The organism is Amycolatopsis sp. VC5-11 (assembly GCF_037034185.1).
In the GTDB taxonomy this organism is placed as follows: Bacteria; Actinomycetota; Actinomycetes; order Mycobacteriales; family Pseudonocardiaceae; genus Amycolatopsis; species Amycolatopsis nivea.
Genome location: NZ_JBAGKF010000010.1, coordinates 1 through 114,150 on the forward strand (window position 1 = coordinate 1; position 114,150 = coordinate 114,150).

Sequence of the window (114,150 nt, forward strand, 5' to 3'; positions counted from 1 at the left end):
ACTAGCCGCCGGCACCGCGCTGCTGGCCCGCGACCGAGGCGTCCCAGCGCTGCTCGGCCTGCTGCTGCAATGCCCGATGATCGACGACCGCAACGAGACGGCGTCGTCCCGCCAGTACGACGGCACCGGCGTCTGGGACCGGACCAGCAACCTGACCGCGTGGACAGCCGTCTTGGGCGACCGCCGCGGAACCGCCGACGTCTCGCCCTACGCAGCACCCGCCCGAGCAACCGACCTGAGCGGTCTCCCGCCGACCTTCATCGACGTCGGCGCGGCGGAAGTCTTCCGAGACGAGGACGTCGCCTTCGCAACCGCGATCTGGGCATCAGGAGGCAACGCAGAACTCCACGTCTGGGGCGGCGCGTTCCACGGCTTCTACGACCTCGCCCCAGACTCCGCGTTGGCCCACGCGTGCGTCGCGGCTCGTGAGTCGTGGCTCGAGCGGTTGCTCAGCCGTCCGATGCCGTAGCGGGATCGCGCGCCGCCTCGCTACGGCCGGCGAGGCGGCGCGTTCCACGGCTTCGCACCAGACTTTGCCCTGGCCCACGCGTGGTCGCGGCTCGTGAGTCCTGGCTCGAGCGGTTGCTCAGCCGCCCGATGCCGTAGCGGACCGCGCGTCGCCCCGCCGTGGCTGGCGGGGCGGCACGCACCTCCCATCACACCCGTTCCCGCCCACTCCAAGATCATCCCACCCACCACCGACAATTCCGGGCGGCGTGTCGGCACCCGCCTCGCCGGAGCCCTTCCTCGGCCGTGACAGACTGCCGGGCGATGTACACGCCGTCTGATCTCGCTGACCTGCTCGAATGCGAGCACCGGAGCATCCTCAAGCAGGCATTGGCGGCGGGGATACCCGGCGCGCCGCGGCCCACTTCGACACCCGATCGGCTGGCGGTGAAGCACGGGCGGGCGCACGAGGCGGCCACGCTCGGACGGCTGCGCAGCGAGCGGACGCAGGTCGTCGAGATCGAGGAACACGATCCGGTCGTCGCGGCGAAGGCCACCGAGGAAGCGTTGCGCGCGGGCGCGCCGGTCGTCTACCAGGCGGTGTTCCACGACGGCGAGTTCTCCGGCCGCGCCGACTTCCTTCTGCGCGACGACCAGGGCCGCTACGAGGTCTACGACACGAAGCTCGCCCGGCACGCCAAGCCGTCGGCGGTTGTGCAGCTCACCGCGTACGCCGACGCACTGCGTCGCGGCGGCTGGCCCGCCGGGCCGGAGATGCACCTCCTGCTGGGCGACGGCAGCACTCGCAGCCTGCGCGTCGACGACTTCCTCCCGCTCGTGGACCGCCTCCGCGACCGGCTGGAGGACCGCCCGCCGCAGCTGCCGGACCGGATCTGGGCAGACGAACGTCCGGCGTGCACCGGATGCGCGTTCGCCGACCACTGCTCGTCCGCGCGCGAGGCCGACCGCGACCTGTCGCTGGTCGCCGGGATGCGCAGCGAGCAGCGGCGCAAGCTGGTGACCGCCGGGCTCGGCACCATCGACGCGCTCGCCGGCGCCGACCCCGCCGACCGTCCGCGCGACATGTCCGAGGGCACGTTCGCCTCGTTGCGCGCGCAGGCCGCGATCCAGGTCCGCCAGGATGAAACCGGAGAGCTGGCCTACGAAATCATCTCTACGGATGCGCTCGCCGAACTGCCCGAAGCCAGCCCCGGCGACGTCTTCTTCGACATGGAAGGCGACCCGTACGCCCTGGCTGGCACCGGCCTGGAGTACCTCTTCGGCGCGGTCACCCCGGACGAGCGCTTCACCCCGTTCTGGGCACACTCGCGCGCGCAGGAGAAACGAGCGTTCGAGGAGTTCGTCGACTTCGCCACCGCACGGCTCGCAGAACACCCCGACGCGCACGTCTACCACTACGCGCCATACGAGGTCACGGCGATCAAGCGGCTCGCCGCCGTCCACGGCACGCGGGAGGAAGCTGTGGACGAGCTGCTGCGCAGCGGCGCGATGATCGACCTGTATGCCGTGGTACGCAAGGCTTTGCGGGTAGGACAGCGGTCGTATTCGATCAAGTATTTAGAACCACTGTACATGCCGGAAGCCCGTGCTGGCGAGGTAAAAACGGCGGCGTCGAGCATCGAGGCGTACGAGGATTACCTGACGCTCTCGTCGGCGGGAAACACCGAGCAGGCCGAAGAAGTGCTGCGCGGCATCGCGGACTACAACGAGTACGACTGCGTTTCCACCTTGCGCCTGCACGAATTCCTGCACCGCGTGCGCACCGAAGCCGGAATCGCCCTCGCCGAGCCGGACCCCGAGTCCGAAGTGGACGCTCTGCTCCGCCGCACCGAAGAAGAGGAAGCCGCCCAGCGCCGAGCCGAACGCGCCGCCGCGATGGCCGCGCTGGTCGACCCGCTCCTGGACGGCGTCCCCGACGACCCCGCCGATTTCACCCCCGACGACCACGCCCGCGCGCTGCTGGCCGCCTCCGTCGGCTACCACCGCCGCGAGACGAACCCGGCGTGGTGGGAGTTCTTCCGCCAGCTGGCCGCACCGATCAGCGATCTCGAAGTGGACACCACCTGCGCGGTCCCGGTGTCGGTGACCGCGGGCGAGTGGGTGCCGCCGTCCGGCCGGTTGCGCACCGCGAAACGCACGCTGGTCGTGAGGTGCGACCCGGACCGTCCGCATCCGTACGCGCCTGGTGACGACGTGCGCTTGCGCTACGGCACCGATGCGCGCGACGCGAAAGTCGTGTCCGCGACGGCCGTCGAAGTGACGCTCGAAGAGAGCAGCGCTCCGGACCGGACGTCCAACGACCTCCCCGCAGCAGTCCTGCCCGGCAGCCCGGTCCGCCCGTCGCCGAAGGACGAGGCGGTAGCCGATCTCGCCCGGCTGGTAGGGGAAACTCTGCCTGCGCTGCCGTCACACCCCGGCGTCGACCTGCTGCGCCGCATCCCCCGGTTGCGCGGCGGACTGCCCGAACCAGGCGAAGATCTGGTCGCCACGGTGATCACCGCAGTCGACCAGCTCGACGGTTCCGTACTCGCCGTCCAGGGCCCGCCCGGAGCCGGAAAGACTTACCTGGCCGGGAAACTCATCGCGCATCTGGTGCGTTCGGGCCGGACCGTCGGCGTCACGTCGAACAGCCACAAAGCGGTCGAGAACGTGCTCTCGGCGGCCATGGAAAACGCGCCGGAGATGGCCTGCGCCAAGCGCGCGAAGCGGACGCCGGACCCGGCATTGCCTTGGGAACAGCCGAAAAGCAATACCGCGCTGGTACGCTGGCGTGAAGAACACGACACCGGCCACCTGGTCGGCGGCACGGCGTGGACCTTCGCCAACGCCGCCGTGCGCGAGGAACCCTTCGACGTCCTCGTCATCGACGAAGCCGGTCAGTTCGCCCTCGCGGACGCACTGGCGGTGTCGATGTGCGCGAAAAACCTGGTGCTGCTGGGGGATCCGCAACAGTTGCCGCAAGTCGTGCAAGGCACGCACCCGGCCGGTGCGGAGGCGTCGGCGCTCGGCCACCTGATCGGCGAGGCGGACATCATCCCGCCGGAACTGGGCTATTTCCTGGACCTGACGCGCCGCATGCATCCCGCGGTCTGCGCCCCGGTTTCCAACCTGTCGTACGCGGGTCTGCTGCACTCGCATCCCAGCGCGGAACGTTCGGTCGACGGCTTCCCGTCAGGTCTCTATCTGGCATCGGTCGAGCATCGCGGGAACACCACGCGTTCGGTCGAAGAAGCCGAGCAAGTGGTCGCGGTGATCAAGTCCCTGCACGGCCGTTCGTGGGAAGGCCGACCGCTCACGGACGCCGATTTCCTTGTCGTAGCCCCGTACAACTTGCAGGCGCGAGTCGTGACGCGCGCACTCTCCGACGCCGGCTTCGCCGACGTCCGAGTCGGCACAGTGGACCGGTTCCAGGGTCAAGAAGCACCCGTTGTGGTGACGACAATGACCTCCTCGTCGGCGGTAGACTTGCCGCGAGGCCTTGATTTCTTGTTGTCCCGTAACCGGTTGAACGTCGCTCTCTCCCGCGCGCAATCCGTCGCTGTCCTGGTGTGCTCTCCGAAGCTGCTCGAAGCCGACATCAGAACGGTAGACCAGATGCGGCTGGTCTCAGGGATGCTCGGATTGCTCCGCGACGCCCGCGAATGGATCGGCTGAGCCGAGCGCTTGGCGACAGGTGAGTTCACCTGTGCTGGGGCGCGTCACTGGGTGTGGACGTGCGCGCCTGTGTCGTGATGTGTCGCTCGGTAAAGAGTGCGTTTCCTAGGCTGGGATGCGTTGCCCGGTGTGGGGGCGTGGGCCTGCGCAGGGGGCGTCGCCCGGTGTGGGTGTGCATGCTGTGCCGTGATGCGCCATTCGGTGTGGGAGCGCGTGCCCGTGCCCGCGATGCGTCGCTCAACGAACGCCGCGACGGCTGCCCGCGCTGCAGGGCGGGTGGGCGCTACGAGGGGCACCCGCCCGGCCGATCCGGTCGGGATCCGGCGGCCGGGCGGATGCATGTCCCCGCTCGCGCGACCGTGGGGGAGGGGGTGGCGCGGCGAGCGAGGTGGTTTGGGCGCCCCGCGCGTCCGGCTTGCGGGAGCCGGAGCGGGGGCGCGGGGTCCCCGTCCGCGCGGGGCACTGGGGAGAGATGCCGCAGCGGACGGGGTGGCTTGGAAAACGGCGTGTTCGGTTCGGACGGTCTCAACCGGACTGCCCGGCACATCGGCGACCGGCGTAGCCCGGCTCGTCCGGACTGCCGATGTGCATCTGCGGCCGAGCTCGGCTCATCCGAACTCAGCTGCGGACCTGCGGTTGAACTCAGCTCCCCCGGACTCATCTGCGAACCCGCAGTCGAACCCGGACTCATCCAGTGGGCAAAGCTTGCTCCCCCACACCCAATACAACCCCTTGCGGGCCAAGAACATTCCCGCGGCCGGGGGTGTGCTCCCGCTCTCCGTCCGGACCGGCTGGGGGTTACCGGCCGGCGGGAGCAGGAGCACCGGATCCCGTTCCGCGTCTGGGGGGAGCAGTCACGCGGAGCGGGTGGTTCTGCGCCGGTACGGGGGCCGCCTCGCGGCGAGTGGCACGACCAGGCTCCGGCCGGACCGGTATTCCTGGAAGGCAGAAGGTGAGGCCCGGGGGCACCTCCGTACCGACACCCTGTACAACGCTCCAACCGCCCGAATGTTCCGGCCCCCTCAGGTGATCTGGATCGCCACCAATCGAGTGACCGCTTGGTAAACCAGGCGGATCTCGATCAGGTTGCGCTGTCTGGCGAATCGTTGTCCATTCGCCGCGAGCCCGGACGCGCGAATCGTCCACAGCCACCCATCGGGGCCGGGGGTTGACCGGCGTCACCCGGTAGCGAACTTGTTCGTAACGAACATGTTCGTTAAGCTGAGAGCCAACCACAGAGAAAAGGAGCAACCCATGACCATCACCATCGTCGGCGCCGGCCTCGGCGGTCTCAGCCTCGCCCGCGTCCTGCACGTCCACGGCATCGAAGCCACCGTCCTCGACCTCGACGCCTCCCCGTCCGCCCGCGCGCAGGGCGGCATGCTCGACATCCACGAAGACTCCGGCCAGGTCGCTCTCCGCGCCGCTGGTCTGCACGACGAATTCCGCACCCTGATCCACTCCGGCGGGCAGGAAGCCCGCGTCTACGACCGCACCGCCGCACTACTCTTCGCCGAAGAGGACGACGGCAGCGGCGAGCGGCCGGAGATCGACCGCGGGGTCCTGCGCGACCTCCTCCTCAACTCGCTGCCCGAGGGCACCGTCCGCTGGGGCATGAAGGTCACCGCCGCGGAACCGTTGTCCGGCGGGCGGCATCGCCTCACTTTCGCTGACGGCACATCTCTCACCACGGACGTCCTCGTCGGAGCCGACGGCGCCTGGTCGCGGATCCGCCCGCTGGTCTCACCGGAAAAACCGGCGTACACCGGGATCTCGTTCGTCGAGATCGACCTCCTCGACGCCGACTCCCGGCACCCGGACGCGGCAGCGCTCCTCGGCGGCGGCATGAGTTTCGCGCTCGGCGAGGACAAAGGCTTCCTCGCGCACCGCGAACCGGACGGCAGCCTGCACGTCTACGCTGCCGTGCGCGTCCCGGAGACCTGGACCGCGTCCATCGACTTCACCGATCACGTCGCCGCCAAGGCCGCCGTGCTGAGCCACTTCGACGGCTGGTCCGACCGGCTCCGTGCCCTGGTCGAGGAGGCGGACGGCGAGCTGACCCCCCGGCTGATCCACGCGCTCCCGGTCGAGCATTCGTGGTCGCGAGTGCCCGGCGTCACGCTGCTCGGCGACGCCGCCCACGTGATGTCGCCGTTCGCCGGAGAGGGCGCGAACCTCGCCATGCTGGACGGCGCTGAGCTGGGACTCGCCCTCGCCCGGCACCCGGACGACGTCGAACGCGCGCTCGCCGAGTACGAGGCCGCGTTGTTCCCGCGCAGCGCGAAATCGGCGGCGGAGTCGGCGCAAAGCCTCGACAGCTGTTTCCGCCCGGACGCACCGGCGGCTTTGCTCGAGCTGTTCGGAGCCTGACGTCCATAGTGGACCCGAGTACGACTTAAGCGGTACCCGGATCGAGCCGTCAAGCCGATCCGGGCCGAGCGGTTCCGCTCGCACAATGGGTTTCCGCCCGTCGTGAGAGAGGAATCGTCTGATGACCGCCGTCCTGGCCGACACCGTCCATACCGGCCTGCAGTTCGCCGCCATCGCCGGGATCGCGGTGCTGGTGGCGTTCCCGGTCTTGCTGTTCATCGGCGCGCTGGTGAGCGTGCTCGGCAGTCCGCTCGGCGCCGGGATGAAGTTCGTGTGGGTGGTCTTCGCGTTCTGCGCGCCTTTCCTCGGGCCGATGCTGTGGTTCCTGGTCGGCAAGCGGAGCGCGGAAGCCTCGTTCCGCTGACACAAGATGTCAGTGGGGCGCGGTTAGCGTCCGGGCATGGATCAGGAGATGGACGCCGGCGAGTTCGCCAGGCGTTATGTCGCAGTGTGGAACGAGCCCGACCCGGCCGCCCGGCGCGTGGCGATCGCTTCGTTGTGGGCCGAGGACGGGGTGCAGTTCACCGAGTCCGCGGAGTTTCGGGGCCATCAGGAGCTTGAGCGCCGGGTCAGCGAGGCTTTCGAGGAATTCGTTGGCGGGGCGGGATTTGTGTTCCGGCCCGCCGAAGACGCAGTCGGCCATCACGGCATGGTCCGGTTCAGCACCTATATGGTCCCGGCGGCAGGCGGGGAGGTCGCCTGGAACGGCTCCATCGTGCTCGAACTTGGCGAGGACGGTCGTATCCGGCGCGACTGCCAGTTCGCCGAACCGCCGCGGCCCTCGTTCTCGGACGCCCGGGCGGTCGTGGAGGAATTCCTGCGGCGGATCGAGCAGGGCGACCCGGACCGGATCGCGGAGCTTTTCGCGGAACCGGTCGACTGGCGGTTGAGCTGGCCGGAACCAGCGCATCCCGTGGTGCCGTGGATCCGTCCCCGTTCCTCGCGCGCGGACATCGCGGACCACTTCCGGACGCTCGGAAGTTCTTGTGTGCCAGAGGAAAGCGCCGTCCGGTTCGATCGGATCCTGGTCGACGGCACGGACGCGGTGTTCTTCGGGACGAGCGCCCAAACGGTCAGGTTGACCGGCAAACGTTTCACGACCGGTTTGGCGGTGCACGTGACCGTCAGCGGCGGGCTGATCACGCGGTACCACGTTTACGAAGACAGCCTCGCCGTCGCCGAGGCGTTCGCCGGATGAAGCGCCGGGCAGCCGGAGCGGGGATTCCGCCTGGCTGCCCGGCATTCCGCGCGGTCAGGAAACGTTCAGGTCGATGCAGGCGTAGAACGCGTTGCCGGTGTCCGCGATGTTCCACACCGCGAGCACCTTCTGCTGGCCGGTGTAGCCGCTCAGGTCGACCTGGTGCGACACGGTTTCCCCCGGTGCGTGGCCGCCGCCGTCGAAGCTCGCGACCATCGTGTCGCCGATGAAGTACTCGTAGTCGAGGGTGGCGTGCCGCGCGGTGAACACCCAGTTGAAGGTCACCTGGCTGCCGACCGGGGTGACCTTCCAGCCCTTGCTGTCGTCGTCGAGGTCGGCGAACCGCTCGTTGCCGCCGCTGCAGCTGTGCAGCCCCTTCGGGCCCTCGACGCTTTGCGGTTCCCATTTGATGTCGCCGCAGGACACTGTTCCGTCCGCGCACTGGGCCTGCCTGCTCGGCGGGGAGTTGACGTAGCCGTGCGCGCTGGCGATGCCGGGGCCGATCAGCATCAGCACCGGGGCGAGGACCGCGCCGCCGAGCGCGGCGAGCAGTTTGCGTTTGCGGGGCATGGTGGCTCCTTCGAAGCCGGGCCCGCTCCCGCGCCGGAGGGCGGCCGGACGAGCCACGGCACGACCGACGAGCCCGCGGTGGGGTGGTGCGCGGGCGGAGGGGTGGGGAGATTTGTGGTCTAGACCATACCCGGCCGCCCGCGCTCGGTCAAGGATCGACTACCCTGTGTCATCTATACACGGGATACTGTATGCAATAGAATGTCGGCGAGGATGCCGACCGCAGGGAGACCGCGATGTACACGGTGACCGACCCGGCCACGGGCCAGCTGATCGAGGAAATCGAGAACGCGACCGATGCGGAGGTTCGCGCGGCGATCGAGCGCGTCGACCGCGGATATCGCAGCTGGCGGGCGCGTCCGGTCGCGGAACGAGCAGCGATCGTCGCGCGCGCCGCGGACCTGTTCGAGCAGCGCGCCGACGAGCTGGCCGCGATCATGACCTTGGAGATGGGCAAGCGGATCAACGAGGGGCGCGGCGAGGTCGGGATCGTCGTGGACATCTTCCGCTACTACGCGGAACGAGGCCCGGACCTGATCGCCGACCAGCCGCTCCCGATCCGCGGCGGTTCCGCGGTGATCCGCAAGGAACCGATCGGTGCGCTGCTGGGCGTGATGCCGTGGAATTTCCCGTGCTACCAGGTCGCCCGGTTTGTCGCGCCGAATCTGGTTCTGGGCAATACGATCCTGCTCAAGCACGCGTCGATTTGCCCGCGTTCGGCGCTCGCGATCGAGAAAATCCTGCAGGAAGCAGGCGTACCGGACGATGTGTACGTGAACACCTTCGCGTCCAGCCGCCAGGTCCCGATGATTCTTGCTGACCCACGGATTCAAGGCGTTTCCCTGACCGGCAGCGAACAAGCCGGTATCTCGGTGGCGGCCGAGGCGGGCCGGAACCTGAAGCGATGCGTGCTGGAATTAGGCGGCGCGGATCCGTTGCTGGTGCTCGACACCGCGGATCTGGACGAAACGGTGCGCGCTGTCGCGACCGCGCGGATGCGTAACTGCGGGCAGTCCTGTAACGCGCCTAAGCGGATTATTGTCCAGTCTGACCTTTATGACGAATTCGTGGACCGGTTCACTAAGCGGGTCGCGGACTATTACGTCCCCGGGGATCCCGCCGACCCGTCCGCGAAGCTGCCTCCGCTGGCTTCCGTCGCCGCAGCGGACGAGGTCGCCGCTCAGGTCGCCCGCGCGGTGGAGCAGGGCGCGACCTTGCGGACTGGCGGTCGTCGTGGCGAGGGCGCGTATTTGGAGGCGACTGTCCTGACTGATGTCACGCCGGAGATGAACGCATACCGGGAGGAGATCTTCGGCCCGGTGGCGATCCTGTTCCGTGCTGAATCGGATGATCATGCCATCGAGATCGCCAATGACTCGCCCTTCGGTTTGGGAGCGGCTGTGTTCGGCACTGATCCGGCTCGATTGCGCCGTGCCGCGGATCGGCTGGAGGCGGGGATGGTGTATTTCAACAAATCCGGTGGGTCGCAAGCGGATTTGCCGTTCGGCGGGATCAAACGCTCGGGGATGGGGCGGGAACTGGGGCCGTCGGGGATTGAAGAGTTCATGAACCAGAAGTCGATCCGGCTTTGAGCTGCAGCTGTCCGCGGACGGTGAAGTCTCCTATGGATTAATTCCGGCCTTCCTCGGGCGGCGGGGAAAGCCGGGCAGCCTGACGCTCCTCGTAACCGGCCCAGTAGAGCGCTTCGTGGTGATGCCAGCGGTCGTAGTCCGCGACAGTTTGATACATCCGCGCGTTCGCGAGATGGAAGGCCGCCCAAGTCGCACGGGTCGCGTTGGATGCTGGACGCCGGGCTGTCGCAGCGGAGTGCGCGTCGTGCAGTGTCGCGGGTTCAGCTTTGTTCGCCATGGTCCATGCCCTTCCGCTGGCACGTTTGGTTGCTGGAGCCTGCGAGGCGAGGCTCTGGAGTAGAAGTAGTTCTATTAGGCGCGCGGTCGACTAGGTTGTCAATAGAACTACTTCTATCTAGGCTGACGGGCCAGGACGTTCTGATACCGCTAGCGTTATCGCCGCACGGAGGAGGATGACGTGGGCATTGGGTACCGTGACCTGGCCGCGAGCCTGCGCGACGCGATCCAGCGAGGCGAATACGCACCGGACTCGACGCTGCCGAAGCAGGAGGAACTGGCTCAGGAGCACGGCGTCAACGTCAACACAGTGCGCAAAGCCGTAAGTGTCCTCGAGGCTGAGGGGCTGGTCACGCCGGTCCGGCGCCGCGGCACTGTCGTTCGCGCGCGTCCGCCGATGAAGCGTCTCGGTGCTGATCGCTACGCCAAGAGCAAGTGGAAGTACGGCGAAACGGTCGCGTTCGTCGCTGACCGCGAGGCGTCCGGTCGCGAATGGAAGCCCGCCGATCAGACGCAGACCGTCGCCCGGATCGAAGCTGATGCGGAGATCGCCGAAGCCTTGGGCATCGAGGTCGGCTCGCCCGTTTATGAGCGTGCGCGCCTGGTCAAAGATGCGGGCCATCCGACGCACATCCTCTCCAGCTACTACCGTCCGGAAGACGTCGAAGGCACTCGCCTCGTCGACGAGACGCCGGGGCCGGCGGGGCGAGGCGGAGGCTTCCTGGTCCTCACCCTGCAGGGGCTCGAACCCGACACGATCAGCGAGACCGTCTGCTCGCGCATGCCCACGCCCGTCGAGATCGAGACGCTGGAACTCCCCGCGGGAGAACCGGTGATGGTCTTGGAACGCCGTACATTCACGGCCAAGGGCCGGGTCGTGGAGTTCGCGCGCGGCGTCCACGCGGCGAGCAGGTTCTCCTGGTCCTATACCTTCAAGATCCCCGACTGACTCCGGAGTCCTCGCATGCCTGAGCGCTCGACCACCGTGCCGGAGCACCTCCGCACCGACGTCCAAACGCTCTGGGATTACCACGACCTGCACCACGAACTCCGGCCGACGGACGTCGGGATCGGCCTGGGCAGCCACGACCTCGGTGTCGCTACTTACACAGCGGAGCTGTACCACCAGGGCAGCTTTCCTCGGATCGTCTTCACCGGAGCCAATGCGCCGACAACCGTGGAGCGATTCCCTCGCGGCGAAGCCGTGCACTACCGGGAGCGCGCGTTGGAACTGGGCGTTCCCGACGGCGCGATCCTCGTCGAGCCCACGGCCCGCAACACCGGAGACAACATCACGCGAAGCCGTGAGCTGCTGGCAGCACACGAGATAGAGATCAAGTCTGTCACGCTGATCTCGCGCCCCTACCAGCAGCGGCGGGCATACGCGACGTGCAAGAAGCTCTGGCCTGACATCGACGTTCTCTGCGCCTCCCAGTCATTACCGCTGGACGAATACGTCCGGAGCATCGGCGACGTGGACCGGGTCATCACCATGCTGGTCGGCGACACGCAGCGGATAAGCCTCTATGCCCAGCGAGGATTCGCGATACCTCAAGACCTTCCGGATCAGGTTGAGCGAGCGTTCGAGAGCTTGGCAGCACACGGATACACCGCCCGGCTCCTCACCTAGGAACCAACAACCCGCTCAACCACCCAGCGAACACCTGCTGCACATCCCCCCGCACCCGCCCCGGGTCGTCGGCGTGCGCGATCATCCTCGCCGCCTCCATCACCGCCGCCAAGACCAGCTGTGCCAAAGCATCCACCGGCGTATCCACAATCAACCCGGCATCCCGCGCAGCCGTCAGGTGCTCCGCGACCAGCCCCAAGCCGTACTCGGCCTCCAGATCGCGCCAGGCGTCCCATCCCAGCACCGCCGGGGCGTCGGTCAGCGAGATTCGCCGGACATCGGGGCGCAGGCAAGCATCCAGGAACACCCCCAGCGCGGCTGAAAGACCCGAAAGCGGATCCGGCGCACCGTCAAGGACGTCCGAGACCTCGACGGTGAGTTCGCGTTCCAGTACTTCGACGACGGCCCGGAACAGGCCCTGTTTGTCGCCGAAGTGGTGGTACAGCGCGCCCCGCGTGACGCCTGCCGTGCGCGTGATTTCTTCGGCCGGCACGTCGTGGTAGCCGCGTGCGCCGAAGAGGTCTCGGGCGGCCTTGATCAGTGCGGCTCGCGTCGCGTCGGAGCGTTCTTGCTGGGTACGTCGCACGCACCTAATCTGCCATGGCGGCGGCGAAGCGCGTGATGTGCCCGGCCAGTGCGTCCGGCTGATCCTCCGAGACGAAGGTGTAGGAGTCCGCGACTTCGACCAGTTCCGCGTCCGGCAGCACCTCCGCCAGGCGGTGCGCGAGGCTGATCGGGAACAGCTTCTCCTCCGGCGGCCAGACCAGCAGTACCGGACGCTTGAACTGGCGCAGTTTCTCCGCCGCGGCGAGGGTGTGCTTCGAGTCGACGGTGCGCAGGAACTTGCGCAAATCCCTTCGCAGACCAGGGGATTTCCGCAGTTTGCCGAGATACTCGTCGGCGACGTCCGGCGGCAGCGGGCGTTTCGTGACCCAGCCGAACAGCAGCGGCAGCCGGTACAGCGCCTTGATCCGCAGCAACTGGCCGAGCACCGCCATCGAACCCGGCACGCGGGCGAGCACCGGCAGCGGCTGGAAGATCGGCGGGAAGAAGTACTCGAAGCTGTCCGACGGCGTCAGCACGACCCGGCTGACCCGTTCCGGATACCGCGCGAGCAGCAATTGCGTGATGGCGCCGCCGGTGTCGTTGGCGACCAGGATGACGTCTTCCAGGTCCAGTGCGGTGAGGAAGTCTCCCAGGAGGGTGGCGAGGCCGGCGGCGCTGAGGTCGGCGTCCGAGCGCATCGGGACCGGGTGCGCGCCCAGCGGGAGATCCGGGGCCAGGCACCGGAATCCGGCGTCCGCGACGGCCGGGACGACCTTGCGCCACAGCAGGGCATTGGTGAGTACGCCGTGCACGAAAACGACCGGACGGCCGTGTCCGCGCTCGAAGTACCGGAGTTCGCCTTGGGGGAGGTTGACGTGCCGGGCAGTGCCCAGGTCTTCGTATGCGCTCATGCTGGCGAAGATACATACATGCAGTCTGTATGTAAATTACCTCTGAGGTAATGCGGGGCCTGACCAGGGCGGTTACCGGGCGTCCAGCCGCCGGGTGATCCGGTCGAACAGGTCGTCCAGGGGTTCGCCGAGGTCCTGGCCGAACTCGGTCAGGCCGTAGGTGACCTGAGGCGGGGTGGTCGGCTCGACGTGCCGCCAGACGAGGCCGTCCTCGACCAGTGCGCGCAGGGACTGGGCGAGCATCTTCTCGCTGATGCCCCGGATGCTTTCGCGCAGTTCGAAGAACCGGAGTTCCTTGTCCCGCAACGAGATCAGGATCCAGATGCCCCACCGGCTGGTCACGTGGTCGATCACGGCACGCGCGGGGCAGTCGGTGTGAAACACCTCATAACGCGGCGTCGGGACGGCCGGGGTGAACTGCGCGCTTCCTGCCACGTATCGAGCTTACCGAAAGGTATGTCCTTACGAAGAGTAAGCGGATCGGCCTAGCGTCGGCGGCCTACGAAGGGAGCTGTTCATGATCGTGGTGACCGGGGCGACCGGAAACATCGGCCGGCCGTTGGTGCGGGCGCTCGCCGACGCGGGCGAGCGAGTGACAGCGGTATCGCGGCGGGCCGCCGGGGTGCCGGAAGGGGTCCGGCACGTGGTGGCCGACCTGGCGGATCCGGCCAGTCTCGAACCCGCGCTGACCGGGGCGAAAGCGTTGTTCCTCTTGCTGTCCGGCGATCTGCACGCGGTCGGCGCGAACCCCGCCGATCTCGTCGTGAAGGCCGCGGACGCTGGGGTGCGCCGGGTTGTCCTGCTGTCGACCCTTGGCGTGGCGACCAGGCCGTTCGGCACAACGCGGATCGCGATGCGCGAACTCGAGGACGTCGTGCGCGAATCGGGGCTGGACTGGGTGCTCCTGCGGCCGGGCGGGTTCGCCTCCAACGCGCTGTGGTGGGCGGAATCCGTTCGCACGCAAGGAATTGTCGCCGCGCCGTTCGGCGACACCGGGGTGCCGATCATCGACCCGGCGGACATCGGCGAGGTCGCCGCGGCTTGCCTGCGCGACGACCGGCACGTCGGCGGTGTGTACGAGCTGACCGGGCCGGCGGTGATCACGCCGCGTCAGCAAACGGAGGCGCTGGCCGCCGCGCTGGGCAAGCCGGTGCGGTTCCGGGAGTTGACCCGTGCCGAGGCCAAGGCGGGCATGATGCAGAGCATGCCGGGCGAACTCGCCGACGACACCTTGGACATCCTCAGCTCGCCGACTCCGGCCGAACTGCGCGTGAGCCCGGACGTCGAACGGATTCTCGGCCGCGCGCCGCGGTCCTTCGCCGACTGGGCGGCCCGCAGCATCGCCGCGTTCCGCTGAGTCTTACTCAGCCGGATCGCAGCGCGAGCACAGGCCGGACACCGCTTCCTCAGCGGATTCCGTCGGCGCGCCGGGGATCGCCTCCAGCCGGCCGCATTGGCGGCACAGCAGGTGCCGGTGGTCGAAGCCGGAAAGCTCGTAGCGTTGCGCGACGCCGACGTGGTCGAAGCGGTGGACGAGACCGGCGGTGACGCCGGTGGTCAGCACGTCGTGGACGCCCCTCGTGGACGCCATCGACAGCCGTTCGCGGACCAGCGGCAGCAGTTCCGCGACGGTGACGTGCGGGTTTTCGGCCAGCACTTCCAGCACGACCAGCCGGGCGGTCGTCACGCGCAGGCCGGCGCGCCGGAGCCGGGTTCCGGCGTCGGCGCTGGACGGAATGGGTGCGGAGGTCGTGAGCACGCCTCCTTTGTAGTCCCTAAAGTTGATCCAGTCAAATGTAAGAACGGGTCAACTCTGGGACTGTGAGCCAGTGCACGCCAGAATTGATTCGGTCAAGTCTGGGGGTACGATCCGGGCCATGGACGAGTTCGGGACGCGGTTGCGCGACAAGGGTCTGCGCAACACGCCGCAGCGGCGTGCGGTGCTGGCCGCGGTCGCGCGGACCCCGCACGTCACGGCCGCGGAAATCGCGACGGTGCTCGACGCCGACGGGGCCGTCGGCGCGTTGTCCAGGCAGGGCCTCTACAACGTGCTCGACGACCTCGTCGGCGCCCGGCTGCTGCGCCCGCTCGAACCGGCGGGCTCGCCCGCGCGGTTCGAACTCGAAACCCACGACAACCACCACCACCTGGTCTGCCGCGGCTGCGGCCGGATCCAGGACGTGCCCTGCGCGATCGGAGCCGCGCCGTGCCTCGAACCCGGTCCGGTGCCCGGTTTCCGGGTGGACCAGGCGGAGGTCACGTGGTGGGGGATGTGCGCGGAGTGCGAGGCGAAGGCTTAACGCAGCGCGTCCTGCAGCGCCGCGAGCCCGACCGGGCCGACGGCCAGCGCGTCCTCGTGCCACTGGCGCAACGTGAACCCGGGTTTGGCGGCGGCTTCGGCCCGCGCCCGCAGCCAAGCGCGTTCGCCGATCTTGTATGAGATCGCCTGGCCCGGCCAGCCGAGGTAGCGCACGATTTCGGCGTGCACCCGGTGTTCGGCGGCCAATCCGCGCTCGTGCAGGAACCGGCACGCGGTGTCGAAGTCCCAGCGGGAACCGTCCGGCAGCGGCAGATCGAGGTGCGAGCCGAGGTCGATCACGACGCGCGCGGCCCGCAGCGCCGAACCGGCGAGCATGCCGAGCCGGGTGCCGCGTTCGGAGAACCAGCCCAGTTCGTCGGCGAGGCGTTCGGCGTACAGCGCCCAGCCTTCCGCGTGCCCGCTCACTGAATGGACGCGCGCGTAGCGGCTCACCGAGTCCCCGGCCAGGCCCGCGACGCCGATCTGCAGATGGTGTCCGGGAACGCCTTCGTGGAACACCGTCGTCAGCTCGGACCAGGTCGCGAAGCGTTTCCGCCCGCCCAGCGGCCACCACGTGCGGCCGGGCCGGGTGCCGTCCTCAGCGGGTCCGGTGTAGTACGGCGAACCCGACGCGGAGCCGTACGCGAGCACGACGTCCAAGGCGCGCAACGGTTCCGGGATGTCGAAGTGCTCGCTCGCCGCTTCCAGCGCCCGGTCGTGCGCCGCACGCAGCCAGTCCAAATAGGACTCTTCACCGTCCACCGCGCACTCTTTGTCCAGCAGCGCCAACACTTCCGCGACGCTCGCGCCGGGCTGGATTTTCGCCACCTCGGCGGCGATTTCCGTTTCGATGTGCTGAAGTTCCGCCCAGCCCCATTCGTAAGCCTCGGCGAGATCCAGGTCCGCACCAAGGGAAAGCCGTGCCGCGACGGCATAGCGTTCCGCGCCGACACCGTCGGTTTCGGTGGCGTGCGGGGCGTAATCCTCGCGCAGGAACCGGGCGAGCGCCGCATAACCGCGGTGGGCGGCGTCGGCACCGGCGCGCAGCTCGGCAGCCTGCGGTCCGTCGCCGTACTCCTCGACGAGTGCATTGTGGACACCGGCATACCGCTCGGCTTGCGCTGCCGTTTCCAGCGCCTGGCGACGGGCCGCGCGCAGACCGCGGTCGAGACCCGCCTGCAGTGTCTTCTGCCAGCCGGCGAGCATCGTTTCGACGCCAGTCATCCGGACCGCGACGACGTGCCAGTCATCCGCGTCGCGGCGCGGCAGCAGCCGGACCGAATCGGCGATCGAGTTCAGCGTGCCGAAATGCGCCTGTACCTGGCGAAACGGCTCGTCCAGCTCGTGCCAGGCCAGTTCGGCCTCGAGGCTGTTTCGCAGGTGCGCGGACGCGATCCGGTCCGCGCGGGACTCGGGGGTCAGCGTCGCGAGAGCGGCGAGCGTGCGCCGGGCCAGGTCGGCGCGGGCCGCGAAACCGTCCGGGGTGAGGTCGGTGAGCGCGGTCGCGTCGGTGGTCACGCCGTCCAGGGTCGCGGCGATCGGGTCGAGCGCTGCCTCAGCCGTGACGTGGTCGGCGGAGAGCTGAAAAATCGGGGTCACGCCGCCACGGTAGCCGGGAGCTACCGCCCGAATATAGAGACGTTCGCGGGGTGCGGACGCTGGTATAGAGAGCGGATGCCCGCGCCGGTACGCCGACGCGGGCATCCGCGGGAGAAAAGCCTCAGTCCGTGCCGGACTCCATCGCGGCGCGGTCGAGCAGCTCGACGTCGTCGGCCCGGCCGCGGGACGCGATCGTCTCGGCCCCGCCCTCGGGCATCGCGCCGATCAGGCCGGTCGAGGCCGCCTGCGCGGCGCCGATCAGCTTCGGGTGCGAGGTGCCGCCGACCATGCCGAGGCTCGCGTACTGCTCCAGCTTGGCGCGCGAGTCGGCGATGTCGAGGTTCCGCATGGTCAGCTGGCCGATCCGGTCGACCGGGCCGAACGCGGAGTCCTCGGTGCGCTCCATCGACAGCTTGTCCGGGTGGTAGCTGAACGCCGGGCCGGACGTGTCGAGGATCGAGTAGTCCTCGCCGCGCCGCAGCCGCAGCGTGACCTCGCCGGTGATCGCGGTGCCGACCCAGCGCTGCAGCGATTCGCGCAGCATCATTGCCTGCGGGTCGAGCCAGCGGCCCTCGTACATCAGCCTGCCGAGACGGCGGCCTTCGTTGTGGTAGCTGGCGATGGTGTCTTCGTTGTGCACCGCGTTGACCAGCCGCTCGTACGCCGCGTGCAGCAGCGCCATGCCCGGGGCCTCGTAGATGCCGCGGCTCTTGGCCTCGATGATCCGGTTCTCGATCTGGTCGGACATGCCGAGCCCGTGCCGCCCGCCGATCGCGTTGGCCTCAAGGACCAGCTCGACCGAGGTGCCGAACTCCTTGCCGTTGATGCTCACCGGACGGCCCTGCTCGAAGCCGATGGTGACGTCCTCGGTCGCGATCTCGACTTCCGGGTCCCAGAACCGCACGCCCATGATCGGCTCGACGATCTCGATGCCGGTGTCGAGGTGCTCCAGCGACTTCGCCTCGTGCGTGGCGCCCCAGATGTTGGCGTCGGTGGAGTAGGCCTTCTCGGTGCTGTCGCGGTAGGGCAGGTTGTGCGCCTGCAGCCACTCCGACATCTCCTTGCGGCCGCCGAGCTCGCCGACGAACGCGGCGTCGAGCCACGGCTTGTAGATCCGCAGGCCCGGGTTGGCCAGCAGGCCGTAGCGGTAGAACCGCTCGATGTCGTTGCCCTTGTAGGTGGAGCCGTCGCCCCAGATCTGGACGTTGTCCTCGAGCATCGCGCGCACCAGCAGGGTGCCGGTGACCGCGCGGCCGAGCGGGGTGGTGTTGAAGTAGGCCCGGCCGCCGGTGCGGATGTGGAAGGCGCCGCAGGTCAGCGCGGCGAGCCCCTCTTCGACGAGGGCTTCCTTGCAGTCGACCAGCCGCGCGAGCTCCGCCCCGTAGGCGTGCGCACGGCCGGGGACGGACGCGATGTCGGGTTCGTCGTACTGGCCGATGTCGGCGGTGTAGGTGCACGGAACCGCACCCTTGTCGCGCATCCACGCCACCGCCACGGACGTGTCGAGGCCGCCGGAGAACGCGATGCCGACCCGCTCGCCGACGGGAAGGGAAGTGAGCACCTTGGACATAGGAATGATTATGCACGACGATGTATGAACGTGCATCCCCGGGTGGTGTGAACTCGCTCTCCCGGGGATTCGCGCAGGTCACCGTTCGTACAGCCGCCGGCGCCACCACGCGGAGGCGTGCCAGAGGCTGAGGGACCAAGCTGCCGGGTCGGGCAGGGTTCGCCGCCGGAAGTCGTCGTCGAGGGGAGCGAGGATCCGGCGCAGTTCCGCACGGTCGCGGCGGGGGAGGACTCGCAGGGCGGCGTCCAGGTCGTCGCGGGCGTCGACTGGATCGCAGCACGAGCAATCGGACAGCGGAAGATACAGCCAGCGGCCAGGCTGGCGAAGGAAGCTCCGGTACCGGTCGAGTGCTGGGGAAACACGTTCGGACCACAGATCGCGGGCCTCGGGCTGGTCGGCGCGCAGCGCGCCGGGCGTCCTACGAGGCATTGCCCCTTCGGGTCGACATCATGCCGTGAGGATGCCATATCCCGCTGATGAGCGCGGCAGTGTTCAGTAAGTCCGGCCCTTCCACCCAGTCCGGCGACGGGCGGAGTCGATCGTCATAAGCGTGTACAGCGCGGCAGTGAACGGCAGCAACAGCCCCGCGGCCAGCGGCTGCCGGTAGTACCGGGCGACGGGGACGAACGTCGCCGCCATCAGCAGCCAGGCGACGGCGGCCTGCCACGAGCCGGTCAGGGCGAGTGCAGGCGGGGCGAGGAAAACGGCGATCATCCCGACGACCGTCCCGGCCAGCAGCAGCGGCGAATGCCGGAGCTGGGTGTAGGCGCTGCGGGCGACCATCTGCCACAGGTCCGCGAGCCGCGGGTACGGCCGGACGCTCCAGACCTTCGTCGCGTAACCCAGCCAAATCCGGCCGCCCGCGGACGCGACGGCACGGGCGAGTGCGACGTCGTCGATGACCGCACCGCGGATCGCGGCGATTCCGCCGGCGCGTTCGAGCACTGAGCAGCGGACGAGGACGCAACCGCCGGCCGCGGCGGCGGTGCGCCAGCGCGCGGAGTTCACGCGGCGGAAGGGGTAGAGCATCGCGAAGAAGTAGACGAAAGCGGGCACGATCAGCCGCTCCCAGAACGTCGCGGTGCGCAGAACGGCCATTTGCGACACCAGATCCCGGCCGCTGGTCGCGACGAGAGTTTCCAGCGAATCGGGAGCGTGTGCGATGTCGGCGTCGGTCAGGAGGAGGAAGTCGACGTCTCCTGCCTCGCGGACGCCGTGTGCGACGGCCCAGAGTTTCCCGGTCCAGCCGTCCGGTGGTTCGCCGGGGCTGGTGACGGTGAGCGGGAGTCCATTGGGGACAGTCAGTGCGCGGGCGACTTCCGCGGTGCCGCCGCTGCTGCCGTCGTCTACGAGAATCACTCGCGCGTCGCCGGGATAGCTCTGGCGGAGCAGCGTGGGCAGGGTTTCTGGAAGCAGTTCGGCCTCGTCGCGGGCTGGTACCACGATGGCGACGGACGGCCAGCGTTCCGGCCGGACCGGCTCGGGCAGTCGCTGGTCGGTGCGCCAGAACCAGCTGTGGCACAACGCGAGCCCGGCCCACACCGCCAGCGTCGCCCACGCGAGGACCGTGCTCATGCGCGGAGTGTAGTGACTGGCAGCAAACTGACAGGTCGCTCCCAGCGGGCTCATAGATTCGCGGCTGAGACTGGGTGTTCCCACCACCGGAGAGGACACCCGGCATGGACCCGGACATCACGAGAAGGCAAGCGGAACGGGCACGCGTCCGGCACCGGACTGCGCTGGTCACGGCGGTCGCGGCGGTGCTCGGAGTCGCGGCGGCAGGCGGGATCGGATACGGGCTGACGGCGGCCGGTTCGACCAGCAGCACCACCTCGACCGGCAACGGGACGGGGTCGAGCACCTCGGACCAGGACCAGTTGCAGGCGCCCGCGCAGGATCCCGGATCCGGCTCCGGGCACGCGCACACCGGCTCGGGTGCGTCGTGACCGGGCCGTACTCGGCGGCGTTTCCCGCGCTCGGCACGACGGCGCGGGTGCTCGTCACCGAGGAGGCCGCGCTCGGCCCGGCGACTGAGCTGCTGCGGACGCGGCTCGCCGAACTCGATCGGGCATGCAGCCGATTCCGGACGGATTCGGAAATTTCGGCCCTCCACCGCGCCGCGGGCCGGGAAGTGGCGGTGAGCCCGCTGCTGGCCGACGCGCTGTCAGTTGCGTTGCGGGCCGCGTGGCTGAGCGGTGGCTTGGTCGATCCGACGGTGGGCGGGTCGATGGCGGCACTCGGCTACGACCGGGATTTCGCCGAGATCACCGACGGTCCCGCCGCGGCGCCGGTCCCCGCGCCGGGTTCGCATTGGGTGCTGTTCGAACCGGCCCGCCGGATCGTCGTGCTGCCGCGCGGCGTGATGCTGGACCTGGGCGCGACCGCGAAAGCGTTCGCCGCGGACCGAACCTCCGCCGAAATCGCCCGCCGCACTGGCTGCGGCGTGCTGGTGAACCTCGGCGGCGACATCGCGGTGGCGGGTCACGCTCCGGCAGGCGGCTGGAAGATAGCGATCGGCGACGACCACACCGACTCGATCGACTATCCGGACACGACGATCACGCTCACCAGCGGCGGCCTGGCGACCTCCGGCGTCGCCCGGCGGACCTGGCGACGCGGCGGTCGCGTGGTGCACCACATCGTCGACCCGCGCACCGGCGAATCGGCGGATCCGTGCTGGCGGACGGTATCGGTAGCGGCACAGTCCTGTGTGGACGCCAACACCGCGAGCACGGCGTCGGTCGTGTTGGGCGTCGCCGCGTTGGACTGGCTGAGGTCGCGTGGGCTGCCCGCGCGACTGGTGAGTTCGCGTGGCGCCGTCCGGACTACCGCCGGTTGGCCGGGGGATCGCCGGGAGCGTGCGTCGTGAGTTCCGCGCTCTGGTACTTCAGCCGTGCCACTGGAATTGTCTCGCTGGTGTTCTCGACGGCCGTGGTGGTGCTCGGTTTCCTCAACTCCGGACGATTCGCGACCCGTCGCTGGCCCCGCTTCGCCCTCGCCGACCTGCACCGAAACCTCGCCCTGGCCAGCCTCGTCTTTTTGGGCGCGCACATCGTCTTCGCGGTCGTCGACGGTTACGTGGACCTCAGCTGGCTCTCCGTTGTCGTCCCGTTCGTCTCGGGCTACGAACCGTTCTGGATCGGCATCGGCGCGGTAGCAGTGGATCTGCTGCTCGCCATTGTCGTGACGAGTCTCCTGCGGACTCGTATCGCGCCGCGGGTGTGGCGCGCCGTGCACTGGCTCGCCTACCTGTGCTGGCCAGTCGCGCTCGCGCACAGCGTCGGCCTGATCGCTTCCGACAGCGCCCGCCCGCTGCTCATCGCGCTCGACATCGTGTGCCTGATAGCCGTTTTGGCGGCCGTGAGCGTGCGGTTCGGCAGCACCAGCCCCGACACCGAGGCCCGCCGCCTCTCTCCCCTCCAGAGGTGACTCGTGCTACTTCCGTTGCACCGTAATAATCTTGCCGCCCACCTGTCCGTCCATGGTGGACTCCCAGCCTTGGACCGCGACGCCTTGATCCACGCAATCGACACCGCCGGTATCCGCGGCCGAGGCGGCGCTGGCTTCCCCGCCGCGGCGAAACTGCGCTCTGTCGCACCAGGACGGTCCATTGTGGTCGCCAACGGCTGCGAGAGTGATCCCTTCAGCAGCAAGGATCGCGCTCTCCTGGAGCTTGCGCCACACCTGGTACTGGACGGTATCCAGGTCGCCGCTCACGCTGTCGGCGCTACCGAGGCTTATCTTTGCCTGCACGGAGAAAACCGAAGCGTAATGGCAGCTCTGGCCGAACGTCGCGACGCAGTTCCGGTGAAGGTCGTCGCAGTCCCGCCCCGATACGTCGCCAGCGAAGAAACCGCGCTAGTGCATTTCCTGGCCACCGGCGACGCCCGCCCGACCGGCAAATCCCCCCGCCCAACCGAACGCGGCCTGCGCGGACGCCCGACGCTAGTCCAGAACGTCGAAACCCTGGCCCGCTTCGCGCTCGTCGCCCGACCTGGCGCGGACCGCTCTGTCCACACAGACCTGGTGACCGTCACCGGAGCCGTCGCCAGCCCCGGCGTACTGGAAGTCCCGGCCGACACCCCGATCTCCGCAATCCTCGCCCGCGCAGGCGGATCCGTTACCGCACAAGCAGTCCTGATCGGCGGCTACGGCGGCACCTGGATGCCTCGCGCCTTGGCCGACCCGTTGCCGCTCGGCCGCGAACCGGGCTTGTCCTCGCTGCACCTGCTCCCGGAACCGAACTGCGGCCTGGAGCTGACTCGGAATATTCTCTTTGCCCTGGCCGGAGAATCAGCCCGCCAATGCGGCCCCTGCATGTTCGGATTACCGGCCATCGCCGCGGATTTCACCGACCTGCTGTCCGGAAGGGACGCAACCGGCCGCCTGGCCCGCCGCCTCCCGCTCCTCAATGGACGCGGTGCGTGCGCCCACCCGGACGGAGCCGTCCGCCTGGCCGCGAGCGCACTACGAGTCTTCGCCGCCGACGTCCACGCACACCTCACGATCGGCTCGTGCCGGATGATGGCAGGTGCGGCATGAACCGCCTGACTGTGGACCCGATCGCCTGCCGCGCACACGGTTTGTGCGCGGACGTCCTGCCGGAACTGATCACAGTGGACGAATGGGGTTACCCGGTAGTACGCGGGGAATCGGTGCCCGAATCGCTGCTAGCCGAGGCCCGAAGGGCTGCTGCGGCTTGTCCGGCGCTGGCGTTGCGGCTGCGGAAGACAGATTAATCGCAACGCCAGCTCCGTATTTAGCAGCTGTTCAACAACGCCACCAACCCTTGATGGCCCCGATTACCATCACGGCCAATGGTGCAGCGGCGATCACAGCTGAGACGAGCGACTGCAACGAATCTCCTCGGCGAACTAGGTAGACTTTTCATGTTTCTCGTAACATGGATATCGTTACGGCTAGGCTACCTGGAATCCTCTGCGAACGATCTTCAGGGGTCACCCAAAGTATGTCGGCAAATGCAGACAACCTCAGAAGACTGATCTTGCCGTACGGACGAGTGAACCGTTTCGGCGCCCCGGCTTTTCAGCCGCGGCGGGTTACGGATCGGCGCGGCGAAGGCATGGCCACGGTGCTTTCCCCGTCGCTCTCGCCGTCCCTGGCCTGCGGAATCCGGTGCGGATCCCGGGCTGTCGCCAGTCGCTCCTCGACGCGGTCGGCCTTGGCGTCCTTGCCGCGGCCGCGGTAGAAGGCGTCGGCGCGAGTCCAGGCGTCGACCGCGTCCTCGCGGTTCCCGCGTGAGTAGAGGATCTCGGCGAACGCCTCCAGCGCCCGGGCCTGGCCGGTCGCGTTGTGCGCCCGCTCCGCCAGCTCGACCGCTTCCTGCGACAACCGCAGCGCGGCTCGGTCGTCTCGTTCCGCAGCGGCGAGCCGGGCCTGCACGGTGCGCAGCCGCATCCCGGCGGTGAGGTCGCCGGTGATCTGGGCTTGCGCCAGCGCGCAATGCCGGCGGGCGACCGCGAATTCCTCCTGGCCGAGGTGGAGTTCGGCCAGCGTGGTGTACGTAGCGGCTTGGCCGGACACGTCGCCGGTGAGCGCTCGCAGGTGAAGGGCGCGGTGATAGTGCGGCAGCGCCCGCTCGTACTGGTCGAGTTCGGCGAGGGTTTCGCCGAGGTACTGCTCCGCCTTGGCCTCGCGGACCGGGTCGCCGTTGCGCTGCGCGTGCGTTATGCAGCGGCGGAACAGCGCGATCGCTTCCGTGTGGCGGCCGGTTTGCCGGTGGAGGCGGGCCAGGTTGATGGTGATCGTCAGCTTCGCGATGGGTGATTCGTCGTCAATGGCCAGTTCCAGCGCCCGGGCAAGTGCTTCCTCGGCCGCTTGGTGGTTGCTCAGCGTGAGGTGCAGCTCCCCCAGATCGTTGAGGGTCGACCCTTCCGCGTGAGAGTCGTGGTTCGCGCGCGCGGCGCGGGCCGCGATGGCCAGGCCGGTGGTCATCTCGTCGTAGAAGCCGTAGACGACGAACGTGTCGTGCATGAGATGCGGAAGCACGCAGGCGTAGTCGAAGAGCCGGTGCTTCTCGGCGAGCGCGGCGAGTGCGGTGAGGTTGGTGCGTTCGCGGAGGAACCAGCGGTGCGCGGCGGTCGGCGTGTCGAACTGCGTCGGGCGGATGTCCGGCTCCGGGTCGAGCCGCGGCGGCCGGTCGCGGTGCGGGTGTGCCATCCGGTGCGCGTTGTCTGCGGTGCTGCAGTAGTGCGAGAGCAAGCGACGCAACGGTTGCGGGTCGTCGTTCTGCGCGCTCAGCGTCTGCGCGTAACGGTGGAAGATCGAGACGATCCGGTACCGGTCCGTATCGCCGGGCTGGTCGATCAGGTGCAACGCGACCAGAGTCTCGAGCGCCCGCCGGGTTTCCGCGGCGGGACGTCCGGCCGCGGACAGCAAGGTGTCCACGTGGATCTCCGCACCGGGATGGTGGCCGAAGAGCCGGAAAACAGCTTGGCTCGGCGGTTCGAGCGTGTGGTACGACGAGGAAAACGCCGTGCGCAGACTTTGGTCATCGCCGTCGTCGCCGATGCTCAGCAGCATCTCCGGATCGCGCAGCTGGTCGAGCATAGTGCTGAGGCTCAATCCCGGACGGCGAGCGGCGCTCTCGGCAATCAAGGTGAGCGCGAGTGGCAAACCGTCGCAGAGGTGGGCGATTCGGCGGGCCGCGTCGGGTTCTCGTTCGCCTCGGCCGTTCAGGCGGCGGACGAACAGTTCCAGGGAATCGCGGTCGTCGAGGCGGTCGAGGCTCAAGGCCGCGAGTTCGTGTCGCCGGGTGAGTGCGCCGAGCCTGCGGCGCGAGGTGATGATCACCGAGCATTCGGACAGCACGTTCAGCAGCTGGTCGACGTGTTCGGAATTCTCCGCGTCGTCAAGGATGACCAGGATGGACCGGTCAGTGAGCTGCTGACGCAGGACCGCGGCGCGGGCGGTCGCGTCTACCACGTGGTCGACGGGGTAGCTGAGTTCCTGCAGGAGCCGGTCGACGATGTCTGTCGGTTCGAGGCGCGGTGCCGGGCCGAAGCCGTGCAGGTCGAGGTAGATCGTCCCGCCGGGGAACCAGTCCGCGGCGCGGTGTGCCCAGTGGACGGCGAGGCTTGTCTTTCCGATTCCGGGCGGGCCGCTGAGCACGACGGCGGGCGAGCGGGTCGGCGAGCCCGGTCGGAGCCACTGGTCCAGCGTGTCCAGTGGGCGGGTGCGGCTGATGAACCCGCGGAGGTCGCGGGGGAGCGGATGGGACGGCGGCGCGGCCCGGCGTACCGGGGTGACCGGCGGGTTTTCGTGGCGGTCGCGGAGCTCGTCGTGGAAGGCGCGCAGCATGGCCGTGGCGGTGTCGTCGGCGGCGTCGCGGAATCGCCGGTGTGCGTCGAGGTAGTGGGCCTGGGCCTGCTCGGACTGCCCGAGCGCGTAGTAGATCTGGAGCTGGAGCTTGACGAAAGCCAGGCGGCTGGCGTGTTCGGGGGCCAGATCCTGCATCCGCCCCGCGGCCTCGTCGGGACGGCCGAGCGTCAGCAATTGGCTCGTCAGGAATTCTCGCGCGGGAAGCAACATGGACTTTATTCGGTCCTCGCGCCAATTGTCCGCGCGTTCGGTGCGGAGCTCCGGCAGCGGTTCATCACGCCATAAGGAAAGAGCGGCTTCGGCTGATTCGTAAGCCGCTTCATGATCGCCGGAACTCGCCGCGGCGTGTGCTTTCCGCATTGTTTTCCGAAAGACGGCGACATCCACCAGACCCTCGTCGAGGTCGATCAGGTAACCGTCTCCGGACCGCGCGACCGTGGCGTGCACGTCCGCTTCGTCGAGGGCGGGGCGCAGCCGGTGCACCGCCTTGTACAGGGCTTCTTGCGGGTTTCCGGGCAGGTCGTCGTCCCAGAGCCACGAGATGAGGGCGTCCTGGGAAAAACGCTGGCCCGGCCGGGTGAGCAGGATTCCGAGAATATTCCGGGTTTGCCGCTGGCCCCACTGCTCGCTCATCTTCCCGTGCATCCGCACCGCAGTCTGCCCGAGAATTCCGTAGGCGAAGTCCATTCGACGCCCCTCCCTCGTCGATTGCCTAGTTTCGCATTGATCCGCGGGATCGGCGACCGCTTTCGGGATAAGGATCATCCGGGGAATTGTCTTGTCCGGTTTCGGTCCGCTTTGTGTCCAGCGGCGGGAAGTCCCCGGTCAGGACCGCGCCGCAGCCTCGGTTCGTCGGTTTCCGGACGGAGGGGATGAAGATGGCGCACGACGTGTGGGTACGCGGTCCGATCGGTCTCGACGCCGCGTCGCGGGTGACGCGGCCGGGGTGCCGGACCGTGCTGGCGGTCGTTCCGACCGTGACGGCGGGGACGCGGCTGGTCGAACTGCTCTCGCTGCTCGAACGGGACTTGCGCGTGCAGGTGATGTTCACCGTTCCGCACAGCACCGACCGATGGGCCGGGGTCGAGGAGTACGTGCGGGCGCAGCACGGGCTCCTGCTGCCGTGGGAGCAGGCGGTGGCGCACCGGTTCGATCTGGTGCTGGCGGCCAGTCACCGGAATCTCGACCAGGTGCGCGGACCGCTGATGCTGGTCGGACACGGAGTCGGGCAGGTCCCCGGCCGTCGGTTCAGCCGGAAGGCAGGCGGTGCGACGTTCGAAACGACCGAGCTGGACCGCGAGTTGCTCACGTTTCGCGGGCGAGTGCTTCCGGCGGTGCTCGGCCTCGGTACTGAAGCAGAGGTGGAAGTACTGCGCGAGCGGTGTCCAGAGGCGGTGCCCGCGGCCGTCGTGGCCGGGGATATCTGCCTGGACGGGATGCGGGCGGCGAGCGGGCACCGGGAGCGATACCGGCGCGCGCTGGGCGTCGGCTCGCGGCGGCTGGTGGTGCTGAGTTCGACCTGGTTCACTGACTCGGCGTTCGGCCGCGTCCCGAAGATGTACGAAGCGATCGCGAACGCGCTGCCGGACGACCGTTACGCGGTGGCGGCGGTTTTGCATCCAAACGTCTGGGCGGTGCATGGGCGGCGGCAGGTCGCGGCCTGGCTCGCCGGATGCCGCGGATTGCGGGTGATCCCGCCCGAGCAGGGATGGCAGGCGACGATGATTGCGGCTGACTGGGTGATCGGCGACCACGGCTCGACCACGGGTTACGCGGCGGCCATCGGCAAGCCGGTGACGCTCGCGTCGCTGCCGGACGGGCGGCCGCAGGCCGGGAGCGTCGCGGACGTTGTGCGGGCGCACGCGAAACCGCTGGACCTGGACGCACCGCTCGAAGCCCAGGAAGAAGCCGCGATCGCGGTGGCTCCGCGGCTGGCCGCAGAGGTGCTTCCGGTCGCGAGCACGAGGCTCGACTGTTCGGCGGGGATCTTGCGGTCGGCGATGTACCGCCTGCTGGAGTTGTCCGAACCGGCCACGCTGGCGTATCCGCCGTTGCCCGCGATGCCCCGGCCGCTGCCCGGGTGGGACGCGTGACCGCCGGCGTCGCGCGCGTGCGGCTCGCGTTGCCGGGGCGTCGCGCGCTGCCGGTGCTGGTCGCCGATGTCGATCGCGCCGGGCCGCGGTGCTCGGCCGGGGCGGACGTCGTGGTCCGGTGCAGTACTCGGGCCGCGACGAGAAGCGAGGCTGACGACCTGCGGGCGGATTGGCCGGGAGCGATCGCGGCGGCGGTGTGCTGGCCGGGCGGCGTGGCGTGGTCAGTGCGGCGGCTCGGCGGAATCTCCGCTGAGGCGGCGGGCCTCGTCGAGATGGCGCTGGGCGCTTGCCTCGTCGCCGTGACCGCGTTCGAGGTCGGCGAGCGCGGTGAGGACCTCGGCCTGGAAATGCGGTGACTGGAGGCGTGTGACGCCTTCGAGTGCCTTCAGGAGTTCGGTGCGCGCCCGGCGGTAGTCGCCCCGCCGGGCGTGGACCGCGGCGAGCGGGATGACCGCGCGCGCGTGCTGGATGGCGTCGCCTTCTTCGGCAAGGATGGCGGTGGCTTCGGTCAGCTCGCGCAGTGCTTCCTCGTCGCGCCCCAGCTTGATCAGGACTTCGCCACGCCGATAGCGGGCCTGGCCGACGCCGCGGGGAAGACCGACCTCGGCGTGTTTTCGGGCGCTGCGCTCGTACAGCTCAAGCGCGCCTTCCCAATCTTGCTGTCTTCGCGCGTTCCTGGCGAGCCGCGCCAGCGCGGAGGCCTGGGTCGGGCCGTGCTGCTCTCGTTCGCCGATCTCGAGAGTCACGGCATTGTGCGCGGCGGCTTCGTCGTAGTGGCCGAGCTGGTCGCAGACAAAACCGGCCTGGCTGTGCATCCGGGCTTCCACCAGCGGCAGCTGACATCGCCGAGCCGCCTCGATCCCCGCCATGCACAATTCCAGAAACGGTTCGTAATCCCGGTAGTGCAGGAAGAATCCCCACGACGCTTCGGCGAGTTGCCACAGTTCCTCGTCCCACCCGTGTGCCGTGGCGGCTTTCGCGACGGCGTTGATGACCGGCCGGTCGCGGCGCCACCAGGTCACCGCCTGGTCGCGGTCGGCGAAAGATGCCGTCGCCGCAACGGTTTCGGCCGCGAAGGTCGGGCGGAACGGGTGGATGAGCGCGCTCGCGGTGACGGTTTGGTCGCGGTACCAGCGGATGTAGCGGCGGACGAGATAGTGCCGGTCGGCCTCGGCGTCCTGGCGTTCGGCGCGCACGCGGGCGTCGTGGCGGACGACGTCGTGCTGTGCCACGGTTTCGTCCTCCAACTCGTGGAGGAGGTTGGCTTCGATCAGCTCGTCGACGGCGTCGTCCAGATGGGCGGGCGAGCTCTGCAGCGTGTCGGCGAGCGCGTCGACGGCGTGATGCGGGCCGGGCAGGATGCCGCAGGTTCGGTAGAGCCGGGCCGCCGAGTCGTCGAGCGCGGCGTACGAGGCGTCGAAAACCGTTGCCAGATCAGTAGAACCGCCTAGGCGTCGAGCACGTCCGCGGCGCGCTTCCTGATGCGGGTTGCGTCTTGGCCGGACGCGCAGCCTCGCTCCGGTGATGGTGAGGGCCAGCGGGAGACCGGCGCACGCGGTCAGCAGGTTTTCCGCGTCCTCCTGGCTGATCTGCCGTTGCCCGGCCCGGCGGACGAGCACCTCGCGGGCCGGTCTGTCCGGAAGTGGGCTCAGCGGAAGGATTTCCGCGCCGTCCAGTGCGAGACTGGTCAGCTGCGACCGGCTGGTGACGAGCACGAACGCGTGCGCGCTGGACGGCAGTACGGCGCGGGCGTCGGCGCTGTGCACGACGTCGTCGAGCAGCACGGCGAACCGGCGATCCGCGGTCACCGCGCGGAATTCGGCGGCCCGCTGAGCGAGCGAGGCCGGTATGTCGTCGGCGGGAATGCCCAGTGCGGCAAGGAAACCGTGCAGTACGCCGCTCGCGGATTCCGCGGTTTCGGTGCCCTCGGCGGAAAATCGCGCGCAGAGGATGCCGTCCGGGAACTGGGCGCGGTGGGTGTGCAGCCAGTGCAGGGCGAGCGCCGTTTTGCCGATCCCGCCGACACCGGTGAGCACGACGACGGACGGGGCGGGGTCGGAGCGGAGCCGGATTTCGTCCAGCCGGTCCAGTTCCGCGGCGCGGCCGAGCAGCACGGACGGCGCGGGCGGGAGCTGGACCGGCGCCCGCACCGGTCTGTCGGACGTCACCGCCCCTGGCCGCGCTTCAGTCATTCCACACCCCCCATTATTCCTCCTTACCCGGTCCGGATGGCGAATGAAATGAAAAGCGTCAGGAATCACCCACCCCCCGGGGGGAAGGATCAGTGACGTGGGGTATCGGGCTTGCGCCGATCGAGAGCGTTCTGGCCGCCATGTGGGCGGATCGTCACCTTTTCCCGCAGCAGCAAGCGACGGATCGTGCCATAGGACGCCTGATGCGCGTCCGCGATGCTCTGAATGGTCGAGCCGGATTCGTATTCCCGGACTATCCTCGGCACGTCGAGTTCGCGGCGCACGCCCTGGCGGATTTCCGGCAGTACCGCGCCTTCCTGCCGCAGCAGCCGTCCGGTCCAGCTCAGGGACAGGCCGTGTTCCCTGGCGATCTCGGTGATCGACGCGCCGGCCCGCCAGGATTCGAGCATCCGGCGATTCCGCTCGATCCGATTCGTGCGTGCCTCGTCCGGCGTGTCCATGCAGGCGCTCCCGCTGCTTGGCCCGAAGGTGCAGGACCGTCCATTATCAGCGTCGCGGAGCGGGAATGTGAACCTACGAACGGGGTGCATGCGCGGGAGGGTGTTTGTCCGCAATTGGTGACACCAAGCGGGCGCGCTGAATTGAATATTCAGCAAATGGAGCAGCCAGCTCCGGAAAGCGCAACGCTTCCCCGGGAGCGAGGTAGAATCCGCCGCGTCAGTGCGGCACCCACAGCGTGACCCGGGTGCCGTTGCCCGGCGTCGATTCCACCCGTCCGGTGCCTCCGACCTCCGCCAGCCGGGCTTCGATCGACTGCTGGATGCCGAACCCCGGACCCCGTTCGCGCACATCGAAGCCGCGGCCCTGGTCCCGTGCGACCACCGCGGTCCCGCCGTCGCGTTCCTCCACCCGGAGTACGACGCGGCTCGTCCCGGCGTGTTTCACGGTGTTGCGCAGGGCTTCCCGCACCGCTTCGCACATCGCCGTGCGCCGGTCAGCGGAAAGGCGGTCGTCGTCGGCGAAGTCGGCGGCTACGAGCTGGGTGCGCAGGCCTTCGCGGGCCATCTCGGCGGCGACGTCGGCCAGTTCGACCACGAAGCTGCGCCCCTTGCGCGGTTCGATCGGCTCGATGATGCTCCGGCGGAGTTCGGCTGCCTCGGCGTGCGCGACCGAGCGCAGCTGGGCCAGCCGTTCGGCGGCGTGGTCGGCGTCGTCGGACGGAGCGATGGCGAGCGCTTCCAGGGTCTGCAGCACGCTGTCGTGCAGCAGCCGCTGGGTGCGCCTGCGTTCGGCCTCCTGACCGCGGCGCAGGCCGATGTCCAGGGCGAACCTGGTGCCGACGCCCAGCAGCACCAGGATCCCGCACGCCACCACGATCGACACCGCCAGCGCGACCAGGCAGCCGATCGACCGGCTGAGCGCGAGCGGATCGTCCAGCCGCAGCCCGCCCGCCACGGTCAGCAGGACGCGTACCGGCACCGCCGCGGCGAGCAGCAGCACTGCCGCGGGCAGCCCGGACGTCCCGGCCCACATCGCGACCGAGCCGACCAGCCACGTCCAGGTGACATCGATCGCGAACGGCTGCACCGCGTCCGGGGCCAGCACCGCGATCAGCAGATTCAGCGCCAGCCCCGCGGCGAGGTCGACGGTGAGCACCCGCCGCGTGCGCCGCGCGGGCAGGCCGCCGGAGCGCAGCAGCCACCACAGGAACCCGGCGTTCGCGGCGACGCCCAGCGCGGCCGCGGGCAGCACCGGGAACAACCCGGTGCTGCCGTTGGCCGCGGCGAAGCCGATGAACACCTTCACGAACGCGGCGATCCGGTAGGCGACCGGGACGACGACCCAGTACCGCGCGGCGCGCGCCAGCGTCGCGTCGCCGACCTCGGCGAGATCCCCGCCTGCGTCCGGCCGTTCCGGCGGGCTGCCGCGGTGCAGCAGCGTCCGCACGAATTCCCGCCGCGGTACGGCAAAACCCGGTACGGGCATCGTCCCTCCCCGTGTCTTCGGCGAGGATATTCGATTGGTGTAGTCCAGCGTGGAAACGCCGGGTCACGCTCTGGACATGGTCAACCGCCACAGGATCGTGCGTTCCCGGGAACGCGCCGCGTGCAGCGGATCGGCACTGTCCGTGGTGCGTCGGTGCCGTGGCGTGGTTTCGCGGCGTCCCACGACCTTGAGACCAGCGGCGGAGATCCGGTCGAGCAGTTCGGCACGGGTCCGCAGACCGAGGTGTTCGGCGAGGTCCGACAGGATCAGCCAGCCTTCGCCACGCGGCGTCAGATGCTCGGGCAGGCCGTCGAGAAACCGGTGCAGCATGGCGGACGAGGCGTCGTAGATCCCGAGTTCCAGCGCCGAGGCCGGGTTTCCGGGCAGCCAGGGCGGATTGCAGACGACCAGGTCAGCGCGCCGGTCGGAGGGCCACAGGTCGGTTTCGAGGACCTGGACCCGATCGGACAGGCCGAGCCGGCGCAGGTTGTCCCGCGCGCAGCGCACGGCGCGCGGGTTGAGATCGGTCGCGACCACTTCGGCGGCACCCCGCCGGGCGAGGATGGCGGCGAGCACGCCGGTACCGGTGCCGAGATCGAAGACGACCGGAGACCCCTTGCCCGGCAACGGTTCCTGCGCGACGAGGTCGAGGTATTCGCTCCGTGTCGGTGCGAACACGCTGTACGACGGATACAACCGCGCGCCTAATGCGTTGATATGGATGCCTTTCTGATGCCATTGATAAGCGCTCAGGGCGCCGAGCAGCTCACGTAACGAAAGCAGCGTGCCGGGTAAACCGCCGAACGCGTGCTCGCAGGCGGCTTGGATGTCGGGGGCCCGGCGGAGCCGAAGCGAATGGTCGGCTTCCACGGAGACCAGGACATTTCCGAGCAGTGCTGCGCGTTCAGCCCGAGCGGCGCGCACCTCGGCGAAAGATCCCGCGCGCTGCGGGAGCCGCCGGTCCATGGCGCGCACGAGCTGTCGTGCGTTGGGGAAATCGCCGCGCCACAGCATTCCGGTGCCAGCGCGTGCGAAACGCAGTGCGGCGGCAGCGCTCAGCCGGTCATCGACGACGACAATGCGGCCCGGCGGCGGAGTTCCGTTTCCGGAATGCCAACGGGCGGTGCGGGTGGTTTCGTTTTCGGTCCACGTGACGGTGGACATGAATGCTCCCGGGAAGGGTCGAAGGGCCAGTCAGCCGTCGACGCTTCGCAGAGAGCAGGCGAGGATTCCCGCCGGTCAAGACAGCGGCGAACCCGCGTGCTCCCGCGAAACGCGGGAGCGGCGGTCGCCGAGAACCATGCCCATCAGCACGGCACATCACTTCCTTCGAAAACTCAGTGGTGCGTAACGGAATGGTGCGTGGTGCCGGTGCTGTGGCCCTTCGTCGCGATCAAGTAGACGATCACCGCGATCACGATCAGCGCGAGCACCGCCGCGATGGCGATCTTCACCTTGCTCCACGGACGCTGGCCGTGGATCTCGCCGGTGCGGCCGTTGACGAGGATCTGCCAGTTCTTCCCGGCGTACACGTAGGTCGCGACCCACACCGGCAGCAGCATCAGCTTGAAGGTGACGTTGTTGTGCTGCGTGTCGACCGAGTTCAGCCGCTGCGTGTCGCCGCCGATGTCGTACTTGCAGTCGTCGGCGATGATCGGGGCCATCCGGTTCTTCGCCTCTTCGAAGCCGTTCTCCGGTTCGACGTCGTACCGCAGCGCGAAGTGCCCGGAGAGGAACTGCGGCTGGTACGGCGCGGAATCGAGCAGCGGCCACGGCGCGAGCTTGTCCAGTTCCGGCAGCGGCAGCTGGGTGCTCGCCGGCACCAGGACGTCGTCGAAGTTCCGCGCGACCTGCCCGCGCGCCGGGTACCAGCGGGTATGCCGCACTTGGCGCGTCTTGCGCTCGCCGTTGTCGTAGTACGTCTCGGTGACGTAGTAGTACTCGCCGCGCGCGCCGGTGTACACGGACACGGTCTGCGAGTCATACGTCCAGTGCGGGATGTACGTGCTCTTCGTGGACTCCGCCGTGGTGACCTTCTTCAGCGCGGTCGGCGCGAACCAGCGCGAAGACGTCCACTTCTTCAGATGCGTGCTCACCGCGGGCCGGTCGAACGCGAACGGCAGCACGCCTTCGGGCACCAGCTGGCCGGACGCGCCCGGGTCGATCACCAGCGGCGCGCCGCAGAACTGGCACATGCTGGCGGTCTCGTTGGTTTCCGTCCTCGCCGCGCATCGCTGGCACACGAAGACGTACTTGCCGATCGACCCGACTGGCTTGCGCGCGAGGTTCGCCAGCTCGGCGAACGGGATCTCGCGGATCTGCCGCTCCCCGGCGGCGATCTCCTGCCGGAACCCGCAGTACGGGCACTGCATCGCGGTCGTGCCCGGCGCGAACTCCAGCCGCGCGCCGCAACCGCCGCACGGATAGGTCGTGTTGGCCACGCCTTCCTGCTGGAAGCGCGGGTCAGTCATGGGTCCCCCAGATGGTCGGCGCGGCTCAGGACGGCGGCAGCGGCGGCGGGGCCGCGCCGAACAGCGCCGACACCTCCGGCACCTGCGCGGCCGGGGTCCACTGCGCCATGCCTGCCTTCCACACCAGGGTGTCCCGGGCGAGCGTGCCCGAGGAGATCTGCTGGCCGAGGCCCGCGCGGTCGAACGGGCCGAGCTGCTGGCCGTTCGCGCCGACGAACCACTGCTCGCTCTGCGGCAGCGGCGGCGGCATCTGCGGCGGGGCCTGCTGCTGGTACTGCGGCTGCTGCGGGGCCTGCTGGTACTGCTGGGGAGCCTGTTGCTGGTACTGCTGCGGGGCGGGCTGCTGCTGCGGTCCGGCCGCGCGCTGGCCGAGCGCCATGCCGAGGCCGATGCCCAGTCCCTCGCCCGCGCCGCCCTGGTTGTTCGCCGCCGCCTCGATCGCGTTCGCGGACTGGAACTTCGTGTACTGGTCGAGGTCGCCGACGACCCCCATCTGGGTCCGCTTGTCCATCGCGGCCTCGACCTCGGGCGGGACCGAGATGTTCTCGATCATGAACTTCGAGATCTCGATGCCGACCTCGCGCAGTTCGAGGTTCAGCGCGTTCGCGATCTTGCCCGCGATCTGGTCCTGCTGGGTGACCAGGTCGAGCATCGGCACCTGGGCCGCGGCGATCGCGGGCCCGAGCTTGCTGATGACCATGCTGCGCAGGTAGTCCGACACCTCTTCGGTGCGGAACTGCGGGTCGGTGCCCGCCAGTTCCTTCAGCAGCGCGACCGGCTCGACCACGCGGACCGCGTAGCCGCCGAACGCGCGCAGCCGGACCATGCCGAACTCGGCGTCGCGCAGGATGACCGGGTTCTGCGTGCCCCATTTGAGGTCGGTGAACTGCCGGGTGTTGACGAAGTACACCTCGGCCTTGAACGGCGAGTTGAAGCCGTACTTCCAGCCCTTGAGGGTGGACATGATCGGCATGTTCTGCGTCTGCAGCGTGTACATGCCCGGCGGATAGGCGTCGGCGACCTGGCCCTCGTTGACGAACACCGCGGCCTGCGACTCGCGCACGGTGAGCTTGGCGCCCATCTTGATCTCGTTGTCGTAGCGCGGGAAGCGCCACACGATGGTGTCCCGGCTGTCGTCGGTCCACTCGATGATGTCGATGAACTCGCCGCGGATCTTGTCGAAGATGCCCACGTCTGACCCCTCGTCGCGTTGCCTCGTGCCCGCGGGCCACAGTACCGTGCCCGCCCCGCCGCGGATCACTCCGGCGCGGCGGCCTCCTGCCAAGCGTCCTGCTTTTGGCACTTCAAGGCGCTGGCCAGGGCGTTGCTGCAGAATTATCCGTCTGACCTGCGGTTTTAGTCCGGTTAGTTCTGGTTGAGTCCGGGCTGATCCGTACCTGTGACGGCCTGGGAGTTGCGGGTCGCCCGGTCGCTGCGAGGGCTCAAGATGAGGATTTCTTGCCCTGTGCGGAGCGACAGTGCGGCCTACCCGCGGCTGATCGCCGTTCGTCATCCCGCCGCCTCCGTAGGTGGGTTGTCCGGTTGATCCAATGGGCCATTCGGCGCCGTGTGGTCGGTATGGGCGGAGGAACGGTTTTCGATCTGCGGCGCACGGGGAGCGCTCAGCGGCTCGTGAGAAGCGGTGAGCGCGGGTTTCGCGGGGGTTGCGGTGGCCGGTGCTGTGGGCAGTATCGGCGCTGGCCTTGGCGGCTGCGGCGGTGTTGAGGCTGCGGGAACGGCGCGAGCAAACCCTGGTCGCGCTGGGGCTCGCGCGGCGACGGTCGCGGGCGGGGCGGTCATGTTGGGGGTCTCGGTGGCTGAGGAGAAACGGCAGGAACAAGCCGTCTTGGACCAGCAGCATCAGACCTTGGTGGCGCGGATTCTGCCCCGCGCGCCGGGCAGCATGGTGAACTTCTTGGTTGAGAAAATCGCCTATCCGACGCCGGACGCGGTTTCCTCGGCGTGCTTCGTTTGGTGGACGCGTGCCGTCTGACGTTCGACGCGCTGACCGACGACACCCCACACGCCGAGGCCGGTTCCCAGTTCGGGCGCTTGACCCTGCAACAACAGGGCGAAGCGTCGCGGATCGTGGCCTGTCAGCCGTGCCGGTAACGCGGATGCAGGCCGTCCTTGAGCGCGTCGCTCAGACCCAGCGTGGTCAGTTTGGTGGCGACCGCGGGGGCAGCACCAGTCCGGACTTGGTGGCTGCGGCGGCTTTGCTGAGCAGGGCCCAGGCGGATTCCATGCTGAAGTAGCTGACCTTGGTGAGATCGACAACGACGGTCGCGGACGCACGCGCGAGGGCTTCGTCCAGCGCCGAGGACAACGCAGCGGGGTCCGTTCTTCGTCGTGGGTTCGGACGGTGACGGTTTCCTGGTCGGGCGTGCTGAGTTTGATCGCGCCGTCGTCTGCGGGCTGCGGCGCTGGCTGTTCTGTCCGGTGATGGTCGACGTTCTGCGCGCCCCGCCGTTTCGGCAGGCGTTAGCGTGGAGAAATGGGCCGCCCGAGCGATACCGGCGACGGCGCGGAAATCGAGTGCGGCGCGCCGTATCCGGCCGATATGCGAGAGAAGGCGGTGTGGCTCCGGCAGACGATGGGCCAGGCGGCTGACGTGCTGGCCGCGCAGGGACTCGCGCATGACGAGATGCTGGCGGCTGGTGGTCCGGCCAATTCCCGTGCGTGGGTCGAGTACGAGGCCATGACGCGCCGTCACGCCGAGTTGCTGCTTAGGGACCCGTCTCCAGAGTGACGCACGCCCTTTTTCGGTGAACCGGTCACCCCTGCGTGACGGGTCCACTACGGTGATTCTAGGCAAGTTGCCCATGGATCGGAGAACTGTCCTTGGGCGGGCGCAGGTCATACGAGGGGTGGGCGCAGTGTCGCAACCTGGACAGCAACCGGGGTGGCTCGACGGGCTGTACTTCAACATCGGCGATGCGTTCAGCGCTGGGGACGCGGCCGGTGCCGCGATGGGCGGTGCGCCCAGCGGCCAGGGATTCACGATGAGCCGCGACGACGCAGCGGCGATGCTCACGCTGGCCAAGACCGTCCGAGAACACTTCCGCGACATGCGCCCTGAGGCGAATGAGCTGACCCGGCTGACGTCTCCGGCGGACGAGCCGACCAGCAACGGCTACACCAAACTCCTGGTCAACGAGGGCGAACCGAAGGGCGCGTTCGTCACGGGCAGGGACCAGGTCGACCAGGAGTTCGCCTATGCCGACGAGCTGGTGAAGCGGCTGGAGAAGGCGCTCGGGATCACCGAGTCGTCGGATGAGCAGGCAGCGACCGACGTCAAGAACGCAGGTAAGCAGGAAGGGGGGTTCGCGTGAGGACTGGCCGAACGCTCATGTCTGTACTGGGCGCGGCTGCGGTTGTGTCGGTTGCTGCCGGATGCTCTGGTGGTCCGGCGGCTGCTCCGGCGACTACCGCGTCGACGTCCTCGTCCGCGGCTGATGTGGCGTTGCCGCACAGCGGTGCGCCGAAGGTCGAGCATCCGCTGCCCGCGTCGGTGCTGTCCGGGCAGCCCTGCCAGGAGGCGCTGACCTCTGACCAGCTCAGCCAGATCTTCGGCACGGTGCCGCAAGGCAAACCGGACACCCTTGGCGGAATTGGTCCCGAGTGCAAATGGAACAACCTCGACTCGGGTGCAGGGCTGTCGGTTTTCTACGTGACGCAGCCGCACGACGGGCTCAGCGGCCTGTACCAGAACACGAAACCACAGGCCAAGGTCTGGCGGGAGCTGTCGCCCATTCAAGGGTTTCCGGCTGTCGCGAATTCGACGTTCAGCTCGGGCACTCAAACTGGCTTCTGCCAGGTGAGTGTGGGCATCTCGGACGAGTTGACGGTCGATGCTTCACTGACTCCCAGCGATGCCAAGAGGGCCAGCGGGGCTGATCCGTGTGAGTTGTCGGCGCGCGTGGCGGACATGGTGGTCTCGAACCTGAAGCGCAAGGCGGGTGCGTGATGGGGTTTTTCGAGATGCTTGGTGACGCGGCGAAAGCCGTGGGCGGGGCGATCGAAGACGCCGCGGACTGGGTCGGGGATCGGGCCAGCGACGTGGGCCATTGGTTCGGCGATCTCTACCACGGGAACCTTGGTGACCAAGCCGTTCCGGCGCCGGAGCTGGTGGCGAAGATCCTGGCCAGCCAGGGCGCCCAGAGCTGGCATCAGGGCGCGCAGCAGGCCACGGGCCTGGCGGGCAAGCATGACCAGGCCGGTGCCTGGGTGCAGCAGTTGAGCGCGGGCCTGGAGTCTGCGTGGACCGGGGGCGGTGCGGACGCCGCGCAGGCGCGGATCAACCCGTTCGCCGACGCCACCACGGCCGCCGCGCAGACCTACACCGGCAATGGGCAGAACCTGACCGATCTCGCGCACGGGTTCGACTCCATGAAGCAGAGTTTGCAGCCGATGCCGGGTGCTCCGCCGCACAAGAACCTCTGGGACGAGGCGACCTGGTGGAACACCGACACCGAAGACCAGATCAACCAGTACAACAAGACGGCTCAGGACAACCTCGACAAGTACCACGGCTACACCCAGCACGCCCAGACCAGCGGGCAAGGGCTCAAGAGCGACTACGGCCAGCTGAGCGGGTTCGACGGCGACGTGACCGTATCCGAGCCCGACAAACACAAGACGGGCGGTCCGGACGACGGGCACGGACCCGACGGCCGCTCCCGCTCAGGTTTCGGGCCGTCGCGCACAGGCGGGCCTTCGGAGACCGGCGGGCCGTCGAGCACGTTCACCCCGAGCTACCCCGGCAGCATCCCTCCTCCATCAGGTTCGGGCAGCCACCTGCCGACCTACCAGCCGCCGAGCCATCCGGTGGGGACTGGGCCGGGCGACGGCACGACGGCAGCAGGGTGGACGCCGCCGGACGCCACTCGGACCACCGGTCCGGGCTCGGGCTGGGTTCCCTCGCCCTCGATCCCGGGCGGCGGCACCGGCGGCGGCACCGGCGGCGGGAGCTCGTGGACGCCGGGGCTGGCTGGCGGATTCGGTCCGACCGGCGGATTCTCCGGGAGCGGTGGAGCCTCCGAGACCGGCGGTTCCAGTGGTCGAGGGGGAAGCGCCGCAGGTCGGCTGGGCGCCGGATCAGGTACCGGTGGTGCGGCCGAGGGCGCGGCGGGGAGAACCTCATCCGCAGCCGGCGCCGGGATTCGCGGCGCGGCCGGGGCCAAAGGATCGGCCGGAATGGGCGGCATGGGTGCCGGGGGCGGCAAGGGCAAGGGCGAAGAGGACAAGGAGCACCAGCGCAAGTACGGGCTGGAAGACGATTCCGCGTTCGACATCACCGACGACGAGGACGGCCGGTTGCGTGACTTCCGCACCGGACTCCCGCCGACTCCTCCGACCATTGGCGGCTGAAACACGCCGATGACGATCCTCGACAAGCCGGTGCGCATCCCGCGGTCGGCGTTCTTCGTTGCCTGGAGCCACCTCAGCGGGGGCACGCTCCCCGCCGTGATCGATCCGGACACCACCTACACGCCCGCGGACTTCGCCCGCGAGCTGGAGCAGCGCACGCTATCCCGGTTCGAGGCATTACGGCTGGCCACACCGGACGGACGGCTGACTCCGTCGTTCCGGGCCACGCTGGAACTGCTCGCCGCACCAGAGAAGGAGTTGTACGCCTGGACCGCGTTCGTCCACCGTCCCGACGACAACGGCGCGGTTTTCGTCGCTTCCTCAGGCGATAGCGCCGTCCGGCTGATTACTGACCATCGCTCCATCCAGCTCGACCCGATCCCGGTGCGCGAATTGGCGACGAGCCTGGTCGGCACCCTGCCCGACTACGCGCCGGCCAGGATCAGTCGACTGCGGGTGCCGATGTCCTACCTCGACGGCAGCAACGCTGACCCGCTTTCGGAAGACTCTGGTCAAGCCGACCAGATCCGCCACCTGACCCGGGCCGAACGCGCAGGCGTGCACAAGCTCTACGCCGCCATTCAGCGGGGCGCCAACCGTATCCGCAGTACCCCGCTCACCGTCTACGACCTCACCCGAAACGGCCGCATCCTCGCCTTCACCAGCACCGGCAACAACGGCAGCGAAGAAGCGACCATGTGCCCCGGCAGTCACCGGAACCTGGTGGACGCGCTCAACCTCACCCTCAACGCCCTCGGCTGACCGCACCGGCACGTCTCCTGGCGCGAACCCGGTTGCTCCAAGCCGGTCACGCCGAGTTCTGCGGCTAAGTTCGAAAGGGACCGTTGAACCGAAGAAGGGCACAGTGTCGCGTAGCTATTAAAGAGAGCCATCACTACGATGTTCCCGACATTGTAGCGAAACCGATTGAGGCGGGCAGTGCGGAATACCTTGCAGGGCTGACTTTCGAAACTCGGCCGGAGTAGTTGGCTATCAATGTAAGCCGGACCGGACCTAATCGCGGATCGAATTTCCCGAGCTGCTCACCTTCGCTGCCGTCGGCTTCGACGAGAGGGCGAGCAGACTCTGCAGCGACAAACTGCTTTCAGAGCGGATGGTGGAATCAATCGCGCCATCCACCGGCGCTTGCGCCCTGTCGTAATCATTCGCGCGAATGCGCAGCGCAGTCGGGTCCGTCGAGGCTAGATAGCTGGAGCGTCGCGATGCTAGAGTCATAGGTAAGTCGAGACCGTTGTTCAAAGCCGCTCTGTGCATGGGTGTGCGAAATCAAAAGCCGTAAATGCACGTTCGAGTGTGCGCATGGCCTCCGTTTCATTTCCCAGGCGGCTTAACTCTTCGGCCTCCCGGCCTGCGACCACGCCCGTGTGGCAGGTGCGATAGTGCCCGGTACGTAGCTCTCGGCCTGTTGAAGCAGGCGGATAGCTGGGGTTGGCTTGACCTACGGGGAACGCCAGGACGGTATGCACGCGCTCCGGCATCTGATCGCTTCGGCGATGTTGGCCCGGGGAGCGAGCATCAAGGAGTTCGCGGCCTACCTCGGCCACCACGACGAAGGGTTCACACTCAATACCTACACGCACTTGATGGCGTCGAGTCACGACCGGGCATGAGCAGCCGTGAACAACCTGTTCAACCGTCGTCCTGACGCGGAAGAACCTCCGCTGGCAGCCTGACGGCCTGCGCTGCACAGAGCCGTCAATTTAGGGGCTGTTATGCAGGTCAGAGGCTATTTGCCTGCCAAAAGTCCTGCATGTGCGGTATGCCACCGGGTCCGTCCACCCCGCGCTGGGTGAGCAGGATCGCCACCGAACTCGTCGACGGCGTCAGGTAAGCGCTGGTTCCGGTGCCGCCGACCCAGCCGTAGCGGCCCGGGACCTGCCACGGCCGCGTCGGCGCGACGTCGACCGCGCCGCCGAAGCCCCAGCCCTGGCCTTCGAGGAAGAGCGGGTTGGCCGCGATCTGTTCCGCGGTCAGCTGGTTGGCCGTCATCTGCCGGACGGATTCCTTCGACAGCAGGCCGTTTCCCCCGGAAAGGAGCATCCGGGCAAAGCGGTGCCAATCGTCCGCGGTCCCGGCGAGTCCGCCGGAGCCGGCCGGGAACGGCGGCACCTCGCGCCACTGGCCGTCCGGCGCGTCGGCCAGTTCGAGGCCGTTCTCTCCCGAGCGGTAGTAGCTGGCGAACCGGTCCCGTTTGGCGGTGGGGACCTCGAACGCGGTGTCGACCATGCCGAGCGGCTCGAACACCCGCTCGGCGAGGAAGTCCGGCAGCGACTGGCCGGACGCGCGGGCGATCAGGATGCCTTGCAGGTCGGCGCAGGTGTCGTACAGTCAGGCCGCGCCGGGCTGGTGCAGTAGCGGGATGCGCGCCAGCCGGGCGAGCCACTCGTCGGGTTCCGGGCGCAGCCGGACCTCGCGGCCGTCGGTCTGCACCGTGCGCAGCTCCTGGACCTGCGGGAGCGAGAAGTCCGACGGGAAACCGTAACCGGCGCGGAAGGTCAGCAGGTCGCGGACGGTGATCTGCCGTTCGGCGGGCACGACGTCGTCGACCGGGCTTCGCGGCGTCCGCACGACCGTCGGGGCGGCCAGTTCGGGCAGCCATTCGGCGACCGGGGTGTCCAGACCGAACCGGCCGTCCTCGACCAGCATCAGCACGGCTGCCGCGACGATCGGCTTGGTGATGGAGGCGATGCGGAAGATGGTGTCGCGGGTCATCGGCGCGGTGCGCTCGACGTCGAGATGTCCCATCGCGGTGACCTGGACGTCGTCGCCGCGCGCGACGAGGGCTACCGCGCCCGGGATGAATCCGGACTCGACGTGGCGGCGTAGGGCTTCGTGCATCATCGGTCGTTCCCTTCGCGGGCGGATATTCCGCGGGGTGGTCGGTGCCCGGGCCTTCCGGCGCGGATCACTCTAACGGCGCGGCGCGGTGGTCGGGTCCGATGCGGAGGACGTGCCCGGTCCAGCTTTCGCGCAGCCGCCGGTCGTGCGTGGCGGCGACGATCGCGCCCGGGCTGGTGCCGAGGGCGTCCTCCAGTTCGTCGCACAGCGTGGGGGATAGGTGGTTGGTCGGCTCGTCGAGCAGCAGCAGGTGCGGCGGGTCGGCGATGAGCAGCGCGAGCGCGAGGCGGCGGCGCTGCCCGACGGACAGTTCGCCGACCGGGCGGGAAGCTTCGCGATGGGTCAGCAGTCCCAACGAATTCAGCGGGACTTCCGCGACGCGTTCGGGACCTAGCTTCGCGAGGTACGTGGCGCGGGCGGTCCGTTGTGGCCGGACGAAAGTGGTGTCCTGGCTGAGGATTCCGGTGGTTGTGCCGGGTTCGCGGGTGACGCCTTCCGCATCGAGTTCTCCGGCGAGCAGCAGAAGCAGCGTTGACTTCCCCGCGCCGTTCGGGCCGGTGACCAGCAGCCGAGTGTCCGGCCGGATCTCCAGGCGGGATACGGAAAGCCTCTCCGGCAGGTGCACATTGTCCAGTGTGGCAAGGGTTTCTTGCGGATTCTCGACCGCCAGCGCACGCGGGCGGAACCGGAGCGGTGGCGGTGGTGCCGGAAGCTGGGCGCGTTCCCGCTCGTCCAGTCTTCGCGTGGTGGCCCGGAACCGGCGCGAGATCTGGTTCTGCACCCGGCCGGACCGGCGGCCGAGGCCCATTTTCTCGTTGTCCGGCGCGAGCCGGCCCGGCGCGACCCGATGCGCGGTGACCCCGAGCGCGTCGCGCAGTTCCTCCAGTTCTTCCTGCTCCTCGAGGTACTGCCGTTCCCAGCGCTCGCGTTCGGCGCGTTTCCAGCCGAGGTACTCGGTGTAGGTGCCGCCGTGGCGCACCGGGCCGTCCGGAGCCGGGTCGAGGTCGAGGATGTCGGTGCACACCGCGTCGAGGAACGCCCGGTCGTGACTGGCGAACACCACCGTGCCGGGCAGTTCCCGCAGCTGGGCCTCGAGAAACGCGGCGGCTTCGGAGTCGAGGTGGTTGGTCGGCTCGTCGAGCAGCACCGCCGACGGACGGCGCACCAGCAGGTCCGCCAGCGCGAGCCGGCCACGCTGACCGCCGGACAACGAGCCGAGCGTGCGCTGTCGGTCGATGTCGGCGAGCCCGAGCCCGGTGAGCACGACCTCGGCGCGCCGGTCCGCGTCCCATGCCTCGTGTTGCTGTGCCAGGTCAAGCAATTCGGCGTACTCGGCCAGGAGCGCGGCGTCTTCGGGTTCCTCGGCGAGCCGCGCCGCGACCCGGTCGAGTCCGGCCAGCACTTCGCGGGCCGCGGCGAGGGCCTGCCCGAGGACGTCCGCGACCGTCTCGTCCGGATCGAACGGCATTTCCTGGTGCAGGAAGCCCAGATCCGGCGGCCGCTCGACCTCGCCGCGATCCGGCGCGTCCACGCCCGCGAGCACCCTCAGCAGCGTCGATTTCCCGGTGCCGTTCTCGCCGATCACCCCGATCCGGCGGCCGGGGGCGGCGGTGACCGACACTCCGTCGAGCACGCGCCGTTCCCCGAGCACCCGCACGATCTCGTGCGCGCGCAGGGCGGTCATCCCGTGATCCCGGCCGTTTCCCGGAGCTGCCCGTCGTCCAGCCGCAGCCAGCGGCCGACGCCGATCTCGGCCAGGAACCGTTCGTCGTGGCTGACCACGACGAACGCGCCCTGGTAGGCGTTGAGCGCGCTTTCCAGCTGGCCGGCGCTGACCAGGTCGAGGTTGTTCGTCGGCTCGTCGAGCAGCAGCAACTGCGGGGCGGGCTCGGCGAAGAGGACGCACGCGAGCGTCGCGCGCAGCCGTTCCCCGCCGGACAGCACCCCGACCGGCAGATGCGCCCGCGCGCCGCGGAACAGGAAGCGCGCCAGCAGATTCATCCGGTCCGCGGGCAGCATTTCCGGTGCGGCGGCAGCGAGGTTCTCCGCGACCGTGCGTTCGGAATCCAGCAAATCGAGCCGCTGCGACAGATACGCGATGCGCCCGTCCACCCGGCTGATCTCGCCCGCGTCCGGGGCGAGCTCGCCCTGCATCAGGCGCAGCAACGTCGACTTGCCCACGCCGTTCGGTCCGGTCAGCGCGATCCTTTCCGGACCGCGGACGGACAGATCCGCACCGTCGCCCGCGAACAGCCCGCGCACGCGAAGATGCTTGCCGTCGAACAACGTCCGTCCAGCCGGAACCGCCGTTTTGGGCAGCTCCAGGCTGATCTTCTGCTCTTCTCGCAACGACCGTTCAGCCTGGTCGAGCTTGGCTTTCGCCGCGCTGACCCGCGCCGCGTGCGTACCGTCCGCCCTCGCCGCGGACTCCTGCGCGTTGCGCTTCATCGTGCCCGCGAAAATCTTCGGCAGACCGGCGCTGGACAGATTGCGCTTCGCGTTGCTGGCCCGTTTGTCCGCGCGTTCCCTGGCTTGCTGCATTTCGCGTTTCTCGCGTTTGACCTCTTGCTCGGCGTTGCGGATATTCTTTTCCGCGACCTCGCGTTCGGCCTGCACGGCTTGTTCGTATTCGGTGAAATTGCCGCCGTAGAACCGGATTTCGTCCGCGCCGAGCTCGGCGATCCGGTCCATCCGGTCGAGCAGCGCACGGTCGTGGCTGACCACGAGCAGGCAGCCGGACCAGTCGGAAAGCACGTCGTAGAGCTGCTGGCGGGCGGTGTGGTCGAGGTTGTTGGTGGGCTCGTCGAGCAGCAGGACGTCCGGGCTGCGCAGCAGTTGCGCGGCGAGGCCGAGCGAGACGACCTGCCCGCCGCTGAGCGTGCCGAGCAGCCGGTCGAGCGCGAGATCGCCCAGCCCGAGCCGGTCCAGCTGCGCGCGGGTCCGGTCCTCGATGTCCCAGTCCGCGCCTATGGTGGTGAAGTGCTCCTCGGCCGCGTCGCCGCCCTCGACGGCCGTGATGGCTTTCAGGATCGCGTCGATGCCCAGCACCTCAGCGACCGTGCGATCCGCGGTGAGCGGCAGGTCCTGCGGGAGATACCCGAGCACCCCGTCGACGGTGACGCTGCCCGCGGCCGGCTTGAGCTGCCCGGCGATGAGCTTCAGGAGAGTGGACTTCCCGGCCCCGTTGGGCGCGACGAGCCCCGTGCGGCCTGCCGGGAACGTGGCGGAGAGCTGGTCGAAGACGAGAGTGTCGTCGGGCCAGGAGAAGGAGATCCCGGACAGGACGATACGAAGATCGGACATGGTGCGGCCTCGCGGTGGATCGGCAGGGAGGTGCCCCTGCTGGTGGTGGTAGTGGACGACATGGGTGGGGCCGTTCGCGACCTGCTGCCCGGCTTGCGCCTGGGCTTCCCCGATCGGCTCGCGCCTTCGGGTTGCCTCGCAGCCCGTGGGTCCAGTGGCGTACGTCGCCCGACCGGCACGGGAACCTCCACGCGCGGCTCGCGGCCGCGCAGGGATCAGCGAGGGGCCGGTGCCGTACTGGCCCGTGCCCCGGGCTCACCCGGAGATGTCGTCTTCACCTGCCACGATAGAAATCCTCTTGATCGAGTCTGCTGTCCGTCGGCCAGGATACCAGGAAGCGGAGGACGCGCATCCGAGTTCCACAGTGGACGGACTGCGGTTCAGAACGTCTGCCCCAGCCGCTCCAGCAACGGGGCCGCCTCCTTCAGCACCGCCAGCTCCTGCGGCGAAAACTCCGAGCCGAGCGAAGCCGCGAACTGGCGCATCCGGGCGTCCCGCCGGGCCCGCAGCACCTCGCTGCCCTCGGGAGTCAGCGAGACGATCACCTGCCGTCCGTCCGCCGGGTCGGCGCTGCGGGTGACGAAGCCGCGGACGGACAGGCCGCTGATGGTCGAGCTCATCGCCTGCGGGGTGATCTGCTCGGCGCGGGCCAGTGCGGCGGTGGTGGCCGGGCCGTCGCGGTCCAGGCGGGACAGGGCGGAGCGTTCCGGCAGGGACAGTTCGGCCGTGACCTGGCTCTGGCGCAGCCTGCGGGCGATCAGGCTGACCGCGCCGTACAGCGTCGCGGCCAGTTCGTCGGGGTCGGACATGGGAAGAGGCTAGAGCAGGTGCTCCGGGACCGCGGTGAGGTCGCCCGCGTCGGAGATCAGGCCGATATAGCCGTCGGGGCGGAGCAGGACCAGGGTGCGGTCGGCCGGGAAGTACGCGCGGGCGAGGTGGCCGGCGGAATCGGCGATCTCGTCGTCGGCGGCGGGCTCGGCGACTACGTGGAAGGTGCGGACGGGGGAGTCGAATCGGGGGCCGAAGTTCAGCAGGGTGAACTGGCCGCCGCGGGTGAGGTCGAACAGGCGGCATTTGCCGGTCGTGGTGGTGAGGCCGGGGGCGTCGGGGGCGCGGTCGCCTGCCCGGAGCTGGGCGGACTCGTCGCGGTCGTCGCGCGCCAGGACCGAGCCGCGGTAGTTGACGCTGAGCTGGGTCGTGTCCCGGTCGCTGCGGATGGGGATGCGCTTCTGCTCGGCCGCTTCGGCCAGGCGTGCGGTCGACAGCCGCAGCACTCCGGCGGCGATCGGGCGGCGTTCGGCCTCGTAGGTGTCCAGCAGCTCCGGCACTCCGGAGGCGAGCTTCCAGCCCAGGTTGCGGGCGTCTTGGATGCCGGTGTTCATGCCCTGGCCGCCCGCGGGGGAGTGCACGTGCGCGGCGTCGCCGGCGAGGAAGACGCGGCCCTCGCGGTAGCGGTCGGCCAGCCGGGTGTTGGAGCGCCAGACCGACGTCCACTCCGGTTCTTGCAGCCGGATGTCGGTGCGGCCGCTTCGCCGGTCGAAGATCGTTTGGAGGGTGGCGAGGTTGAGGCCGGTGTCGCCGAGGATGGGCGCTTGGTACTGGAACAGGTGGGTGGAAGGCAGCGGGCAGAGGCTGACGAAACCTTCGTCACAGCGCCACATGTGCCAGGCGTCGCGGTCGAGGCCGTCGACGGCCAGGTCGGCGACGATCATCCGGATCCGCTCGTCCGTCTCGCCTTCGAAGGCGATTCCGGCTTGTTTGCGCACGACGCCGCGGCCGCCGTCGCAGCCGACCAGCCACTGTGCACGGACGGTTTCGGTCTGGTCGCCGGAGCGCAGCACTGCCGTCACGGCGTCGGCGGATTGCTCGAAACTCTCGAGCGCGGTGCCGAATTCGACCGTGCCGCCGAATTCGGCCAGCCGCAGGCCGAGGGTTTCCTCGACCCGCCACTGCGGGGTGAGGACCGAGGCGGGGTACGGAACGTCGGGCCGCTCCTCGAAGGCCGGGCCGCCGCTCGTCCGGCCGTCGGGGTCGGTGAGCAGGATCGGCATCGCCGACCGGCCGTTGGCGAGGATGCGGTCGATGACGCCGAGGTCGTCGAACACCTCGAGGCTGCGCGGCTGCAGGCCCTTGGCGCGCGAGCCAGGGCGGAGGCCGGGGGACGCTTCGACCAGCCGGAACGCGACGCCGCGCCGGGCGAGTTCGCAGGCCAGCGTCAGCCCCGTCGGGCCCGCGCCGACGATCAGGACCGGCACTTCCGGCGTGGACAGGTGTGCTTGCGGCATTTTCAACCCCCTGGCTCCGAAGAACTTCTGTTCGCAAGCGTAGGGAAACTTGCTAAGAAAGACAAACCTTTCTATCGTGGGCTGAGTGGCCCCTGAAACCGTGCGCCGCCGGCATGGCGAGCAGCTGGAATCCGCGTTGCTCGCGGCCGGATGGGACGAACTGGTCGAGACCGGTTACTCGCGGCTGACCATGGAGTCGGTGGCCGTCCGCGCCCGCACGAGCGAGGCCGTGCTCTATCGGCGGTGGGCCAACAAAGACGAACTGGTGCTGGCCGCGATGCGCCGGCACCGCGACGACCACCCCATCACCGTTCCCGACACCGGAAGCTTGCGCGGCGATCTGCTCGGGTACCTGACCTCGGCGAGCGAAGCGCTGGCCGGATTCTTCGCCATCGCAGCCGCCGCGGCCATCTCCGGACTGTCGGCCAGCACCGGCGCCAGCCCCGGCCAGGTCCGGGACCGGATCATCGGCGACCGGCTGCTCTCGCGAGACATGTACACGCGCGCCCACGCCCGCGGCGAGATCGACCTGACGCGCCTCCCCGGCGCGGTGCTGGAAATGCCCTTCCAGCTGATGCGGCACGACCTGCTGCTGAACCTAGCCCCGCTCCGCCCCGCCCGGATCCGGTCGATCGTCGACGACCTCTTCCTGCCGCTCGTCCAGTCGACTGGTGGAGTTAAGCACTTAACTGTCGCTTCGGAAAACCAGCCGGGATCGACGTCAGGAGACCTTTTCCGGTCGATTCGCTGGGCGCAGCGCAAGCGAATCGAGGAATGGAGCCGCACGCGCGACCTGACCTTCGAGCAAGCCCTGGTACTCGGCTACCTGGAGCGGCAGCCCGGGGTCATCCAGCGAGATGTCGCGGAGATGAGTTACACGACGCCCGCGAACGTCTCGCTGCTGCTGAAGGGCCTCGAACGCCGCGGGCTGGTCGAACGCCGCACCGAGGGAGGACGCAAGCGCGTCTACGCGACCCCGGCCGGAATCGACCTGGTCACCGGCCTCGACGCGGTGCTGGCCGAGGCTGAGGAGCTGGTCTTCGCCCCGCTCGACCGGGACGAGCGGGCCGGGCTGGAAAGGTTGGTGGACAAGATCAACGCGCACCTGGCCGGGAGTTCTTGAGAGGTGATGACGGTTCTTGCCGGGATTGCCGCGGACGAGACCTGAATTCGCGCCGTTCGGGGAGGTGAGGTCGACTGCGGCGGGGAAGGGCAGGGGTTCGCTCGCGGTGCTCGCCATGCCTTTGCGCGGCGAGACGTCTCCGGCTCGCACTTGGCCTCAGTGCTTGCATGGTCGGTGCAGGGTGAGATCTCGCTGGCTCGCGGCGCCAGTGCGTGGCAAGCACGCCCCGGCCGCCAACGCACCGCAAGATGTCTCCGGCCGGTGTTTGCCAGCGCGCCACCCGAGCGAACCCCGGCTCACCCCCGCAGCCGCCGCAAATTCCGTTTCCCCATCACCGCCAGCACCGGCTTCACCGTCAGCCACTCCCCGAACCGGTAATCCCGCGCGGGAACCAGTCGCTCCGCCAGGTCCGGCCGGTGCCGTCGCAGGTAATGCCGCGCCTTCTCCGCATGCAAAGAATTCGAGACGATCTTGATCCGGTCCGCGTCCTCGATCAACGGCACCGCACCCAGTACGTTCTCCCACGTCGACCGGCTCTCGGTTTCGAGCACTAGCTCGCCACGGTAGCCGTACTCCCGGGCGTACCGGGCCATCAGTGCGGCTTCGGTCTCCGTGCCGCCGACGGCTCCGCCGCATAGCACCAACCTCGACGGGCCTGGTGCCTGCGAACGTACTGCCGCTCGCACTCGCCAGCGATTCACGAAATTGGCCCGCGACCCGCGGTTGCGGTAGCCGAGCGCGACCACTGCCTCGCCGGTGCCCGACGTTCCGGGGCGGTCGCCCATTCCGCGGCGCGAGGAGCGCCAGTGTTCCCATTCGGCCCAGCTGAACACCACGACGAAAAGCATCAGAAAACGGCGCGCCACTCACCCGATCCTACCAGTGTCCACAAAGGACACACCGGGGAACGGAAGAACGCACGTCTGGAACTTGTCGATCCGCGAAGGTACTGTCACACGAACCGCTACGTCGCCGTCCGGTAGTCGGGAGGAGCAGTGTCGCTCGGAGGGATACCGTCGCAGGGCTCCGCTGTCCTGCGGCCGCCGATCGCCGATTCGTGGCGTCGGTCCCGGCTGTTCGGCGTCGAGCCGGAGCTGGACCGGGGCGCGATTTCGATCGGCGAGGTCGATCCGCGCAGCAGGCTGATGACCGCCGCCCGTCCGGTGCTGGACCAGCTCGTCGAGCAGCTCACCGGCACCCGGTTCTCCATTCTGCTCGCCGACCGCGACTGCCGCCTCGTCTTCCGCTGGTTCGGCGACCGCGGCCTGCAGCACCAGCTGGAAGAACTCGGCGTGCTGCACGGTTCGCAGCTCAGCGAGGGCCGCGTCGGCACGAACGCGCTCGGCACGCCGCACGAATCGCGCCAGGCGGTGGAAATCCACGGCCAGGAGCACTACGCCGACGCGTTGAAGCGGTTCAGCTGCTACGGCCATCCGATCCGGCATCCGCTCACCGGCCGGATCGAAGGCGTCCTCGACATCACCGGCGAAAGCGACAGCGGCAATCCGCTGTTCGGGCCGCTGGTGAAACGCGTCGTCGGCGACATCGAACAGCTCGTCCTGGAGAGCGCCCGCGCCTGCGAACGGCGGCTGTTCCTGGCGTTCCAGCAGGCCACGCACCATCGCAGCGTCCCGGTCGCGGTGCTCGGCGGCGATCTCGTGTTCGCCAACGAAACCTGCATCGAACACCTTCGCCCGGCCGATCCGACCCTCTTGCGCACGTTGCTGCCGCAAGTGCCGGAACGCGGAGTATTCGACACTCGCCTCGATGTGGGTGACGGAATCAGTCTTTCGGTCGTAGCCGAACGCGTGGAGGGTTCGACAGACGGCGCCGTTTTCCGGATCGCGCGGAGCACCAGCAGCAGCACCCGGAAACCCGTCCCCGCACCGGCAAAAACCGCGCGCTCGGTCCTCATCGCGGGCGAACCCGGCACCGGCCGGACGACCGAAGCCCGCGCGCGAGCCGGCGTGGACGATCCGGTCGTCCTGCACGCCGCGGCCGCGCTGCGCGAGGAACCACGAGACTGGGCAACAAGATTCACCGACCTCGTCGCGCAGCCGCGCACCGCCGTCGTCCTGGACGACGTGCATCTGCTGCCGGAAAGCTTGCTTCCGTTGGTCGGCGAGGCGCTCGACAACCCGGGATCGGCCCGGTTGCTGCTCACTTCCGTCCCCTCCGACGCAATGTCCCCAGCCGTAGCGGCGATCGCGGCGAGATGCGCGGAAACCGTCGCCCTCGCCCCGCTGCGCGAACGCCTCGACGACCTGCCCACGATCGCCGCGGCGATGCTCCGCGATGAATATCCCGACCGGAAACCGCACTTCACCGGTACCGCGCTGGCCGCGCTGCGGACGCATCCGTGGCCGGGCAACCTGCACGAGCTGCGCGCGGTGCTGCGCGAGGTGTCCCGCCTTCCGTACACGGGGGTGATCGACCTCGCCCAGTTGCCACCCGCGTGCCGCGGCAGTTCCCGCACGAGGCAGCTCGGCGGGCGCGAGCTCGCCGAACGGAACGCGATCGTCACGGCGTTGCGCGCCAGCGAGGGCAACAAGCTGCGCGCGGCCCGCGAACTCGGCATCAGCCGCACCACGCTCTACCGCCGCATGCAGGCGCTGGGCGTGACCGACGACTGTCCACTTCTGTAACACTTCGCCCCCGGTCCGCCGGGTGACGATGACCTCCGTCACAACGAAGTGAGGAGGCGCCAGGTGACCGCAACGGTGGAATTCCCCCTGCACACCCAGGTCCGGGAGTTCGTGTCCGGCCCGCTGGAGCTCTTGATCGGCGGGCGCTGGGTCCCGGCCGCGTCGGGCCGCACGTTCCCGACCTACGACCCGGCCACCGGGGAGAAGATCGCCGAGGTCGCCCACGGCGAGGCCGAGGACGTCAACCGCGCCGTCGCCGCCGCGCGCAAGGCGTTCGACGAGGGCCCGTGGGCCGCCATGAAGCCGAACGAGCGCGAAAGGCTGATCTGGCGGATCGGCGATCTGCTGTCCGAGCGGGCGGACATCTTCGGCCAGCTGGAAGCGCTCGACAACGGCAAGTCCGCGGCGATCGCGACCGCCGTGGACACCGGCTGGGCCGCCGACGTCTTCCGCTACTACGCGGGCTGGGCGACCAAGATCGAAGGCAGCACGGTGAACGTGTCGATGCCGTTCGCGCCGGACGCGCAGTTCCACGCCTACACGCTGCGCGAGCCGGTCGGCGTGTGCGGGCAGATCATCCCGTGGAACTTCCCGCTGCTGATGGCCGCGTGGAAGATCGCGCCGGCGCTCGCCGCGGGCAACACCGTGGTGCTCAAGCCCGCCGAGCAGACGCCGCTGACCGCGCTGCTGCTGGGCACCCTGTTCGAGGAAGCCGGATTCCCGCCCGGCGTGGTCAACATCGTCACCGGGTTCGGCGACGCCGGGGCCGCGCTGGCCGCGCACGACGGCGTCGACAAGGTCGCTTTCACCGGTTCGACCGAGGTGGGCAAGAAGATCGTCCAGGCGGCGAGCGGAAACCTGAAAAAGGTTTCGCTGGAGCTGGGCGGGAAGAGCCCGAACGTGGTGTTCGCCGACGCCGATCTCGACCTCGCGGTACCCGGTTCGGTCAACGCGTGGATGTTCAACCACGGCCAGTGCTGCGTCGCCGGGACGCGGCTGTACGTGGAGGACACGATCTTCGAGGAGTTCACCCAGGCAGTCGCGCAGGCGGCGAGCCAGGTGAAGATCGGGCCGGGCCTCGACCCGGAAACCCAGCTGGGCCCGATGGTTTCCCAGGAGCAGTTCGACCGCGTCTCGCGCTACCTCGGCGAAGGGCTCGCCGACGGGGCCCGCGCGCTCACCGGCGGAAAACGCTGGGGCGACACCGGATACTTCATCGAGCCGACCGTTTTCGTTGACGTGAAACCGGAATTCAGCATCGTCCGGGAAGAGATCTTCGGCCCGGTCGTGGCGGCCATGCCGTTCAACGCCGAACAGGGCGTGGCCGCCGCGGCCAACAACAGCGAGTACGGACTCGCCGCCGGGGTCTGGACACGCGACGTCGCGAAGGCGCACCGTACTGCGAAGGAACTGAAGGCAGGCTCGGTGTGGGTCAACCAGTACAACGGCTTCGACACGGCGATGCCGTTCGGCGGCTACAAACAGTCCGGCTGGGGCCGGGAACTGGGCGCGGCCGCGCTCGACCTCTACACGCAAACCAAGTCCGTGAACATCGCGCTGTGATCCGCCCGCTCGAACAAAGGAGTTCCCGATGAAGACGAAAGCTGCGGTCGTCTACGAGGTGGGCAAGCCGATCGAGGTGGTCGAGCTCGACCTCGAAGGCCCCGGCGAGGGCGAGGTGCTGATCCGGTACACCCACGCCGGGCTGTGCCACTCGGACGTGCACATCGCGCACGGCGACCTGGAGGCCCGGCTGCCGATGGTGCTCGGGCACGAGGGCGCGGGCATCATCGAGGACGTCGGCCCCGGCGTCACCCGCGTCAAGCCGGGCGACCACGTGGTGTGCTCGTTCATCCCCAACTGCGGCGTGTGCCGCTGGTGTTCCACCGGGCAGCAGGCGATCTGCGACATGGGCGCCACGATCCTCGAGGGCTACCTGCCCGGCGAGCGGTTCCCGTTCAGCGGCCCCGGGCCGGTCAAGCAGTACGGCGCGATGTGCATGCTCGGCACGTTCAGCCAGTACTCGACCATCCACCAGAACTCGGTCGTGAAGGTCGACGACGACCTCCCGCTCGACAAGGCGGTGCTCGTCGGCTGCGGCGTCCCGACCGGATGGGGCTCGGCGGTCAACGCGGCCAACGTGCGTCCCGGCGAGACGGTGATCGTGTCGGGCGTCGGCGGCATCGGCATCAACGCGGTGCAGGGCGCGCGCTACGCCGGCGCGAAGAACGTGATCGCGCTGGACCCGCTGGAGAACAAGCGCGAAAAGGCGATGGAACTCGGCGCGACGCACGCGGTCGCGACGCCGGAGGAGGCGGCTGAGCTGGCGCAGTCGTTCACCAACGGCAACGGTGCGGACAAGACGATCGTCACCGCGGGCATCGTCACCGAGGAGATCGTGACCGGCGCGTTCAACGCCACCGGCAAGGGCGGCACGATCGTGCTGACCGGGCTGAACAAGCTGTCGGTGAACAACGTCAACCTGCCCGGTTCGATCCTGACGCTGTTCAAGAAGACGGTGAAGGGCAGCCTGTTCGGCGACTGCAACCCGACCGTGGACATCCCGAAGATCCTCGGGCTGTACCAGAGCGGGGATCTGAAGCTGGACGAGATCATCACCCGCACGTACACGCTGGAAGAGGTCAACCAGGGGTACGACGATCTGCTGGAGGGCCGGAACGTGCGCGGCGTCCTGGTCCACGACGCACCGTGACGGCTTTGTCGGCGGACTGCGGGCCGGTTTCCGGTCCGCAGTCCGCGGTCCCCCTCCTGACCGCGGACGTGGTCGGCCGCCGCCGAGAAATCGAACTCCTGCTGGCCGGTTTGGATTGCGGCGCGCACGTCGTGCTCGAAGGCCCGCCCGGCACCGGCAAAACCACCCTGCTGCGCGCTGTCGCGGAAGCAGGCGGTTCACCGTTTGTATTCGTCGAAGGCAATGCCGAACTAACGCCCGCGCGCCTAGTCGGTCAGTTTGACCCTTCGCGAGTGCTGGCCGAAGGCTACGTGCCCGAGACCTTTGTGGACGGTCCGCTCATCGAGGCCCTGCGCACCGGCGGCCTGCTGTACGTCGAGGAAGTCAACCGGATCCCTGAGGAAACCCTCAACGTCCTGATCACGGTCATGTCCGAAGCCGAACTGCACGTGCCACGCCTGGGCCGAGTACGCGCGGCGGACGGATTCCGTTTGGTAGCCGCGATGAACCCGTTCGACGCCGTCGGCACCGCGCGTATTTCGTCGGCTATTTACGACCGGGTCTGCCGGATCGTGATGGGCTATCAAACCCAAGACGAAGAAAGCGACATCGTAGCCCGCCGCAGCCCCGCGGTCCCTGCTGAATGGCGCGACCGAGTCGTAGACCTGGTACGCCGCACGCGCAACCACGCCGATGTCAGGGTCGGTTCCTCAGTACGCGGCGCCATCGACGTAGTGCGACTGGCAGTTTCCCTAGCCCGCATCCGCAACGCGTCGACCACAGATTGGCGAATCGGCCACGATGCCGCACTGGCTGCGTTGTCCGGCCGAATCGGCCTGCACGAATCCAGCGGACGCACCGCGGAATCGGTGATCGACGAACTGTATGTAGCGGTTTTCGGCGAGGAATCCCCGCCGCAGGATTCCGAAGGCGGCGACCCGCCGGGGGAAGCCTAAGCCCGCCACCGGCGGGCCCACAGCAACACCAACGCCCACCCCGGCCAGGCTCAGCGCGGAGCAGCACCACCCCGCGCTCTGAACTCTCCCGGAACGGCCGTTTCGCGGAAATCTCGCCCGAGGTAGGCGTCCTGGACGAGGAAGCGTTCAGCACGGTCTTCCGCGAGGATGCAGACGAAGCAATGGCCTTGCTGGTCGAAATGAGCAAGGCCACCGACGAGTCCCTGCGCGCAGCAGCACGAGATCTGGCCCGCAGACTAATGATCGACGTCGCCCGCCGCGGCGTCGCACGAGGCCGAGGCGTAGGAAAACTACGCCGCGACCGAGCCGACCGAGGCGGCGAACTAGACCTGGACCGCTCCTTGCCCGCACTAGTAGACGCAGCCGCAGTCGGCCGGGTCCCAGCACTGGACGACCTAGTGTCGCGCCGCTGGGCCCGCCCAGAATTGGCCCTATGCCTGGTAATCGACACCAGCGGCTCAATGACCGGCGCGCGACTGGCCGCAGCAGCCCTCACCGCAGCAGCCTGTTCGTGGCGGGCTCCAGTTGAACACGCGGTGGTGTCCTTCGCGCGGAACGCTGAGGTGATCCGCCCGCTGCGATCCTCCCGATCGAAGTCCGCGGTGGTGGAGTCGGTGTTGTCGTTGCGAGGACACGGAGTCACCGCATTGGCCGCAGCTTTACGGAAGGCGAATGAGCAACTGGCTACCTCGCGCGCAGCAAGGAAAACGGTTCTCTTGCTGTCGGATTGCCGGGCCACGGATGACCAGGACCCGCTGCCTGCCGCTCGCGCGTGCGAAGAGCTGCTGATCCTGGCCCCCGCAGAGGATTGCGAGGAAGCCGAACGCTTCGCCCGTGAAGCCGGTGCCCGCTGGCGTCCGCTAAGCGGTGCCGCAGCCGCCCCCGCCGCACTGGCCGTGTTGCTGGACCGTACGTGAGGGCCACCCTCACAGCCGCTGATTCCTTCAGGGTTCCCCTCACGCCCCGCCGACGGTCCGTGAAGGGCTCCTTCACGGACTTGGATTCCCTCAAGGAGCCCTTCACGGCCCGCCCGCCCGCTCGCCCCGCGCCCGCCCGCCGCGCCCGCTCGGGATGCGCCCCAATGCGGCATTGGGTGCGTCGCATGCACCGAACGCCACTTTGGGTGCGTCGCATGCACCGAACGCCACTTTGGGTGCGCCACATGCACCCAAAGTGGCATTGGGGCGCAAGCCCCCACCCCAACGAAACCGTCACCGATGCACTCAACTCGAAGTGCACCCACACCACCCCCGCACCCCGATACGAAGCTCTCCTGCGGTCTGAGGGTGCTTGTCAAGGCATCTTTCCCGCCTTGACAAGCACCCTCAGACCGTCAGCACAATCAAGCTTCGGGGTGCCCCACGCAACCGCCACGGCAAGGTCGCCGCCAGGCGACGAGCCGAGCCCGTCAACCAGACCCAGGCTCCCCAACCAACACCTCATCAGCAAACCCAGCCGCCAACGCCCGCAACCCGGCATCCAAATACAACGTCAAATCAGCATCCGCCCGAGCCGACCACCGCTCATAAGCCGCCCGGCACGTAGCCAGCACCGCCCGCCCCACCGCCAGCGGATACAACGAATCCTCAGCCTGCCCAGTCCGCCGAGCCACAAACCCGATAACGGCCCGCTCCCAAGCGTCATAATGCCGAGTAGCACTAGCCGCCAACTCAGCCACAGTACTAAGCAAATTCATCCGCATCCGCAGCTCGGGCACATCCTCAGCCCGGTAATGATTAGCCGCCAACACTGCCCGCCGCACAGCCTCCAGCACGGGCACATCCTCCGGAGCCTCAGCAAGCAACTCCCGGATCGTGTCCACCTCGGAGTCGAACTCGTTCCACAAGACGTCCGACTTGGCGTCGTAGTACCGGAAGAACGTCCGCCGGCTCACCCCGGCCGCAGCCGCGATCTGATCCACCGTGGTCTCGTGAAACCCCTGCTCAGTGAACAGCCGCAGCGCGATCTCCTCGAGCTGCCGCGCGCTCGTCCCTCGAGGCCGCCCCCGCCGGGGCCGCGCCTCGCCAGACTCGCCGACCGGATCTGCAGGCATGCCTCCCCCTCCCGCGGGCGCTTCTGTCACCGGGTGACACTACTCGGCCGCGCACCCCCGGCCACCACAAGGCCGCCCCGGCGAGATCCACAATGGATGGTCGAGTTAACGAAGAATGCGCGATAAAAGACACTAAGTCCGAAACAAACCCCATTCACCGATTCCCGCGGCGATATCCCTGAATTGCCACTCGAAAGAGGGACCTTGTGGACAGTGGACAAGTCTGTTGCGCCCGGTGTCAGATGTGAAGATCCTGCCGCAAAGCAGAATCGAGGATCCGATGAGTGAGACCGCTGCTCGCCCGACCTCACCCGCCACCGCCGGGATCGCCGATCCGGGACCGCTGGGCCTGGCCGGTTTCGCCGCTACCACTTTCGTCCTGAGCGCGGTGAACGCCGGTCTCATCCCCAAGACCGTCGAACCGGTCGTCCTGCCGCTGGCCCTCTTCTACGGCGGGCTGGCCCAGCTGCTCGCCGGGATGTGGGAATTCCGCAAGAACAACACCTTCGGCGCGACCGCGTTCGGCACTTTCGGCGCGTTCTGGCTGGCTTTCGCCTTCTACGTCTGGCAGTTCGCGGCGAAGATCCCGCCCGCCGACGCGGCGACCGCGACCGGGATGTTCCTGTTGGTGTTCACCATTTTCACCGGCTACATGATGATCGCGTCGCTGCGCACGAACGCCGTCCTGATCGGCGTGTTCGTCCTGTTGTTCCTGACCTTCCTTTTCCTCACCATCGGCGAATTGGGCGGCGCGGAAGGCGCGGGCAAGATCGGCGGCTGGCTCGGGCTCGCCACCGCGGTGGTCGCCTGGTACGGCTCGTTCGCGGTCGTCACCAACACCACCTTCGGCCGCACGGTGCTGCCGACCGGGACGATCGGCAAGCGCTAGCCAGGCGGGAGCCAACGTCACTCCGGCCGCTCCTCACCGCGCACCCAAGAGTCGAGCACGATCAAAGTACGCGTACTGGTGATCCGGTGGCTGCGCCGCAGCTCGTCGATCGTGGCCTGCAGATGCGCCATGTCGCGGCTGCGCAGCCACACGACCGCGTCTGGGTCGCCGGCGATGGTGAACACCGCCTGCGCCTCCGGGATCCGGGTGGTGGTCTCGACGATCTCCGCGACGTTCGTGCTGCCGAAGAACCGCAGCTGCGCGAACGCCTCGATGCCCCAGCCGAGCTTCGCGTGGTCGACCTGCACGGTGAAGCCGGTGATCACGCCCTTCTCGCGGAGCCGGTCGACGCGCCGCTTCACCGCCGCGGTGGAGAGCGACACCCGCCCGGCGATGTCCGAGAACGTGCGCCGGGCGTCCTCGCGGAGCAACGCGATGATCTCGTGGTCGGTCGCGTCCAGCAGTTCTTCGGCCATGAGCGGCATCGTACGCAACAGATCTGCCCGATCCGCCCTCTCGCGCGTCATCCTTTGCGTCCTTGCCACTACAGTGGCCGGGCACGTTGCGCCGGGGTCCGAGCGTGAGGTGAGGTGGCTCACGTCCCAACGGCGGGTGCCCGTGGGCTTGATGGCGTGCGGAAGGGAAGTGCGGATGAACGCCTTCACGTTGGAAGACCGGTACGTGCGCGAAGCGGGCACTGTCTACTTGACCGGGGTGCAGGCGCTGGTGCGCGTCCTGCTCGACCGGATCCGGCTGGACCGGCTGAACGGCGCGGACTCGGCGGCCTTCGTGTCTGGGTACCAGGGTTCGCCGCTCGGCGGGTTCGACCTCGAGCTGGCACGGCGGGCGGGTCTGCTGGCCGAGCACAACATCGTGCACAAGCCGGGCGTGAACGAGGAACTCGGCGCGACCGCGGTCATGGGCAGCCAGCTGGCCGCCCGAGCAGGCACGATGCGCCCCGACGGCGTGGTCGGCATGTGGTACGGCAAGGCCCCGGGCCTCGACCGCGCCACGGACGCGCTGCGGCACGCGAACCTCGCCGGCACCGATCCGCGCGGGGGCGCGGTCGCGCTGGTCGGCGACGACCCCAACGCGAAATCCTCGACCATCCCGTGTGCGTCCGAGCACGCGCTCGCCGACCTCGCGATGCCGGTGTTCTTCCCGGCCGATTCGCAGGACGTGCTGGAGCACGGCAGGCACGCCGTCGAACTTTCCCGCGCGAGCGGGCTGTGGTCCTCGATGAAGATCGTCGCGAACGTCGCCGACTCCGGCGGCACCGCGCTGGTCGATTCGGAATGGACCGCGCCGGAGATGCCGGAGGGCGCGTACAAGCACCAGCCGAACAGCCGTCTCCTCGGGCCGGAGCTGATCACGCTCGAGCACAGCCTGCACCGCGTGCGCCTGCCGCTTGCGATGGAATACGTGCGGGCCAGCGGAATCAACCGGATCGTCCGATCCGGACGGAACGATCGGGTCGGCATCGTCACCGCCGGGAAGTCCTATTTGGACCTTCGGCAGGCGCTGCGGATGCTCGGCCTCGACGAGTCCGAGCTGTCCCGTTACGGCATCCGGCTGCTGAAACTCGGCGTCGTGTACCCGGTCGAACCGGGCATCATCAAGGAATTCGCCGAGGGCCTCGACGAAATCCTGGTGATCGAGGAGAAGCGCGCGCTGGTCGAACCGGCGATCAAGGAGATCCTCTACGGCCGCACCGGCGCGCCGCGCGTGTACGGCAAGTCTGACCAGCACGGTCAGGTGCTGTTCACCGAACTCGGCGAACTGGACCCGGACCGCATCGCGAGCGGCCTGGCCAAGCGCCTGCCGGACGCGGAACCCGTTGCGGCGTGGAAACAACGGCGTCGCCGCGAGCGGATTTCGGTGCCGCTGCTGGCCCGCACGCCGTACTTCTGCTCCGGCTGCCCGCACAACTCGTCCACCAAGGTCCCGGACGGCACGCTCGTCGGCGCCGGAATCGGGTGCCACACCATGGCTTTGTTCATGGAGCCGGAGCAGGTCGGCGAGGTCGTCGGCCTGACTCAGATGGGCGGCGAGGGCGCGCAGTGGATCGGCATGGCCCCCTTCGTCGAGACGCCGCACCTGATGCAGAACATCGGCGACGGCACGTTCATGCACTCCGGCAGCCTCGCCGTGCGCGCGGCGGTGGCGGCGGGCGTCGACATCACCTACAAGCTGCTGTACAACTCCGCGGTCGCGATGACCGGCGGTCAGGACGCGGTCGGCGGGCTGTCCGTGGAGAAGGTGGCGGCGCTGCTGCTGACCGAGGGCGCGGCGAAGGTCGTCATCACCTCGGACGCGCCGCGGCGGCTGCGGAAGCGCAAACTGCCGCGCGGGGTCGAGGTGCGCGATCGGTCGGAACTTCTTCGCACGCAAGAAGAACTCGCGGCGCACCGCGGGGTCACGGTGTTGATTCACGAGCAGGAGTGCGCGGCGGAGAAGCGGCGCAAGCGCCGTCGCGGGAAGCAGGAAACGCCCGCGCGCAAGGTGTTCATCAACGAACGCGTCTGCGAAGGCTGCGGCGACTGCGGGGTGAAGTCGAATTGCCTTTCGGTGCAGCCGGTCGAGACGGAGTTCGGCCGTAAAACCCAGATCCACCAGGCTTCGTGCAACGTCGACTACTCGTGCCTCGACGGCGACTGCCCGTCGTTCCTGACCGTCGTCCCGACCGGCGAGGTCAAGCGGCGGCATCTCGCCCCGATCGGCGCGGACGCCGTGGCGGAACCGGAGAAAACCCGGTCCGACGTCGCCGTGCGGATCACCGGCATCGGCGGCACCGGCGTGGTCACCGTCGCGCAGATCCTCGGCGTCGCCGGGGTTCTCGACGGCAAGCAGGTGCGCACCCTCGACCAGACCGGCCTCGCGCAGAAGGGCGGCGCGGTCGTCTCGGACGTGAAGATCTCCGCCGGCGCGGTCGAGCAGGCCCCGAAGCTCGCCAACGGGGAGTGCGACCTCTACCTCGCGTGCGACGCGCTGGTCGCCGCCGACCCGGCGTACCTCGGCGTGGCCGACGCCGAGCGGACGGTCGCCGTGGTGTCCACTTCGGAGGTTCCGACCGGGCGAATGGTGGTGGACAAGGAAGTTTCCTACCCGGACCAGTCGAGCATCCGCGGCGCGCTCGGCGACGCGACCGCCGCCGGGCACTACCTCGACGCGCGCGGCCTCGCCGAGCAGATCTTCGGCGACGACCAGTTCGCCAACATCCTCCAGCTCGGCGCGGCGTACCAGACCGGCTCGCTCGCGGTCACCGCGGAGAGCCTGGAACAGGCCATCAAGATCAACGGAACCGCGGTGGAGACGAACCTGCAGGCGTTCCGGCGCGGCAGGCAGCTGGTCGCCGACCCGGACGCGCTCAACGCGGAACTCTCGCCGTCGGCGGAGGACCCGGCCCCGGCCGCGGTCGACGCGGAAGCGGTCCGCCGGGTGCGCGCGCTGGTGCGGGCCGACGGCGAACTCGCCCGGGTGCTCGACCTGCGGATCCCGGACCTCATCGCCTACCAGGACGAGCGCTACGCGCGGGAGTACGCGGAGTTCGTCGAGCGGGTCCGCACCCGCGCCAGTGCTTCGGTCACCGAGGCAGTCGCGCGCAATCTCTACAAGCTCATGGCCTACAAGGACGAGTACGAGGTGGCGCGGCTGTCGCTGGACCCGCAGCTGACCGCGGAAATCGAAGCCCAGTTCGGCGTCGGCACCCGGTTCGCGCACCGGCTGCACCCGCCGGTGCTGCGCGCGCTGGGCATGAACCGCAAGATCAGCCTCGGCGGCCGCAGCTTCCGGCCGGCGTTCGCGGCGCTGCGGGCCATGCGCAAGCTTCGCGGGACGAAGCTGGACCCGTTCGGCCGCGCCGAGGTCCGGCGGGTCGAGCGGGCGCTGATCGGGGAGTACCGGCAGGCCCTGACGCGCGCGCTCGAGGTGGCCGACCGGGGCGACTCCCGGCTGGTCGAGCTGGCCGCGCTGCCGGACGCGGTGCGCGGGTACGAGGAGATCAAGCTGGCGAACGTGGCGTCCTACCGGAAGCGGCAGGAGGAACTGCTGCGGGAGCTGGAGACGCCGGACTCGGTACGGGTCGCCACTGCCTGAGCCGGAGTCAGCCGCACTGTTGCGGCAGATTCCGCACCTAATCCCCTTAATCGGAGCGTGATCAACCTCCGCAAACGGCATCTAACGCGGATTCCGTGCCGAACTTCCGCGAAACCTCCGAAACGGCGGGAGGGCCGGGCAAACCCGGTCTCCCGCCGTTTCGGCTTTCCCGCCACGCCCGTCCCGGCGCGAAAAGCCCTGTAGGTGTCACACCAATGGGTGGTCCTGGCGAACCTCTTCGGGCGACCCGCGTCCGTCCCCCGATCGGTGGGGTGGGCGGCGCCCGGCGGGGTGGCACGACGGCAGCCCTGTGACCAGCGCGGACGCGCCGAATCCCCTAATGCCCCTAATCGGGGGAGCGGCGAAGTCCCTAGTGGGTGCCCCGGCTAACCCGGGTGACCCCCCGATGGCGGGCATTCGGCGGCGTCCTATGTTCGGAAAAGGAGCCGGCTCTGGGGCCGGCTCGTCCGTTTCTCGGACACCCCACCCCGATCCGTTGTCACCACAGGAGAATACAAACTATGGGCCCGGTGCAGACGCTGCACGAATTCGCGCTGAACCTGCTGAACGACCCGCAGTCGCTGGCGGAGTACAAGGCCGACCCGCAGGGGGTGCTGAACGGCGCCGGTCTGGGCGAGCTGAACCCCTCGGACGTGCAGGACATCATGCCGCTGGTCATGGACAGCGCCCCGCTGCCCGCCGCTCCCGCCGTCCCGGCCGTCCCCGCGGCGCCGGGCGTCCCGGCCGCGCCGAGCATCCCGGCCGTGCCGGGCGTGCCCGCCGCGCCGAGCGTTCCGTCCGCTGACCTGGGCGGTGCCTTCGACCAGGCGAACTCCGCCGCCGAGCCGGTGGCGCACCAGGTCGGCGACGGCCTCGGCGGTCTCGCCGGCGCCCTGCCGAACCTCAGCCCGGTCTTCGAGGGCGTCAGCAACGTCGCGGACGCGACCGGCCTGAACACCGTCACCCACGGCGCGCTGGGCGCGGTCTCCGGCGTGCTGGACCACGTCGCCGAGGCGACCCACTCGGTGCCGGTCGTCGGCCCGATCGTCGACGCCGCCGCGATCGACACGCAGAACACCGTCAACGCGGTGGGCGAGCACGTCTTCGACGGCAAGCTCGTCGGCTCCGCGGTGGACGCGACCACCAACCACCTCGGCGACGCGCTGACCTGGAAGGCCGTCGTGGCCGAGTCCGGCAAGCTCCCGGTCGTCGGCGGCCCGGTCAGCGGCATCGTCGAGGACGTCCGCCAGGGCGGCTCGCACCTGCTGGGCACCGTCAACGAGGCGATCGGCTCGACCCCGGTCGGCGTCCACGAGGACAGCCTCCGCGCGGACCTGACCCAGGCGACCGGCGACCTGACCCAGGCCGGCGACCTGTCCGGCACGCTGGACCACGCGACCGGCGCGGTTCCGGGTCTCCCGGCCGTCCCGGCGGTGCCGGGTGCGGGCGAGCTGCCGCAGGTGCCCGGTGTCGGTTCGCTGCCGCAGGTCCCGGGTGTCGGTTCGCTTCCGGCCGTGCCGGGCGCGGGCGAGCTGCCGCAGGTTCCGGGTGTCGGCGCGCTGCCGGCCGCCCCGTCGGTCCCGGGCGTCGGCGAGCTGCCGCACGCTCCGGCGCTGCCGGCCGCCCCGAACGCGGGTTCGCTGACCCACGCCATCGAGGGCGCGACCGCGCACGCGCCGGCCGTCAACGCGGCTGCGCACCACGTCACGAACACCGTTCAGGACGCCGTCGAGACCGGTGCCCAGCACGCGACGACCGGCGAGCTGCCGGACGCCTCGCACGCCGCGCCGGTGCTCAACGAGGTCCAGAACCACCTGCACGACGTGGCGGGCGGCCTCGAGTCGCACGCGAGCAACGTGCACCTGGACAGCCTGCACCTGGGTCACTGATCCTGGCGCGTTAAGGGTTTTCCCGCCGCGGGCTCGGGCCGGTCACGGTCCGGGCCCGCGGTGTTTTCTGTGCCGGGCAGCAGCGACAGCACCAGTTCGCGATCCCGGAAGAGGCCGCCGGTGGGAGCACCGGCCGGCAACGTCGCGGCCCACACCACGCCGCGGGCGCTTTCGCTCGCCGGGCGGGCCGTGTCCTCGTCGCCGCGTTCGGGATGGGTGGCGGTTTCTCCCGGATCGACGGCGTTGACGAGGATCGGGGTGTCCCGCAGCGCCGAGGCGAGTACGCCGGTCAGGGTGTTCAGCGCGTGCTTGGCGAAGGAATGCGCTGGCGCGCGGAGGCTCGCGCCGAGGTCGAGCCCGGTGGAGATCTGCAGCGCGGAAATGCTGGAAACATTGACGATCCGGGCGGCCGGAGCCGCTTTCAGCGAAGGAAGCAGCAGCTGCGTCAGCTGCCACGGGCCGAGCACGTCGATGTTCAATGCGGATCGGACGGCGGGCAGATCGACGTCGAGCGCGGACAGCGTCGCGAAATCGACGACGTCGCTGGCATTGTTGATCAATACGTCGAGGTGGCCGAAGGTTTCGGCCACCTGGTCGGCGGCGGCGGTCATGGTGGCGAGATCGGCGAGGTCGAGCCGTAATGCGGTGGCGTTCGGGAGTTGTGCGGCAAGGGATTCGGCGCGGGCGAGGTCCCGGGCGGTGAGGACGACGTGGTAGTCCTGCCCGGCCAGAAGCCGGGCGATGGCGAAACCGAGGCCGGCGGCGCGGCTGGTTCCGGTGATCAGGGCGGTTTTCGACACTGCGTCGCTCGTTTCAGTGGGCGGTGTGTTTCGGGAGGAATCCGACGAGGGCCAGCGCCACGAGGTAGAGACCGGCGCAGAGGCCGAAAACCAGTTCAGCGGCAGGGATCCAGGACGGTGCGGCGGCAGGTCCGACGCGGGCGAAGAAGACCGTGCCGAGCGCGGCGACACCGATGGCTCCGGCGAATTGCTGGGCGGCGTTGAGCATTCCGGAACCGCTGCCGACTTCTTCCGACGTCGCGTCGCCGAGGATGAAATCGAAGAGCGGGATGAACAACAGCCCGGAACCGGCGCCGGTGACGAAGAGGGCGGGGGCGAGCTGCCAGATGGTGATGGCGGCGCCCCAGTGCGCGATCGACCACCACAGGGCGAGCAAGCCGACAACCGCGATGGCCAGTCCTAAGTGGAGGGACGCGCGCCCGAGTTTCGCGGCGAGCACCGCGCCGGACAACAGGGTCGCGATCGCGGTGCCGGCGGCCCAGGGGAGCAGCGCGAACCCGGATTGCAGCGGCGTCCAGCCGAGACCGGACTGCAGCAAGAGGTTCACGACGAGCACGAAGCCGCTGAGCGAGGCGTAAAACCCGCCGGTGATCAGCAGTCCGAACACGAAACCGCGCTTGGCGAACAGGGACGGTGCGATGACCGGGTGGCTGCTGCGGCGTTCCGACCTGGCGAAGAGGACGAAGGCGACGACACCGGCGGCCATCAGCACGTACGTCCAAGCAGGCCAGCCGAGTTCGCGGCCTTGGATGAGCGGGACGATGAGCAGCGCTGACGCGGCGGTGAGCAGGCCGACGCCGCACAGGTCGAGGCGGGCGCCGCGGTCCTCGCCGCTGTGTCGCGGCAGCACGCGCAGGGCGAGCAGTCCGGCGAGGATGCCGAACGGGACGTTGATCAGGAAAATCGAGCGCCATTCGCTGCCGAACAGGTTCAGGTGCAGCAGCCAGCCGGCGAGGATCGGCCCGGCGACGGTGGCCAGGCCCATGATCGGGCCGAACGGCATCAGGGCTTTGCGCAGCTGATCGGGCGGGAAGACGACCTTCACCAGCGCGATGCCCTGCGGGATCATCGCCGCGCCGAACAGGCCCTGGAACACGCGGGCCCCGATCAGGAACCCGGGGCCGGGGGCGAGGCCGCAGGCCAGCGACGCGAGGGTGAAGCCGGTCATGCCGAGCAGGAACAGCCTGCGCCTGCCGAGCAGGTCGCCGAGGCGGCCGGACGTCACGAGGCCGAGCGCGAACGCCGCGGTGTAGGCCGACAGCACCCACTGCAGGGTCATCGGCCCGCCGCCCAGGTCAGCGCGGATCGAGGGGCCGGCGAGGGCGGCGACGCTGGTGTCGATGAGGTCCATCAGATCGGCGATCACGACGACCGCCAGCACGAGCCACGCCTGGACCAGCGGAAGCGGCTCGGCGCGCGTTGACGAACTAAGTTCAGTAGTCACGAACTAAGTTCTAAATGACGAACTAAGTTCGTGTCAAGCTATAGTGACGCCATGCCCGCTGCCCCCCGAGAGCGCCGCGCCGCCCGGCACGCGTCCGCCGAGGCCCCGCCGAAACCGCGGAAAGAACCCATCACGGTCGACCGGATCACCGACGCCGCGCTGCAGGTCGTCGCCACCGAGGGCTACGACGCGCTGACCGTCCGCCGGGTCACCGCCGTGCTCGGCACCGGACCGTCCTCGCTGTACGCGCACATCGTCAACAAAGAGGACCTCGACGATCTGCTCATCGGCAGGCTCTGCGCGCAGATCGACCTGCCCGAACCGGACCCGGCGAAGTGGCGGCAGCAGGTCCTGGACGTCTACGGGCAGATCCGCGACCTGTACCTGAAGTACCCCGGCGTCTCCCGCGCCGCGCTGGCGATGGTGCCGACGCACCTGGAAACGCTGCGGGTCAGCGAAGGGATTTTCGCGATCCTGCTGGCCGGCGGCATCGAACCGCAGACCGCCGCGTGGGCGCTGGATTCGCTCACGCTCTACGTCACCGCGTACGCCTGGGAGCGGTCGCTCGTCCAGCAACGGCAGCAGCACGGCGGCGAGTGGGTGCTCAGCCAGGAGGAGTTGATGGAGCGGTTCAGCGGGCTCTCGGAGGAGAAGTTCCCGCACACCCGGCGGTACGCGGCGGAGCTGACGGCCGGTGCCGGGCATGACCGGTTTGCCTTCATGGTCAACCTGATCACGCAGAATCTGGCAAGCGGGGCGCCGGAAGGTGCGTGAGGGGAACCCTGAGGGAATCAGATTCCGTCAGGGTTCCCCTCACGCACCTCGCGGGCTGCTTGGCGCGGCTGGGGTTAGCGGGGTTCCGGGATCGCCGGGTCGCAGCAGCCGGTCATCCGGGGCAGTTCGCGGTTGACCTCGGCCAGTTCGGCGGCGACCGCGTGGCACTGCCCGCACACCGCGAGGTGTCCGGCGAGGACTCCGGCCCGGCGGGCGGGCAGGGTGCCGCGCAGCCACGCGCCCATCCGGCGGCGGACTTCTTGGCACTGCGGCAATTCCGCGTCCGGCACCTGGACTTGCAGGTACGCCTGCCGCAGTCCCTCTCGGGCGCGGCGGGCGAGCACCGCGACGCCGTTCGGGGAAACGCCGAGCACCGGCGCGAGTTCCGCCGGGGTGTTGCCCTCGGCGGACATCCGCCACAACACCGTGCGCCAGCGGCCGGGCAGGGTTCGGTACGCCGACCACACCAGCCGGTCTTCGGAGCGCATGACTGCGAGTTCGTCAGCGCCGCCGTCCAGAGTTACGGGTTCCGGAACCGTGGCGTAGAGATCGATGCGGTTTTCGTGGCGGCTCCACCGGGCGAAGAGATTTCGCATGGTGGCCACGAGATACGCGGGCGCGTTCGATTCCGGGCCGCCGCCCGCCGCGACCGTGCTGAGCACGCGGGCGAAGGCTTCGGCGACGAGATCGTCGCGTTCGGCTTGCTGGCGCACCAAACCGGCGGCGACGCGGCGCATCAGCGTGACGTGCCGCCGGAACAATTCCCCGCCGGCCTGGCAATCTCCGGCGCGCACGGCGGCGAGGAGTTCGGCGTCGGTGCGCGCGTCCTCGTCCTCCTCGGTGACCAGCGTGCTGCCCAGTGTCGCGTCCACCGTGCACCTCCCACCGGACCGGCCCACACCTCGTCACGCGGGACTACTGAAAGTAACTGGTACAGCAGTGTACTCCATATGCCGCCGAGGATCCGGCAGTCGGTCGCGCGATTCCGCACCGATCGCCGCTGTCAGCCGAACGAGGAAGTCCTGGCCGTTCAAGGACATTTCGTTCGGCCGCCGACTGTCCGAAGTGGAATATTGACGGATGGTCAGGAAAGTTTTCCGGCCAATTCGGTGAAATAGGGCGTCTTGGCCGGGTGGTAGTCGGCGAAGTCCGGCTTCGGCGTTCCATTGCCGCGCCTGGGGTCTCCAACAGCAGCGCCAGCCTCCGGGCGCCGGATTCGTCGGTGGCCGAAACAGTCAGTCGTCGCGACGGTCGAGCCGCTGCTGTCAGGCGGGCGGGGCGAGAAGCTGGGTGAGCCAGGCGGTGAGTTCGGCGAAGCCTCGCAGGTCGAGGGCGTAAAACCGTTGCCTGCCCACGAGTTCGTCGCGCACCAGCCCGCTTTCCCGCAGTACACGCAGATGCCGCGACACCGCGGGGCGGCTGATGGCGAAGCGCGCGGCGATTTCCCCGGCGGGCAGGCGCTGGTGTCGCAGGAGCGCCAGGATGTCCCGTCGCACCGGGTCGGCGATCGCGCTGGCGGCCAGGTCCGCAGCGGAAGCGTAACCCTGCAGTTACGCGACCGGCTCACGGCCAGGTCGACGCACCGCCGCGGCGTTTGCGGACCGCTTTCCCGGTGCCGGGCGGAAAACCGTGCTTGGTGAGCCGGACCTCGGCGAGTTCGTCGGCGCTGGTGACGGTGAGGAACAGGCTCAGCAGCAGGCTGATCAGCAGCGCGGCGACGATCATCCCGGCGGGCATCGGCGTGACCAGGGTGAGGACGACGTAGCCGGCGATCAGCCAGGGCAGCGCCTCGGCGAAGATCCGGAACGCGAAGCGCAGCACCCAGGTCTTCGCGGTCGCGTCGTACAGCACCCACTCGCGGTACTCCTCGGGGAGTACCCCGCCGTAGACGTAGTGCAGCCAGCGCACCGGGCCGGGTCGCTTCATCCCCGCCGGGTACCCCGGGCTCAGGCGGGATACGCCCCGAGCTTGGCCGGGTTCATCAGCCAGAACACGCGGTGGATGCCCTCCTCCGACGCCGTCGCGGTGAGCACCGCGGTGACGGTTCCGCCGTGGCTCACCACCGCCGCGGGCTGGCCGTTGGCTTCGCTCCAGCGCACCTCGGCGCCGGCCCAGAACCGGTCGGCGAACGCGCGGACGTACTTCGCCACCGTGGCCGCGCCGACCACTGGAATCCGCGTCGCGCGGACCGCACCGCCGCCGTCGGAGTAGCTGACGACGTCCTCGGCGAGCAGTTTCTCCAGCGTCGCCAGGTCGCCGGAGCGCGCGGCGTCCACGAACGCGGTGAGCAGCCGCCGCTGTTCCGCTGGTTCGACGGGCGCCCGGCGTTCCGCGGCGAGGTGCTTGCGCGCCCGGCTGACCAGCTGGCGCGCGCTCACCTCGGTGGTCTGCACGATGTCGGCGATCTGCTGGTACGGGTAATCGAACGCCTCGCGCAGCACGTACGCCGCCCGTTCCGTCGCAGGGAGCTTTTCCAGCAGGAACAGCACGGCGACCTCGAGCGCGGCGGCCCGCTCGGCGCCGAGCTGCGGGTCTGCCGAGGTATCGACGGGTTCGGGCAGCCACGGGCCGACGTAGGTTTCGTGCCGGGCGCGCGCGGTCTGGCTCGCGGTGATGGCCAGCCGGGTCGTGGTGGTGGCGAGGAACGCGCCCGGGTTGCGGACGGCCGAACGGTCGCAGGTCTGCCAGCGCAGCCAGACGTCCTGCAAGAGGTCCTCGGCGTCGGCGACGCTGCCGAGCATCCGGTAGGCGATCCCGAACAGCCGCGGCCGGACCTGCGCGAACACCGAGGCGGCCTCGGCGATTTCCTCCATCGGCGGCGCGTTCCTTCCTGTTCCGGCGGGCATTCGCGAGCTTAGCGGGCCGGGGTGTCACAACTCGGCGCGCTGTCCGGTCCTGACTGGCGACGCTCGCGGCGGCCGCCGCGGCGGGAACGGAGGGAACGAGCATGAAGATCGTCGTCATCGGCGGAACCGGGCGGATCGGCTCGCAGGTCGTGGGGCTGCTCGAGGGGCACGAGGTCGTCGCCGCCGCGCCGAGCACCGGCGTGAACGCCTTGACCGGCGAGGGGCTGTCCGGCGCGCTGCGGGGTGCCGACGTGCTGGTGGACGTGTCGAACTCGCCGTCGTTCGCGGACGACGACGTGATGGAGTTCTTCCGGCGTTCGACCGGGAATCTGGTCAAGGCGGCGAGTGAAGCTGGGGTGGGGCATTTCGTCGCGCTGTCCGTCGTGGGTGCCGACGAACTGCCGGATTCCGGGTATCTGCGGGCGAAGGTCGCGCAGGAGAAGCTGATCCAGGACAGCGGGCTGGACTACACGATCGTGCGCGCGACGCAGTTCCTGGAGTTCGCGGTCGCGATCGCGGACACCTCGACGGTCGACGGCGTGGTGCGGCTCTCCGACGGCGGCACGCAGCCGATCGCGGCGGAGGACGTCGCGGTGGCGGTCGCGCGGGCCGCGGGCGAGCCGCCGGCCGGCGGGATCGTCGAGATCGGCGGACCGGACGTGCTGCCGATGGACGAGTGGATCCGGCGGGTGCTGACCGCGCGGAAGGACCCGCGCGAGGTGGTGACCGACCCGGCCGCGAAGTACTTCGGGACGGTGCTGGGCAAGGACAGCCTGGTGCCCGCGGAAGGCGCGTGGCGGGGGAAGGTCGGGCTGGCGGAGTGGCTGGGCCGGTGAACGGCGATCCCGGTTCTCGCCGGGATCGCCGCTCGCGAGTTACGAAAGCTGGCCGTCGTAATCCGGGAGTTTGAAGCCTTTTTCGTAGTCCCCGCCTTCGAGGTCGGTGGACCGGTTGCCGATGTTCGCCGTGATTGTGTAGCCCTGGTCGGTCAGGTCCGCGCGGCAGCGTTGCTTGCCTTCCGCGGTGTGCTCGCCGGATTTGCGGGTGCAGATCGCGTCGATCGGATAGCCCGCATTGCCCAGCTGCGTGCGCGCCGAGGAAGAACTGGTCCGCGCCGTCACGAAGAGGACGGACACGTGGTGCTCGCCTGCCCATTGCGCGACCGCGAGCACCGGCCGGTTCGGTTCGCCGGGGTGGTATTCGGTTTCCAGCGACGTGTTGTCGATGTCCAGCACGATCGCCAGCCCGGACCCGCCTTGCGCGACCCGGTCGGTCAGCCACGGAATGGCCGGATCGACGGCTTCGCGCACGTCGGCCTGCCATTGGTCGTAGCTGGGCAAGTCGGCTGGCGCGGCCGAGGCGGTGGCAGGCGCGGCGATCAGCCCGGCGACGGCGAGAATGGCGGCGCAGGCGGTTTTGACGTTCATCGGCGCGTTTTCTCCTTAGCGTGGCGGAAAGTGCCGTCGAGCACGCTAATCGCGCGGGGGATTCCGGTGTACCGTCGTTCGTCGGTGAATATTTCGTTCGCGGAGGAGAATTCGCGGTCCGTTCACCGGGAGCTGCGGGGGAGTTTTCCGCCGCGATTCGGGGCGATGATTGTCGACGCGGGTTGACAATCATCACCCCGAATCCGCCGTTATCCGGCGATGGTGTCCAATTCGGCCAAGGCGTCCGCGGGCAGTTCCAGTTCGCCCGCCGCCACGTTCTCGCGCAGGTGCGCGACCGACGACGTGCCGGGGATCAGCAGGATGTTCGGCGACTGGTGCAGCAGCCAGGCCAGCGCGACCGCCTTCGGGCTGGCGCCGAGCCGGGCGGCGACGTCGTCCAGCGTCGAGGACTGCAGCGGGCTGAACCCGCCGAGTGGCCAGAACGGAACGTAGGAAATCCCTTGGGCGGCAAGGGATTCGATCAGCTTCTCGTCCCCGCGGTGCGCCACGTTGTACCAGTTCTGCACGGTGACCACCGGCGCGATCGACTGCGCCTCGGCCACCTGCTCGGCGTCGACCACGCTCACGCCGAGTTCCTTGATCTTGCCTTCCTGGCGCATTTCGGCGAGCGCGCCGAACGGTTCGGCCAGCGAACCCGGCACCGGCGAGTGGCCGTCCGGTCCGCCGCCGACGCGCAGGTTCACCACGTCGAGCGCCTCGACGCCGAGGTTGCGCAGGTTCGACTCGACCTGGTCGCGCAGCTGCGCGGGCGAACGCTCGTGGATCCAGCCGCCCTGGTCGTCGCGCACCGCGCCGACCTTGGTGACGATCTGCAGCCCGTCGTAGGGCGCGAGCGCTTCGCGGAGCAGTTCGTTCGTGACGTGCGGCCCGTAGAAGTCCGCCGTGTCGATGTGGTTCACGCCCAGCTCGACGGCCGTGCGCAGGACCGCGAGCGCCTCGTCGCGGTCGCTCGGCGGCCCGAACACGCCGGGTCCGGCGAGCTGCATCGCGCCGTATCCCAGGCGGGCGACGGTGCGCCCGGCCAACGTGAACGTCCCGCCGGGGAGGTTGTCGGTCAATGTTCCGCCCTTCTTTCCTCGCCGCGCCGGTGCCGTCGCGGCTGCCGTCCATGGTGCGGCCGGTCGCGCGGCGCGGCCAGTACCCCTCGGTCCTGGGAGTGTCAGGGCCAGGCTCACGGGACAGCTGTTCGGTAATTTGGTATACCATTAGCATGGCTTCTCTCACTGTGACCGGCGTGCGCCCGTGGGGCGGCGAGCCGGCCGACCTCGTCCTCGACGGCGACCGCATCTCCGACGTCCGGCCCGCGGGTTCCGCCCCGGTCGAGGGCGAGCGGATCGACGGCGCGGGGCTGCTCGCGCTGCCCGGGTTCGTCAACTCGCACGCCCACGTCGACAAGAGCTGGTGGGGCAAGCCGTGGGTCTCCTACGGCGGCGTCGCGAGCACCGAAGGCCGCATCGCGCACGAGCGGGCCGAACGGGACGCGCTCGGCATCCCGAGCGTCGAAATCGCCGAGACGGTGCTGCGCGAATTCCTGTGGCACGGCACCACCGCGGCGCGCAGCCATGTGGACGTCGACCTGGGGCTCGGCCTGCGCGGGATCGAGATCGTGCAGGAGGCCGCGGAACGGCTGGGCGGCGCGGTGGAGGTCGAGATCGTGGCCTTCCCGCAGGACGGCGTGCTGCGGCGGCCGGGTGTGCTCAAACTGCTCGACGAGGCCGCCGCGGCGGGCGCGGGGCGGATCGGCGGCCTCGACCCGGCGGGCATCGACCGCGACCCGGTCGGCCAGCTCGACGGGCTGTTCGAGATCGCCGAGCGCCGCGGCGTCGGCCTCGACATCCACCTGCACGACGGCGGTGAGCTGGGCGCGTTCCAGTACGAGCTGATCGCGGACCGGACCGTGCGCACCGGGCTGCAGGGCAAGGTCACCGTGTCACACGGCTTCGCGCTCGGCGAGGTTCCCCCGGCGCGGCAGGCGGCGCTGCTCGACCGGATCGCCGAGGCAGGCATCTCGCTGGCGACGGTCGCGCCGGTGCGGGTGGCGCCGCTGCCGTGGGCTGAACTGTCGGCGCGCGAGATCCCGGTCGGCCTCGGCACGGACGGGATCCGCGACCTGTGGTCCCCGTACGGCGACGGCGACATCCTGCAGATCGCGCTCGGTTTCGCTCGCTTGCACGGCTTGCGGAGGGATGAGGATCTGACGGCGGCGGTGGAGCTGGCGACGCGGCGGGCGGCGTCGTTCGTGGGCCGGGAGCGGCATGATCTGGTGCCGGGTTGCCGGGCGGATGTGGTGTTGGTGGCGGCGGAGAACGTGCCGGACGCGTTGATGCGGGTGCCGGTGCGGTCGTTGGTGATCGCGGGTGGCCGGGTGGTGGCGCGGGAGGGCGAGGTGCTCGTCTGAGGGGGTTGGCCGGTGGTTCTTCCGGCTTCGCCTCGCTTGCATGGCTGCCGGAGGGATGAGGATTCGACGACGCGGCGGGCGGCGTCGTTCGTGCGCCGCGGGCAACACGGTCTGGTGCCGGTGCGGTCGTGGGTGATCGCTGGTGGCCGGGTGGTGGCGCGGGAAGGCGAGGTGCTCGTCTGAGCAGTTAGTCCGATGCTCCAGTCGAGCGCGGATTTTTCCGCATCCTGAGACGAACTTTTGCTCCCGCCGCGGCGATACCTTCCCGGGATGGACAAGCTCGACGCTCTCCGCAGACGGCTGGAGCAGGACCTTCCCGCGCTGCTGGACCACCACCGAGTCCCCGCCGCGGTGATCGCGGTCGCGGTCGGCGAGGAGACCGCCACCGCGGCCGCCGGGGTGCTGAATCTCGGCACTGGCGTCACCGCCACGGCTGATTCGGTATTCCAAATCGGTTCGATCACCAAGGTGTGGACCGCCACTCTCGTGCTGCAGCTCGTAGACGAGGGCCTGGTCGATCTCGACGCTCCCATCCGGAACTACCTCCCCGGCCTCAAACTGGGCGACGCGGCCATCACCGTGCGCCAGTTGCTCAGCCACACCGCCGGGTTCGAGGGCGATCTCTTCACCGACACCGGTCCCGGCGACGACGCGGTGGAGAAGTTCGTCGAAACCCTCGACGGCGTCGCCCAGCTGTTCCCGCCCGGAGAGTTGTTCTCCTACAACAACGCCGGGTACGTCGTCCTCGGACGGCTGGTGGAAGTGTTGCGCGGCAAGCATTACGAGGACTGCCTGCGCGAATACCTCGCCGCCCCGCTGAAGCTCCAGCAGTTCTGCCCGAACGCCCTCGACGCGATCCGCTTCCGCGCCGCGATCGGGCATCTCGAACCCGAGCCGGGCGCGGACCTCGTGCCCGCGCCGTTCTGGTCGATGCTGCGGTCCAACGGACCGGCGGGGTCGTCGCTCGCGATGTCCGCGGCGGATTTGCTCGCGTTCGGCCGCATGCACCTTGCGGGCGGCGCTGGGGTGTTGAGCGCGGAGAGCACCGCGGCCATGCTGCAGCGGCAGGTCAGCCTTCCGCCGCTCGGCATCATGGGCGACGCCTGGGGCCTCGGCTGGGAGCTGTTCGACACCCCGACCGGCCAGGTTTACGGCCACGACGGCAACACCTTCGGCCAGGCGGCGTTCCTGCGGCTGGTGCCGGAAAGCGACCTCGTCGTGGCGTTGCTGACCAACGGCGGCGACGCGATGAGCCTGTACGCCGACCTCGTTCCGGCGCTGCTCAAGGAATTCGGCGGTGTCGAGGTGTCGCTGCCGCCCCGTCCGCCCGCCGAGCCGGAGCCGTTCGCCGCCGACCGGTATCTCGGCACCTACGCCAGCACGGTCGCCGATCTCGTGGTCTCCCAGGACGACGACGGCCGGGTCTGGCTGGAGCAACGTCCTAAAGGGACAGCCGCGGAACTGAGCGCCGCGAGCAAATCCGAACTGGTCTTTCTCGAAGGCGACACGCTGATCCTTCGCGAGGCGCAGGGCGGAATCTATCTGCCGCTGGTCTTCCTGGGCGACGACGGTTCGGGCCGCGCGCGATACGTCCATTCGGGGAGGGCGACCCGTCGCGCCGGGTGACCGGACGGCTTTGCCCGAACTGAACGATCCGGAGGCCGTTCCCGGGTAAGGTTTTACCTCGTGGCCGCTGATCTGGGGTGGAATACGGGGCAGACGGGCATCCACGCTGCCGACGGCCGCCTCCTCGGCGCCGGCGTGCTGATCGGCGGCCGGTACGTGCTGACCTGCTCCCGGGCGGCCCGCGACGAAACCGTTTTCCGGGTCGAGTCGGCGGGTTCCGCGGCGCTGGCCGGGCTGGTCCCGCCGCTCGCGGGCGCGCGCGGCGACCTGGCGCTGCTCGAACTGGACACTCCGGTGATCGGCGGCGCGACGCTCCGGCGGAAGGTCGGATCCGGGCGGGAAGTCCGGATCCACAGTCTTCCGCTCCGCCTCGGCTACGGCATTTGGGTACGTGCCACCACCGGTGCGGCCGACGGCGAACGGGTGCCGCTCACTCTGCTGGAGGGCGGCGTCGACCCGGACCTGTCCGGCTGTCCCGCGTTCGACCGCACCACCGGGCGGCTGCTCGGCATCGTGGTGGTCGACAGCGCGGTGCGGCTGGTTCCGGCGGACACCCTGCTGGCGTACTTCCCGCAGCTGCGCGAATGGGTGACCGACGATTCGGTGATCGAGGACCGGCTCGACGAACTCCTCGTCCGCACCGGCAGCCGGCCCGTGCCCGGGGACCTCCGGGTCTCGCTGCCGAAAGCGACGCCGCCGGACCCGTTCGACGCCGTGCTGCCCGACGCGGCGCTGCCGGAACGGCACCGGTTCTGCGGGGAATGCGGCAATCCGGTGGGCCGCGGCGAGGCCGGGCGGCCCGGCCGGGTGCGCGGCTACTGCGTGCGCTGCGGCACGCCGTTCACCTTCCTGCCGACGCTGGAACAGGGCACGGTCGTCGCCGGCCGGTACCGGGTGCTCGGCTGCATCGCGCACGGCGGGTTCAGCTGGATCTACCTCGCCCGCGACGAGGCCGAGGGCGGCCGGTTCGTGGTGCTCAAAACCCTGGTCGGCGAACGGGACCGCGGCGGCGCGCTGGCCGCCGCGCAGTCCGCCGTCGTCCCGCAGTTGCTGGAACTGGACCATCCGAACGTCGTCCGCACCCTCGCGCACGTCGAACACCCGGACCCGGAAACCGGCAGGCCCAGTGGGTATCTGGTGATGGAGTACGTGCGCGGCATTTCGCTGCGGTCGGTCCTCCAGCGCGCGAAGCGGCTGCGTCCGGAGCATGTCGCCGCATACGGGCTGCAGCTGCTCGAGGCGGTCGGGTACCTGCACGCTCGGGGATTGCTGTACGTCGATGTGAAACCGGACAACGTGCTGCAGGACGGCGATCGGATCACTCTCGTCGACCTCGGCTCGGTGCGGCGGCAGAACGACCGGGACAGCGCGATCGTCGGCACGCCGGGCTATCAGCCGCCGCGGTCCGAGCTGGACCGGGAGGGCATCAGCGTCCGGTCGGATCTCTACTCGGTCGGCCGCACCCTGGAAGAGCTGCTGCGGGAGTGTTCCGGGTCGTACGGCGGTCTTGGCCGGGAAATGCTGCAGGTGCTGATCGACCGGGCCACGGCAAGTTACGAGGACCGGTTCGCCACCGCCTACGACATGGCCGAACAGCTGCGCGGGGTGCTGCGGCAGCTGCTCAGCCAGCGCACGCGTGTGCCGCGCCCGGTCGTGTCGCGGGTGTTCGCCGAACCTCGCGAGCTCGCCGCGGCGGGGCTCGGGGTTCCGGAGTGGGAAGCCTGGGGGCCGGAACCGCCGTTGCGCGCCGACGATCGCCTGCGGGACGACGACGTGCGGGCCGCCTTGCCCATGGCCCTCTTCACCGCATCCGAGGAAGTCTCGGCGGCCTGGCGCAGCGCTGCGATCCTGCTGGACGCGGGCTCGCTGGACGACGCCGAGAACCAGTACCGGGAGTGCGCGCGGCTGGTGCCGGGCGAGCTGGCACCGTTGCTGGCGCTGGGTTTCTGCGCCGAACTGCGAGGGTTGGCGGCGGCCGCGGCGCGCTACTACGAAGCGGTGTGGGTGTGCGACCGGTCCATGGTCGCGGCGGCGTTCGGGCTTGCCCGGATCCGGCTCGGGCAGGGTGATCGGGTCGGTGCCGCCGCGGTTTTGGACGAAGTACCCGCGGCGTCGGGCTTGGCGGCTCGGATCGGCGCGGTGCGGGCGCTCGCCTCGCTCGTGCCAGGTGACACGGAACTGCCGAGCCTCGACGAAGCCGCTGCCGCGTGGGCTCGACTCGGCGAGCTGAACCTGGACGAGGACGCGCAGAGCCGGCTCACCGCGGTGGTCGCGGAAACGCTGCTGCGGCTGGCCGCCGAGAATCCCGCAGCTGCCACCCGGTTTCCTGACTTGCGCCAGGTGAAGCACGACCTCGCGCAGGTCTACTGGGAGCAGGCGAACCGGGCGTGGCCAGCGCTGCGGGACCATGCGGGACGGGTGCGCGGCCTCGAGGTGCCGCGACCGGTCTCCGCCGCGCAGCCGAAAGTCGTGGTGCACTACCCCCGTTACCTGCCGTCGCGCACCTCCAGCACGACCGTGAAGGTGACGGTCACGGCTGGCTCCGGCGGCGGTCCGATGCGGCTGTTCGTGCGGGATTCGCCGGGGTGCGTGGTGTACCGGGTCAGCCAGCTGGCTCCGCGGGAGTTGCAGAAACCCTTGCCGCAGCAGCGAATCAGCGAGGAAGGGCTCGATCTCGGGCACTGGGCGGCAGGGGAAACCAGGGAGTACGCGCTGAGCTTGCTCGTGCCGTCGGGGTTGGCGATCGAGCGGGACCATCAGCTGGTCGCGATGTGGGCGCAGCAGGGCGCGGTGCAGTCGGAGGCGGAGACCGTTTCCGTGCGGCTGACCGATGATCCGGCGCATCTCGCCCAAGCGCCGGTCGGTCCGCACCTGGGCCTGGGGGCTGCCGTGGATGCCGCGCTTTCCGCGTACCGCAACGGAAACCTGAGTGCCACGCTGGACGCGCTGGGTTCGGCGGTGGCGTTGGCGACCGCGCAGGGCAACGAGGCGGTGCTGGGCCGGTTACGGTTGCTGGTGGACGTCGTCGACGCGGAGAGCGGGCTGGTCAGCCTGCACGGACCGCTGGCTGGGGAAGAGTTTCTTTCGGAGCGGATTTCGGTGGCGTCGCCGCCGCCGGTCACTGCTGATGCCGCGAAGCCCGTTGAGGACATCCAGCTCGAAGGGCCGGAAGCGTCGGTTTACGGCACGGTGCTCAGCGCGCGGGTCGACTCGCGCCGGGTTGACTCGCGCCGGGTCGATTCCCGGCGCGTCGACTCGCGTCGGGTGGATTCCCGGCGCGTCGATTCCCGCCGGGCGGATTCGCGGCCCGCTACCTGGCGCACCGGCCGGACCGGGTATCCGGTGCCGGGCGAGGTTTCGGGGCTGCCGCCGTTCTCCTCCCGGCGGGTGCTCTGGGCGGGCAGACGGCCGCCGGACGCGACACCGCCGGACGACGGCCCGCCGCCGGGACCGGGCCTGCTGGAGGCGACCGTCGAATGCCGGTCTGATGATCCGGTCGTCGTCGGAAGGGCGGTCCGGGTCGCGGTTTCGGTGCGGCGCAAGGAACCCGCGAGTGCGCCGGCCGGTGTCGTGCGCGTCCGGGTGCTGCTCGACGCCGCGCCTGGGGCGGCCCAGCCGATGTCGCGGGTCGGCTGGATCACCGGCGACCGGCTGCGCGAGCCGGCGGAGTTCGACGTCGTCCCGGTCGCGCCGGGGCCGCTGCGGCTGGTGTTCCGGATCTACCGCGAGCACGACGCCCAGCTGCTCCTGGAAATCGCGGCCGCGCTGCCAGTGGAGGTGCTGTCATGACCCGTCAGCTGAGCGCCGAGGTGACCGTCGACAACACCGCCGGGCTGAGCCGCGTCGCGGTGCCGCCGTACAACCGCGCGCGGACGGTCAACCTGCGGTTCCTCGAGTTCCCCGGGGTGGCAGGGCTGCTCGTGCAAGCGTGGGGCAGCGCGTTCCCGGAGGACGGCGGCGGCGGGTACCAGGGCCGGATCGCGCACAGCATCGGCGAGCTGAACTCCCGGATCGACATCCTCCGCGAAACCTGGCAGCGGCACGTCGTGGACCTCGCCGAGCGGACCGAGCGCGGGCCGCGCCGCCACCCGTTCGCCGACGGCTGGGACCTGTCGCAACGGCCGGAACTGTTGCGCCGCGCCGGTTTCGCCCTCGCGGACGCCGGCTATCTGATGTACCGGCTGCTGTTCGCCGGTCCGGATCGCGGGCTGCAGCGGATCCGGGCGCTGCTGGAACTGGCGCTCGCCGAGGGCGAGAACGTGATCAGCATCGAATCGGACAGCCTGATCGTGCCGTGGGGCATGCTGTACACCTCGCCGCGGCGGCCGGACGAGTACCCGGACGACGAGAACTGGTCGCTCGCCGGGTTCTGGGGCTACCGGCACGTCGTGGAGCACACCTTCTCCCGGGTCGACGACTTCGACGCGCGGATCACCGTGGACGGCGGCAAACCGGTCGTCGGGCTCAACGTGGACCACGGCGTGGACCGGCAATTCCCGGACACGCCCTACATCGCGCCGGTGGTCGACTTCTTCCACGGCCGCGCCGAAGTCGTGCTGCGACCGGACAAGAAAACGCTCGCCGCGCATTTCCGCTGCCGCGATTTCGCCGACCACGTCACGTATTTCGGCTGCCACGGCAAGGTAAGCGGTTCCGGCGGCCTGATCGAACAACCGTATCTGAAACTCGGCGACGGCGAACGGATCTACGGCACCGATCTGACCGCGTGGCTGGAGGAAGCGCCGCTGCCGACGAAGCCGTTCGTGTACGTCGGGGCGTGCCAGGGCGGACAGGTGACGTCGGCGTTCTACTCGGCCTTCGGCAAAGCGTTGCTGGGCAACGGCGGACGCTGCCTGATCGGCCCGCAGATCGATCTGCCGCCCGCGTTCGCGTGCGAGTATTCGCGGCGGTTGTTCACCGAATTCATCGATACGGGCGCGAAACTGGGCGACATCGTGCGCTCGCTGGCGCGTGCGTTCGCCGACGAACACCACAATCCGCTCGGGCTGATGTTTTCGCTGTACCGCGGGATCGACGTGCATCTGTGGCAGGAAGGGCGACCGTGACCGAACCGGTGATCCTGGACCTCGACGAGCGCGGTGATTTCGTGGATCCGGAAACCGGCGAGCCGGTGCCCGCCGAGGCGGTGCCGCGTTTTCTGGCCCGGTGGCTGGAGGTTCCGGCGACGGCGACCGACATCGTCGTGTTCGTGCACGGCTGGCAGAACAACCGGGAGACGGCAGACCGGCGGGCGCGGCAGTTCTTCGGACTGCTGGAGGAACAGCACGCGGCTGGGTCTTACGAAGGACTCGGTGCGTGGCAAGGGTTTTACGTCATGGTGCGGTGGCCGTCGATGAGCAACCCGTTCCTGACCGGGTACCGGCGGATCCGCGACCGGGCGCATGCGATGACCACCGACGGGCGGGCCGCGGAGGCGCTCGGCCAATTGCTCGGATATCTGAACGCGGAACGCCAATTGCCCGGCAGCGCGCCGAGTTTGCGGACCGTCACCGGACAGTACCTGCATTGTGTCGGCCATTCCTTCGGCGGCCGGTTCGTCGTGGAAGCGGTGCAGGCCGCGGCGGGCGACGGTCCGCCGGTTCTCGGGTGGGATCGGGCTGACCCGCGTTATCCGTACACTGTGGACACTCTGCTGGTGTTCCAGATGGCGGCGCGGCCGGACATCTTCACCGGCCGGTTCGCTCCGGTGCTGCGTGCCGCGCCGATCAACGGGCCGGTCGTGCTGACCCGGTCGCGGTTTGACCGGGCGACCGGGTTGTGGCACCGGTTGGCGGAGGGCGTGCGCGGGATCGGGAACGTCGGGGTGAAGGCTCCGGCCGACGAGGTCGCGAACACGGTGCTGCACAAGGTATCGGCGGAGTACTCACGGTCCGAAATGGACCGGCGGATCGTCAATGTCGAGTCGGGGTGGCGGTTCCGGCGCGGGCGGTGGTGGAATCCAGCCGGGGCGCATTCGGACATCTGGTACCCGGAGTCGGCGCATTTGCTGCTGTCGCTGGCCGAACTGGCCCGCTGAACGGGACTCGGCAGTCCGAGGCAGACCGCCGAGCCCCGAAAGCGTTCAGTAGCCGTAGTGCAGCCAAACGGCCTTCGTCTCGGTGTACGCGTCCAGCGCCCACGGGCCCATTTCGCGGCCCCAGCCCGACGCCTTGTACCCGCCCCACGGGGCGGCCATGTCCGGGATCGGCGGCATGTTCACGAACACCGCGCCCGCGCGAATGCCGTCCGCATAGCGTTGCGCGGTACGGATGTCGCGAGTCCACACGGTCGCGGCGAGGCCGTACTGCGTGTCGTTCGCGCGCGCGACCAGCTCGTCCGGGTCGTCGTACGGCGTGACCGCCAGCACCGGGCCGAAGATCTCCTCGCGCATGATCGTCATCGAGTCGGTGACGCCCGCGAAGAGCGTCGGCTGGTAGAAGTAGCCGTCGCGGTCGACTTCCGAGCCGCCGGTGATCAGGTCCGCGCCTTCGGAACGGCCGGTCGCCACCAGGTTCGCGACGTGCCTGCGGTGCTTGTCCGACACGAGCGGCCCGACCTGGGTCGTCTCCTCCAAACCGGGGCCGACCTGCAGGCCCGCCAGCCCGGCGGCCATCTTCTCCACGAACTCCTGTTCGCGCTTGCGGTCGACGTAGAACCGCGTGTACGCCGCGCAGACCTGCCCGGTGTTCAGCGTCGCGCCGGCGAGGTTGCCCGCGACGGCGGCGTCCAGGTCGGCGTCGGCGGCGATGATGCTCGGGGCCTTGCCGCCGAGTTCGAGGGTGAGCCGCTTGAGGTTGGACTCCGCGCTCGCCGCGGTGATCAGCTTCCCGACCGCGGTGGAACCGGTGTAGGAAACGTGGTCGACGTCGTGGTGCGAACTCAGCAGCGCGCCCACCGGGCCGTCGCCGGTGACCAGGTTGACGACGCCCGCTGGGATACCAGCCTGCTCCGCCAGCTGTACCAGCCGGATGCTGGTCAGCGGCGTGACCTCGCTCGGCTTGATCACCACGGTGTTGCCGGTGGCGAGCGCGGGCGCGAGCTTCCACACGAGGATCATCAGCGGGAAGTTCCACGGCGTGATCAGCGCGTTCACGCCGACCGGCTCGCGGCGCGTGTAGTGCAGGGTGTCCGGGAACGAAACCGGGTTCGTGGTGCCCTGGATTTTCGTCACCCAGCCGGCGAAGTACCGCAGGTGCTCGGCCGCGCCGGTGACGCTCACCTGGCGCGAGATGCCGATCGGCTGGCCCTGGTCGCGGGTTTCCAGCGCGGCGAGTTCCTCGTGGTGCTCGTCGACGAGGTCGGCGAGGCGGAACAGCAGTTTCGCGCGCTGCACCGGCGCGAGCCCGGCCCACTCCGGCGAGGTCAGCGCGCGGCGCGCGGCGGCGACCGCGGCGTCGACGTCGGCCCGCGTCGCCGTCCCGACGTCTTCGAGAACCGTGCCGGTGGCCGGATCGCGGGTCGGGATGGGCTCCCCGCCGGCCTCGGTCCATTGACCGTCGATGAACAGGCGTGTCGCCATGGTGCTCCCTAGTCCCGGTCTTCTGGTCGCTCCCGAGTATCGGCGCGCGGCGGGCGGGCGGTCTTGTCCGCGAGGGCACGCCCGTTGTCGGCGAGTGAAGACAATTCCGGGCGCGGCCGGGGGACCGGCCAGGATCAGGACATGGACGTGATCGTGGTGGGTGCGGGTTCGGCGGGCTCGGTGGTGTGCCGGCGGCTGGTCGACGCGGGCGCGAAGGTGACGCTGCTGGAGGCGGGCGGACCGGACACGAACGCGGCGATCCACGACCCGTCGCGCGCGGGGGAACTGTGGCACGCCGCCGAGGACTGGGACTACTACACGGTGCCGCAGCCGCACGCCGGGAACCGCAGGCTGCACCTGCCGCGCGGCAAGGTGCTCGGCGGCTCGCATTCGCTGAACGCGATGATCTGGGTCCGCGGCGCGGCGGCGGACTACGACGGCTGGGGCCTGCCTGGCTGGACCTGGGACGACGTGCGTCCGGTGTACGAGCGGATCGAACGCGACCTGCTCGACCTCGAACAGCACGATCCGCTGCAGCCGATCCAGCAGTCCATTGTGGACGCAGCGCAGGAGATCGGCCTGCCGTTCAACGACAATTACAACGGCGGCACCCTCGACGGCGTTTCCGTGCAGCAGGTCACCATGTCCGGCGGACGGCGGCGCAACACCTGGCTCTGCTACGCCGAACCGGTCGCCGGCCAGATGACCGTCCACACTGGCGCGCTGGTGCATCGCGTGCTGTTCGAGGGAGACCGCTGCATCGGCGTGCTGGCGGAGGTCGACGGCAAACTGGAGTCGCTGTTCGCCGATCAGGTCGTGCTCGCCGCCGGCGCCCTCGCGTCCCCGGCGATCCTGCTGCGCAGCGGAATCGGCCCGGCTGACGACGTCGCCGCGCTGGGCTTGGACGTCGTCGCGGATCTGCCAGGGGTCGGCGAGAACCTGCACGACCACCTGCTGTCGCCGGTCATCTTCGCCACCGACCGGCGCGCGGTCGCGCCGCCGCAGACCGGGCTTTCGGTGACGCAGACGCATCTGTTCTGGCGCAGCCGCCCGGGCCTGGCGGTGCCGGACACCCAGCCGATCCACTTCAGCGTGCCGATGTACGAACCGTGGATGACCGGGCCGGCGACCGGGTTCTCGCTGATGGCGGGCATGATCACGCCGCAAAGCCGGGGAACGCTGCGGCTGCGCAGCACGGATCCGGCCGAGATGCCGCTGATCGACCTGGCCGCGCTGGCACACCCGGCGGACTTCGAAAGCCTGGTCGCGTCGGTGGAACAGTGCCGGTTGATCGGAGGCGCCCCGGCACTGGCCGAGGAGTGGGGCGCGCGGGAGCTGTACCCGGGACCGGCGGATATCCGGGAGTACGTCCGGCGGACGGCGATCACGTATCACCACCAGGTGGGCACGTGCCGGATGGGGACCGACGAGCTGGCGGTGACGGACCCGACGCTGGCGGTGCGCGGAGTGTCCGGGCTGAGGGTCGCGGACGCTTCGGTGCTGCCGCGGGTGATCAGCGGGAACACGAACGCACCCGCGGTGCTGATGGGGGAGCGGGTGGCGGAGTTTCTGCTGGCCTGAGGCGGGTGTCCAGGCCGGGGCGGGCGGTTCGGTTCCAGGCACGGACAGCACCATGCTGGTTCCGGTTGCGAATTCTGAAATAATCCACGTCATTTAACGTGATTTGATCTGTAGAACCGAGTTTGGAATCAGGAAAACGTGCTTAACCCCCTGGGAAATCGTTACCCGCGGCATCGCTAGAGTGGTGTTCCCAGGGGAGGGGTTAGTTCATGGCGGGGCAACGCGACAGCCGCGAGGCGGACGGCCGTCCGCGCTCGGAGACGGTCAACAATCCGCGCAATTTCTGGCGGACCACGGGATTGGCGACGGTGCTGGCCGCGGCGATGGGGGTAGCCGGAACGCTGCTCGCCCAGCAGATGGGAAAGAAGGACCCGGCTCCCGGCCCGGCAGAGACCAGTCGCGCGCCATCGGCCCCGCAGAAGAGCAGCGCGCCGATGTCGGCGAGCGACCCGAGCGAGGCCGCCCCTTCGGAGATCCGGTGGCAAGGAAAGTTCGCGTTGACGAGCTACCCGGATTTCGAATCGCTGCCGCCGAAGGACAATGCGGGCGGCAGCATGAGCCAGGACATCTACGGCACACTCTATCCGTCGGGCGGCGGTGCGGTCTGGACCGGCAGTCGGCCGCCATCGAAGCAGGAGTGCTCCGACTTGGCGGACACGCAATCGCGGGAGAAGATCGACCCGGTCCCCGGAACGCAGGTGTGCCTCAAGACCCGCGGCCGGGTCGTCTACTTCAAGGTGGTCGGCGCCGGCGAGCGGGAGAATTGGGTCTACCGGTATCAGACGCAGCTGATCGTCTGGAACTGAGGGAGCCGGGTCGCTGCCGCGGCGGCCCGGCGGCGAAGCTCTCCGCCGGACCCGTCCGTTCCCGATGACCTGCGTTGCGCAGCCCTAGTCCCGCGCGTAAACCCGCTTCCCCCCGAACCACGTCTCCCGCACCGTGATCCCGGCCAGTTCGTTCGCCGGGGTCTTGAACGGATCCTGGTCCAGCACCACGAAATCCGCCGACTTCCCCGGCGTCAGCGACCCCGTCACGTCGTCCAGTCCGCACGCGCGGGCTGAGTTCAGCGTGAACACCTGGATCGCCTCGGCCAGCGTGATCGCCTGCTCCGGCCACAGGCTCCCCGGGTGCTTGCCGTACGGGTCCTGCCGCGTGATCAGGCCCTCGATGCCTTCCCAGGCGTTCGGGGATTCGCTCACCGGCCAGTCCGAACCTCCGGCGACGAGTGCGCCGGTGTCCAGCAGCGTCCGGTTCGGTTGCATGCGCGCCGCGCGTTCGGCGGGGATCACCTGGGCGATGGCGTCCGGGATCACGCCGGGCACCCAGAGGAACGGTGAGATGTCCGCCGACACGTTGAGCGTCGCGAACCGCTCCAGGTCGTCCGGGTGGATGAATTGTCCGTGTGCCACTTGGATTTTCGTCGTGTAGTCGCCGCGGGCGCGAAGGTTTCCGGCAGCGTCCAAAGTGGCCCGGACGGCAGCGTCGCCCGCGCAGTGGATCTTCGCCGACAGCCCGGCCGAGACGGCGACGTCCAGCCACTTCGCGAGTTCCTCCGGCGGCATCGTGGTGTCGCCGCAGAAGCACTCGTGGTGCAGGTACGGCTCGAGGAACGCCGCGGTGTGCGCGGGCGGGGTGCCGTCGAGGAAGATCTTCACGAAGTCCGGCCGGTGGTGCTCGCTGCGGTACGCCGCGGCTCGGTCGAGCAGTGGTTCGCCGATCGGGTCCGCGCCGAAGATCGGGTCGTTGACCAGCATCGACGACACCACCCACGCGGCCAGTTCGCCCGCGTCGTCCAGCGTCTTCAGCGCGGTGAGGATGTCGAGGGTGGCCCCGGCGTCCTGGAACGCGGTGATGCCGTACGAGTGCAGGATCGCGATCGCCCGCCGCGATGCTTCGGCGTGTTGTTCGGCGGTGAGCGTGCGCGTGTCCCGCATCGCCCGCTCCACCGCCAAGCCCGCGGTCTCGATCAGCAGACCGGTCGGCGCGCCGCTGTCGAGGTCGCGGTGGATCGTCCCGCCGGTCGGGTCCGGAGTGGCCGCGGTGATCCCGGCCAGTTCCAGCGCCCGGCTGCTCGCCCACCGGTTGTGCCTGCTGTCCTCGATCAGCACCACCGGACGGCCGCCCGCCGCCTCGTCCAGTGCCCGCCGCACGGACTCGTGACCGAGTTCAGGGGCCAAAGTGGACGGCCAGGCGCCGCCGACGACCCATTCGTCCGGACCGAGCCCGGCCGACCATTCCCTGACCGCGGCGAGGATTTCGGCCAGGCCCGCGCCGCTTTCCAGGCGCAGCTCGAACAATTCCCGCCCGGCGAGGGCGTGGTGGCTGTGCACGTCCACGAAACCCGGCAGCACGAACGCGCCGCCGAGATCGACGACCTCGGTGTCCGGACCGGCCTCGGCCGTGCTCACCCGGCCGTTCTCCACCGCGAGCGAGGCCGCCCACGGCCGATCTTCGTCCACTGTGTACACAGTGGCGTTGGTGAGGAGCAGTTCAGGCGCCACGGGTCACTGTCCAGCGGGGTCGTAGTCCGGCGAATAAACAGTGTTGCTGAGCAGCCTGCCGTACGCGCCGAAGGTGAAGTGCGTCGGCGACTTGCCGTCCTCGCCCAGTCCGAACAGCGAACCGTGCGACCGCAGTTCCCGCACGTTCCGGTGGTCGGCCACGGTCACCGACGCGCACGGGATGACTTTCTCGCGCCAGGTGAACACGTAGATCCCGGGCCGGACCTGGTAGACGGAGTTCTCGTCGGTGTCGGCGAGGCCGCGCTCCGGGCCGGAAAGGCACTGCCAGGTGTACCAGTGCGGGGTCAGGTAAACGTGCTCGTACGCGTGCTCTTCGCTGTAGACCCACTGCACGCGGCGGCCGATCAGCGCGGTGCTGGGCGCGATTTCCTCGCCGTGCGCCTCGCGGCCCTGGATGGTCGCGGGACGGAACCGTTGCGTCACGCGGGGAAGTCCGTCGCCGATCGTGCTCGTGACGACGAGCGCGCGGCCCTGGCGCACGTCCAGCAGCAGGCTGTACGAGGTTTCCGCGCCAGGGTGGAACTGCACGTAGAACAGTCCGGCGTCGACGAGGAACGTCTCGGAAGCGGTCTCGCCGGTGGCGCCGTCCTCGTTCCACGACGCGCGGTCGCCGGTGAAGCTGATCGAGAACGTGCCGCCGTCGGCACAGTCCAAAGTGAACGACTGGTTGTCGAGATCGTCCACAGTGGCCGCTTTGTTGGCGTCGAAGCCGGGGGCGAGCCCGTCGAGCGGGAGCCAGGTGGAGGTGTCGGACAGATTGGTCGCGGGCATGGAGCCTTCCTCAGTGTTCGCAGTGGCCGTGGGCGGCCGAGGGCAGGTCGAGTGCCGGGTTCCGGTCGCAGAACCCGTAGGGGCGCACCATGAATCCGGAGTAGTCGACCGGCATGACCGGCCAGTCCTCCGGACGCGGGATGTGCGTGGGGCCGAAGACGTGCCACAGCACGACGTCGGTGTCGCTGACGGAGCGGTCGGCCGCCGTCCACGCGGGCAGACCGGCTCCGCCCGGGTGCGCGTTGGGCCGATCGCCCGCCGGGAAACGCTCGTCAGGCGCGTAAGGCGTGACCCAGAGGTGGTTCGTGGCGAACGTCGCGCGCTGGTACACCGTCGATTCCGGTTGCGCCATCAGGGTTGCCGACGGTCGCGGCACGAGCTGGTACGCGGTCGGCGCGCCGAGCCGGTTGGTGTGCTCGGTGCTGCGGACTTCCCACACCCGCGCGGTCGCCGGGTTCGCGTGCCGCTTCGCTTCCTCTTCGGTGCGCAATTCCGTGGCTTTCCAGGTGAAGGCGTTGCCATACGGGTTCTTTTCGCCGACCGGAATGCCGACAGCGTCCACTTCGTACACCGAGTTGCGCTGGCCGTCGACGGCGAAGTCGAGCCGCGCGCAGAACAGGTGCTGGTGCACCGGCGCGAACAGGCCGGGTGCGATCTCGGACGCGTGCGGACTCGCGGACCCCGGCTCGCCCGCGCCGGAGAAGACGATGCCGGTCGCCTTGGCTTCGCATTCGATGGTGCCGTCGAGGTAGAGATACCAAAAGAAGCCGTAGTCGTAATTGCCGATGGTGGAGATCGACGAGATCACCAGCCGGCGCGAACGGCGGACCTCGGCCTTGCCGTCCAGATCGGTGTGCTTCCAGAGGATCCCGTAGTCCTCCTCGTGCATGCAGATCGCGTTAGGCACGCGCACCGGCTGGCCGTGGTCGTCGGCGAGGAAGGCGTCGAAGTAGTGGATCACGCCGAGGCAGTCGCAGCCGAGGCGCAGGCTGTTGCCGTTCTTGCCGAGCAGGTATTCGCCGGCGTCGAAGTAGCTGATCCAGAACCGGCCGATTGACGTATCACCGTAAGGAACAACCATCTCAGGCACCGACGCGCGGTACAGCACCGAGCGGTCCTGGAAGGTCAGCTGGTGCAGGGTCAATCCCTCGCGCGCGTTGAACCCGACGCGCAGCTGCCAGCCCTCCCACGTCACGAGCGAGCCGTCGACCTGGAAGCTCGGGCCTTCCGGCTGGGTGATCTCGATGGGCTTGAGGGTCGTGCGCGCGGGGTGGTGGCCATACCGGCCGGAGTCCTCCGGGACCGGGGTGTCGCCCTCGTCCTCGACCCGCAGGACGCGCTGTTCGGTCAGGTTGAGGTGCGCGACCAGGCCCTCGACCGGATGCGCCCACGGGCTGTCGGTGTCGTCCTCGCGCAGGAAGGTGAGCGAACGGATGACCCGGCCGGTCTCGTCCTCGCGGCCGAAATAGCCGGGGGCGAGCGGCGCGCAGAACGCGTGCTCGATGCGGTCGCCGAGGCCGCGGCGCTCCATGGCCGCGCGCCATTCCGGGGAGGCCTTCGTGACGGCCTCGGCCAGGTCGTATTCCTCGAAGAGATACGGGGGCTGGCCCTCGCCGCACTTCTCGTGGCTGACCAGCTCACCGGCGGTCACCGACACGACCGCGTCGGCCGATTCGCCGGTCGCGGTGTCGAGCAGGGTGAACTGGATCCGGCGGTCGGCCGGGGCGCCGGCCAGCACGGCGGCCTTGTCCGGCTCCACCGGGAGGACCTGCGGAAACCGCGTCGTCTCGGTGATCAGCCCCTGTGCCTCCAGCACGGCCCGGCCTGCGGCGAGCTCGTCGGCGGTCAGCGGGTCAAGGGGGTGCGGGTGTGCGTTGCTCATGGTGTCCCTTCGCGCTCCTCGCCGCAGTGTTCGCGGTGCCCCGGGGACAGCGGTAGCCGGGACCCGGGGGTCGTGCGGTCGCTGACAACAAGGATGCACTCGTTGCCAATCCCCGCGGGCGCCGTTGCTGCAGGATTGCCGGATGCGACTCGACCTCGACGGCAAGGCCGTGCTGATCACCGGAGCCGCGTCCGGGATCGGGCTGGCCTGCGCGCGGGCGTTCCTGGACGAGGGCGCGCGGGTCGGGATCCTCGACCGGGTCCGGCCGCCGTCGCTGCCGGGGGACGTCGTCGCGGCGCGGGCGGACATCACCGACGAGGACCAGGTGGCCGCGGGCGTGCGGCTCGTGGCGGAGTCGTTCGGCGGGATTGACGTGGTAGTCGGCTGCGCTGGGATATCAGGACCGGTCGGACGGCCGCTCTCCGAGACCAGCGCGGCGGACTTCACCTCGGTGATGGCGGTGAACGTGCTGGGCCAGTTCCTGGTCGCGAAGCACGCTCGGCCGTGGCTGGGGGACGGGAGTTCGATCGTCTTCCTGGCCAGCGATTCGGCCTTCGTGTGCGCGCCGGGGATGGTGCCCTACTGCGCGTCGAAGGGCGCGGTGGTGTCGTTGACGCGCGCGTTGTCGGTCGAGTTCGGCGGCGTCCGGGTCAACTGCGTGTGCCCGTCGGTGGTGGACACGCCGATGGCGCGAGGGGATCTGGGGGACCTGCTGGACGAACCGGGGTTCCCGGTCCAGGCGGCCGGGGAGGTCGCCCAGCAGGTGGTGTATCTGGCTTCCGCGCGGGCGCGGACGGTGAACGGACAGGCCTTGCTCGCCGACTTCGGCTATTCGGCTCGGTCTGGGTTTCCTGCTTGAAAGGGAGAAATGACGATGGCAGACACGCGGGTCGTGGCGATTACCGGCGGAGGGACGGGCATTGGGGCTGCGGTTGCTCGGCGGTACGCCGGCGAAGGCGCACAGGTCGTGGTTCTGGGCCGGCGGCGCGAGCCGCTGGAGAAGGTCGCTGCGGAGACTGGCGCGCACGTGATCGCCGGCGACGCCAGCGTCCGGGAGGACGCGGAAGCGGCGATCGCGGAAATCGTCGAAAAGTTCGGGCGGCTGGACGTGATCGTGGCCAATGCCGGCGGGCACGGGCTGTCTTCGGTGGTGGACACCGGCGACGAGGAATGGGAGATCGCGCTCCGGTCCAATTTGTCCAGTGCGTTCGTGTTCTGCCGCGCTGCGTTGCCTTCTCTCGTGCAGAGCGGCGGGCAGGTCGTCATCGTTTCTTCGCTGGCCGGGTTGTTCGCCGGGCCCAATGTCGCCGGGTACACGGTGGCGAAGCACGCGCTGATCGGGCTGACCCGGTCTATCGCTCGGGATTACGGGCCGCGCGGGGTGCGGGCCAACGCGGTGTGCCCGGGCTGGGTGCGGACGCCGATGGCGGACGGGGAGATGGAACAGTTCGCCGAGGCGGCCGGGTTCGACGGCGGGCACGACGAGGGGTACCGGCGGGTGACCGCCGAGGTGCCGCTGCGGCGTCCGGCCGAACCGGAGGAAATCGCTTCCATCGTGCGGTTCCTGGGCTCGTCGGAGTCCTCGTACATCACCGGGGCCGTGCTGGTCGCGGATGGCGGGGCGCACGCGGTCGACTTGCCCACCTTGGCCTTTGAGCGCGCCGGGATGGGGTCGTAGAGCCGCTGGGGTTGGGCGGCACCGCTGACGTGCTGCCCGACTGAGGTACGTGAGGGGAACCCTGACGGAATCAGATTCCCTCAGGGTTCCCCTCACGTACCTCAGCGCAGGCAACGCCGCATCCGTTCGCGACGGCCGGGTCAGCTTGATTCCGCCAGGGTCCGCAGCCATTTCGTGAGCAGCTGGGTTTCCGTCGCGCCCAGAATCTCCGGGTTCGCCGCGGCGTGCTCCAGCACGCGGTGGATTTCGGCGGACCGGTCCCCGGCCGCCGAGGTGCCGGTGATCGCGGCGATCGCGCCTTCCCGCACCGCCACGGACAGCGGGCGGTCTTCCTCGGCGAGGATGATCTGCCGCAGCGTGACGCCGATGTTCGCCACCAGGATGTGCGCGGCCGCCTGGTCCGGCGGGACCGTCAGGCGGCCCTGGTCGGCCGCCGCCTTGGTCAGGGCGCGCAGCATCGCGCTGGGGCGTTCTTGCGCTTCGGGGGCGTGGCCGGGGTGCACCTGGCCGTACATGAGCGTGTAGAAGCCGGGGTTCGCGATTCCGAACGCGACGTGGGCGTCCCAGCCGTCGCGCAGGTCCTGGATCGGGTCGCCGGACGGCTCGTGCGCGCCCTTCTCCGCGAGGTACAGGTCGAAGCCGCGCTCGACGACCGCGTCCAGCAGGCCCTGTTTGCTGCCGAAGAAGTGGTACAGCGTCGGCATTTTCACCCCGGCTTGGGCACAGATCGCGCGCAGCGAGATGTCCTCGCCCGGCGTCGCGGCGACCTGTTCGGCGGCGGCGTCCAGGAGCCGGGTCCGTGTATCCGCGTTCGCAATCTGTGTCACACCGCTATGGTAGCCGCTATTGCACTGCTACAGTGATACATATCAGCGATAAAGAGATGGAGGGGTCCTCATGACCGACCACACCCTCAAGGGCAAGAACGTCCTGGTCGCCGCCGGGGCGAAGAACCTGGGCGGGCTCATCAGCAGGCAGGCCGCCGAGGCCGGCGCGAACGTGGCGATCCACTACAACTCCGAGTCGACCCGGCCGCAGGCGGAGGAGACGCTCGCCGCGGTCGAGGCGGCGGGCGGCAAGGGCGTCGTGCTCACCGGCGACCTCACCGTCCCGGCGAACGTGGAGAAGCTGTTCGCCGACGCGGAGGCCGCGCTCGGGAAGATCGACGTCGCGGTCAACACGGTGGGCAAGGTGCTGCGCAAGCCGATCACCGAGACCACCGAGGACGAGTACGACTCTATGTTCGACATCAACTCGAAGGCGGCCTACTTCTTCATCAAGGAAGCGGGCAAGAACGTCGCCGACGGCGGCAAGATCATCACGATCGTGACCAGCCTGCTCGCGGCGTTCACCGACGGGTACTCGACCTACGCGGGCGGCAAGAGCCCGGTCGAGCACTTCACCCGCGCCGCGGCCAAGGAATTCGCCCCGCGCGGGATCTCGGTCACCGCGGTCGGGCCCGGCCCGATGGACACGCCGTTCTTCTACGGCCAGGAAACCCCGGAACGGGTGGAATTCCACAAGTCGCAGGCGATGGGCGGGCAGTTGACGAAGATCGAGGACATCGCCCCGATCGTGTCGTTCCTCGCGACGTCCGGCTGGTGGATCACCGGGCAGACTATCTTCGCCAACGGCGGCTACACCACCCGCTGAGCAACGACAGCAAGGGAAACGCCATGTCCGAAGTGGAGATTCCGGAACCGGTGGCGTCGTTCGTCGACGCGGTGAACCGGCACGACGACGCCGCGTTCCTGGACGCGTTCACCGAAAAGGGCGTCGTGGACGACTGGGGCCGGTCGTTCGCCGGGCGCGCCGAGATCAAGGGGTGGAGCGACGTCGAGTTCATCGGCTCGCGCGGCGTCCTGACCCCGGAGGAGGTCACGGTCTCCGGCGGCACCGTCACCGTTGTCGGGGATTGGCGCAGCAATCACGCCAACGGACGGTCGAAGTTCGTCTTCGCCGTCGAGGGCGACCGGATCGCCAAGATGACCATCCGGGAAGGCTGACCGGCCGGGGCGTGGGCGTCCCACCGCGGAACGCCCACGCCCCGGGTCAGTTGGTGCCCAGATACGCCTGGTGCAGCGTGTCCGGCTGGTCCAGCAGGGGCTGCGACTCCCCGGCGTAGGTGACCCTGCCGGACGAAACGACCACGGCTTCCTGCGCGACTTTCAGCGCCAGGTGGGTGAACTGTTCCACCAGGAGGATCGCCGCGCCCGCGTTGGCGAATTCGGTGACCGCCGGGAGAAGCCGGGTGAAGACGGCCGGGGCCAGGCCGAGCGACATCTCGTCGATGAGCAGGAACTTCGGTTTCGCGGCGAAGGCCCGGCCCAGCACCACCATCTGCTGCTCGCCGCCGGACAGCAGTGCGGCGGGCGAGTTCTTGCGTTTCTCCAGTTCCGGGAACAGGGCGAGGACTTCTTCCACGCCGGCCGGGGTTTTGGCGGTCAGGCGCAGGTTTTCCAGGACGGTCAGGCTGGCGAACACCGCCCGTCCCTGTTCCACGTGCGCCAGTCCGAGCCGCGCTCTGGCTACCCGCGAATGTTTCGTGACATCGGTATGTCCAATGTGGATCGCTCCGGATGCCGCCGGGATCACGCCGGACAGGGCTTCCAGCAGACTGGTCTTGCCCGCTCCGTTGGGGCCGACCAACGCGGTGATCTTGCCCGGTTCCAGTGTCATTCCGACGTCGGCGATGACTGGGCCCGCACCGCGCGCGACGGTCAGGTTCTCGATTCGCAGCGTGCTCACAGCATCTCCGTTTCGCCAAGGTAGGCTTTCAGAACCGCCGGATCCGCCAGCACTTCTGCCTGCGGGCCGCTCGCCAGCACCTCGCCGAAGTCGAGCACGGTCAGCGTGTCGCAGACCGACCGGACCAGGTCCAGGTCGTGTTCGATGATCAGCACCGAGACGCCGAACCGGGCCGGGACCTGCCGCAGGCGTTCGCCGAACGCGACGTGTTCCTCGTGCGGGAGACCCGCCGCCGGTTCGTCGAGGAGCAGCACCTGGGGCTTGGCCATGAGGTGGCCGACGACTTCGACCAGCCGGCGCGCGCCCACGTCGACGCGGTCCAGCGGCGTCGCGGCCGGCGGGCAGCCGAAGAACTCCAGCGCGGCAGCGACTTCGGCGGCATCCGGGCGTCGGCGGGCGACGAACCGGACGTAAGCCTCGATGGTCAGGCCCGCGGGGACTCGGTCTTGCTGGAAGGTTCGGCGCAGGCCGGAGCGGGCTCGTTGCGTCGGATTGCCGGTGAGCGGACGGTCGGCCAGTTCGACGGTTCCTTCCGCTTGCGGTAGGAAGCCGCTGATGGCGTCGACCAAAGTGGACTTTCCCGCGCCGTTCGGGCCGATGACGCCTAGGACTCCGCCCTTCGGTACGGCCAAGTCCACTCCGGACAGTGCCTTCACTTGTCCGAAGGTGACACTCAGGCCCCGGACCACCAGTACCGGCTCGCCGGGCGGCAGCCGCGGAGGTTCTTCGCCCAGCGCAGTGATCTGAACCCCAGCGCTGGCCCTCGATCGACGCCGCCACAGCTCGCGGATCGCGGTGCCGAGGTTGCCGCGTCCGGCCAGTGCCTGGATGCCCAGGAGACCAAAGATCACGTAACCCCAGTCTTGCGGGACTCCCCACCGCTTCAACAGCTCTGGTACGGCAACCCAGAGGACAGCACCGAACACTGCCATATCAATCAGGTGCGCACCGGACATGATTGCCAGCACGTACAACGCCAGCGATTGCAGCGGGGCGAAGCTGGTCGGGAACGCGAACCCGACCTGTGCGGTCAGCAGGCCGCCGCTGATGCCGCCCAGAGTGGCGCTGACCGCGAAGGCTGACAGCTTGGCCGTACGAACGCTGGCACCTGCCGCCGCGGTACCGCGCTCGGAGAACGCCACCGCGGCCCAGCTGCTGCCCCAGGGACCGCGCCGGAGGAAGTGCACGAGCAGGGCGCAGACGATCAGGACGATGATGCACATGAGGAAGTACGCGTTGTCGTCGGCCACAAAGGACGGACGGTCCACCGAGACGCCGTCCGTGGTGCCGGGGAACTGGATTTCCACCAGGGTGACGTCGGCGGCCGCGGCCAGGCCGAGCGTCACCACCGCCAGGTTGATCCCGCGCAGGCGCAGCGCCGGGAGTCCGATGAGGACGCCGACGACACCGGCGGCGAGACCGCCCAGCAGCAGCCAGAAGAAGAAGCCGCCGGGGGCACCGGCTTTGTTCAACGCGGAGACGACCCACGCGCCGATCGCGCCGAAGGTCAGCTGGCACAAGGAAATCATTCCGGCGCTGCCGGTGACGACACCTAAGCCGAGCAAGGCGATCGCGGCTACGACGACGCTGACGCCGAGGTAGGCGAAGTAGCCGTTGAGACCGACGGTCAGGCCGATTCCGACCAGCACCGCGACCACCGCGACGACCAGTGGGGTTCCGAAGCGGGACACTGCGCCCCGGTCAGCGAGCTGCATCCCACACCTCCTTGCGCTGAGACCACACGAGCAGGCCGACGATGGCCAGGAACGGGACGAAATTCCGCACTACCGAAAGCTGGTCGACCTGCGCGAGCGCGCCCTGCAGCATGCCGAGAACGAGTCCGCCGACGACGGCGAGGTCCAGCCTGCGGAACCCGCCGAGCAGGGCCGCCGCGGCCGCGGGCACGACCAGCATGGACAGCGAGGTGGCATCGTTCGATTGGGACGGCGCGACGATCACGATGATGACCGTGCTGATCAGCCCGGTGGCGCCCCACACGGCGGCACTGAGACGTTTCGCGGGGATACCTAACAGCTCAGCTGTCGTCGGGCGTTCCGACAAAGCACGCAGTGAGATACCAACGGGCGTCTTTGTCAGGATCAGCCGCGCGGCGAAGGCGATCACCACCGCCAGCACGACGGTCACGACCGTCACCTGGCTGATCACCACCCCGCCGACGGTGAACGCCGGGCCGGCCAGCAACGCCTGGAACGGCTGCGGTTTGTTGCCGAACAGGATGAACGACAACGAGATCAACAGCAGCAGCACCGCGACAGTGACCGCCGAGCGGGTGCCGGTGCCTGCTTCGGCGAGCCACGTCGAGACGACCCAGCCGATCAGCACGCTCAGCACTCCGCCCAGCAGCACGCCGAGCACCACCGCCAGCCACTCCGGCAGTCCGCCGTGGACGGACAGCGCCACCCCGACGTAACTGCCGAACATGCCGGTCGCCGCCTGCGCGAAGTTGACGACCCGGACCAGCCGCGACATCAGCGTCAGGCACACCGCCAGCACCGCGTAAAGCCCGCCGGCGGCGAGCCCGGCCAGCGCTCCCTGCACCATTGCAGTCTCCTCTTTCCAGAGCGGATCGGGTCAGCGCCGCGGAATCCGCAGCCAGTCGGTACCGGCGATCTCCCACCGGTTCGTGCCCGTCGCGAGCTTCACCGGCCAGCCCGCGATGTTGTCGTGGTGCGTCTGCCCGGGGCCGAACACGTACGGCGTGCCGACCATCGGATCGGAGATCGGCTTCATTTCGCGCAGCGCCTTCGTCACCGATTCCCGCGTGATGTCGCCCGGCATGCCTTCCAGCACCTTCAGGAAGTACTTCGCCGCGAGATAGCCGCCCTGGCTGAACGAGGTCAGCGGAATGTTGTTGCGGGTCATGAGATCCCGCCACTCCTTGGTGCGCGGGCTCGACGGATCGGTGAACGGGTAGAACTCGGCGGGCACGTAGACGCCCTTGCCCGCGTCGGAAACCGCTTTCGCGTACTGTTCACTGTAGACACTCGTGAGCAGCAGCCAGGTCACGTCTTTCCAACCTTGTGCCTGCGCGGCTTTCAGCTGGCCGATCGAGTCGGGCTCCACCGGGTTCACCGTCACCGCCTTGCACCCGGCGGCACGCGCCTTCACGATGTAAGGCGTGTAGTCGGAACCGTTGTACGGCACGGTCGCGTCGACGTACTTCAGTTTCTTGCCGGTGATTTTCGACCATTCGTCAATGGCCGCGCGGTAGTATGGCAACGTGTTCCCGGCGATTTCCAGCAGTGCGCACATGTCTTGCAGGTGCAGCACTTCGGAGCCGTACAGCAGGGTCAGCGTCATGTCGTGGAACGGCCCGACGTTGGCCGGCCCGATGTTCGGGCTGGTGAAGCACGACGGGTCGACGCCGATGCCGGAGATGGAGAGGACTCTTTCCTGCTGGTAGTACTTGGCGTTGATCTGGCATTCGATGAGGCTCGACGAACCGACCAGCGCCACCGCCTGGTCGCCGCCCACGATTTCGCGGGCCGCGGCCGCCGCGGCGGCGGGGTCGCCCTTGTCGTCGATGGCGTGGTATTCGATCTTGCGCCCGTGCACGCCGCCCGCCGCGTTCGCCGCGTCGAAGACGGCCTTGGCGGCCTGGGAGGATTCCGGGAAGGTGGCGGGACCGCTCAGCGCGTTGACCGAGCCGACCACGATCGGTCCGTTCGGATCGGCGGTGCCCGCGCAGCCCGCCGCGACCAGCGTGACGAGCACGGCCGACGCGAGCGCGGGCAGGAACTTTCTCATCATGGCTCGGCTTTCCGGTCCACAGTGACCAGAGGGGGAGGGGAGAGAGAACGGGGGCGGTGCCGGGGGAAGGACCGGCACCGCCGTGGCGCGGCAGGCTCAGTCGGTCGCCGCGGCGACCGGTGCGGAATCGACGATCTGCTCGAAGCTCGCGACCTTGTCGCCGTCGAACTTCCACACGTGCGCCACGCGCGCGGTGAAAGCCTTGCCGGACTTGCGGTTCTTGCCGGTGTAGGTGCCGAGCCCGACGATCGAATCACCGGCGTCCAGCAGCGCGGACAGGGAGAACTGGTAGCCGTCCCAGTCGCGGGCGATTGCCTCGAAGACGTTGCGCCGTACCTCGTCCGGCCCGGTGTAGGTGCCCGCGTAAGGGAATCCGGCGGCCTCGGTCCAGGTGGTCTCGGGGCCGATCGGCGCGAGCATGCCGTCGAGGTCGCCGCGGTCGCTCGCCTCGTAGTGCGCGGTGATCACGTCCAAATTGGACACAGGGAAACTCCTTAAACGGGCTGGACGTCGGGGTAGCTGATCGAGCCGAGCGGGTAGATGTGCCCGCCCGCGCGGGAGTGCTCGGACCGGCCGTCGCCGGTGATGCCGAGGAAAACGCCGGTGGTGCGCAGGTCGTAGCCGAGGTCGTGCAGCCACACGCTGGCCACCGCGATCCGGAACTCCCGGAAGCAGAACAGGTACAGGCCGTCGGCGAACTTCCAGACAGTCGACATGTCCACGTCGCCGTGCCCGCGCTGCACGCCCTCGACGCACTGCCAGCAGTAGCGTTCGGAGGAAAGGTAAACGTGCTCGTACAGGTGGTTCGGGCTGTAGCGGTAGACGTTGCGCTTGCCGATGAGGTCCCGCGACGGCCCGGGCACGTCCCCCGTCGGCTCGCCGCCGTCGGTGGTGCCGGCGTGGAAGGTCTGCGAAACCCGCGGCGTGCCTTCGATGTCCTCGTCGCCGATCACCGACCGGATGGTCATCGCGCGGTGCGTGGTGGTCGAGTAGACGATTGTGAGGGCCTCGCCTTCGACGCTCGTCAGCGGCAGATTCACGAAAAAGACGTCAGGACGCACGGCGACCGCGTCGTACGGGTCCTCGATGCCGTTGAGCGTGAGCCGTTCGCCGTCGAGGAACCGCAACTCGAGCTTCGCGCCGTCATCGAGCGTGACGGTGAGCTCCTGCCCGGTGAGGTCCGCGTTGGGCAGCCGGTAGGTGTCGATCCCGGCGGCGAACTCGTCGTAGGTGCGCCATTCGTCTGGGGAAGGGTCGGACATGCCCATCATGCTCGCCGCGCTCCGGCCCGGGAGCGAACGTTCGTGCGCTGGCGGGCAACTGCCGGACGCTCGCGGTCAATACCAGCGGCTTCGAGGCGAAACGGCAACGGCGCCCCCGGTGATCGGGAGCGCCGTGGATGGTGTGGGAGCCGGGTCAGCCGCGGGCGCGCAGCTCACTTGGCGACTGTGCGAAGGCCGCCCGGAACACCCGCGAAAAGTGCGCCGCGTCGACAAATCCCCACCGCGCCGCGATTGCCGCCACCGGACGGGCCGCCAGCAACGGATCCCGCAGATCCCGGCGGCAATGCTCCAGCCGCCGCTGCCGGATCCACCCAGCGACGGTCGTCCCCTGCTCCTGGAACAACCCGTGCAGATGCCGCGTCGAAATGTAATGCTCCGCGGCGATCTGCGCCGGACCGAGATCAGACCGCGAAAGATTGGCGTCGATGTAACTGCGGATCCGCCGCATCAGGTCGTGGTGCGGGTCGGCCGCCGTGCGGTCCAGGTCGAGTTCCGTGGCCAGCATCGTGGTCAGCAGGTCGACCGCGTTGTGGGCCAACCGCACGCCCACCGGGCTCGTCAGCACGTCCAGATTCCCGCCCAGCTGCGCCAGGAACGGCACCACGACGTTGCCGACGCCCTCGCGTCCGGACATCCGCACCGCGGTGAGCTGACCAACGAGGTCGCGTGGCAGGTCAACCTGCTGCTGCGGGAACATCAGCACCAGCGTCCGGAAATTCTCTTCGAACACGAGAGAGTACGGCCGGTTCGTGTCGTACAGCGCGACGTCGCCGGGCCGCAGCACGGCTTCGCGGCCGTCCTGGGTGAGAATGCCGGTGCCGGCCAGCATGACGCTCAGCTTGTAGCACGGCCGGTCGGCGCGGGCGATGAGTTCCGGCGTCCGCTCGACGGCGTGCGGGGACGCGGTGATCTCGGTGAGCGCGATCTCGCCCGCCTCGTGCGTGCGGAGCCTGCCGTGGAACCGGTCGCGGTGCTCGGTGCTCACCTGCAGCGGCACGAACGATCGCAGGACAGCGGACCGGAACTCCGTGAAGTCCTGCGCGACCGTGGTCGGCGTCTGCAAGATAGCCGTCATCATGTCACCTCTCCGTCGAAGTGCCGGTACCGCTGCGTGCCCGGGGAAGGGACCTGGCGCCCCTTCCCCGGACGGGACGCACCTTAGACCTGTTCGCCCAGTTTGAAACCCTGGTCGGCCCCGTCGGCGCGGGTGTAGGAGAACCCGTCCGCGCCGATGGTGACGTCCATTTCCTTCGTCTCGGTGCGTTCCTCGACCGGCTGGAGCTTCCCGTCCAGGTCGAGCACCCGCGAGGCCTCGGTGTACCAGCTCGGCACCACCGGATTGCCCCACCAGTCGCGGCGCTGGTTGTCGTGCACGTCCCAGCTGATCACCGGGTTGTCCGGGTCGCCGGTGTAATAGTCGTGGGTGTAGATCTCGATCCGGTGCCCGTCCGGGTCACGCACGTACAAATAGAACGCGTTCGACACGCCGTGCCTGCCGGGACCGCGCTCGATCTGGTCCGATTTCCGCACCGCGCCGAGGTGGTCGCAGATGTGCAGGATCTGGTGCCGCTCGTGCGTCGCGAACGCGATGTGGTGCAGGCGAGGGCCCGCGCCGCCGGTGAGCGCGACGTCGTGCACGGTCGGTTTGCGGAACATCCACGCCGCGTACACGGTGCCCTCGTCGTCCACGATGTCTTCCGACACCCGGAAGCCGAGGCCCTCGTAGTACTTCCGCGCGGCCGGGACGTCCGGCGTGTTCACGTTGAAGTGGTCCAGCCGCGACAGCGCGCCCGGGCCGTGCACGTCGTAGCGCTGGGTGAAGCGCTCGACGTGTTCGGCCTCGTAGAAGAACTCGATCGGGAAGCCGAGCGGGTCCACCACGCGCACCGCTTCGCCGATGCCGCGCGTGGTTCCCGCCGGGACGCGGCGCACCTCGACGCCGAGTTCCCGGTAGTACGCCTCGGCGACGTCGAGCTCGCCCTCGCCGCGCACGCGATACGCGAGCACGGCCAGCGCCGGTTCCGCGCCCTTGCGCAGGATCAGCGAGTGGTGCAGGTATTCCTCGAACGCGCGCAGGTATATCGCCTGGTCGTCCTCGTATGTCACGACGAGGCCGAGAACGTCCACATAGAACTCTCGCGACGCTTTCAGGTCGCTGACGATCAATTCCGCGTAGGCGCAGCGGATGACGTCCGGCGGGGTCGTGGTCATGCCTTGTCCTTCCCGGCCCCGAAGCGCGCCGTGTGCACGTCGCCGAGCGTGATGTGCACGGCCTGCTGTTCGGTGTAGAAGTCGATCGAGCGGTAGCCGCCTTCGTGGCCGAGGCCGGACGCCTTGACCCCGCCGAACGGCGTGCGCAGGTCGCGCACGTTGTGCGAGTTCAGCCAGACCATGCCGGCGTCGATGCTCTGCGCGAAGTTGTGCGCGCGGGTCAGGTCGGCGGTCCAGACGTAGGCGGCCAGGCCGTACTTGACGTTGTTGGCCAGCTCGAGAGCTTCTTCGTCGGTGTCGAACGGGGTGATCGCCACGACCGGGCCGAAGATCTCCTCCTGGAAGATCCGCGCGTCCGGCTTCACGTCGGCGAACACCGTCGGGGCCACGTAGTTGCCGGTGTCCAGGCCCTCCGGACGGCCGCCGCCCGCGAGCAGTTTCCCTTCCGTCTTGCCGATTTCGATGTAGCTCATCACCTTGTCGAAGTGCTCCGGGTGCACGAGCGCGCCGACCTCGGTGGCCGGGTCGTGCGGGTCGCCGACCACGATGTTGCGGGCGCGTTCGGCGTACCGGGCGCAGAACTCCTCGTAAATCGGGCGCTCGACGAGGATCCGGCTGCCCGCCGTGCAGCGTTCGCCGTTGAGCGAGAAGACGCCGAACAGCGTGGAGTCCAGCGCGGCCTCGAAGTCCGCGTCGGCGAACACGACGGCCGGGGACTTGCCGCCCAGCTCCATGGACATGCCCTTGAGCCCGGGCGCGCAGTTGCGGAAGATCGTTTCGCCGGTGGTGGTTTCGCCGGTGAACGAGATCAGCCGGACGTCCGGGTGCTTGACCAGCGCGTCGCCCGCTTCCTCGCCGAGGCCGTTGACGAGGTTGAACACCCCGTCCGGCACGCCCGCCTCGCGGAAGATGTCCGCCCACAGGCTCGCCGACAGCGGCGTGAACTCGGCGGGCTTGAGCACCACGGTGCAGCCGGACGCCAGCGCCGGCGCGAGCTTCCAGCTCTCCAGCATGAACGGCGTGTTCCACGGCGTGATCAGCCCGGCGACGCCGACCGGCTTGCGGTTGACGTAGTTGACCTGCTTGCCGGGGACCTTGTAGGTGTCGTCGGCCTGCGCGACGATCAGGTCGGCGAAGAAGCGGAAGTTCTCCGCCGCGCGCTGCGCCTGGCCGAGCGCCTGCTTGATCGGCAGGCCGGTGTCGAAGGTTTCCAGCTCGGCCAGCTGCTTGTCGCGGCTCTCCACGAGATCGGCGATCTTGTTGAGGATCCGGGCGCGCTGGCGCGGCAGCATCTTCGGCCACGGGCCGTGGTCGAACGCCTCCTTCGCCGCGGCGACGGCGAGGTCGATGTCCTCGGCCTTGCCCGCCGAAGCCGTCATGTACGGCTTGTTGGTGACCGGGTCGAGCACCTCGAAGGTCTCGCCCGAGACGCTGTCGGCCGGCGCTCCGCCGATGTAGTGGCGGATGTGCTCCGGCAGGTTCTCCGGAACGTAGTGCGCGGTCATGGTCACTTTCCTTCCACGGTGAAGCCGTCGACGGGCGAGAGGTACTGCTCGCCCTGGCGCATCAGTTCGGTGATCCGGGCGATGCCCGGTTCGGTCGGGGTGATCAGCGGCGGGCGCACGAAGCCCGACTTGATCAGGCCGCGCTGCTCCAGCACCCACTTGCCGGGCGCCGGGTTGGTCTCGACGAACAGCAGGTCGACCAGCGGGTGCAGGCCGTAGTGGATCTCGCGGGCGCGGTCGAAGTCGCCCTCGGTCCACGCGCGGTACATCTCGGCGCTGGCGGCCGGGGCGATGTTCGCGGTGGCGCTGACGAACCCGGTGCCGCCGAGGGAAAGCAGCGGAAGGCACAGCAGTTCGATGCCCGACCAGACGAGCAATTCCTTGCCGCACAAGTGAAGCACGCGGGAGAAGTGCTCGAAGTCCTTGGTGGTCTCCTTGATCCCGACGAAGTTGTCGAAATCGCGGAACAGCCGCGCGACCGTCTCCGGCGCGAGGTCGACCGACGTCCGGCTCGGCACGTTGTAGGCGACGATCGGCAGGTCCGGGAATTCCTTCGCGACCGTGGCGTACCAGCGGTAGAGCGCTTCCTGGGTGGGCCGCGCGTAGTACGGGGTGATGATCAGCGCGGCGTCGATGCCCGCGTCGCGTGCTTCGGAGGTCAGCTCCAGCGTCTCGTCGAGCTTCGCCGAACCGGTGCCGGGCATGAACGGCACCTTGTCGTCCACCGCCTTGGCGACCGTGCGGATCGTCTCCGCGCGCTCGGCCAGCGTCATCGCGCCGGGCTCGCCGGTGGAACCGCCGATCGAGACGCCGTGCGAACCGGACGCGAGCTGCCAGTTCACCAGGTTGGCCAGGCTGTCGTGGTCGACGGCGCCGTCGGCGGTGAACGGGGTCATCAGCGGCGCGATCGAGCCGGTGATGGCGTTCGGGGTACTGCGGAACCTCATGGGGTGGGGTCCTTCCTAGGGAGCTTCGGCGGGCGGGGCGGCCCGCCGGTCGAGGTAGGCGTCGAGGGTTGCGGTGCGGTGCCGGCGCGCGGCCAGTTCGAGTTCCAGCGGGTCGGCGTTCTGCTCGATCAGCACCAGCAGTTGTTCGTGTTCCTTGACCGATTCGTGCGCGCGGCCCGGGACGAAGCTGAACGTCGAATCGCGCAGCGACGCCAGCCGGTGCCAGCCGCGGTGCACGAGGTCGAGCACGTGCGGGTTCGGGCACGGTTCAAAGAGGACAGAGTGGAACTCTTGGTTCAGCTCGGTGAACCGGTGCGGTTCGAAGTTTTCCAGCGACAGGCGCATCTGCTCGTTGACCGCCCGCGCCCGTTCGATGTCCTCAGTGGACAGTTTCGGCGCGGACAGCGAGGTGGCGAAACCTTCCACCAAGGCAAGCGTTTGCATGGTGTGCTCGTAGGCGGTCTCGTCGACCATCACCACCTGCGCGCCGACGTTCCGCTCGAACGTGACCAGCCCTTCGGCTTCGAGCAGCCGGATCGCCTCGCGCACCGGGACGACGCTGACGTCCAGTTCCTTGGCGATCTGCCCCAGCACCAGGCGATAGCCGGGACCGAAGGTCCGGTCCGCGATCCGGTCCTTGATCCAGCGGTACGCGCGCTGGGATTTGCTCTCGCCTGCTACGGGCGCCACTGGGCGTACCTGGCCTTCCAGTGCTCGTTCATCGGGTAGAGGCCGTCGACGCTTTCGCCGTTCGCGACCTGCTCCGCGATGAACGTTTCCTGGCGTTCCTGCTCGATCGCCGCGTCCGCGATCTTTTCCACCAGGTGCGGCGGAATCACCAGGACGCCGTCGGAATCGCCGACAATCACGTCGCCCGGCTGAACGGTCGCGCCGCCGCACGCGATGGTGATGTCGACGTCCCACGGAACATGGCGGCGACCGAGCACGGCCGGATGCGGGCCGGAGTGGTAAGTCGGAATGTCCAGCGCTGCCACCGCAGCCAGGTCACGAACGCCGCCGTCGGTGACGATGCCCGCCGCGCCGCGGACCTGGGCACGCAGCGCGAGGATGTCGCCGATCGTGCCGGTTCCCTTTTCTCCGCGGGCTTCCATCACCAGCACGTCGCCGGGGTTGAGGGAATCGATGGCGCGTTTCTGGGCGTTGAAGCCGCCGCCGTGGGATTTGAAGAGGTCCTCGCGGAACGGGACGTAGCGGAGCGTCCTCGCGCGGCCGATGAGTTTCGTGTCCGGACGGGTGGAGCCGAGGCCGTCGATGGAGACGTGGTTGTAGCCGTTCTTGCGCAGCTGGGCGGAAAGCGTTGCCGTGCCTACGCTGGTGAGCTTGGTCTTGAGTTCCTCGGTGAGCACGAATTCCGCCGGGAGCCCCGCGGATTCCCGGTCGCCGTAAGCCTGTTCGCGCTGATTGTCGTCGATTTTGGGCTGAGCACTGAACTCCGGCAGTGGTGTGGTGCCCTCCACGACCGGCGTGACCAGCCGCCCGGTCGTCAGGTCGCCATGGCTGACCTCGACCTCGACCGTGTCGCCCGGCCGCACCACGGACGATCCCGCCGGAGTCCCGGTGAGAATGACGTCGCCGGGCTCGAGCGTGCTGAGCTGGGAGAGGTCGGCGACGAGGGTGCCGAAGTCGAAAATGAGGTCCTCGGTGGTGTCGTCCTGGACGAGCTTGCCGTTGACCCAGGTGCGGACGCGAAGATTTTTGGGGTCGACCTCCGCGGCCGGGATGGTCGCCGGACCGAGCGGGGTGAACCCGTCGCCGCCCTTGGAGCGGAGGTTGGAACCACCGTCGGCGTGCCGCAGATCGTATACGCCAAAGTCGTTGGCGGCGGTGACGCTCTCGACGCAGCCCCAGCCCTCATCCGGACTGACGCGGCGGGCCTGCTTGCCGATGATCAAGGCGATCTCGCCCTCGAAGGCAAGGAGTTCGGTACCCGCGGGGCGCTCGATCGGGGTGCCGGAGGCGCTGATGGAGGTGACGGGTTTGACGAAGTAGGAGGGTTTCGCGGGGGTCCTGCCGCGTTGCTTCGCGCGGGACGGGTAGTTCAGATGAAGCGCAATGACCTTGCCCGGCCGCTCCGGCGGGGTGGTGCTCGATACGGGACTCATGGGGGTTGACCTGCCCGGATGTCGTCGGGAGAGGAAGATATCTCAAAAGATATACGATCCTGGCCGGTTGGGGCAAGGGGTGCGTTCGCTTGGAAGCAGGACTAAGGTGACTCGTGATTCACGGTCCCTTTTTGGGAAGACCGGAAGCGCTGCCTACCAACCAGCGCAGGCTGACTTCCTGTCAGCCGCCGAGTAGCGCCCGGCCTACACGGTTCCGGTTACTGGCCAACCGTGAATCATGACAACCGCAGACAACTCGAAGCAGCACACCGGCACCGGGGTCGGTGTACACCGTTGCGGAGTTGCCTTGCTGTTGCTGGTCATCCCCCTGTGCACGCTGGCTGCCTTCGTCGCAGTGCTCGGTCTCGCCGCGTACATCGTGCACAAGACCGGAGATACCAAAGGGCTACGAGACCTCGCCGTTCTGATCCGAGCCTTGCGTCCGTCGCGGCGACTTATGCGTCGGCCTCGTGAGCGCCCGCCCCGGTGAGAACCGTGACAGACGCTCACGAGGCTTCCTCGACGGCGGACGGTTCCCCGACACGAAAGCCCCGGCTCGCCCGGACGCGGCGCATCGTCAGCCAAACGCCCAGGCGAGCCCGCCGCGCCTGCTCTAAGCCCCCCACCTCGCCAACGGAAGCGCCGGAACCCGGTGCCCCCGATGCCCGGTCATCTCCTCATTCGCCACCAGTGCGTTCAACACCGCCTCTTCCACCGCCTGCACCACCGCCTCGAAGAACGGGTCGATCGCACCCCACGGCACGAATCGCATGCTCTCGTAAGGTTCGTCGTCCGGCCGGGGGAAATGGCTGGTCAGCGCGCCCGCGTTGGCTGTGCTGAACGCCAGGAACAGATCGCCCGAGAAGTGCGACCCGGTGGTTCCGGTACGTGCCAGCCCCAACGGCACGCGACGGGCCAGCGCAGTGCACTGACCAGGCAACAGAGGCGCATCCGTCCCGATCACCACGATCACCGAACCGGCACCGGCAGGGGCGAGCCAGCTGGTGTCGGCCATGGGGTTGTCGTCAGCGAGTTCCGCGCCCAGATGCGAACCGGCCACCGTCAGCTCCGGGCGGCTGCCGAAGTTTGCCTGCACCAGGGCTCCGACGGTGTAGCTGTCCGATCCATGCGCGACAACCCGTGACGAAGTGCCGGTCCCGCCCTTGAAGCCGTAGCAGGTCATGCCGGTGCCGCCGCCTACCGAGCCCTCCGCGATGGGGCCGGTGGTGGCCGCGTCGATGGCGGCTACTGCGTGGTCGGTCCGGATGGTCGGGGCGTTGACGTCGTTGAGGTACCCGTCCCACGTCTCCGCGACCACCGGCAGCAGCCACTCCGCCGCGGCGTCCGGGCGTTCGCGGACTACCCAGTCGATCGTTCCCCGGTGACACTGCCCGACGGAGTGAGTACTGGTGATCAGCACCGGCAGCGTCAGCGAACCCGTCTCGGCCAGCCAGGCGCGGCCGGTCATTTCTCCGTTGCCGTTCAACGAAAAGGTGCCCGCGGAGCACGGCACATCGAACTGGGAACGGCCGCGCGGCAGGATCGCGGTGACCCCGGTCCGCACCGAATCTCCTTCGATCAGGGTGGTGTATCCGACCTCGACGCCTGGGATATCAGTGATCGCGTTGTGCGGGCCGGGCTTGCCGCCGAGGGCCAGTCCTAGGTCGCGGGCGCGGGTCATGCGGGGTCCTCCAGGGAGCATCGGGTCGAAACGCGGGCATAGGACAAGACCGCGGTCTCGGCGACGGATCGGTCGAGCGGCGGGACGGCTTGGGTCAGGTGCAGGCCGTAGCCGTCTTCGAGGGTGACGAGGTTGCGGGCGATGGTGACCGGGTCGTCGGTCAGGTCGAAAATCCCGGTCGCGGCACCGGCTTCCAGGATGCCGACGTAACCGCGCACCTGGCGTTCGTACAGGGCGATGTGCCGCGCGGCGTAGGCCGGTTCGCGGCGGGCGATGGTGCCCAGTTCGTACAGCAGCACGCACAGTTCGTCGTTCTTGCCGTTGGGCAGTCCGCTGCCGATCATCGCGCGCAGCCGGGCGCGCGGGTCGGCCTCGGCGGCGACGGCGGCTTCGCGCTCGACGCAGAAGCGTTCGACAGCCTCCTGCTGCACGTCTTCGAGCAGGTCGCTCAGGGAAGGGTAGTAGTACAACAGGGAACCCGGCGACATGCCGGCGTGGTCCGCGACGTCGCGCAGCTTCAGGTTCAGCACGCCGCGTTCGACGACCGTGTGCCGCGCCGCGGCCACCAGTTCCGCCCGCCGCTCGGGGGCCTTGCTCGGTCTTGCCATGCCTTGATTCTTTGAACAAATCTCGAAAAACGCAACCCCCGATCCGGATCGAGACCGGCGAAGTCTTGACGTAGCGGGCGTGAGGGCCTTAGCTGAACGCCCGGCTGGTTATTTGAGTTCCATTCAAACAACGTACTTGAGCAACGACTTGATGGAGGCCAGCGTTGTCCACCCCCGTCTTGCGCCGCGGGTTGCGCACCCTCGGCATGCTGCTGATCACGCTTTCCGCGATCAGCCCGGCGTCCTCGGTGTTCGTCATCGCACCGGGCGTCCTCACCGGCGCCGGATCGGGCGCCTTCTACGCCTTCCTCGCCGCCGCCGTGGTCGGCGTGTTCATGGCCTTCGTGTACGCCGAACTGGGCTCGGCCTTCCCGAGCGCGGGCGGCGAGTACACGATCGCTGCCCGCACGCTGGGCAAACTGCCCGGATTCATGGTGCTGGGCATCATGATCGTGACGCAGGTGCTGATCGTCGCGGTGATCGCGCTCGGCGTCGGCACCTACCTGAGCGTGGTGCTGCCCGGCGTCTCGCCCGCGGTCGTGGCGTCGGTGACCTGCGTGCTCGCCGCCGTCGTCGCGGTGTTCGACATCAAGCTGAACGCCTGGGTCACCGGCGTCTTTCTCGCGGTGGAGCTGCTGGCGCTGGCCGTGGTCGCGGTGCTCGGGCTGGTCAAGCCGGCCCGTCCGTTCACCGACCTGCTCGCGCATCCGGTCGCCCCCGGCGGCGGCCCGGCGACGATCAGCGCGGTGATGATCGCGACGGCGATCGCGATCTTCGCCTACAACGGCTACGGCTCGGCTGTCTACTTCGGAGAGGAAACCAAGGACGCCGGACGCGGGGTGGCGCGCGCTGTCCTCATGGGACTCGGGGTCACCGTGCTGGCCGAGCTGATCCCGGTCACCGCGGTGCTGATGGGCGCACCGGATCTCGGCACGTTGTTCAGCTCTCCCAACATGTTGTCGTACTTCGTGCAGTCCCGCGGCGGCAGCACGCTCGACACCGTGCTGAGCCTCGCGGTCGCGCTCGCCATCATCAACGCGGTCCTCGCGATCGTGCTGATCAGCTCCCGGCTGGTGTTCAGCAGCGGCCGCGACCGCGCGTGGCCGAAGGCGATGAACCGCGCGCTCGCCGCGGTGCACCCGAAGTTCGGCACCCCGTGGGTCGCGACGCTGGCGACTGGATTCATCGCCGCCGCACTGTGCTTTGTGGACCCGCAGATCCTGACCGTCGTGACCAGCACGTCGATCGTCGTCGTGTACGCGGCGCTGTGCCTCGGTGCCATCCTGGGCCGCCGCTCCGGAGCGACGGCGGGGGCGAAGTACCGGATGCCCGGCTTCCCGATCGCGCCGGTGGTCGCGCTGGTCGCGCTGGCGTTCGTGCTGTACGTGAACGCGACTGACCCGGTGATCGGACGGCCGAGTCTCATCGTCACCGCGGCGATCGCGTTGCTGGCCTTGGGGTACTACCTCGTGGTGCTGCGTCGCCGCGGCGGCTGGCAGTTGAGCGAAGCGGTGGAGGAAGAGGAGGACGCGCCCGCGCCGGTGCGGGAGACCTCGTAAGCCGCGGCTGGACCGTCCACTTGAGACCGTGGACGGTCCGGTTGTCGTCCCGCATCGGGTCCGGGATGATGCCCGGGTGCGGGTTTCAGTGCTGGACACATCGTCGGTCGTCGCGGGGTCGACCGCGCGCGAGGCGCTGCAGCGCACGCTCGACCTGGCCGAACTGGCCGACGAACTGGGATATCACCGCTACTGGTTGCCCGAACACCACAGCATGCGTGGAGTCGCGAGCGCCGCGCCTGCCGTGGCAGCGGCCCGCATCGCGGATGCCACGAAGAGGATCCGCGTCGGCGCGGGCGGCGTTCTGCTGCTCAACCACCCGCCGCTCGTCGTCGCCGAACAGTTCGGCACGCTCGCCGCGTTCAACCCCGGCCGGATCGACCTCGGGCTCGGCCGCGCGCTCGGCGGTCCGCAACGGGTGGCGGACGCGCTGAATCCCGGCCCGGCAGAAAGCTTTCCCAGCCGCGTTAGGGAATTGCTGGAGTATTTCGCCGACACCGACCAGCCGTTGCGCGCCACTCCCGCACAAGGAAACGTGCCGGACGTCTGGCTGCTCGGATCAAGCACGGCAAGCGCTCACCTCGCCGCCGAACTAGGCCTGCCGTACGCGTTCGCCTACCATCTCCGTCCCGCTGAAGCTGCTGCCGCGACGCGAAGCTATCGCGAGAACTTCCGCCCCGGCCTCATCGCCGAACCGTCCATTGTGGTCAGTGTCGCGGTCGTCGCCGCCGCGACCGAGGAGCACGCGGAATGGCTCGCCAGGTCCATTCGGGCTAAGGCATTGAGCCGTTCGCGCGGCGAGCGGATCTTGTTGCCCCGGCCGGAAGACGCGGTTGTCGATCCGGCGATCGGCCCCGGTCCGGTGCTCGCCGGAGCCCCGGCGGCACTGCGGAATTCGTTGCGCACAGTCATCGCCGAGACCGGCGCGGACGAGCTGATGATCACCACCCCGATCCACGACCACGCGGAGCGGAAACGGTCCTATGTGCTGGTCCGGGAGATCTCGGACGCGCTGTCCGCGCAAGATTGATCCTTTTTGTCCGGTTAATCGGCTAGGCCGCACGGGGTTTCCCCAACGTTCAACCTGGCGCGGGTTCGCATGTCACTTGTCGTGCCTAAGTTCCTCACGGCTTCGGAAAGTGGGGATTCATGGGAACCAGCGACGCGGTGCGAGCCCGCGCGATCACCAAGTGTTTCGGCGACGTGCTCGCGCTCGACGGTGTCGATCTCGACGTCGCGCACGGCGAGATCCACGGGCTCGTCGGCCCGAACGGCGCGGGCAAGACCACGCTGCTCGGCCTGCTGCTCGGACTCGCGGTCGCGGACGAGGGCGAACTCGAGATCCTCGGCCGCCCGGTCGGCCGCGCGCTCGCCACCCCGGACGGCATCTCCGGGTTCGTGGACGGGCCGGGGCTGTACCCGTCGCTCACCGCGCGGCAGAACCTCGCCGCGCTGGCCTCGCTGCGCGGCCAGACCGTCGACCTCGACGACCTCCTCGCGCAGGTCGGGCTCACCGACGTCGCCGACGACCGGGCGCGCGGCTTCTCCCTCGGCATGCGCCAGCGCCTCGGCCTCGCCGCCGCGCTGCTGACCAAACCGCGGCTGCTGATCCTCGACGAGCCCGCCAACGGCCTCGACCCGGCAGGCAAGAAACACGTGCACGGCGTGCTCGCCCGGCTCGCCGACGAGGGCACCGCGGTGGTGCTGTCGAGCCATCGGATGGACGACCTCGAAGCGCTCTGCTCGGAGGTCACCATCCTGTCCGCCGGCCGCGTCGTTTTCACTGGCCCGCTGGCGAAACTGTCCGCTGAGGACCGCGAACTGGCGTACCGCCTGGTCACGTCGGACCAGAAGGCCGCGCGCGAGATCGCCGCGAACGTGCCTGGGCTGCGGATCGACGACGCTCAGACCCCGCGCGGACAGGCCGACGTGCTGGTGGTGCGCGGCCTGGTGCCCGCGCTGGACGACCTGGTCACGCGCGTCGTCGGCAAGGGCATCGGCGTACGGGAACTGGCTCCGGTCGTCTCGCCGCTGGAGGCCGCGTTCCTGGAGCTGACGGAGCAGGGGGAGAAGCGATGACCGTCCTCGACGCACCTGTCGAGCAGCAAGCCTCGGTCGGACTGGGCCGCGGTTACCGGTTCGAACTGGTGAAGCTGTTGTCGCAGTGGCGGATCCGCGTGCTGCTGCTCGCCTGCTGGCTCGCGCCCGCGGTGTTCGTCGCCGCGGTCAGCCAGCAAAGCGACCTCCCGGTGGACACCCTGTTCGGACGCCTGATGAACGCCACCGGCTGGGCCGGGCCGCTCGTCCTGCTCGGATTCGCCGGCAGCTACGCGCTTCCGCTGCTGACCTCCTTGGTCGCCGGGGACGTCTTCGCCGCCGAAGACCGGCTCGGCACCTGGCGGCACCTGCTGGTGGCGATGCGGTCGTACCGGCGGATTTTCGTCTCGAAAGCACTCGCCAGCCTCACCGTGATCCTGTTGCTGGTCCTCGGTTTGGCGGTGTCCAGCACGGTCGGCGGTCTCGTCGCGGTCGGCGGGCAGCCGCTCACCGGACTCGACGGGCACCTGCTGTCCTCGGGCGACGCGGCGGTGAAGGTCGTGCTCGCCTGGGTCTGCGTGCTCGCCCCGACCCTCGCCCTGGCGGGGATCGGCCTCCTCGGCTCTGTCGCATTAGGACGGTCGCCGATGGGCTTGCTGCTGCCCGCGGTGGTCGCGCTCGTCATGGCGGTGGCGCAGCTGCTGCCGCTGCCGGTCGTCGTGCGGCTCGCGCTGCCGACGTACGCGTTCATCTCGTGGAACGGCCTCTTCACCGACCCGGTACAGCTCGGGCCGTTGCTGATCGGCGTCGGAGTGAGCCTGGTCTGGGCAGCGGTCTCGACTGCGCTGGCCTACGCGCTGTTCGTGAGACGCGACTTCACCGATCTGACATACGACGGTGCGGGTCGTCGCGTACTAACCGCGGGCTTGCTGCCGATGGCCGGGCTGATCGGCGTCACGGTGGCAGTCGTCGCGGTCGCGACACCGGCGTCGGGTTCGGGCATCGACCAGGCGAAACTGCAGCAGTCGCTGTCCACAGAGTTCGCGCATCTCTACCGGATCCAGGCCGCGCAGCTGCACCGTCCGGACGTCACGGAGGAGCAGCTCGCCGCCAGCACGGAATGCACCAAGGGCGGTGGTCTCGTCGAGGCCGAAGGCCCGGGCAACGACTGGCGCTGCGTCGTCTCCTGGCATCTCCCTGGTATCTCAGCGACCGGGCAGGCGATCTACCAGCTCGATGTCACCTCGGACGGGCGGTATGTCGCCGACGGCGACGGACCGAAGGAAGTGAACGGCTACTTCCAGGTGCGGACCCCGCAGGGGGACCAGCCGAACCCGCTGTGGCAGTTCGACGGCAACGTCGAGCTGCTCTCCTCCACGAAGGGATGAGGACATGCAAGTAACGCGCCGTCGCAGGCGTGGCGGGAAGAAAGAATCCCGCAGGCTGCGCTTCGTCACGGCCGGGGCGACCGCGGTCGCTCT

Annotated in this window: 103 protein-coding genes and 1 pseudogene (1 of these 104 only partly in view); 51 read left to right on the forward strand and 53 right to left on the reverse strand. The window is 69.1% G+C overall.

Translation table 11 applies throughout. From position 1 onward, the window contains the following. The 5 genes from WA670_RS27055 to WA670_RS27075 all read left to right on the forward strand — a co-directional run. On the forward strand, window positions 1–469 hold a 469-nt coding region (locus WA670_RS27055), incomplete at its 5' end, for an alpha/beta hydrolase fold domain-containing protein (protein WP_336159235.1). Between the two features lie 302 nt (window positions 470–771). After that, on the forward strand, window positions 772–4,122 hold the full coding sequence (locus WA670_RS27060; RefSeq protein ID WP_037810533.1) for a TM0106 family RecB-like putative nuclease: 3,351 nt from the start codon (window positions 772–774) through the stop codon (window positions 4,120–4,122). Window positions 4,123–5,376: 1,254 nt separating this feature from the next. Then, window positions 5,377–6,492, forward strand: a complete 1,116-nt coding sequence (locus tag WA670_RS27065) for an FAD-dependent oxidoreductase (RefSeq protein ID WP_336159236.1) — start codon at window positions 5,377–5,379, stop codon at window positions 6,490–6,492. 121 nt (window positions 6,493–6,613) lie between these two features. After that, window positions 6,614–6,856, forward strand: coding sequence for a PLDc N-terminal domain-containing protein (locus WA670_RS27070; protein WP_037810531.1), 243 nt, complete (start codon window positions 6,614–6,616; stop codon window positions 6,854–6,856). Window positions 6,857–6,892: 36 nt separating this feature from the next. Beyond that, a complete protein-coding gene (locus WA670_RS27075) occupies window positions 6,893–7,690 on the forward strand; it encodes a nuclear transport factor 2 family protein (RefSeq protein WP_336159237.1) in 798 nt (265 codons plus the stop codon). A gap of 54 nt (window positions 7,691–7,744) precedes the next feature. Here the strand turns inward: WA670_RS27075 and WA670_RS27080 are convergent, their stop codons facing one another. Next, window positions 7,745–8,260, reverse strand: a complete 516-nt coding sequence (locus WA670_RS27080) for a lytic polysaccharide monooxygenase auxiliary activity family 9 protein (RefSeq protein WP_037810530.1) — start codon at window positions 8,258–8,260, stop codon at window positions 7,745–7,747. Between the two features lie 236 nt (window positions 8,261–8,496). Between WA670_RS27080 and WA670_RS27085 the strand changes: the two genes are divergently transcribed. After that, window positions 8,497–9,852: an NAD-dependent succinate-semialdehyde dehydrogenase gene (locus tag WA670_RS27085; RefSeq protein ID WP_336159238.1), complete on the forward strand. Its 1,356-nt coding sequence runs from the start codon at window positions 8,497–8,499 to the stop codon at window positions 9,850–9,852. Window positions 9,853–9,889: 37 nt separating this feature from the next. Here WA670_RS27085 and WA670_RS27090 read toward each other — a convergent pair whose 3' ends face one another. Further along, window positions 9,890–10,129, reverse strand: a complete 240-nt coding sequence (locus WA670_RS27090) for an AMED_5909 family protein (RefSeq protein ID WP_336159239.1) — start codon at window positions 10,127–10,129, stop codon at window positions 9,890–9,892. Between the two features lie 180 nt (window positions 10,130–10,309). Here WA670_RS27090 and WA670_RS27095 point away from each other — a divergent pair, with 180 nt between their 5' ends. Together WA670_RS27095 and WA670_RS27100 are read left to right on the forward strand one after the other, a co-directional pair. Further along, entirely contained in the window at window positions 10,310–11,077 is a 768-nt protein-coding gene (locus WA670_RS27095) for a GntR family transcriptional regulator (protein ID WP_037810519.1), read from the forward strand. Window positions 11,078–11,092: 15 nt separating this feature from the next. After that, complete coding sequence (locus tag WA670_RS27100) at window positions 11,093–11,758, forward strand: YdcF family protein (protein ID WP_037810518.1); 666 nt, start codon at window positions 11,093–11,095, stop codon at window positions 11,756–11,758. Here WA670_RS27100 and WA670_RS27105 read toward each other — a convergent pair. The 3 genes from WA670_RS27105 to WA670_RS27115 form a co-directional block, all read right to left on the reverse strand. Continuing rightward, the gene (locus WA670_RS27105; protein WP_037810517.1) at window positions 11,751–12,344 is read right to left on the reverse strand and encodes a TetR/AcrR family transcriptional regulator; all 594 of its coding nucleotides are present in this window, start codon (window positions 12,342–12,344) and stop codon (window positions 11,751–11,753) included. The two genes, WA670_RS27100 and WA670_RS27105, sit on opposite strands and share 8 nt — an antisense overlap. 4 nt (window positions 12,345–12,348) lie before the next feature. Then, window positions 12,349–13,215, reverse strand: coding sequence for an alpha/beta fold hydrolase (locus tag WA670_RS27110; RefSeq protein ID WP_051728755.1), 867 nt, complete (start codon window positions 13,213–13,215; stop codon window positions 12,349–12,351). A gap of 72 nt (window positions 13,216–13,287) precedes the next feature. After that, entirely contained in the window at window positions 13,288–13,650 is a 363-nt protein-coding gene (locus tag WA670_RS27115; RefSeq protein WP_336159240.1) for a winged helix-turn-helix transcriptional regulator, read from the reverse strand. A gap of 82 nt (window positions 13,651–13,732) precedes the next feature. On the opposite strand from WA670_RS27115, the gene WA670_RS27120 reads away from it, so the two are divergent. Further along, window positions 13,733–14,572 carry an NAD(P)H-binding protein gene (locus WA670_RS27120; RefSeq protein WP_336159241.1) on the forward strand — a complete coding sequence of 280 codons (840 nt, stop codon included), beginning with the start codon at window positions 13,733–13,735 and terminating at the stop codon, window positions 14,570–14,572. A 3-nt stretch (window positions 14,573–14,575) separates the two neighbouring features. Here WA670_RS27120 and WA670_RS27125 read toward each other — a convergent pair whose 3' ends face one another. Then, window positions 14,576–14,974: a Fur family transcriptional regulator gene (locus WA670_RS27125; protein WP_336159242.1), complete on the reverse strand. Its 399-nt coding sequence runs from the start codon at window positions 14,972–14,974 to the stop codon at window positions 14,576–14,578. Between the two features lie 118 nt (window positions 14,975–15,092). Between WA670_RS27125 and WA670_RS27130 the strand changes: the two genes are divergently transcribed. After that, the gene (locus WA670_RS27130; RefSeq protein WP_134665034.1) at window positions 15,093–15,515 is read left to right on the forward strand and encodes a Fur family transcriptional regulator; all 423 of its coding nucleotides are present in this window, start codon (window positions 15,093–15,095) and stop codon (window positions 15,513–15,515) included. On the opposite strand, the gene WA670_RS27135 is transcribed toward WA670_RS27130, so the two are convergent. From WA670_RS27135 to WA670_RS27150, 4 genes are all read right to left on the reverse strand, one after another. Then, a complete protein-coding gene (locus WA670_RS27135; RefSeq protein ID WP_336159243.1) occupies window positions 15,512–17,113 on the reverse strand; it encodes a DUF885 domain-containing protein in 1,602 nt (533 codons plus the stop codon). The two genes, WA670_RS27130 and WA670_RS27135, sit on opposite strands and share 4 nt — an antisense overlap. A gap of 121 nt (window positions 17,114–17,234) precedes the next feature. Further along, window positions 17,235–18,683, reverse strand: coding sequence for an argininosuccinate synthase (gene argG / locus WA670_RS27140; protein WP_037810511.1), 1,449 nt, complete (start codon window positions 18,681–18,683; stop codon window positions 17,235–17,237). A 78-nt stretch (window positions 18,684–18,761) separates the two neighbouring features. Further along, entirely contained in the window at window positions 18,762–19,112 is a 351-nt protein-coding gene (locus tag WA670_RS27145; RefSeq protein ID WP_051728753.1) for a hypothetical protein, read from the reverse strand. Window positions 19,113–19,175: 63 nt separating this feature from the next. Next, window positions 19,176–20,258, reverse strand: coding sequence for a glycosyltransferase (locus tag WA670_RS27150; protein WP_336159244.1), 1,083 nt, complete (start codon window positions 20,256–20,258; stop codon window positions 19,176–19,178). A gap of 104 nt (window positions 20,259–20,362) precedes the next feature. Here WA670_RS27150 and WA670_RS27155 point away from each other — a divergent pair, with 104 nt between their 5' ends. Genes WA670_RS27155 through WA670_RS27175 form a run of 5 tightly spaced genes read left to right on the forward strand, consistent with a single transcriptional unit; the run spans window position 20,363 to window position 23,422 of the window. After that, on the forward strand, window positions 20,363–20,629 hold the full coding sequence (locus WA670_RS27155) for a hypothetical protein (protein ID WP_037810509.1): 267 nt from the start codon (window positions 20,363–20,365) through the stop codon (window positions 20,627–20,629). Beyond that, a complete protein-coding gene (locus WA670_RS27160) occupies window positions 20,626–21,552 on the forward strand; it encodes an FAD:protein FMN transferase (protein WP_037810507.1) in 927 nt (308 codons plus the stop codon). The genes WA670_RS27155 and WA670_RS27160 overlap by 4 nt, the downstream gene beginning before the upstream one ends. Beyond that, complete coding sequence (locus WA670_RS27165; RefSeq protein WP_037810506.1) at window positions 21,549–22,112, forward strand: ferric reductase-like transmembrane domain-containing protein; 564 nt, start codon at window positions 21,549–21,551, stop codon at window positions 22,110–22,112. The genes WA670_RS27160 and WA670_RS27165 overlap by 4 nt, the downstream gene beginning before the upstream one ends. Before the next feature lie 3 nt (window positions 22,113–22,115). Next, window positions 22,116–23,225 carry an NADH-ubiquinone oxidoreductase-F iron-sulfur binding region domain-containing protein gene (locus WA670_RS27170; RefSeq protein WP_336159245.1) on the forward strand — a complete coding sequence of 370 codons (1,110 nt, stop codon included), beginning with the start codon at window positions 22,116–22,118 and terminating at the stop codon, window positions 23,223–23,225. After that, window positions 23,222–23,422 carry a ferredoxin gene (locus WA670_RS27175; protein WP_134665019.1) on the forward strand — a complete coding sequence of 67 codons (201 nt, stop codon included), beginning with the start codon at window positions 23,222–23,224 and terminating at the stop codon, window positions 23,420–23,422. The genes WA670_RS27170 and WA670_RS27175 overlap by 4 nt, the downstream gene beginning before the upstream one ends. A 307-nt stretch (window positions 23,423–23,729) precedes the next feature. Here WA670_RS27175 and WA670_RS27180 read toward each other — a convergent pair whose 3' ends face one another. Beyond that, complete coding sequence (locus tag WA670_RS27180) at window positions 23,730–26,711, reverse strand: AfsR/SARP family transcriptional regulator (RefSeq protein ID WP_336159246.1); 2,982 nt, start codon at window positions 26,709–26,711, stop codon at window positions 23,730–23,732. A gap of 191 nt (window positions 26,712–26,902) precedes the next feature. Between WA670_RS27180 and WA670_RS27185 the strand changes: the two genes are divergently transcribed. Then, window positions 26,903–28,117, forward strand: coding sequence for a hypothetical protein (locus WA670_RS27185; protein ID WP_336159247.1), 1,215 nt, complete (start codon window positions 26,903–26,905; stop codon window positions 28,115–28,117). 221 nt (window positions 28,118–28,338) lie between these two features. Here the strand turns inward: WA670_RS27185 and WA670_RS27190 are convergent, their stop codons facing one another. The 6 genes from WA670_RS27190 to WA670_RS27215 all read right to left on the reverse strand — a co-directional run bounded on the left by WA670_RS27190 (window position 28,339) and on the right by WA670_RS27215 (window position 35,919). Continuing rightward, window positions 28,339–30,285 (reverse strand): tetratricopeptide repeat protein, encoded by a 1,947-nt coding sequence (locus WA670_RS27190; RefSeq protein WP_336159248.1) that lies wholly within the window; start codon window positions 30,283–30,285, stop codon window positions 28,339–28,341. A 113-nt stretch (window positions 30,286–30,398) separates the two neighbouring features. Next, a complete protein-coding gene (locus tag WA670_RS27195) occupies window positions 30,399–30,770 on the reverse strand; it encodes a helix-turn-helix domain-containing protein (protein WP_037810499.1) in 372 nt (123 codons plus the stop codon). A gap of 217 nt (window positions 30,771–30,987) precedes the next feature. Next, entirely contained in the window at window positions 30,988–32,256 is a 1,269-nt protein-coding gene (locus tag WA670_RS27200) for a sensor histidine kinase (RefSeq protein WP_336159249.1), read from the reverse strand. Between the two features lie 63 nt (window positions 32,257–32,319). Further along, window positions 32,320–33,420, reverse strand: coding sequence for a class I SAM-dependent methyltransferase (locus WA670_RS27205; protein ID WP_336159250.1), 1,101 nt, complete (start codon window positions 33,418–33,420; stop codon window positions 32,320–32,322). 173 nt (window positions 33,421–33,593) lie between these two features. After that, window positions 33,594–34,727, reverse strand: a complete 1,134-nt coding sequence (locus tag WA670_RS27210; protein WP_037810495.1) for a hypothetical protein — start codon at window positions 34,725–34,727, stop codon at window positions 33,594–33,596. 25 nt (window positions 34,728–34,752) lie between these two features. Next, on the reverse strand, window positions 34,753–35,919 hold the full coding sequence (locus tag WA670_RS27215) for an SPFH domain-containing protein (RefSeq protein ID WP_037810494.1): 1,167 nt from the start codon (window positions 35,917–35,919) through the stop codon (window positions 34,753–34,755). Window positions 35,920–36,540: 621 nt separating this feature from the next. On the opposite strand from WA670_RS27215, the gene WA670_RS27220 reads away from it, so the two are divergent. Continuing rightward, on the forward strand, window positions 36,541–36,720 hold the full coding sequence (locus tag WA670_RS27220) for a hypothetical protein (RefSeq protein WP_134664995.1): 180 nt from the start codon (window positions 36,541–36,543) through the stop codon (window positions 36,718–36,720). A 165-nt stretch (window positions 36,721–36,885) separates the two neighbouring features. Here WA670_RS27220 and WA670_RS27225 read toward each other — a convergent pair whose 3' ends face one another. After that, window positions 36,886–37,053, reverse strand: a complete 168-nt coding sequence (locus tag WA670_RS27225; protein WP_158714436.1) for a hypothetical protein — start codon at window positions 37,051–37,053, stop codon at window positions 36,886–36,888. A 168-nt stretch (window positions 37,054–37,221) separates the two neighbouring features. Between WA670_RS27225 and WA670_RS27230 the strand changes: the two genes are divergently transcribed. The 7 genes from WA670_RS27230 (at window position 37,222) to WA670_RS27260 (ending at window position 41,728) form a co-directional block, all read left to right on the forward strand. Beyond that, window positions 37,222–37,476, forward strand: a complete 255-nt coding sequence (locus tag WA670_RS27230) for a hypothetical protein (RefSeq protein WP_051728752.1) — start codon at window positions 37,222–37,224, stop codon at window positions 37,474–37,476. 127 nt (window positions 37,477–37,603) lie between these two features. Next, complete coding sequence (locus tag WA670_RS27235; protein ID WP_134664993.1) at window positions 37,604–38,059, forward strand: hypothetical protein; 456 nt, start codon at window positions 37,604–37,606, stop codon at window positions 38,057–38,059. Window positions 38,060–38,076: 17 nt separating this feature from the next. Then, window positions 38,077–38,694, forward strand: coding sequence for a DUF3558 domain-containing protein (locus WA670_RS27240; RefSeq protein ID WP_078870352.1), 618 nt, complete (start codon window positions 38,077–38,079; stop codon window positions 38,692–38,694). Continuing rightward, a complete protein-coding gene (locus WA670_RS27245) occupies window positions 38,694–40,097 on the forward strand; it encodes a hypothetical protein (RefSeq protein ID WP_134728921.1) in 1,404 nt (467 codons plus the stop codon). The genes WA670_RS27240 and WA670_RS27245 overlap by 1 nt, the downstream gene beginning before the upstream one ends. Before the next feature lie 9 nt (window positions 40,098–40,106). Further along, window positions 40,107–40,859 (forward strand): ESX secretion-associated protein EspG, encoded by a 753-nt coding sequence (locus tag WA670_RS27250; RefSeq protein WP_134664989.1) that lies wholly within the window; start codon window positions 40,107–40,109, stop codon window positions 40,857–40,859. Between the two features lie 83 nt (window positions 40,860–40,942). Further along, a complete protein-coding gene (gene cutA, locus WA670_RS27255; RefSeq protein ID WP_134728919.1) occupies window positions 40,943–41,083 on the forward strand; it encodes a divalent cation tolerance protein CutA in 141 nt (46 codons plus the stop codon). Between the two features lie 468 nt (window positions 41,084–41,551). Continuing rightward, complete coding sequence (locus WA670_RS27260; RefSeq protein WP_336159251.1) at window positions 41,552–41,728, forward strand: tyrosine-type recombinase/integrase; 177 nt, start codon at window positions 41,552–41,554, stop codon at window positions 41,726–41,728. Between the two features lie 109 nt (window positions 41,729–41,837). On the opposite strand, the pseudogene WA670_RS27265 reads toward WA670_RS27260, so the two are convergent. The 5 genes and pseudogenes from WA670_RS27265 to WA670_RS27285 all read right to left on the reverse strand — a co-directional run bounded on the left by WA670_RS27265 (window position 41,838) and on the right by WA670_RS27285 (window position 48,544). Next, a pseudogene (locus tag WA670_RS27265) lies at window positions 41,838–42,959 on the reverse strand (serine hydrolase domain-containing protein). A gap of 64 nt (window positions 42,960–43,023) precedes the next feature. Next, on the reverse strand, window positions 43,024–44,640 hold the full coding sequence (locus WA670_RS27270) for an ABC-F family ATP-binding cassette domain-containing protein (RefSeq protein WP_134728917.1): 1,617 nt from the start codon (window positions 44,638–44,640) through the stop codon (window positions 43,024–43,026). Further along, a complete protein-coding gene (gene abc-f / locus WA670_RS27275) occupies window positions 44,637–46,259 on the reverse strand; it encodes a ribosomal protection-like ABC-F family protein (protein WP_134728915.1) in 1,623 nt (540 codons plus the stop codon). The genes WA670_RS27270 and abc-f overlap by 4 nt, the downstream gene beginning before the upstream one ends. 380 nt (window positions 46,260–46,639) lie before the next feature. Continuing rightward, a complete protein-coding gene (locus tag WA670_RS27280; protein WP_134664981.1) occupies window positions 46,640–47,068 on the reverse strand; it encodes a MarR family winged helix-turn-helix transcriptional regulator in 429 nt (142 codons plus the stop codon). A 9-nt stretch (window positions 47,069–47,077) separates the two neighbouring features. After that, on the reverse strand, window positions 47,078–48,544 hold the full coding sequence (locus WA670_RS27285) for an FAD-dependent oxidoreductase (RefSeq protein ID WP_336159252.1): 1,467 nt from the start codon (window positions 48,542–48,544) through the stop codon (window positions 47,078–47,080). An 85-nt stretch (window positions 48,545–48,629) separates the two neighbouring features. Here WA670_RS27285 and WA670_RS27290 point away from each other — a divergent pair, with 85 nt between their 5' ends. Then, window positions 48,630–49,667: a TetR/AcrR family transcriptional regulator C-terminal ligand-binding domain-containing protein gene (locus WA670_RS27290; RefSeq protein WP_336159253.1), complete on the forward strand. Its 1,038-nt coding sequence runs from the start codon at window positions 48,630–48,632 to the stop codon at window positions 49,665–49,667. 296 nt (window positions 49,668–49,963) lie between these two features. Here WA670_RS27290 and WA670_RS27295 read toward each other — a convergent pair whose 3' ends face one another. Next, on the reverse strand, window positions 49,964–50,533 hold the full coding sequence (locus tag WA670_RS27295; protein ID WP_336159254.1) for a YdcF family protein: 570 nt from the start codon (window positions 50,531–50,533) through the stop codon (window positions 49,964–49,966). A gap of 129 nt (window positions 50,534–50,662) precedes the next feature. On the opposite strand from WA670_RS27295, the gene WA670_RS27300 reads away from it, so the two are divergent. The 5 genes from WA670_RS27300 to WA670_RS27320 all read left to right on the forward strand — a co-directional run bounded on the left by WA670_RS27300 (window position 50,663) and on the right by WA670_RS27320 (window position 56,898). Continuing rightward, window positions 50,663–52,312, forward strand: a complete 1,650-nt coding sequence (locus WA670_RS27300) for a sigma-54-dependent Fis family transcriptional regulator (RefSeq protein WP_336159255.1) — start codon at window positions 50,663–50,665, stop codon at window positions 52,310–52,312. A gap of 63 nt (window positions 52,313–52,375) precedes the next feature. Beyond that, a complete protein-coding gene (locus tag WA670_RS27305; protein WP_238604640.1) occupies window positions 52,376–53,875 on the forward strand; it encodes an aldehyde dehydrogenase family protein in 1,500 nt (499 codons plus the stop codon). Window positions 53,876–53,903: 28 nt separating this feature from the next. After that, window positions 53,904–55,025, forward strand: coding sequence for an NDMA-dependent alcohol dehydrogenase (locus WA670_RS27310; protein WP_037810481.1), 1,122 nt, complete (start codon window positions 53,904–53,906; stop codon window positions 55,023–55,025). After that, window positions 55,022–55,960, forward strand: a complete 939-nt coding sequence (locus WA670_RS27315; RefSeq protein WP_134664975.1) for an AAA family ATPase — start codon at window positions 55,022–55,024, stop codon at window positions 55,958–55,960. Before WA670_RS27310 ends, WA670_RS27315 begins: the two co-directional genes overlap by 4 nt. A gap of 182 nt (window positions 55,961–56,142) precedes the next feature. Then, window positions 56,143–56,898 (forward strand): vWA domain-containing protein, encoded by a 756-nt coding sequence (locus WA670_RS27320; protein WP_167754114.1) that lies wholly within the window; start codon window positions 56,143–56,145, stop codon window positions 56,896–56,898. Between the two features lie 491 nt (window positions 56,899–57,389). On the opposite strand, the gene mftR is transcribed toward WA670_RS27320, so the two are convergent. After that, complete coding sequence (gene mftR / locus WA670_RS27325; protein WP_238604642.1) at window positions 57,390–58,034, reverse strand: mycofactocin system transcriptional regulator; 645 nt, start codon at window positions 58,032–58,034, stop codon at window positions 57,390–57,392. A gap of 280 nt (window positions 58,035–58,314) precedes the next feature. Between mftR and WA670_RS27330 the strand changes: the two genes are divergently transcribed. Further along, a complete protein-coding gene (locus tag WA670_RS27330; RefSeq protein WP_037820762.1) occupies window positions 58,315–58,923 on the forward strand; it encodes an acetate uptake transporter in 609 nt (202 codons plus the stop codon). A 17-nt stretch (window positions 58,924–58,940) separates the two neighbouring features. On the opposite strand, the gene WA670_RS27335 is transcribed toward WA670_RS27330, so the two are convergent. Next, the gene (locus WA670_RS27335; protein WP_037820760.1) at window positions 58,941–59,399 is read right to left on the reverse strand and encodes an Lrp/AsnC family transcriptional regulator; all 459 of its coding nucleotides are present in this window, start codon (window positions 59,397–59,399) and stop codon (window positions 58,941–58,943) included. A 175-nt stretch (window positions 59,400–59,574) separates the two neighbouring features. Between WA670_RS27335 and WA670_RS27340 the strand changes: the two genes are divergently transcribed. Together WA670_RS27340 and WA670_RS27345 are read left to right on the forward strand one after the other, a co-directional pair. Next, window positions 59,575–63,018, forward strand: a complete 3,444-nt coding sequence (locus WA670_RS27340; protein WP_134728901.1) for an indolepyruvate ferredoxin oxidoreductase family protein — start codon at window positions 59,575–59,577, stop codon at window positions 63,016–63,018. 521 nt (window positions 63,019–63,539) lie between these two features. Beyond that, complete coding sequence (locus WA670_RS27345) at window positions 63,540–64,907, forward strand: IniB N-terminal domain-containing protein (RefSeq protein ID WP_238604644.1); 1,368 nt, start codon at window positions 63,540–63,542, stop codon at window positions 64,905–64,907. Here the strand turns inward: WA670_RS27345 and WA670_RS27350 are convergent. Both WA670_RS27350 and WA670_RS27355 read right to left on the reverse strand, forming a co-directional pair. Further along, window positions 64,901–65,707 carry an SDR family NAD(P)-dependent oxidoreductase gene (locus WA670_RS27350; RefSeq protein WP_238604645.1) on the reverse strand — a complete coding sequence of 269 codons (807 nt, stop codon included), beginning with the start codon at window positions 65,705–65,707 and terminating at the stop codon, window positions 64,901–64,903. The genes WA670_RS27345 and WA670_RS27350 overlap by 7 nt on opposite strands. Window positions 65,708–65,720: 13 nt before the next feature. Then, window positions 65,721–67,151, reverse strand: coding sequence for an MFS transporter (locus WA670_RS27355; protein ID WP_275291380.1), 1,431 nt, complete (start codon window positions 67,149–67,151; stop codon window positions 65,721–65,723). A 51-nt stretch (window positions 67,152–67,202) separates the two neighbouring features. Between WA670_RS27355 and WA670_RS27360 the strand changes: the two genes are divergently transcribed. Next, entirely contained in the window at window positions 67,203–67,925 is a 723-nt protein-coding gene (locus WA670_RS27360) for a TetR/AcrR family transcriptional regulator (protein WP_037820749.1), read from the forward strand. Window positions 67,926–67,999: 74 nt separating this feature from the next. On the opposite strand, the gene WA670_RS27365 is transcribed toward WA670_RS27360, so the two are convergent. From WA670_RS27365 to WA670_RS27380, 4 genes are all read right to left on the reverse strand, one after another. Beyond that, window positions 68,000–68,797 (reverse strand): sigma-70 family RNA polymerase sigma factor, encoded by a 798-nt coding sequence (locus WA670_RS27365; RefSeq protein WP_107051165.1) that lies wholly within the window; start codon window positions 68,795–68,797, stop codon window positions 68,000–68,002. 393 nt (window positions 68,798–69,190) lie between these two features. Further along, window positions 69,191–69,475, reverse strand: coding sequence for a metalloregulator ArsR/SmtB family transcription factor (locus WA670_RS27370; protein WP_308196584.1), 285 nt, complete (start codon window positions 69,473–69,475; stop codon window positions 69,191–69,193). 13 nt (window positions 69,476–69,488) lie between these two features. Further along, window positions 69,489–69,851 carry a DUF5313 family protein gene (locus WA670_RS27375; protein WP_037817763.1) on the reverse strand — a complete coding sequence of 121 codons (363 nt, stop codon included), beginning with the start codon at window positions 69,849–69,851 and terminating at the stop codon, window positions 69,489–69,491. A 20-nt stretch (window positions 69,852–69,871) separates the two neighbouring features. Further along, window positions 69,872–70,738 (reverse strand): RNA polymerase sigma-70 factor, encoded by an 867-nt coding sequence (locus WA670_RS27380; RefSeq protein WP_238604648.1) that lies wholly within the window; start codon window positions 70,736–70,738, stop codon window positions 69,872–69,874. 134 nt (window positions 70,739–70,872) lie between these two features. Here WA670_RS27380 and WA670_RS27385 point away from each other — a divergent pair, with 134 nt between their 5' ends. After that, complete coding sequence (locus tag WA670_RS27385; RefSeq protein WP_238604649.1) at window positions 70,873–71,607, forward strand: SDR family oxidoreductase; 735 nt, start codon at window positions 70,873–70,875, stop codon at window positions 71,605–71,607. A gap of 39 nt (window positions 71,608–71,646) precedes the next feature. Here the strand turns inward: WA670_RS27385 and WA670_RS27390 are convergent, their stop codons facing one another. Both WA670_RS27390 and WA670_RS27395 read right to left on the reverse strand, forming a co-directional pair. Continuing rightward, window positions 71,647–72,198: an HAD family acid phosphatase gene (locus WA670_RS27390; RefSeq protein WP_037817768.1), complete on the reverse strand. Its 552-nt coding sequence runs from the start codon at window positions 72,196–72,198 to the stop codon at window positions 71,647–71,649. Between the two features lie 209 nt (window positions 72,199–72,407). Further along, window positions 72,408–73,277, reverse strand: coding sequence for an oxidoreductase (locus WA670_RS27395; protein WP_037817769.1), 870 nt, complete (start codon window positions 73,275–73,277; stop codon window positions 72,408–72,410). 152 nt (window positions 73,278–73,429) lie between these two features. Here WA670_RS27395 and WA670_RS27400 point away from each other — a divergent pair, with 152 nt between their 5' ends. The 5 genes from WA670_RS27400 to WA670_RS27420 all read left to right on the forward strand — a co-directional run bounded on the left by WA670_RS27400 (window position 73,430) and on the right by WA670_RS27420 (window position 82,280). Continuing rightward, window positions 73,430–74,617 carry an amidohydrolase gene (locus WA670_RS27400; protein WP_336159256.1) on the forward strand — a complete coding sequence of 396 codons (1,188 nt, stop codon included), beginning with the start codon at window positions 73,430–73,432 and terminating at the stop codon, window positions 74,615–74,617. Between the two features lie 270 nt (window positions 74,618–74,887). Further along, entirely contained in the window at window positions 74,888–76,243 is a 1,356-nt protein-coding gene (locus tag WA670_RS27405) for a serine hydrolase domain-containing protein (RefSeq protein ID WP_336159257.1), read from the forward strand. 60 nt (window positions 76,244–76,303) lie between these two features. Then, window positions 76,304–80,032, forward strand: coding sequence for a serine/threonine-protein kinase (locus WA670_RS27410; RefSeq protein WP_336159258.1), 3,729 nt, complete (start codon window positions 76,304–76,306; stop codon window positions 80,030–80,032). Then, window positions 80,029–81,309: a hypothetical protein gene (locus WA670_RS27415; protein ID WP_336159259.1), complete on the forward strand. Its 1,281-nt coding sequence runs from the start codon at window positions 80,029–80,031 to the stop codon at window positions 81,307–81,309. Before WA670_RS27410 ends, WA670_RS27415 begins: the two co-directional genes overlap by 4 nt. Next, window positions 81,306–82,280, forward strand: a complete 975-nt coding sequence (locus tag WA670_RS27420) for an alpha/beta hydrolase (protein ID WP_336159260.1) — start codon at window positions 81,306–81,308, stop codon at window positions 82,278–82,280. Before WA670_RS27415 ends, WA670_RS27420 begins: the two co-directional genes overlap by 4 nt. Window positions 82,281–82,325: 45 nt before the next feature. Here WA670_RS27420 and WA670_RS27425 read toward each other — a convergent pair whose 3' ends face one another. Further along, the gene (locus WA670_RS27425; protein WP_037817773.1) at window positions 82,326–83,762 is read right to left on the reverse strand and encodes an aldehyde dehydrogenase family protein; all 1,437 of its coding nucleotides are present in this window, start codon (window positions 83,760–83,762) and stop codon (window positions 82,326–82,328) included. Between the two features lie 141 nt (window positions 83,763–83,903). Between WA670_RS27425 and WA670_RS27430 the strand changes: the two genes are divergently transcribed. Both WA670_RS27430 and WA670_RS27435 read left to right on the forward strand, forming a co-directional pair. Further along, window positions 83,904–85,343 carry a GMC family oxidoreductase gene (locus tag WA670_RS27430; protein WP_336159261.1) on the forward strand — a complete coding sequence of 480 codons (1,440 nt, stop codon included), beginning with the start codon at window positions 83,904–83,906 and terminating at the stop codon, window positions 85,341–85,343. A gap of 209 nt (window positions 85,344–85,552) precedes the next feature. Next, window positions 85,553–86,149, forward strand: coding sequence for a hypothetical protein (locus WA670_RS27435; RefSeq protein ID WP_336159262.1), 597 nt, complete (start codon window positions 85,553–85,555; stop codon window positions 86,147–86,149). An 84-nt stretch (window positions 86,150–86,233) separates the two neighbouring features. On the opposite strand, the gene WA670_RS27440 is transcribed toward WA670_RS27435, so the two are convergent. From WA670_RS27440 to WA670_RS27450, 3 genes are read right to left on the reverse strand one after another with little or no spacing between them, the layout of a single operon-like run. Next, entirely contained in the window at window positions 86,234–87,844 is a 1,611-nt protein-coding gene (locus tag WA670_RS27440) for an amidohydrolase (RefSeq protein ID WP_336159263.1), read from the reverse strand. Between the two features lie 3 nt (window positions 87,845–87,847). Next, entirely contained in the window at window positions 87,848–88,636 is a 789-nt protein-coding gene (locus WA670_RS27445) for a molybdenum cofactor biosynthesis F family protein (RefSeq protein WP_336159264.1), read from the reverse strand. A gap of 10 nt (window positions 88,637–88,646) precedes the next feature. Beyond that, entirely contained in the window at window positions 88,647–90,518 is a 1,872-nt protein-coding gene (locus tag WA670_RS27450; protein ID WP_336159265.1) for a primary-amine oxidase, read from the reverse strand. A 142-nt stretch (window positions 90,519–90,660) separates the two neighbouring features. On the opposite strand from WA670_RS27450, the gene WA670_RS27455 reads away from it, so the two are divergent. Further along, a complete protein-coding gene (locus tag WA670_RS27455; protein ID WP_134728869.1) occupies window positions 90,661–91,377 on the forward strand; it encodes an SDR family NAD(P)-dependent oxidoreductase in 717 nt (238 codons plus the stop codon). Window positions 91,378–91,392: 15 nt separating this feature from the next. Continuing rightward, window positions 91,393–92,196, forward strand: coding sequence for an SDR family NAD(P)-dependent oxidoreductase (locus WA670_RS27460; protein WP_037817998.1), 804 nt, complete (start codon window positions 91,393–91,395; stop codon window positions 92,194–92,196). A 140-nt stretch (window positions 92,197–92,336) separates the two neighbouring features. Here WA670_RS27460 and WA670_RS27465 read toward each other — a convergent pair whose 3' ends face one another. Further along, window positions 92,337–93,023 (reverse strand): TetR/AcrR family transcriptional regulator, encoded by a 687-nt coding sequence (locus tag WA670_RS27465; protein WP_037817783.1) that lies wholly within the window; start codon window positions 93,021–93,023, stop codon window positions 92,337–92,339. A 70-nt stretch (window positions 93,024–93,093) separates the two neighbouring features. Here WA670_RS27465 and WA670_RS27470 point away from each other — a divergent pair, with 70 nt between their 5' ends. Both WA670_RS27470 and WA670_RS27475 read left to right on the forward strand, forming a co-directional pair. Next, window positions 93,094–93,849 carry an SDR family oxidoreductase gene (locus WA670_RS27470; protein ID WP_037817784.1) on the forward strand — a complete coding sequence of 252 codons (756 nt, stop codon included), beginning with the start codon at window positions 93,094–93,096 and terminating at the stop codon, window positions 93,847–93,849. 23 nt (window positions 93,850–93,872) lie between these two features. Then, the gene (locus WA670_RS27475) at window positions 93,873–94,202 is read left to right on the forward strand and encodes a nuclear transport factor 2 family protein (protein WP_134664930.1); all 330 of its coding nucleotides are present in this window, start codon (window positions 93,873–93,875) and stop codon (window positions 94,200–94,202) included. Between the two features lie 46 nt (window positions 94,203–94,248). Here WA670_RS27475 and WA670_RS27480 read toward each other — a convergent pair whose 3' ends face one another. From WA670_RS27480 to WA670_RS27545, 14 genes are all read right to left on the reverse strand, one after another. Continuing rightward, window positions 94,249–94,944, reverse strand: coding sequence for an ABC transporter ATP-binding protein (locus tag WA670_RS27480; protein ID WP_037817788.1), 696 nt, complete (start codon window positions 94,942–94,944; stop codon window positions 94,249–94,251). Beyond that, window positions 94,941–96,659: a branched-chain amino acid ABC transporter ATP-binding protein/permease gene (locus tag WA670_RS27485; protein WP_134728861.1), complete on the reverse strand. Its 1,719-nt coding sequence runs from the start codon at window positions 96,657–96,659 to the stop codon at window positions 94,941–94,943. The genes WA670_RS27480 and WA670_RS27485 overlap by 4 nt, the downstream gene beginning before the upstream one ends. After that, window positions 96,646–97,506, reverse strand: a complete 861-nt coding sequence (locus WA670_RS27490; protein ID WP_037817791.1) for a branched-chain amino acid ABC transporter permease — start codon at window positions 97,504–97,506, stop codon at window positions 96,646–96,648. Before WA670_RS27490 ends, WA670_RS27485 begins: the two co-directional genes overlap by 14 nt. Before the next feature lie 30 nt (window positions 97,507–97,536). Continuing rightward, on the reverse strand, window positions 97,537–98,715 hold the full coding sequence (locus WA670_RS27495; protein ID WP_275291394.1) for an ABC transporter substrate-binding protein: 1,179 nt from the start codon (window positions 98,713–98,715) through the stop codon (window positions 97,537–97,539). Between the two features lie 96 nt (window positions 98,716–98,811). Beyond that, a complete protein-coding gene (locus WA670_RS27500; RefSeq protein WP_238604665.1) occupies window positions 98,812–99,198 on the reverse strand; it encodes a nuclear transport factor 2 family protein in 387 nt (128 codons plus the stop codon). 11 nt (window positions 99,199–99,209) lie between these two features. Next, window positions 99,210–99,977, reverse strand: a complete 768-nt coding sequence (locus WA670_RS27505; RefSeq protein WP_238604666.1) for a MoaF C-terminal domain-containing protein — start codon at window positions 99,975–99,977, stop codon at window positions 99,210–99,212. A 154-nt stretch (window positions 99,978–100,131) separates the two neighbouring features. Next, a complete protein-coding gene (locus WA670_RS27510) occupies window positions 100,132–101,073 on the reverse strand; it encodes a helix-turn-helix domain-containing protein (RefSeq protein WP_107051170.1) in 942 nt (313 codons plus the stop codon). A gap of 83 nt (window positions 101,074–101,156) precedes the next feature. Next, a complete protein-coding gene (gene hpaD / locus WA670_RS27515) occupies window positions 101,157–102,209 on the reverse strand; it encodes a 3,4-dihydroxyphenylacetate 2,3-dioxygenase (RefSeq protein ID WP_037817795.1) in 1,053 nt (350 codons plus the stop codon). Further along, window positions 102,206–103,714 (reverse strand): 5-carboxymethyl-2-hydroxymuconate semialdehyde dehydrogenase, encoded by a 1,509-nt coding sequence (gene hpaE / locus WA670_RS27520; RefSeq protein ID WP_336159266.1) that lies wholly within the window; start codon window positions 103,712–103,714, stop codon window positions 102,206–102,208. Before hpaE ends, hpaD begins: the two co-directional genes overlap by 4 nt. 2 nt (window positions 103,715–103,716) lie before the next feature. Continuing rightward, on the reverse strand, window positions 103,717–104,661 hold the full coding sequence (gene dapA / locus WA670_RS27525) for a 4-hydroxy-tetrahydrodipicolinate synthase (RefSeq protein ID WP_037817798.1): 945 nt from the start codon (window positions 104,659–104,661) through the stop codon (window positions 103,717–103,719). Window positions 104,662–104,676: 15 nt separating this feature from the next. Next, window positions 104,677–105,351 (reverse strand): GntR family transcriptional regulator, encoded by a 675-nt coding sequence (locus WA670_RS27530; RefSeq protein WP_037817800.1) that lies wholly within the window; start codon window positions 105,349–105,351, stop codon window positions 104,677–104,679. Beyond that, window positions 105,339–106,784: a fumarylacetoacetate hydrolase family protein gene (locus WA670_RS27535; protein ID WP_336159267.1), complete on the reverse strand. Its 1,446-nt coding sequence runs from the start codon at window positions 106,782–106,784 to the stop codon at window positions 105,339–105,341. Before WA670_RS27535 ends, WA670_RS27530 begins: the two co-directional genes overlap by 13 nt. A gap of 613 nt (window positions 106,785–107,397) precedes the next feature. Continuing rightward, on the reverse strand, window positions 107,398–108,465 hold the full coding sequence (locus WA670_RS27540; protein WP_043836400.1) for a DmpA family aminopeptidase: 1,068 nt from the start codon (window positions 108,463–108,465) through the stop codon (window positions 107,398–107,400). Next, complete coding sequence (locus tag WA670_RS27545) at window positions 108,462–109,073, reverse strand: TetR/AcrR family transcriptional regulator (RefSeq protein WP_336159268.1); 612 nt, start codon at window positions 109,071–109,073, stop codon at window positions 108,462–108,464. Before WA670_RS27545 ends, WA670_RS27540 begins: the two co-directional genes overlap by 4 nt. Window positions 109,074–109,237: 164 nt before the next feature. On the opposite strand from WA670_RS27545, the gene WA670_RS27550 reads away from it, so the two are divergent. From WA670_RS27550 to WA670_RS27570, 5 genes are all read left to right on the forward strand, one after another. After that, window positions 109,238–110,632: an APC family permease gene (locus WA670_RS27550; RefSeq protein ID WP_134664913.1), complete on the forward strand. Its 1,395-nt coding sequence runs from the start codon at window positions 109,238–109,240 to the stop codon at window positions 110,630–110,632. Between the two features lie 76 nt (window positions 110,633–110,708). Beyond that, entirely contained in the window at window positions 110,709–111,662 is a 954-nt protein-coding gene (locus WA670_RS27555; protein ID WP_336159269.1) for an MsnO8 family LLM class oxidoreductase, read from the forward strand. A 119-nt stretch (window positions 111,663–111,781) separates the two neighbouring features. After that, a complete protein-coding gene (locus WA670_RS27560; protein WP_336159270.1) occupies window positions 111,782–112,711 on the forward strand; it encodes an ABC transporter ATP-binding protein in 930 nt (309 codons plus the stop codon). Beyond that, window positions 112,708–114,057, forward strand: coding sequence for an ABC transporter permease (locus WA670_RS27565; RefSeq protein WP_336159271.1), 1,350 nt, complete (start codon window positions 112,708–112,710; stop codon window positions 114,055–114,057). Before WA670_RS27560 ends, WA670_RS27565 begins: the two co-directional genes overlap by 4 nt. 4 nt (window positions 114,058–114,061) lie before the next feature. Next, window positions 114,062–114,150, forward strand: the 5' portion of a protein-coding gene (locus tag WA670_RS27570) for a bifunctional YncE family protein/alkaline phosphatase family protein (RefSeq protein ID WP_336159272.1). The gene runs 2,635 nt beyond the window's last position; 89 of the gene's 2,724 nt are visible here — the first part of the coding sequence; the start codon lies at window positions 114,062–114,064; the stop codon falls past the right edge of the window.

Excerpts from the sequence above, each read along its gene's own strand:
- WA670_RS27320 (WP_167754114.1), top strand. The coding sequence starts at position 56,143 with ATGGCCTTGCTGGTCGAAATGAGCAAGGCCACCGACGAGTCCCTGCGC.
- WA670_RS27175 (WP_134665019.1), top strand. The coding sequence starts at position 23,222 with ATGAACCGCCTGACTGTGGACCCGATCGCCTGCCGCGCACACGGTTTG.
- WA670_RS27345 (WP_238604644.1), top strand. The coding sequence starts at position 63,540 with ATGGGCCCGGTGCAGACGCTGCACGAATTCGCGCTGAACCTGCTGAAC.
- WA670_RS27545 (WP_336159268.1), bottom strand. The coding sequence starts at position 109,073 with ATGGCAAGACCGAGCAAGGCCCCCGAGCGGCGGGCGGAACTGGTGGCC.
- WA670_RS27450 (WP_336159265.1), bottom strand. The coding sequence starts at position 90,518 with ATGAGCAACGCACACCCGCACCCCCTTGACCCGCTGACCGCCGACGAG.
- WA670_RS27270 (WP_134728917.1), bottom strand. The coding sequence starts at position 44,640 with ATGACCGCCCTGCGCGCGCACGAGATCGTGCGGGTGCTCGGGGAACGG.
- WA670_RS27470 (WP_037817784.1), top strand. The coding sequence starts at position 93,094 with ATGACCGACCACACCCTCAAGGGCAAGAACGTCCTGGTCGCCGCCGGG.
- WA670_RS27460 (WP_037817998.1), top strand. The coding sequence starts at position 91,393 with ATGGCAGACACGCGGGTCGTGGCGATTACCGGCGGAGGGACGGGCATT.
- WA670_RS27065 (WP_336159236.1), top strand. The coding sequence starts at position 5,377 with ATGACCATCACCATCGTCGGCGCCGGCCTCGGCGGTCTCAGCCTCGCC.
- WA670_RS27510 (WP_107051170.1), bottom strand. The coding sequence starts at position 101,073 with ATGACGGCTATCTTGCAGACGCCGACCACGGTCGCGCAGGACTTCACG.
- WA670_RS27080 (WP_037810530.1), bottom strand. The coding sequence starts at position 8,260 with ATGCCCCGCAAACGCAAACTGCTCGCCGCGCTCGGCGGCGCGGTCCTC.
- WA670_RS27110 (WP_051728755.1), bottom strand. The coding sequence starts at position 13,215 with ATGAGCGCATACGAAGACCTGGGCACTGCCCGGCACGTCAACCTCCCC.
- WA670_RS27505 (WP_238604666.1), bottom strand. The coding sequence starts at position 99,977 with ATGTCCGACCCTTCCCCAGACGAATGGCGCACCTACGACGAGTTCGCC.
- abc-f (WP_134728915.1), bottom strand. The coding sequence starts at position 46,259 with ATGTCCGATCTTCGTATCGTCCTGTCCGGGATCTCCTTCTCCTGGCCC.
- WA670_RS27205 (WP_336159250.1), bottom strand. The coding sequence starts at position 33,420 with ATGTCCACCGTCACGTGGACCGAAAACGAAACCACCCGCACCGCCCGT.
- WA670_RS27070 (WP_037810531.1), top strand. The coding sequence starts at position 6,614 with ATGACCGCCGTCCTGGCCGACACCGTCCATACCGGCCTGCAGTTCGCC.
- WA670_RS27565 (WP_336159271.1), top strand. The coding sequence starts at position 112,708 with ATGACCGTCCTCGACGCACCTGTCGAGCAGCAAGCCTCGGTCGGACTG.
- WA670_RS27250 (WP_134664989.1), top strand. The coding sequence starts at position 40,107 with ATGACGATCCTCGACAAGCCGGTGCGCATCCCGCGGTCGGCGTTCTTC.
- WA670_RS27185 (WP_336159247.1), top strand. The coding sequence starts at position 26,903 with ATGGCGCACGACGTGTGGGTACGCGGTCCGATCGGTCTCGACGCCGCG.
- hpaE (WP_336159266.1), bottom strand. The coding sequence starts at position 103,714 with ATGACCGCGCACTACGTTCCGGAGAACCTGCCGGAGCACATCCGCCAC.
- WA670_RS27210 (WP_037810495.1), bottom strand. The coding sequence starts at position 34,727 with ATGACTGACCCGCGCTTCCAGCAGGAAGGCGTGGCCAACACGACCTAT.
- WA670_RS27535 (WP_336159267.1), bottom strand. The coding sequence starts at position 106,784 with ATGAGTCCCGTATCGAGCACCACCCCGCCGGAGCGGCCGGGCAAGGTC.
- WA670_RS27245 (WP_134728921.1), top strand. The coding sequence starts at position 38,694 with ATGGGGTTTTTCGAGATGCTTGGTGACGCGGCGAAAGCCGTGGGCGGG.
- WA670_RS27390 (WP_037817768.1), bottom strand. The coding sequence starts at position 72,198 with ATGAACGTCAAAACCGCCTGCGCCGCCATTCTCGCCGTCGCCGGGCTG.
- WA670_RS27475 (WP_134664930.1), top strand. The coding sequence starts at position 93,873 with ATGTCCGAAGTGGAGATTCCGGAACCGGTGGCGTCGTTCGTCGACGCG.
- WA670_RS27400 (WP_336159256.1), top strand. The coding sequence starts at position 73,430 with ATGGCTTCTCTCACTGTGACCGGCGTGCGCCCGTGGGGCGGCGAGCCG.
- WA670_RS27490 (WP_037817791.1), bottom strand. The coding sequence starts at position 97,506 with ATGGTGCAGGGAGCGCTGGCCGGGCTCGCCGCCGGCGGGCTTTACGCG.
- WA670_RS27280 (WP_134664981.1), bottom strand. The coding sequence starts at position 47,068 with ATGTCCGACCCCGACGAACTGGCCGCGACGCTGTACGGCGCGGTCAGC.
- WA670_RS27075 (WP_336159237.1), top strand. The coding sequence starts at position 6,893 with ATGGATCAGGAGATGGACGCCGGCGAGTTCGCCAGGCGTTATGTCGCA.
- argG (WP_037810511.1), bottom strand. The coding sequence starts at position 18,683 with ATGTCCAAGGTGCTCACTTCCCTTCCCGTCGGCGAGCGGGTCGGCATC.
- WA670_RS27375 (WP_037817763.1), bottom strand. The coding sequence starts at position 69,851 with ATGAAGCGACCCGGCCCGGTGCGCTGGCTGCACTACGTCTACGGCGGG.
- WA670_RS27415 (WP_336159259.1), top strand. The coding sequence starts at position 80,029 with ATGACCCGTCAGCTGAGCGCCGAGGTGACCGTCGACAACACCGCCGGG.
- WA670_RS27200 (WP_336159249.1), bottom strand. The coding sequence starts at position 32,256 with ATGCCCGTACCGGGTTTTGCCGTACCGCGGCGGGAATTCGTGCGGACG.
- WA670_RS27430 (WP_336159261.1), top strand. The coding sequence starts at position 83,904 with ATGGACGTGATCGTGGTGGGTGCGGGTTCGGCGGGCTCGGTGGTGTGC.
- dapA (WP_037817798.1), bottom strand. The coding sequence starts at position 104,661 with ATGAGGTTCCGCAGTACCCCGAACGCCATCACCGGCTCGATCGCGCCG.
- WA670_RS27130 (WP_134665034.1), top strand. The coding sequence starts at position 15,093 with ATGGACGAGTTCGGGACGCGGTTGCGCGACAAGGGTCTGCGCAACACG.
- hpaD (WP_037817795.1), bottom strand. The coding sequence starts at position 102,209 with ATGACCACGACCCCGCCGGACGTCATCCGCTGCGCCTACGCGGAATTG.
- WA670_RS27150 (WP_336159244.1), bottom strand. The coding sequence starts at position 20,258 with ATGAGCACGGTCCTCGCGTGGGCGACGCTGGCGGTGTGGGCCGGGCTC.
- WA670_RS27340 (WP_134728901.1), top strand. The coding sequence starts at position 59,575 with ATGAACGCCTTCACGTTGGAAGACCGGTACGTGCGCGAAGCGGGCACT.
- WA670_RS27145 (WP_051728753.1), bottom strand. The coding sequence starts at position 19,112 with ATGCCTCGTAGGACGCCCGGCGCGCTGCGCGCCGACCAGCCCGAGGCC.
- WA670_RS27155 (WP_037810509.1), top strand. The coding sequence starts at position 20,363 with ATGGACCCGGACATCACGAGAAGGCAAGCGGAACGGGCACGCGTCCGG.
- WA670_RS27380 (WP_238604648.1), bottom strand. The coding sequence starts at position 70,738 with ATGGAGGAAATCGCCGAGGCCGCCTCGGTGTTCGCGCAGGTCCGGCCG.
- WA670_RS27090 (WP_336159239.1), bottom strand. The coding sequence starts at position 10,129 with ATGGCGAACAAAGCTGAACCCGCGACACTGCACGACGCGCACTCCGCT.
- WA670_RS27435 (WP_336159262.1), top strand. The coding sequence starts at position 85,553 with ATGGCGGGGCAACGCGACAGCCGCGAGGCGGACGGCCGTCCGCGCTCG.
- WA670_RS27100 (WP_037810518.1), top strand. The coding sequence starts at position 11,093 with ATGCCTGAGCGCTCGACCACCGTGCCGGAGCACCTCCGCACCGACGTC.
- WA670_RS27495 (WP_275291394.1), bottom strand. The coding sequence starts at position 98,715 with ATGATGAGAAAGTTCCTGCCCGCGCTCGCGTCGGCCGTGCTCGTCACG.
- WA670_RS27360 (WP_037820749.1), top strand. The coding sequence starts at position 67,203 with ATGCCCGCTGCCCCCCGAGAGCGCCGCGCCGCCCGGCACGCGTCCGCC.
- WA670_RS27385 (WP_238604649.1), top strand. The coding sequence starts at position 70,873 with ATGAAGATCGTCGTCATCGGCGGAACCGGGCGGATCGGCTCGCAGGTC.
- WA670_RS27085 (WP_336159238.1), top strand. The coding sequence starts at position 8,497 with ATGTACACGGTGACCGACCCGGCCACGGGCCAGCTGATCGAGGAAATC.
- WA670_RS27230 (WP_051728752.1), top strand. The coding sequence starts at position 37,222 with ATGGGCCGCCCGAGCGATACCGGCGACGGCGCGGAAATCGAGTGCGGC.
- WA670_RS27335 (WP_037820760.1), bottom strand. The coding sequence starts at position 59,399 with ATGGCCGAAGAACTGCTGGACGCGACCGACCACGAGATCATCGCGTTG.
- WA670_RS27240 (WP_078870352.1), top strand. The coding sequence starts at position 38,077 with ATGTCTGTACTGGGCGCGGCTGCGGTTGTGTCGGTTGCTGCCGGATGC.
- WA670_RS27285 (WP_336159252.1), bottom strand. The coding sequence starts at position 48,544 with ATGCCGCAAGCACACCTGTCCACGCCGGAAGTGCCGGTCCTGATCGTC.
- WA670_RS27330 (WP_037820762.1), top strand. The coding sequence starts at position 58,315 with ATGAGTGAGACCGCTGCTCGCCCGACCTCACCCGCCACCGCCGGGATC.
- WA670_RS27405 (WP_336159257.1), top strand. The coding sequence starts at position 74,888 with ATGGACAAGCTCGACGCTCTCCGCAGACGGCTGGAGCAGGACCTTCCC.
- WA670_RS27485 (WP_134728861.1), bottom strand. The coding sequence starts at position 96,659 with ATGCAGCTCGCTGACCGGGGCGCAGTGTCCCGCTTCGGAACCCCACTG.
- WA670_RS27195 (WP_037810499.1), bottom strand. The coding sequence starts at position 30,770 with ATGGACACGCCGGACGAGGCACGCACGAATCGGATCGAGCGGAATCGC.
- WA670_RS27180 (WP_336159246.1), bottom strand. The coding sequence starts at position 26,711 with ATGGACTTCGCCTACGGAATTCTCGGGCAGACTGCGGTGCGGATGCAC.
- WA670_RS27425 (WP_037817773.1), bottom strand. The coding sequence starts at position 83,762 with ATGGCGACACGCCTGTTCATCGACGGTCAATGGACCGAGGCCGGCGGG.
- WA670_RS27310 (WP_037810481.1), top strand. The coding sequence starts at position 53,904 with ATGAAGACGAAAGCTGCGGTCGTCTACGAGGTGGGCAAGCCGATCGAG.
- WA670_RS27560 (WP_336159270.1), top strand. The coding sequence starts at position 111,782 with ATGGGAACCAGCGACGCGGTGCGAGCCCGCGCGATCACCAAGTGTTTC.
- WA670_RS27540 (WP_043836400.1), bottom strand. The coding sequence starts at position 108,465 with ATGACCCGCGCCCGCGACCTAGGACTGGCCCTCGGCGGCAAGCCCGGC.
- mftR (WP_238604642.1), bottom strand. The coding sequence starts at position 58,034 with ATGCCTGCAGATCCGGTCGGCGAGTCTGGCGAGGCGCGGCCCCGGCGG.
- WA670_RS27060 (WP_037810533.1), top strand. The coding sequence starts at position 772 with ATGTACACGCCGTCTGATCTCGCTGACCTGCTCGAATGCGAGCACCGG.
- WA670_RS27445 (WP_336159264.1), bottom strand. The coding sequence starts at position 88,636 with ATGCCCGCGACCAATCTGTCCGACACCTCCACCTGGCTCCCGCTCGAC.
- WA670_RS27120 (WP_336159241.1), top strand. The coding sequence starts at position 13,733 with ATGATCGTGGTGACCGGGGCGACCGGAAACATCGGCCGGCCGTTGGTG.
- WA670_RS27455 (WP_134728869.1), top strand. The coding sequence starts at position 90,661 with ATGCGACTCGACCTCGACGGCAAGGCCGTGCTGATCACCGGAGCCGCG.